At 69.9% G+C, this 113669-nt stretch carries 94 protein-coding genes, 2 pseudogenes and 2 riboswitches (1 of these 98 cut by a window edge); of the genes and pseudogenes, 42 read left to right on the forward strand and 54 right to left on the reverse strand.

Annotation, left to right across the window (positions count from 1 at the left end; all coding sequences use genetic code 11):
- Positions 1-232: 232 nt before the first annotated feature.
- Positions 233-565, reverse strand: coding sequence for a hypothetical protein (locus tag ACVTJA_RS45865; protein ID WP_465830341.1), 333 nt, complete (start codon positions 563-565; stop codon positions 233-235).
- 1069 nt (positions 566-1634) lie between these two features.
- Between ACVTJA_RS45865 and ACVTJA_RS45870 the strand changes: the two genes are divergently transcribed.
- Complete coding sequence (locus ACVTJA_RS45870; RefSeq protein WP_465825531.1) at positions 1635-3740, forward strand: recombinase family protein; 2106 nt, start codon at positions 1635-1637, stop codon at positions 3738-3740.
- A gap of 1072 nt (positions 3741-4812) precedes the next feature.
- Here ACVTJA_RS45870 and ACVTJA_RS45875 read toward each other — a convergent pair.
- Positions 4813-6144, reverse strand: coding sequence for a Kelch repeat-containing protein (locus tag ACVTJA_RS45875; protein WP_465830343.1), 1332 nt, complete (start codon positions 6142-6144; stop codon positions 4813-4815).
- Positions 6145-6242: 98 nt separating this feature from the next.
- Between ACVTJA_RS45875 and ACVTJA_RS45880 the strand changes: the two genes are divergently transcribed.
- Positions 6243-7706 carry an Ig-like domain-containing protein gene (locus tag ACVTJA_RS45880; protein ID WP_465830344.1) on the forward strand — a complete coding sequence of 488 codons (1464 nt, stop codon included), beginning with the start codon at positions 6243-6245 and terminating at the stop codon, positions 7704-7706.
- A 77-nt stretch (positions 7707-7783) separates the two neighbouring features.
- Here the strand turns inward: ACVTJA_RS45880 and ACVTJA_RS45885 are convergent.
- A pseudogene (locus tag ACVTJA_RS45885) lies at positions 7784-7993 on the reverse strand (ISL3 family transposase); the annotation flags it as partial.
- Between ACVTJA_RS45885 and ACVTJA_RS45890 the strand changes: the two are divergent.
- Positions 7984-8646: pseudogene (locus ACVTJA_RS45890) on the forward strand (IS3 family transposase); the annotation flags it as partial. The pseudogenes ACVTJA_RS45885 and ACVTJA_RS45890 overlap by 10 nt on opposite strands.
- Positions 8647-8691: 45 nt before the next feature.
- On the opposite strand, the gene ACVTJA_RS45895 reads toward ACVTJA_RS45890, so the two are convergent.
- Both ACVTJA_RS45895 and ACVTJA_RS45900 read right to left on the reverse strand, forming a co-directional pair.
- On the reverse strand, positions 8692-9423 hold the full coding sequence (locus ACVTJA_RS45895) for a DUF2238 domain-containing protein (RefSeq protein WP_465830345.1): 732 nt from the start codon (positions 9421-9423) through the stop codon (positions 8692-8694).
- Positions 9424-9443: 20 nt separating this feature from the next.
- Positions 9444-9989: an ester cyclase gene (locus ACVTJA_RS45900; protein WP_465830347.1), complete on the reverse strand. Its 546-nt coding sequence runs from the start codon at positions 9987-9989 to the stop codon at positions 9444-9446.
- A 368-nt stretch (positions 9990-10357) separates the two neighbouring features.
- Between ACVTJA_RS45900 and ACVTJA_RS45905 the strand changes: the two genes are divergently transcribed.
- Entirely contained in the window at positions 10358-10636 is a 279-nt protein-coding gene (locus ACVTJA_RS45905; protein WP_465830349.1) for a hypothetical protein, read from the forward strand.
- A 40-nt stretch (positions 10637-10676) separates the two neighbouring features.
- Here the strand turns inward: ACVTJA_RS45905 and ACVTJA_RS45910 are convergent, their stop codons facing one another.
- The gene (locus ACVTJA_RS45910; RefSeq protein WP_465830350.1) at positions 10677-11438 is read right to left on the reverse strand and encodes a lysostaphin resistance A-like protein; all 762 of its coding nucleotides are present in this window, start codon (positions 11436-11438) and stop codon (positions 10677-10679) included.
- Between the two features lie 175 nt (positions 11439-11613).
- Positions 11614-12912, reverse strand: coding sequence for a hypothetical protein (locus ACVTJA_RS45915; RefSeq protein WP_465830351.1), 1299 nt, complete (start codon positions 12910-12912; stop codon positions 11614-11616).
- A 247-nt stretch (positions 12913-13159) separates the two neighbouring features.
- Between ACVTJA_RS45915 and ACVTJA_RS45920 the strand changes: the two genes are divergently transcribed.
- Both ACVTJA_RS45920 and ACVTJA_RS45925 read left to right on the forward strand, forming a co-directional pair.
- Complete coding sequence (locus tag ACVTJA_RS45920; RefSeq protein ID WP_465830352.1) at positions 13160-14668, forward strand: S41 family peptidase; 1509 nt, start codon at positions 13160-13162, stop codon at positions 14666-14668.
- A gap of 193 nt (positions 14669-14861) precedes the next feature.
- On the forward strand, positions 14862-16052 hold the full coding sequence (locus ACVTJA_RS45925) for a zinc-dependent metalloprotease (protein WP_465830354.1): 1191 nt from the start codon (positions 14862-14864) through the stop codon (positions 16050-16052).
- Positions 16053-16144: 92 nt separating this feature from the next.
- Here ACVTJA_RS45925 and ACVTJA_RS45930 read toward each other — a convergent pair whose 3' ends face one another.
- Positions 16145-16918, reverse strand: coding sequence for a phytanoyl-CoA dioxygenase family protein (locus ACVTJA_RS45930; protein WP_465830355.1), 774 nt, complete (start codon positions 16916-16918; stop codon positions 16145-16147).
- Positions 16919-16927: 9 nt separating this feature from the next.
- Entirely contained in the window at positions 16928-19738 is a 2811-nt protein-coding gene (locus tag ACVTJA_RS45935; protein WP_465830357.1) for a serine/threonine-protein kinase, read from the reverse strand.
- A 186-nt stretch (positions 19739-19924) separates the two neighbouring features.
- Between ACVTJA_RS45935 and ACVTJA_RS45940 the strand changes: the two genes are divergently transcribed.
- Positions 19925-20929 carry a hypothetical protein gene (locus ACVTJA_RS45940; RefSeq protein WP_465830359.1) on the forward strand — a complete coding sequence of 335 codons (1005 nt, stop codon included), beginning with the start codon at positions 19925-19927 and terminating at the stop codon, positions 20927-20929.
- 42 nt (positions 20930-20971) lie between these two features.
- On the opposite strand, the gene rapZ is transcribed toward ACVTJA_RS45940, so the two are convergent.
- On the reverse strand, positions 20972-21796 hold the full coding sequence (gene rapZ, locus ACVTJA_RS45945; RefSeq protein ID WP_465840672.1) for an RNase adapter RapZ: 825 nt from the start codon (positions 21794-21796) through the stop codon (positions 20972-20974).
- Between the two features lie 35 nt (positions 21797-21831).
- On the reverse strand, positions 21832-22797 hold the full coding sequence (gene hprK / locus ACVTJA_RS45950) for an HPr(Ser) kinase/phosphatase (protein ID WP_465830360.1): 966 nt from the start codon (positions 22795-22797) through the stop codon (positions 21832-21834).
- A gap of 50 nt (positions 22798-22847) precedes the next feature.
- On the opposite strand from hprK, the gene ACVTJA_RS45955 reads away from it, so the two are divergent.
- The 3 genes from ACVTJA_RS45955 to ACVTJA_RS45965 all read left to right on the forward strand — a co-directional run bounded on the left by ACVTJA_RS45955 (position 22848) and on the right by ACVTJA_RS45965 (position 25641).
- Positions 22848-24350, forward strand: a complete 1503-nt coding sequence (locus ACVTJA_RS45955) for a glycosyltransferase family protein (protein ID WP_465830361.1) — start codon at positions 22848-22850, stop codon at positions 24348-24350.
- A 60-nt stretch (positions 24351-24410) separates the two neighbouring features.
- On the forward strand, positions 24411-24755 hold the full coding sequence (locus ACVTJA_RS45960; protein ID WP_465830363.1) for a histidine triad nucleotide-binding protein: 345 nt from the start codon (positions 24411-24413) through the stop codon (positions 24753-24755).
- A 121-nt stretch (positions 24756-24876) separates the two neighbouring features.
- On the forward strand, positions 24877-25641 hold the full coding sequence (locus ACVTJA_RS45965) for a YoaK family protein (protein WP_465830365.1): 765 nt from the start codon (positions 24877-24879) through the stop codon (positions 25639-25641).
- A 2-nt stretch (positions 25642-25643) separates the two neighbouring features.
- Here the strand turns inward: ACVTJA_RS45965 and ACVTJA_RS45970 are convergent, their stop codons facing one another.
- Positions 25644-27869 carry a fused MFS/spermidine synthase gene (locus tag ACVTJA_RS45970; RefSeq protein WP_465830366.1) on the reverse strand — a complete coding sequence of 742 codons (2226 nt, stop codon included), beginning with the start codon at positions 27867-27869 and terminating at the stop codon, positions 25644-25646.
- A 179-nt stretch (positions 27870-28048) separates the two neighbouring features.
- On the opposite strand from ACVTJA_RS45970, the gene ACVTJA_RS45975 reads away from it, so the two are divergent.
- Complete coding sequence (locus tag ACVTJA_RS45975; protein ID WP_465830368.1) at positions 28049-28567, forward strand: hypothetical protein; 519 nt, start codon at positions 28049-28051, stop codon at positions 28565-28567.
- A 6-nt stretch (positions 28568-28573) separates the two neighbouring features.
- Here ACVTJA_RS45975 and ACVTJA_RS45980 read toward each other — a convergent pair whose 3' ends face one another.
- The 15 genes from ACVTJA_RS45980 to ACVTJA_RS46050 form a co-directional block, all read right to left on the reverse strand.
- A complete protein-coding gene (locus ACVTJA_RS45980) occupies positions 28574-29365 on the reverse strand; it encodes an ABC transporter ATP-binding protein (RefSeq protein WP_465830370.1) in 792 nt (263 codons plus the stop codon).
- Between the two features lie 4 nt (positions 29366-29369).
- Positions 29370-32792 (reverse strand): serine/threonine-protein kinase, encoded by a 3423-nt coding sequence (locus ACVTJA_RS45985; protein WP_465840673.1) that lies wholly within the window; start codon positions 32790-32792, stop codon positions 29370-29372.
- Positions 32793-32975: 183 nt separating this feature from the next.
- Positions 32976-34661, reverse strand: a complete 1686-nt coding sequence (locus tag ACVTJA_RS45990) for an FHA domain-containing protein (RefSeq protein WP_465830371.1) — start codon at positions 34659-34661, stop codon at positions 32976-32978.
- A 207-nt stretch (positions 34662-34868) separates the two neighbouring features.
- Positions 34869-35591 carry a cell surface protein gene (locus ACVTJA_RS45995; RefSeq protein ID WP_465830373.1) on the reverse strand — a complete coding sequence of 241 codons (723 nt, stop codon included), beginning with the start codon at positions 35589-35591 and terminating at the stop codon, positions 34869-34871.
- A 14-nt stretch (positions 35592-35605) separates the two neighbouring features.
- A complete protein-coding gene (locus ACVTJA_RS46000; protein ID WP_465830375.1) occupies positions 35606-36904 on the reverse strand; it encodes a hypothetical protein in 1299 nt (432 codons plus the stop codon).
- A gap of 145 nt (positions 36905-37049) precedes the next feature.
- Positions 37050-37262, reverse strand: a riboswitch (cobalamin riboswitch).
- A gap of 59 nt (positions 37263-37321) precedes the next feature.
- Positions 37322-38386 carry a FecCD family ABC transporter permease gene (locus ACVTJA_RS46005; protein ID WP_465830376.1) on the reverse strand — a complete coding sequence of 355 codons (1065 nt, stop codon included), beginning with the start codon at positions 38384-38386 and terminating at the stop codon, positions 37322-37324.
- 11 nt (positions 38387-38397) lie between these two features.
- Positions 38398-38832, reverse strand: coding sequence for a hypothetical protein (locus tag ACVTJA_RS46010; RefSeq protein ID WP_465830377.1), 435 nt, complete (start codon positions 38830-38832; stop codon positions 38398-38400).
- Between the two features lie 391 nt (positions 38833-39223).
- Positions 39224-39457, reverse strand: a complete 234-nt coding sequence (locus tag ACVTJA_RS46015; protein WP_465830379.1) for a hypothetical protein — start codon at positions 39455-39457, stop codon at positions 39224-39226.
- A gap of 210 nt (positions 39458-39667) precedes the next feature.
- The gene (locus tag ACVTJA_RS46020; RefSeq protein ID WP_465840675.1) at positions 39668-40561 is read right to left on the reverse strand and encodes an ABC transporter substrate-binding protein; all 894 of its coding nucleotides are present in this window, start codon (positions 40559-40561) and stop codon (positions 39668-39670) included.
- A gap of 119 nt (positions 40562-40680) precedes the next feature.
- Positions 40681-42243, reverse strand: a complete 1563-nt coding sequence (locus tag ACVTJA_RS46025; RefSeq protein ID WP_465830381.1) for an MXAN_6577-like cysteine-rich protein — start codon at positions 42241-42243, stop codon at positions 40681-40683.
- 202 nt (positions 42244-42445) lie between these two features.
- Complete coding sequence (locus ACVTJA_RS46030) at positions 42446-44692, reverse strand: TonB-dependent receptor plug domain-containing protein (protein WP_465830383.1); 2247 nt, start codon at positions 44690-44692, stop codon at positions 42446-42448.
- Between the two features lie 59 nt (positions 44693-44751).
- Positions 44752-44990, reverse strand: a riboswitch (cobalamin riboswitch).
- A 6-nt stretch (positions 44991-44996) separates the two neighbouring features.
- Positions 44997-45569: an FHA domain-containing protein gene (locus ACVTJA_RS46035; RefSeq protein ID WP_465830385.1), complete on the reverse strand. Its 573-nt coding sequence runs from the start codon at positions 45567-45569 to the stop codon at positions 44997-44999.
- Positions 45570-45679: 110 nt separating this feature from the next.
- Positions 45680-45964, reverse strand: a complete 285-nt coding sequence (locus tag ACVTJA_RS46040; protein WP_465830387.1) for a hypothetical protein — start codon at positions 45962-45964, stop codon at positions 45680-45682.
- Positions 45965-46002: 38 nt separating this feature from the next.
- Positions 46003-46674 carry a hypothetical protein gene (locus ACVTJA_RS46045; RefSeq protein WP_465830388.1) on the reverse strand — a complete coding sequence of 224 codons (672 nt, stop codon included), beginning with the start codon at positions 46672-46674 and terminating at the stop codon, positions 46003-46005.
- A 78-nt stretch (positions 46675-46752) separates the two neighbouring features.
- On the reverse strand, positions 46753-48015 hold the full coding sequence (locus ACVTJA_RS46050) for a dipeptidase (RefSeq protein WP_465830390.1): 1263 nt from the start codon (positions 48013-48015) through the stop codon (positions 46753-46755).
- A 274-nt stretch (positions 48016-48289) separates the two neighbouring features.
- Here ACVTJA_RS46050 and ACVTJA_RS46055 point away from each other — a divergent pair, with 274 nt between their 5' ends.
- The 3 genes from ACVTJA_RS46055 (at position 48290) to ACVTJA_RS46065 (ending at position 50795) form a co-directional block, all read left to right on the forward strand.
- Positions 48290-48538: a hypothetical protein gene (locus tag ACVTJA_RS46055; RefSeq protein ID WP_465830392.1), complete on the forward strand. Its 249-nt coding sequence runs from the start codon at positions 48290-48292 to the stop codon at positions 48536-48538.
- Positions 48535-48885, forward strand: a complete 351-nt coding sequence (locus ACVTJA_RS46060; RefSeq protein ID WP_465830393.1) for a ComEA family DNA-binding protein — start codon at positions 48535-48537, stop codon at positions 48883-48885. The genes ACVTJA_RS46055 and ACVTJA_RS46060 overlap by 4 nt, the downstream gene beginning before the upstream one ends.
- A 176-nt stretch (positions 48886-49061) precedes the next feature.
- Complete coding sequence (locus tag ACVTJA_RS46065) at positions 49062-50795, forward strand: dipeptidase (RefSeq protein WP_465830395.1); 1734 nt, start codon at positions 49062-49064, stop codon at positions 50793-50795.
- Positions 50796-50853: 58 nt separating this feature from the next.
- On the opposite strand, the gene ACVTJA_RS46070 is transcribed toward ACVTJA_RS46065, so the two are convergent.
- Complete coding sequence (locus ACVTJA_RS46070) at positions 50854-51495, reverse strand: histidine phosphatase family protein (RefSeq protein ID WP_465830397.1); 642 nt, start codon at positions 51493-51495, stop codon at positions 50854-50856.
- On the reverse strand, positions 51492-52235 hold the full coding sequence (gene cobS, locus ACVTJA_RS46075) for an adenosylcobinamide-GDP ribazoletransferase (RefSeq protein WP_465830399.1): 744 nt from the start codon (positions 52233-52235) through the stop codon (positions 51492-51494). The genes ACVTJA_RS46070 and cobS overlap by 4 nt, the downstream gene beginning before the upstream one ends.
- A gap of 435 nt (positions 52236-52670) precedes the next feature.
- Between cobS and ACVTJA_RS46080 the strand changes: the two genes are divergently transcribed.
- From ACVTJA_RS46080 to ACVTJA_RS46105, 6 genes are all read left to right on the forward strand, one after another.
- Positions 52671-53213 (forward strand): MarR family winged helix-turn-helix transcriptional regulator, encoded by a 543-nt coding sequence (locus ACVTJA_RS46080; protein ID WP_465830401.1) that lies wholly within the window; start codon positions 52671-52673, stop codon positions 53211-53213.
- Positions 53214-53451: 238 nt separating this feature from the next.
- The gene (locus ACVTJA_RS46085) at positions 53452-56595 is read left to right on the forward strand and encodes a DUF4175 family protein (protein WP_465830403.1); all 3144 of its coding nucleotides are present in this window, start codon (positions 53452-53454) and stop codon (positions 56593-56595) included.
- Positions 56596-56603: 8 nt separating this feature from the next.
- A complete protein-coding gene (locus tag ACVTJA_RS46090) occupies positions 56604-58367 on the forward strand; it encodes a peptidase MA family metallohydrolase (protein WP_465830405.1) in 1764 nt (587 codons plus the stop codon).
- A 112-nt stretch (positions 58368-58479) separates the two neighbouring features.
- Entirely contained in the window at positions 58480-58893 is a 414-nt protein-coding gene (locus tag ACVTJA_RS46095) for a DUF1622 domain-containing protein (RefSeq protein WP_465830406.1), read from the forward strand.
- A 183-nt stretch (positions 58894-59076) separates the two neighbouring features.
- Positions 59077-59847, forward strand: coding sequence for a DUF4142 domain-containing protein (locus ACVTJA_RS46100; protein WP_465830408.1), 771 nt, complete (start codon positions 59077-59079; stop codon positions 59845-59847).
- Between the two features lie 100 nt (positions 59848-59947).
- Positions 59948-60226, forward strand: a complete 279-nt coding sequence (locus tag ACVTJA_RS46105; protein WP_465830410.1) for a hypothetical protein — start codon at positions 59948-59950, stop codon at positions 60224-60226.
- A gap of 74 nt (positions 60227-60300) precedes the next feature.
- On the opposite strand, the gene ACVTJA_RS46110 is transcribed toward ACVTJA_RS46105, so the two are convergent.
- Entirely contained in the window at positions 60301-62334 is a 2034-nt protein-coding gene (locus ACVTJA_RS46110; protein WP_465830412.1) for a S9 family peptidase, read from the reverse strand.
- A gap of 242 nt (positions 62335-62576) precedes the next feature.
- Between ACVTJA_RS46110 and ACVTJA_RS46115 the strand changes: the two genes are divergently transcribed.
- Both ACVTJA_RS46115 and ACVTJA_RS46120 read left to right on the forward strand, forming a co-directional pair.
- Positions 62577-63131 carry a DsbA family oxidoreductase gene (locus ACVTJA_RS46115; RefSeq protein WP_465830414.1) on the forward strand — a complete coding sequence of 185 codons (555 nt, stop codon included), beginning with the start codon at positions 62577-62579 and terminating at the stop codon, positions 63129-63131.
- 61 nt (positions 63132-63192) lie between these two features.
- A complete protein-coding gene (locus ACVTJA_RS46120) occupies positions 63193-63531 on the forward strand; it encodes a tellurite resistance TerB family protein (RefSeq protein ID WP_465830416.1) in 339 nt (112 codons plus the stop codon).
- 3 nt (positions 63532-63534) lie between these two features.
- Here ACVTJA_RS46120 and fliB read toward each other — a convergent pair whose 3' ends face one another.
- Both fliB and ACVTJA_RS46130 read right to left on the reverse strand, forming a co-directional pair.
- Positions 63535-64782 (reverse strand): flagellin lysine-N-methylase, encoded by a 1248-nt coding sequence (gene fliB / locus ACVTJA_RS46125; protein WP_465830418.1) that lies wholly within the window; start codon positions 64780-64782, stop codon positions 63535-63537.
- Between the two features lie 10 nt (positions 64783-64792).
- Complete coding sequence (locus ACVTJA_RS46130; RefSeq protein WP_465830420.1) at positions 64793-68104, reverse strand: TIGR02266 family protein; 3312 nt, start codon at positions 68102-68104, stop codon at positions 64793-64795.
- A 144-nt stretch (positions 68105-68248) separates the two neighbouring features.
- Between ACVTJA_RS46130 and ACVTJA_RS46135 the strand changes: the two genes are divergently transcribed.
- Entirely contained in the window at positions 68249-69391 is a 1143-nt protein-coding gene (locus ACVTJA_RS46135) for a hypothetical protein (RefSeq protein ID WP_465830422.1), read from the forward strand.
- Between the two features lie 5 nt (positions 69392-69396).
- On the opposite strand, the gene ACVTJA_RS46140 is transcribed toward ACVTJA_RS46135, so the two are convergent.
- The gene (locus tag ACVTJA_RS46140) at positions 69397-69783 is read right to left on the reverse strand and encodes a YybH family protein (RefSeq protein ID WP_465830424.1); all 387 of its coding nucleotides are present in this window, start codon (positions 69781-69783) and stop codon (positions 69397-69399) included.
- A 97-nt stretch (positions 69784-69880) separates the two neighbouring features.
- Between ACVTJA_RS46140 and ACVTJA_RS46145 the strand changes: the two genes are divergently transcribed.
- Positions 69881-70180, forward strand: coding sequence for a winged helix-turn-helix transcriptional regulator (locus ACVTJA_RS46145; RefSeq protein WP_465830426.1), 300 nt, complete (start codon positions 69881-69883; stop codon positions 70178-70180).
- A 6-nt stretch (positions 70181-70186) separates the two neighbouring features.
- Here ACVTJA_RS46145 and ACVTJA_RS46150 read toward each other — a convergent pair whose 3' ends face one another.
- Both ACVTJA_RS46150 and ACVTJA_RS46155 read right to left on the reverse strand, forming a co-directional pair.
- The gene (locus ACVTJA_RS46150; protein WP_465830428.1) at positions 70187-70456 is read right to left on the reverse strand and encodes a hypothetical protein; all 270 of its coding nucleotides are present in this window, start codon (positions 70454-70456) and stop codon (positions 70187-70189) included.
- 63 nt (positions 70457-70519) lie between these two features.
- Entirely contained in the window at positions 70520-70762 is a 243-nt protein-coding gene (locus ACVTJA_RS46155) for an addiction module protein (protein WP_465830430.1), read from the reverse strand.
- 168 nt (positions 70763-70930) lie between these two features.
- On the opposite strand from ACVTJA_RS46155, the gene mltG reads away from it, so the two are divergent.
- Entirely contained in the window at positions 70931-71950 is a 1020-nt protein-coding gene (gene mltG, locus ACVTJA_RS46160; protein WP_465830432.1) for an endolytic transglycosylase MltG, read from the forward strand.
- Between the two features lie 15 nt (positions 71951-71965).
- Here the strand turns inward: mltG and ACVTJA_RS46165 are convergent, their stop codons facing one another.
- From ACVTJA_RS46165 to ACVTJA_RS46175, 3 genes are all read right to left on the reverse strand, one after another.
- Positions 71966-72757, reverse strand: a complete 792-nt coding sequence (locus tag ACVTJA_RS46165) for an enoyl-CoA hydratase/isomerase family protein (protein WP_465830434.1) — start codon at positions 72755-72757, stop codon at positions 71966-71968.
- A gap of 17 nt (positions 72758-72774) precedes the next feature.
- Positions 72775-74349, reverse strand: a complete 1575-nt coding sequence (locus tag ACVTJA_RS46170) for a hypothetical protein (protein WP_465830436.1) — start codon at positions 74347-74349, stop codon at positions 72775-72777.
- Between the two features lie 65 nt (positions 74350-74414).
- The gene (locus ACVTJA_RS46175; protein ID WP_465830438.1) at positions 74415-75737 is read right to left on the reverse strand and encodes a hypothetical protein; all 1323 of its coding nucleotides are present in this window, start codon (positions 75735-75737) and stop codon (positions 74415-74417) included.
- Between the two features lie 282 nt (positions 75738-76019).
- On the opposite strand from ACVTJA_RS46175, the gene ACVTJA_RS46180 reads away from it, so the two are divergent.
- The 5 genes from ACVTJA_RS46180 (at position 76020) to ACVTJA_RS46200 (ending at position 82687) form a co-directional block, all read left to right on the forward strand.
- Positions 76020-77048, forward strand: coding sequence for an AAA family ATPase (locus ACVTJA_RS46180; RefSeq protein WP_465830440.1), 1029 nt, complete (start codon positions 76020-76022; stop codon positions 77046-77048).
- 13 nt (positions 77049-77061) lie between these two features.
- Positions 77062-77940 (forward strand): DUF58 domain-containing protein, encoded by an 879-nt coding sequence (locus tag ACVTJA_RS46185; protein WP_465830441.1) that lies wholly within the window; start codon positions 77062-77064, stop codon positions 77938-77940.
- A complete protein-coding gene (locus tag ACVTJA_RS46190) occupies positions 77937-80036 on the forward strand; it encodes a BatA domain-containing protein (RefSeq protein WP_465830443.1) in 2100 nt (699 codons plus the stop codon). Before ACVTJA_RS46185 ends, ACVTJA_RS46190 begins: the two co-directional genes overlap by 4 nt.
- Positions 80037-80341: 305 nt before the next feature.
- A complete protein-coding gene (locus ACVTJA_RS46195) occupies positions 80342-81547 on the forward strand; it encodes a sensor histidine kinase (protein WP_465830445.1) in 1206 nt (401 codons plus the stop codon).
- A gap of 123 nt (positions 81548-81670) precedes the next feature.
- Positions 81671-82687 carry a hypothetical protein gene (locus ACVTJA_RS46200; RefSeq protein WP_465830447.1) on the forward strand — a complete coding sequence of 339 codons (1017 nt, stop codon included), beginning with the start codon at positions 81671-81673 and terminating at the stop codon, positions 82685-82687.
- A gap of 64 nt (positions 82688-82751) precedes the next feature.
- Here ACVTJA_RS46200 and ACVTJA_RS46205 read toward each other — a convergent pair whose 3' ends face one another.
- The 4 genes from ACVTJA_RS46205 to ACVTJA_RS46220 all read right to left on the reverse strand — a co-directional run bounded on the left by ACVTJA_RS46205 (position 82752) and on the right by ACVTJA_RS46220 (position 88549).
- Positions 82752-83303, reverse strand: a complete 552-nt coding sequence (locus ACVTJA_RS46205) for an SgcJ/EcaC family oxidoreductase (protein WP_465830449.1) — start codon at positions 83301-83303, stop codon at positions 82752-82754.
- Positions 83304-83477: 174 nt separating this feature from the next.
- Positions 83478-85469 carry a S8 family serine peptidase gene (locus ACVTJA_RS46210; RefSeq protein ID WP_465830451.1) on the reverse strand — a complete coding sequence of 664 codons (1992 nt, stop codon included), beginning with the start codon at positions 85467-85469 and terminating at the stop codon, positions 83478-83480.
- 285 nt (positions 85470-85754) lie between these two features.
- Positions 85755-87116: a hypothetical protein gene (locus ACVTJA_RS46215; protein WP_465830453.1), complete on the reverse strand. Its 1362-nt coding sequence runs from the start codon at positions 87114-87116 to the stop codon at positions 85755-85757.
- Entirely contained in the window at positions 87089-88549 is a 1461-nt protein-coding gene (locus ACVTJA_RS46220) for a hypothetical protein (protein WP_465830455.1), read from the reverse strand. Before ACVTJA_RS46220 ends, ACVTJA_RS46215 begins: the two co-directional genes overlap by 28 nt.
- A 96-nt stretch (positions 88550-88645) precedes the next feature.
- On the opposite strand from ACVTJA_RS46220, the gene ACVTJA_RS46225 reads away from it, so the two are divergent.
- Entirely contained in the window at positions 88646-89959 is a 1314-nt protein-coding gene (locus tag ACVTJA_RS46225) for an aminotransferase class I/II-fold pyridoxal phosphate-dependent enzyme (protein WP_465830457.1), read from the forward strand.
- A 35-nt stretch (positions 89960-89994) separates the two neighbouring features.
- Here the strand turns inward: ACVTJA_RS46225 and ACVTJA_RS46230 are convergent, their stop codons facing one another.
- Positions 89995-90504: a DUF1993 domain-containing protein gene (locus ACVTJA_RS46230; protein WP_465830459.1), complete on the reverse strand. Its 510-nt coding sequence runs from the start codon at positions 90502-90504 to the stop codon at positions 89995-89997.
- Between the two features lie 266 nt (positions 90505-90770).
- On the opposite strand from ACVTJA_RS46230, the gene ACVTJA_RS46235 reads away from it, so the two are divergent.
- Together ACVTJA_RS46235 and ACVTJA_RS46240 are read left to right on the forward strand one after the other, a co-directional pair.
- Positions 90771-91034, forward strand: a complete 264-nt coding sequence (locus ACVTJA_RS46235) for a hypothetical protein (protein WP_465830460.1) — start codon at positions 90771-90773, stop codon at positions 91032-91034.
- Positions 91035-91116: 82 nt separating this feature from the next.
- The gene (locus ACVTJA_RS46240; RefSeq protein ID WP_465830462.1) at positions 91117-91956 is read left to right on the forward strand and encodes an AraC family transcriptional regulator; all 840 of its coding nucleotides are present in this window, start codon (positions 91117-91119) and stop codon (positions 91954-91956) included.
- Between the two features lie 3 nt (positions 91957-91959).
- On the opposite strand, the gene ACVTJA_RS46245 is transcribed toward ACVTJA_RS46240, so the two are convergent.
- The 3 genes from ACVTJA_RS46245 to ACVTJA_RS46255 all read right to left on the reverse strand — a co-directional run bounded on the left by ACVTJA_RS46245 (position 91960) and on the right by ACVTJA_RS46255 (position 94050).
- Positions 91960-92547, reverse strand: coding sequence for a LysE family translocator (locus ACVTJA_RS46245; RefSeq protein ID WP_465830464.1), 588 nt, complete (start codon positions 92545-92547; stop codon positions 91960-91962).
- Positions 92548-92612: 65 nt separating this feature from the next.
- Positions 92613-93134 (reverse strand): hypothetical protein, encoded by a 522-nt coding sequence (locus ACVTJA_RS46250; RefSeq protein WP_465830466.1) that lies wholly within the window; start codon positions 93132-93134, stop codon positions 92613-92615.
- 298 nt (positions 93135-93432) lie between these two features.
- The gene (locus ACVTJA_RS46255) at positions 93433-94050 is read right to left on the reverse strand and encodes a hypothetical protein (protein WP_465830468.1); all 618 of its coding nucleotides are present in this window, start codon (positions 94048-94050) and stop codon (positions 93433-93435) included.
- A gap of 183 nt (positions 94051-94233) precedes the next feature.
- Here ACVTJA_RS46255 and ACVTJA_RS46260 point away from each other — a divergent pair, with 183 nt between their 5' ends.
- Both ACVTJA_RS46260 and ACVTJA_RS46265 read left to right on the forward strand, forming a co-directional pair.
- The gene (locus ACVTJA_RS46260; protein ID WP_465830470.1) at positions 94234-96465 is read left to right on the forward strand and encodes a mucoidy inhibitor MuiA family protein; all 2232 of its coding nucleotides are present in this window, start codon (positions 94234-94236) and stop codon (positions 96463-96465) included.
- 1 nt (position 96466) lies between these two features.
- Positions 96467-98077: a mucoidy inhibitor MuiA family protein gene (locus ACVTJA_RS46265; RefSeq protein WP_465830471.1), complete on the forward strand. Its 1611-nt coding sequence runs from the start codon at positions 96467-96469 to the stop codon at positions 98075-98077.
- Between the two features lie 26 nt (positions 98078-98103).
- Here ACVTJA_RS46265 and ACVTJA_RS46270 read toward each other — a convergent pair whose 3' ends face one another.
- On the reverse strand, positions 98104-98532 hold the full coding sequence (locus tag ACVTJA_RS46270) for a DoxX family protein (protein WP_465830473.1): 429 nt from the start codon (positions 98530-98532) through the stop codon (positions 98104-98106).
- A 119-nt stretch (positions 98533-98651) separates the two neighbouring features.
- Here ACVTJA_RS46270 and ACVTJA_RS46275 point away from each other — a divergent pair, with 119 nt between their 5' ends.
- Positions 98652-99347 (forward strand): RNA polymerase sigma factor, encoded by a 696-nt coding sequence (locus tag ACVTJA_RS46275; RefSeq protein WP_465830475.1) that lies wholly within the window; start codon positions 98652-98654, stop codon positions 99345-99347.
- A 60-nt stretch (positions 99348-99407) separates the two neighbouring features.
- On the opposite strand, the gene ACVTJA_RS46280 is transcribed toward ACVTJA_RS46275, so the two are convergent.
- The 3 genes from ACVTJA_RS46280 to ACVTJA_RS46290 form a co-directional block, all read right to left on the reverse strand.
- Positions 99408-100652: a hypothetical protein gene (locus tag ACVTJA_RS46280; RefSeq protein ID WP_465830477.1), complete on the reverse strand. Its 1245-nt coding sequence runs from the start codon at positions 100650-100652 to the stop codon at positions 99408-99410.
- Positions 100653-100769: 117 nt separating this feature from the next.
- Positions 100770-101996 carry a hypothetical protein gene (locus ACVTJA_RS46285; protein WP_465830478.1) on the reverse strand — a complete coding sequence of 409 codons (1227 nt, stop codon included), beginning with the start codon at positions 101994-101996 and terminating at the stop codon, positions 100770-100772.
- Between the two features lie 172 nt (positions 101997-102168).
- Complete coding sequence (locus ACVTJA_RS46290; RefSeq protein WP_465830480.1) at positions 102169-103350, reverse strand: DUF6068 family protein; 1182 nt, start codon at positions 103348-103350, stop codon at positions 102169-102171.
- 493 nt (positions 103351-103843) lie between these two features.
- Here ACVTJA_RS46290 and ACVTJA_RS46295 point away from each other — a divergent pair, with 493 nt between their 5' ends.
- Both ACVTJA_RS46295 and ACVTJA_RS46300 read left to right on the forward strand, forming a co-directional pair.
- On the forward strand, positions 103844-104623 hold the full coding sequence (locus ACVTJA_RS46295; protein WP_465840677.1) for a zinc-dependent metalloprotease: 780 nt from the start codon (positions 103844-103846) through the stop codon (positions 104621-104623).
- 30 nt (positions 104624-104653) lie between these two features.
- Positions 104654-105418 carry a trypsin-like serine peptidase gene (locus ACVTJA_RS46300; RefSeq protein WP_465830482.1) on the forward strand — a complete coding sequence of 255 codons (765 nt, stop codon included), beginning with the start codon at positions 104654-104656 and terminating at the stop codon, positions 105416-105418.
- Positions 105419-105547: 129 nt separating this feature from the next.
- On the opposite strand, the gene ACVTJA_RS46305 is transcribed toward ACVTJA_RS46300, so the two are convergent.
- Both ACVTJA_RS46305 and ACVTJA_RS46310 read right to left on the reverse strand, forming a co-directional pair.
- Positions 105548-106927: a DUF4785 family immunoglobulin-like domain-containing protein gene (locus ACVTJA_RS46305; RefSeq protein WP_465830484.1), complete on the reverse strand. Its 1380-nt coding sequence runs from the start codon at positions 106925-106927 to the stop codon at positions 105548-105550.
- A gap of 20 nt (positions 106928-106947) precedes the next feature.
- Positions 106948-108324, reverse strand: coding sequence for a hypothetical protein (locus ACVTJA_RS46310; RefSeq protein WP_465830486.1), 1377 nt, complete (start codon positions 108322-108324; stop codon positions 106948-106950).
- Between the two features lie 200 nt (positions 108325-108524).
- On the opposite strand from ACVTJA_RS46310, the gene ACVTJA_RS46315 reads away from it, so the two are divergent.
- From ACVTJA_RS46315 to nagZ, 4 genes are all read left to right on the forward strand, one after another.
- Entirely contained in the window at positions 108525-109442 is a 918-nt protein-coding gene (locus ACVTJA_RS46315) for a DUF6209 family protein (protein WP_465830488.1), read from the forward strand.
- 138 nt (positions 109443-109580) lie between these two features.
- On the forward strand, positions 109581-111068 hold the full coding sequence (locus ACVTJA_RS46320; protein ID WP_465830490.1) for an ATPase domain-containing protein: 1488 nt from the start codon (positions 109581-109583) through the stop codon (positions 111066-111068).
- Position 111069: 1 nt separating this feature from the next.
- The gene (locus tag ACVTJA_RS46325) at positions 111070-111435 is read left to right on the forward strand and encodes a response regulator (protein WP_465830492.1); all 366 of its coding nucleotides are present in this window, start codon (positions 111070-111072) and stop codon (positions 111433-111435) included.
- 149 nt (positions 111436-111584) lie between these two features.
- Positions 111585-112649, forward strand: coding sequence for a beta-N-acetylhexosaminidase (gene nagZ / locus ACVTJA_RS46330; protein WP_465840679.1), 1065 nt, complete (start codon positions 111585-111587; stop codon positions 112647-112649).
- A gap of 15 nt (positions 112650-112664) precedes the next feature.
- On the opposite strand, the gene ACVTJA_RS46335 is transcribed toward nagZ, so the two are convergent.
- A complete protein-coding gene (locus ACVTJA_RS46335) occupies positions 112665-113222 on the reverse strand; it encodes a hypothetical protein (protein WP_465830493.1) in 558 nt (185 codons plus the stop codon).
- 107 nt (positions 113223-113329) lie between these two features.
- Positions 113330-113669: the 3' portion of a hypothetical protein gene (locus ACVTJA_RS46340; RefSeq protein WP_465830495.1), read on the reverse strand. It continues 158 nt past the right edge of the window; the window shows 340 of its 498 coding nt (coding positions 159-498); its start codon lies off the right edge, out of view; it ends in the stop codon at positions 113330-113332.

The following is a 113669-nucleotide window of genomic DNA, read 5'->3' on the forward strand; positions in this document are numbered from 1 at the left end:
TTTGGCCTCGTGCTGAGCGATGCTCCCGGCCGGTGGACAAGCCGCTCGAGCCCCTCAATCGCCCGCACCCCGGGGGCCCATCACTTACGCCAAGACCCTTCATCCGCTCCTTCCTGGCCGCAGCCTGGGGCGCCACGCTTGTCTCCTCCGCACCTGCTTGGGGACCAGAAATAGCCGCAGTTGCGCCTGGAGCAAAGCGCGTCAAGCGACTCCGGGTCGGAGGATTGGAGGCTCAAGTCTCCACGCAGCAGTTGTAACGGTAGTAACAAACGGTGCCAGGGGTGCAGATGGTGTGGGTCTCGTCACACTGAACCTGGGCCTGCCAGGGGCCGACGAACCTTCCGGCGGCAATACATGATGCCTCTGCATTTGCCCTGAGCGACGGCCAGTCATAACAGACACTGCCAGGACCGATGATATAGGTGTCACAAACAATCACTCCTGCGGCAGTCACATTCCCCTGAAGCGGAGCCTCCGGGGTGGAATCGAGCGTGCCCAGGTCCTGTTCCTCCTCCACTCCACATGCATTGAGGAGGAGGGCGCTCATGACGATGACGGTCTTCACGATGTATTTCATAGACGCAATATATTTCAGGCTGCGGAGGTCAGACGTGCGAGCACGGTGCGGGCAGCTCGTATTGGCATCCTTTCACCCGAACTCCGTGAAGTCCAATGTATGCGTATAGAGGGATGGGGGCCCTGTTGAGGGGGAGGGAGGGTGCAGAGGGGCTGAGGAGGGCCACTGATGGGGCCGCCCGAGCGATGCTCCCGGCCGGCGGACAGGCCGCTTGAGCTCCCTTGGGGTACACGCCTGCCCAGACCGCGCTCCCATCAGGTGCGTAGCAGGGGCCTGGACCTCTTGGCGCCTCCTGAGCCTCAACACCACGCGGCCTGGGGTGGCCCTCGTGCCGGGGCCAACCTCGCACATGCCGTGGGCAAGCCCAGGTGCAGCAGGCACACGCCTGCCCAGCCCAGCCTCCTTCCCAGGCGGGGCGCGGCAGGGGCCTGGCTCTCTTGGCTGGCTGTGGCGGCTTGTGCTTCAACACCACGCGGCCTGGGGAGGCCCGCGCGCCGGGGCCAGTCTCGCACCTGCCGTGGGCAGGCCCAGGTGCTCCAGAATCGCTCTCCCCCCTCCCGCCTCCTTCACGACGGCATCGACACACTGCCACAAGTCCTCCACCCTTGATTGAGCGCGTGACCGTCACGCTACCGGTTCACCCTCTCAAGGGAGAGAAGTTGCCGGTCGCCCGGTTCATTCGCAGCCGGGACGGTCGGCGCTACGTCGACGTGGAGCATCCTCCCGGACAGTACATGCGACTGCCGCTCGAGTGGACGGACCGCTCCCCACCCCTCGTTCCGCCGAGCGTTGAGGGACGCGCGGTCCGCCTCTCCGTCCCCGCTCTGCTCGAGCTTGCCGGTGCGGTGCAGGTGGTGCTCGGCCGCACCCACGGCCCGTCAGCCACGCCCCTGGCCCAGGGTGGACCTACGTTGACACATGCCAACGTGTCCTTCCCAGAAATCCGGCCCGCCGTGGGCGGCACTGCCCGTGACGGCAAGACAGCAACTGCTCGGCACGTGGGCCGCCTTGCTGCGCAAGGCGCTGCGCGCCGAAACCGTGGACGCGGAGGAAGGCGATGAACGACAAGGTTCGAGCCACGCATCTGGAGCGTCGAGCGGTGGTGTACCTGCGCCAGTCCACGCTCAGGCAGGTCCACGAGCATCGTGAGTCCACGGCCCGTCAGTACGCCCTGCGCCAGCGTGCTCTGGAACTGGGCTGGCCGCCCGAGCGCATTGACCTCATCGATGAAGACATGGGCCAGAGCGGTTCGAGCGCGGAGTGGAGGGCGGGCTTCCAGCGCATGGCCGAGGATGTCGCGCACGGACGCGTCGGCGCCATCTTCTCGCTGGAAGTCTCTCGTCTGGCGCGCTCCTCGGCGGACTGGCACCGGCTGCTGGAGTTGTGCGGCCTGGCCGACGTGCTGCTGGCCGATGAGCAGGCGGTCTACACCCCTGGCGACTACAACGACCGGTTGCTGCTGGGGCTCAAGGGCACCATGAGCGAAGCCGAGCTGTACTGGATGCGGCTGCGTTTGCAGGGCGGCAAGCTGTCCAAGGCCCGACGAGGTGCCCTCCGCCTCTCGTCACCCGTGGGCTATGAGTGGGAGGAGACGACGGGCCGGTTTCGCTTCGACCCCGACGAAGGGGTGCAGCGAGCCGTACGCCTCGTTTTCGAGCGCTTCCGCCTGGAGGGCAGTGCCTACGGTGTGCTGCGCTACTTCATGGGAAACGGGTTGAAGATGCCGGTGCGCCATCCGGGCACGCACCAGGTGCACTGGGGGCCACCGCGCTACACCCTGCTGCTCTCCATGCTCCACAACCCCACCTATACCGGTGCCTACGTCTTCGGGCGCAATGAGAGGCATATGGCGTTGGTGGACGGGCAGGTGCGGCGCCAGCGCAGCGCGCGGCTGCCGCAGGAGGCATGGAAGGTGTGTCTGAAGAACCACCACCCGGCCTACCTCAGCTGGGAGGAATACATGGCCAACCAGAAGAAGCTCGCTACCAACCACCCCAGCTACCAGCAGCCGGACCAGCGCGGTGCTGCCCGCGAGGGGAGCGCTCTGTTGCAGGGGCTGGTGCTATGTGGCCGGTGCGGTCACCGGATGCAGACCTCCTACCGGGATTCCGCGCGTCCGTACTACGAGTGCCGCCGCCTCACCGACAAGGGCAGCTGCTGGACGGTGTCGGCTGCGGGCATTGACGAGGCCGTCGCCCGACTCTTCCTGGAGACGGTGCAGCCGCCGGAGATTGAGCTGGGCCTGGCCGTCACCCGGGAGGTGGAGCGTCAGGCCCAGGAGGTGGAGCGCCAGTGGAGACTCCGGCTGGAGCGCGCGCGTTACGAGGCGCAACTGGCCGAGCGCCGTTACAAGGCGGTGGACCCGGACAACCGCGTGGTGGCCCGCACGCTGGAGCGCGAGTGGAACGAGAAGCTGGGCGAGTCGGAGGCGCTCGAGCGCGAGCACCAGCAGGTGCTGCGGCGCGAGAAGGTAGAGCTCACGAGCCAGGACAGAGCACGCCTGCTCGAGCTGGCCAAGGACTTGTCGTATGTCTGGCACGCGCGGAGCACGACGAATGCGGAGCGCAAGAACCTGCTGCGGATTCTGGTGAGGGAAGTGGTGCTCAGCCCCGTGGACGTCCCGAAGCGCGGAATCCACATCCAACTGCTATGGCAGACCGGGACGTGCAGCGACATCACCATTGCGCGTCGCCCTTCCTACGCGCGGGCCACCTCACCCGAGGTCATCCAACTCATTGGCACGCTGGCCAAAGAGAGGAGTGACAGGGAGGTAGCAGCCGAGCTGAACCGCAGGGGGCTGCTGTCTGGAGTCAAGCGCGCCTGGGACAAGGAGGCGGTGCGCTGGGTACGCAGGCGCTACGGCATACGGCGCCAGCCCGCGGGACGACGGGGGCGGCCACGGCAGCAGGAGCGCCGGGCCGACGGCCTCTACTCCACGCACGGTGTCGCCGCGCTGCTGGGCGTGACTGAACCCGTGGTGCGCTCCTGGGTGGAGAAGGGCTGGCTGCGATGCGTCGAGGGGGGTGGCCCCGGCAGCCCTCGGTGGTTCAGGCTCGACCGCTCGACACGCAAGCAGCTGAGGGCCACCAGGAGCCGGGGAAATGAACCCAGCGGGCGTAGACCTGCTCAAATAAGTGCGGAGGAGGAGGGGCATTATGCATAGGCCATCACGTACGCCAGCACTCGCCGCCTGCCTCCACACCTCATGCAGGCGAACACGTCGACGTCGAACGTCCTGCTGAGCAACTCGGCGTAAGTCCACTCGCGGTGTCCTCTCCTTCATCCGCTCCTTCCTGGCCGCTGCCTCAAGCCCCGCGCTCGCCTCCTGCGCGCCTGCTTGAGGGACCAGAAATGGCCACAGTTTGGCGCCTGGAGCGAAGACGCCGTGGAACCTCGTGAGGTTTGCTCGAGGCGGAGGTAGAGTTCGGCTGTCAGCACCTCGCGGCATTGCTGCATCGTTTTGTGCATCTCGGGCCCGCTCGCGAGGGCGGGCAGCTGCTGCGCAGCTCAGTCACGAGCCGCGCGGCGTGTTTGCGCGTGTCGGTGGAGCTGAGGTTCGCAGCGCCGAACAGGTCCCCGGGCCTACAGCGCTGCCAGTTCCTGTTGTCCCCGCTCTTGACCGGAGCTGCACTGTGCCTCGGCGCCTCCAATGAACTTCTCAATCCAGGGGCTCGCTGACGGCCATCATCACCCCGAAGTCTCCATCGAGCCGAAGTCTCCATCGGGCTCCTCGCGGCACAGCGCTGGCAGGTACATGCGCGGCACCACGCCATCCAGGTAGAGCACGTCCTGGCAGCCGAGTTGAGCGCGGAAGAAACGCGCGAGACGTATAGGCGGAATTGGCGGCCACTTTCACCTCGGCGTCCGGGAGCCCCTCTGTGCGCCCCCCTCGGACGCTGGCGGGCCGTGGCCCTCCAGGGGGGCGAGGCCCCCCGCCTCCTGCCTGCGCGCGCACTCCTGGCCTGCCGGGCGGCCTCTCTGGCCCAGCCGGTGCCGCTCAAACCCAGCTGTCGGGGGCCTGTGCCCTTCCGTACAGCCACTCCCCTTGGGGCAGGCCTCGTGCAGAGGCCTGGGGCAAGGCGACGGTGGGCATCAGCTGCCGGACGCGGTGTCGGCGACGGACTCCTCGGTGATTCCACCCAAGGCCCAGCCCGCAAGCTGACTCATGAGCGGCCCATCCACTCCACCGCCCCGAACAGCAGCGTCAGCAGGAAGCGCCCGGACCCCCACCGCGGTCACTTCTTCGGCCAGGACAGCTTCCAGAGATCGTTGAGGAACTCGCTCGCGCCGCCGTCAGACGTCGCCCCGCCGTTCAGGTAGAGCTCGTAGGCGACGGGCGTCTCTCGCACGAAAGAGATGCCTCCGACGCGAGCCGGGGGAACGGAGGAGGAGGGGGCGAGGGCCACCTCGGTCCATTGATTGTCTTCCATTGAGTAGAACCACAGCTCGTCGGAGAGGCTGTCGAAGCGCTGCCCCCCGAAGATGACCAGCCCGCCATGGGTGGTGTCGAAGAACGCCACGGCATTGTCGCGCGGCGAAGGGAGAGGGCCTGTCGGATGGAGTTGGGTCCACGTGAACGTATCGAGGCTCAGCGACCAGAGGTCGTTTTCGTAGTTCGTCGGACCGAAGAGCTCCCCGGCTGGCGTCGTGGGCCCCTGATCTGCCCCGAGGCGGTAGCCGCCAAAGACCAGCAGCGCTCGGCTGTTCGGATCGTACCCGCCGGCTGCCCAGGCGCGAGGCGCGGGCTTCTCACCGGACGTCGTGACAAGACGCCAGCCGGTGTCCTTGTCGTAGACGGCGACATCATTGCGAAGACCGGTGGACGTCGTGGCGAAGCGTGGAAGCGTGTTGCCCACACCGCCAAACGCATAGAAAGTCTTCTTGTTGGGATGGTCGGCGTCCGGGACTTCCACCACCAAGGCGGAGGAGCGGCGCACGGCGAACGGGACTCCCAGGTCTTCCGTAGGGACCTTCTCCCAGTGGTGACTCTGGACGTGGTAGGTCCACATCTCGGGGAACATCAGATCCGAGCCAGTCCGGAACCGGCCCCGCCCTCCCACGATGCTCACGCAGTTGCCGCACGGACCAGGGATCAGCATGGTGTCGGCCCGCGCGGCGGGGGTTTGCGGCGAGGCGAGGTTCGTCCACGTGGCCGTGGTGACGTCCAGGGAATAGAAGTCGTTGACGGGGAAATCGCTTGGGAAATTCCCGCGCTGGCCGCCAAAGCGATAGACGACCTCCGAGTCACCGCCCGAGCGGGCGAACGAGGCGCCAGCCTCCCAGAGCGCGGGCGGGATGTCTCCATGCTGCTGAACAGCCTCCCAGAACGGGGCCGTGCAGAGCGGCGCAGTATCCAGCATGGACGACTGAGCCCGTGCGTTCTGGGCGGCGCCCGCGAACCCCGGCTGCGAGGTCGTCTCGACGCCGCACGCGCTCAACACGAGCAGGGCCGCGAGACCGGAGCCGTGGCGAAGGATGGCAGTGCGGGGTTGATCGGAAGAGGTGAACGGTAGGAAGTCCTCACCCGGTAGTCGTTGAGGAGCTGCTTCAGCAGCGCGACCATCCATGGTCCTCGAGCCACCTCCGATAACGCACCCTGTAGGCACAAGGTCCAATATCCATGACCTGGCACGCTGAGTAGAGATGACCGCATCCGAAGACTCACATGAAAAACCCACCGATCTCACTTCTCGCCATCTGCTTGATGCTGGCCGTCACTGGCTGCCAGTGCTCTTCATCTTCATCAGACGATTTCTCGATCCGTGTCATCCTCGCGGAGACCCGCATCTCCGCGGGTACGAAGACCACCGCGAAGGCCCAGCGGGTCTATGACGATGGCCGCGTCGTCGACCTCGACGCCTCCACTTCACAGCAATGGACATCATCCGCTCCTCAAGTGGCCTCCGTCGAACCGCAACCGGACGGCACTGTCCAAGTGACAGCGCTCAAGCCCGGTAGCGCCATCCTCACCGTCAACGCGGACGAAGCCTCGGGCGAGGCAACTCTCGAGGTCACCGACGCTCGCCTCCTCTCGCTGCAGGTGTCACCCACCAGTGCCTCCGTGCCCGTGGGCAGCACGCAGCAGTTCACCGCCCAGGGCAGCTACAGCGACGGCACCACGGTCGACGTGACGAGCAGCGCGACGTGGACGACGAGCGACACCACCATTGCCACCGTGAGCGGCACGGGCCTGGGCACCGGCGTGGCCGGGGGTGGGCCCGTCACCCTCACCGCCACCCTGGGTGGCGTGAGCGGCACGGCTCAACTCAGCGTCACTGGGTGGACGTCCGCAGGGTCCATGTCCACGAGCCGCTACAACCACACCGCCACGCTGCTCGACTCGGGCCGGGTGCTCATCGCAGGGGGGCACAATGGGACGACCCACCTGAGCAGTGTGGAGGTGTACGATCCAGGTACCGACGCCTGGTATTACGCCGGTGACATGGCCAAGGGCCGCTACCATCACACCATCACGCGGCTCCCCTCGGGCAACGTGCTCGTCACCGGCGGCACCGATGGCAACAACGCTTTAGCCACTGTGGAGGTGTTCGAGCCGTTCACCAGCATCTGGTTTCCGGCCAGCCCCATGAGCACCGCCCGCGTCCACCACACCGCCACATTGCTCCCCTCGGGCAAGGTCCTCGTCTCGGGAGGGACCAATGCCTCCGGGAGCTTGAGCAGCGCCGAGGTGTACGACCCGGCCACCGATTCGTGGGCTCCAGCGGCCACCATGGTGACGAGCCATAGCCATCACGTGGCCACGCTGCTCTCCTCTGGCAAGGTGCTCATCTCAGGGGGGCAATCGCTCACCGGCCCCTCTTCCTCCGAGCTGTATGATCCAGACACCAACAGCTGGTCCGCGGCTGGAGCCATGGTCGAAGGCCGCTCCCGCCACACCGCCACGCTGCTCGCTTCGGGCCAGGTGCTCGTCGCGGGGGGCGGCGGCAGCAGTTCTGACAACACCGCGGAGTTGTACAGCTCAGCCACCTCTTCCTGGTCCGCAACCGCCTCCATGGCCGCGTCCCGCGGAGCTCACACCGCGACGCTGCTGACCTCAGGCAGGGTTCTCGTCGTGGGTGGCGAAGATGGCACCCAGCCCCTTGCCACGACGGAGGTGTACTTGCCCTGAGGAGAGACGATCTGCGGAGTGCGCCAGGCCTGGCCTGGCCTGGCCAGGTTCGAACGCATCTGGGGGCGCCCGCACCGCAACCTGGCTCCTGCCTCCGCACCGGCTGTAATGGCCACAGAGCACTGGGCCCTGGCCAGTCGCCGCGTCCGTCGGGCTCGTGAGGGCAACAAGCGAGGCAGCCGCTCCGCGAAGGTGCGGCGTGGACATTGAGCATTTCGACAGCGAAAGCGGCGCACTCGCCACTCCAGCTTCACGGCTCTGCCGGCGCAGGGCAGGTCGGCTGGGCGCCCGGGGCCGTCGCGTCTCCGAGAAGCGCGTCGCGCGCCTCATGCGGCAGGAGGGCCTGGCGGCTCGCCGAAGACGCCCCTTCGTGCGGACCACCGATAGCCGGCACGCCCATCCGGTTGCTCCCAACGTCGTGGCTCGTGACTTCCGGCCTCCGGGACCCAACCGTACCTGGGCGGGCGATATCAGCTACATCTGGACCTCCGAGGGCTGGCTCTACCTGGCCGTGGTGCTGGACCTCTTCAGCCGCCGCGTCGTGGGCTGGAGCATGGCAGGACGCATTGACCGGCACCTTGTCCTCGGCGCTCTCGATATGGCGCTCGCGGCGCGGGCGGCTCCTGCACTGCATCACTCCGACAGGGGTAGTCAGTACGCGAGCGAGGACTACCGAGAGCGGCTGGCAGAGTGCGGCATTGCCTGCTCGATGAGCCGCAAGGGCAACTGCTGGGACAACGCCGTGGTGGAGAGCTTCTTCAGCAGTATGAAGATGGAACTCGTCTACACACGCAGCTTCCGAACGCGCGAGGAGGCGAAGCTCGCGCTGTTCGAGTTCATTGAGGTGTTCTACAACCGCAGGCGCCGTCACTCCTCACTCGGCTACGTCAGCCCTGCCGAGTACGAGCGAACGGCTGAGGTGCAGAGGCAGGCAGCGTAGTCAACCTGTCCACCGAAGCGGGTGACACTCACTCGATTCCGGCGCTCAGGTGACGCGGGCGCGCGTCACCAACTTCTCCACACTGCGAAGATGGACCCGGCCGAAGACGACCATGGCCACCGTGGCACCACACAGCGCCAGGAACATGTCCCACTGCGCGTCCCAGATGTCGCCCTGCGTGCCGAGGAACTTGTCTCCACCCTCGGGGTCCAGCAGCAGCGCGGCCCACCACTCGAGCAGCTCGTAGAACGCGCTGATGGCCAGCGCCACCGAGCCGGTGAGGAAGTTCAGCCAGCCGCCCCGGCGCAGCGGAGTCCGCCGCAGCAAGACCTCGCGGATGATGAACGCGGGGAAGAAGCCCTGCACGAAGTGGCCCAGCCGGTCATACGGGTTGCGCATCAACCCGAACGCGTCGCGCGCCCAGTTGCCCAGCGGCGTCAGCGCGTAGGTGTAGTAGCCACCGTAGGTGAGCACCAGGACGTGCAGGAAGACGCAGACGTAGACCCAGCGCGACATGGGGAAGCGGCGGAAGGAGGCGGCCAGCACGACCATGCCCACCAGCCCCGGCCCCGTCTCCAGCAGCCAGTTGAGCCGCCCAGCCGGACTGAAGACGAGGGTGAGCAGCAGGATGGGCGCCAGCACTCCGGCGAGCAGGAGCGGAAAGCGCGCCTCCTCCCGGGTGCCTCGAACGGGAGGGAAGACGGACGCGAAGGCTGGCGAGGACACCGCGGCTTCGGTGGAGGACTCGGGAGTCATGCGGGCGGCGGACGGCTGCAAGGTGGGCCTCGTCAAAGCGCTCAGCTCTCGAATGTAGGCGGAGTGGTGTGGACGAGGGCCGGAGCAGGCTCATTGCCTGACATGGCCAGGAGGCCCTTGAGGCACCTGGCGGCGAGGAGCCAGCTCTTCGGGTTCTTCATGTCGAGGCCTCCGACGAGCTGCTTGAGCATGCTGAGCGTGTCGAAGTAGACGCGCTCGCACACCAGCGTCTCGTTCGCGTCGAAGATGAAGTACGCGGTCATCCGCACCCGGAACCGGCTGCCCGTCGGAGGAATGGCGCCCAATGGGCCGAGGTGGGTGCCCTTCAGCCAGAACTCGACGATGACGGCGTCGTCGCTGTGGCGCAGCGCGATGATTTCGTGGTGCTGGTCGGGGAAGGCGACGCGCGTCTCGCGGTAGTAGTCGCGGACCTTCGCGTCACCGTCGTGGACGGTCATGGTCGGGACCAGCTCGTAGTGCGGGTGCGGAAAGGTCGAGAGGACATCGTCCCAGTCCTGCCTGACCTCGTTGTGGAAGTGGTCCAGGACCAGCTTCTGTCGTGCCTTGCGGACCTGCTCTGTCGTCACACATGCCTCCTCTCGGGCCGAGGGTTGCCCGAGGCTACTCGCGTCCAGGCAGGCACGACACTGGGGTTGCACGAGGAGGCAATTGCGGCCGGGGGCGAAGGCGGGCATTGCTCAGCCTGGCGAGAGACCGTTGTTCCCGGATTGCAGAAGCAACCTCGACGCGAACTTTTGGGACGGCCGGGGGCCTCGGACCTCTTTTCGCATCCAGAACGCCTGACGGCATTGGGTGGCGTTCCCCCGAGGACCCCATGGCTCCAGACAAGCGGGACCCATCCACCTCTCATGCAGAATTCCAGCGTTCTGTGAGAGGGCGTACCGAGGCTCCGTCTGGGGATGAACAGGCGAAGCTCGGCACACGGGTCGTTCAGATGGAGCTGGAGGAGGCATTCCTCGCGCTGGACACACTCCTGCAGATGCTGGAGCAGAAGTCCGACGACGAGGGGCACGACCTCGTCGAGCCGTCCGCGGAGGCGCGGGACAGCGCGAATGCGCAGCGGGAGTGCGACTACTTCCTGCTGTCCACCCTGAAAGAGGCGCTGCGGGAGGACGGCAGCGACGCGGAGGTGGGCCTGGGTGACACCGCCCGGCAAGGGCACGACGCGGAGGGCCCAGCCCAGCTCGTCCCGGGTTGCTGGCGGAAGAAGTGATGGCCGCGGATGTGTCACTCCCAGAGCCGGGCTCCGCACCTCACGCCGGAGCGGGAACCCGCGCGCCGGCGGGGTGGGACGCCGCGCCCTCGCGGTGCATCCACCACGCGAAGAGCGCACCCACCAGCGCCGTCGTCCCCAGGCTCACGGCCATCTGAGTGCCCCACGCCGCCGTGCCGGTGACGATGAAGCCCGCGGCCAGGGTGTTGTTGGCGCCGTGGGCCATGGCCGCCGGCCACACGCTGCCCGTGCGGCGCGTGAGCCAGGCGAACGGGAAGGAGATGGCCACGGTGAAGAGCTGGAAGAACACCAGCGCGTTGAGCACCGGGTGCTCCGCGTCGTTGTAGCCCGCCAGGTTCACCACCAGGTGCCAGAAGCCCCAGAGGAGCCCCACCCCCACCGTGCCGCGCACCGCGCCGAAGCGCCGCTCCATCTCCGGCTGGAGCACCCCGCGCCAGCCCAGCTCCTCTCCGAGGCCGCCGACGACGCCGCTCACCAGCGAGCCCAGCGTGACGGACAGCAGGAGGTTGAGCGCGAAGTAGCCGAAGCCCTGCGGCCCCACCCCGAGCACCATCGCCACCTGATGGACGGCCACGAGGCCGCTGCCGTCCGGGGCCCGCTCGAACATGGCCTCGTTCCACCGCGCCGCCCCCATGAGCGCCAGTCCCAGCCGCTCCAGCAGGATGAAGGACCACCCCACGCCCAGCGCCGCCACCACGTAGCCCCACCGGCAGCGGCGCAGCACCGCCTTCGCCCGCGCACGCGCCGCACCGCTGGAGACGAGCGCCGCAACCGTGGGCACCCACATCGTCAGGAAGAGCAGCCCCCGCCCCTCCCCCTCGGCCCGTCCCGCGCGGCCAGCCACTGCAGCGGCGCCGCCAGGAGGAAGACCACAGCGAGAAAGCGCCACAACTGTCGGTTCGTCATGCCCTTGCTCTCCATGAGACCTTGCATTGCGAGGGGGCAGTGATGCGGACTTACTCCTTCGAGCTCACCTGGCCCTCACCGCGGTACGGCGCCCAGGGCTTCGCGCGTCGCTCGACGTCGGCCAGGTTCAGCCGGACGAAGTCCCGCCCGCGCCCGACCTCGATGCCCACCCACAGCACCTCGGGGTCCGGCAGGTAGATGCCGACGCCGGCCCACTCCGAGCGTCGCGCGAGGAGCAGCTCGAGGCTGTAAGCGAGCGGCGTCCGCGTCGGGTCCCGAAAGAAGAGCAGCAGGGAGTCGCCCCAGTGCAACCAGAGCCGGCCATCCTTGCGCTCACCGACGGCGTACACCTTCTGGTTCCACTCGTCCGGATGCGTCGACGCCGGCAGCGTGATGACCTGCTCCGTTCCGTCCGGCTGGTGGCGGCGAATCGTCAGGCTCTCCGCTTCGCGCACCACCATCTGGAGCACGTCACCGCTCTTCGTCGCGCGCAACTCCTCGTCGTACTGGAACTTCGGGAACGGCCGGACCTCCGGCTTCGGGTCGCCGCGACGCCAGCGGAGCAGTGCCCGTTCGTTGCGGCCGGTGTCGAGCTCCAGGACGAAAAGCTCATCTCCGCTGCCCCACACCATCTGCGCGTTGCCGATGGGTGTCCGCGCACCGTCGACGAGGACCGTCTTGCGCACACCGTCGGGGGTGAGCTCGAGGGCGAACAGCTCCGCGACAGGGGCACACGTACGGACCTCACACGCCTGCCGCCCCGGGTTGCGAGGCATCAGGTACAGCGCCACGTCCCGCGTCATCTGTAGCTGGACCGCACCATCAACGGTGTACAGCAGCTCGGGCACGCCCTTTCCGTCGAGAGGAACGCGGTACGCCGCGCCGAGATCGATTTGGTTTCGCCGACGTCCCTCCATGTGGACCAGCGCGTCGCGTCCGCCGGGAAGGAACGCGAGGAACTCCACCTGGAAGCTGGTGACTTCCGGGGAGGGAGGCCGCGGCTTCGGGAGCGTCACGTGCCTCTTCGTCGCTCGCGTGAAGTAGTGCACCCACGGGTCTTCCTCCCAGGCCGCCAGCACCTCGCCGGCCTCGTTCGCGGCCACCCGGTAGAGGTTGTCGCCGGGTTGGCGGTGCAGCACCTCGAATGTGCGCCCGCCCTTCCTCAGGACCCGAAGCATGGAGCCCCCCAGAGAGAGGAACCCACCGTCCGACATCAACTGGGGCGCGACCAGCCCGTGCAGGCGCGCCGGAGTGTCGATGAGCCTCTGGCGGGAGTCGACGCCCTCGGCGCGCGCCACCACCGCCACGAGGGTCAGCGCCACCAGCGCACTGCTCGTTCGAACGGCCACAGGGCCCCCTTCCATGTCGGATGAATGGATGAACCGACGTGCTCGCCCGGCCGTTTATTCACCACCGGTTCCGTGTTTCTTCCCACATGCCGCACACGGCCAGGAAAAGCCCAGGAGACACAGGCTCGCGTGAGCTCACACGCGTGCCTTGACTCCCTACCTGCGCGTCGTTCCGTCGTTGCTCGCCCCGGAAGGGTACTGGTAACTCTGTGGCAATATCTGGCTATTGCCTGGGAGCGCCACGAACGTGCCAATCCTGATGCGGGTTCATCGGCTCGCCGCGGTCCTGTTCCCGGTGCTGCTGCTGGCGACGGGCGCAGTGGCTGGCCCCGGTGACGTGCCGACCGCGCTTTCGCACGCGCAGGCGCGGGATGACCTGGAGCTCGCCATCGCGGCGCTCGAAGCCGCACTGCCGGATATCCACTGGCATCAATCACCGGCACAGTGGCAACAAGCCAAGACGCAGGCTCGCGCCGGGCTTGCCTCGGTGGATGACGCCCGCTCGTTCTACGCACTGCTGCGCCACCTGGTGAGCCACGTCGGCGAAGGTCACCTGACACTGGAGCGAAGCGAGGCGCTCATCCAGCAGGAGCGCGACGCGGGCCGGTTCTTCCCGCTCGACCTTCATTTCAGCGACGAGGGCATCTTCGTCATCCGTGGACATGGCGATGCGGCCGACATCCCGCTCGGCACCCGGTTGCTGTCCATCAACGACGAGGACGAGATGGCACTGCTTCGCGAGGCCATGGTGGCGGATGGCACTGACGGGCACATCCCGACCGAAGCGATGCGGAGCGCGAGTGGCCGCGGCTATGCCCTGTTCCGCTACCGGCTGCGCGGGCCGGAGAGCGCCTTTCGTCTGCGCTTGCGCACGGCGGAGGGAGCCGAGGTCCTCCGCACTGTCGAGCCGGTACCTCATGCCGCACGGCCCGCGTCCGCTCGTGACGACGCGCCGTCGCGGCCAGAGCTGCAATGGGTGGACGGCGACATCGCCTATCTCGCGGTGCCGACCTTCAGCAACAAGCGGATGCGTGCCGCCGGCATCGACTATGCCGCCACAATCCAGGCCCTCTTTGAGCAGCTCGAGCGTCAGCGTCCGAAGGCGTTGATTCTCGACCTGCGTGAGAATGGCGGCGGGTCGGAGGGCAACGAGACGCTGCTCTTCTCGCACCTCGTCACCGCGCCGCTCCGGCGCTATGCGGCGGTGGAGGCACGTGGACCTCTCATCTCCGTGAGCGGGCCGGATGGCCAGCGCTACGAGACCGAGGTCTACGACGCGGAGGAGATGCAGGCGCAGCGGCGCGGGCCGCGCGGACTCCTGTCGCGACGCAATCAGCCGCCCGAAGGGCTGATGTCTCACTGGTCGCCCGTTGCGTCTGTCTACAAAGGCCGGCTCATCGTGCTCGCTGGCGGCAACACCTTCTCCGGAGCGGCCGAGCTCGCCTCCATGTTGTTCCACACGCGTCGCGCCGTCTTCGTCGGGGAAGAGGTCGGCGGTGGGGACGCCGGCAACACCAGCGGCTACAAATGGCAGCTCACCTTACCCAATTCAGGTCTTCGTCTGGGCGTGCCGTTGCTGCGCTTCCGCTTCAACTGGCAGCCGGTTCGGCCGGGCCGTGGTGTCTTCCCGCACTGTCCCGTACCGCCGCGAGTCGAGGAGCTCAGCCAGACTCGCGATGCGGCGTGGCGGGTGGCGGTCCAACTGGCGGCCGGGGACTGGTCCACGCCCCGAGGAATCCGCTGCCCGGCGCCGTGACGTTCGGGCACTGAACCGGCTCCACGTCTCCGCGGGAGCGCCGGTCGCATCAGCCGACCTCTACGTAGAAACCCTGACGTGCCCTTGCTTGTAGCGGCTTCTCTCAGTCGACTAGCTTGTGCACCTGTCACTGGATTGCTCGCCGAGAAGCGGCAGCGCCGGAGATACAGGTCCGACACAAATGAGGGTATCCATGCTTGCAAGAAGTCTCGTACTCGTTGCGGGATGTGTTGCGCTGGTGTTCGGGTGTGCCGAGCCACCCGATGAGACGACGCAGGAGATTGTCAGCAATCTGGTCCAGGCCGGGTTCCCGGAAGACGACGTCATGGTCGTCGACGGGAAGGTCTACGTCGGACGGGACGCCGAGGTGACCCTCGCCGCGTCACGCGAGCTGCTCGCGACCGGTGAGACCACCGAGGAGCAATACCGCACCACCAACCTCATCAGCACGTCGCTGACGAAGATCTGCATCAACGGCTCGACGTTCACCGGCGCATTCAGCACGGCGCTCGACCTGGCCATCCAGAACTACGACGAGCTGCCGCTCTCCTTCGCCATGGCGCGGACGCCGAGCACCGGCTGCAGCTTCACCATCAACGGGGTCATCCAGCCGGGCGTGGTCGGAGGCTCGGCCGGGTTCCCGTCGGGCGGCCTGCCCTACAACACCATCAACATCGGTGGCGGGCTCTCCTCGTACAGCGTCGACGTCATCGAGCACGTCATCACGCACGAGATTGGCCACACCCTCGGGTTCCGCCACTCGGACTACTACAACCGCAGCATCAGCTGCGGCAGCGGCGGCAACGAAGGCGACTCCGGTGTCGGCGCGATTCACATCCCGGGCACGCCGACCACGGCGGTCGTCGGCGGCTCGCTCATGAACTCCTGCTTCCGCTCAGTCGAGTCGGGCGAGTTCTCCTCCAGCGACCTGGTCGCGCTGAGGACGTTGTACACGCCGGTGCAAGGCGAATGGCGGTGGTGCCACAAGTGCCAGGGGCTGTTCTACGGTGGCAACTCCACCTCCAGGTGTCCGGCCGGGGGAGCGCATGAGAACGCCGGGAGCTCCAACTACCATCTCGTGCACGACGTCTCCCCGACGGCCGGGTTGCAGGGTGGCTGGCGGTGGTGCAACAAGTGTCAGGGGTTGTTCTACGGCGGCAACAGTAGCTCCGCCTGCCCTTCGGGCGGCGCCCACGACGGCAGCGTCAGCTACGACTACCACCTGATCCATAGCACGGGAGGTGCTGCCGACCTGCAGACGGGCTGGAGATGGTGCAACAAGTGTCAGGGCCTCTTCTACGGCGGAAATCCCGGCTCGGCGTGTCCGGCGGGCGGCGCCCACGACGGCAGCGTCAGCTACGACTACAACTTGATCTTCCGCTGACCTGCCGCTCCTTCACGGATTCAAGTCCCGTCTGGGACACTGAAGACCGAGGCCGGAAGTTGCTGGAGACAGCGGCTTCCGGCCTTGATGTTTCAAGACGCCGTCAGTGCGAGCCGGATGGCGCGCTCCACGGGTGAGCCGTCCTCACGGTCGAGTTGGAAGGGCTGCTTGGGGAACAGTGGCGGCTGCGCCATGAACTTCGGCCTCGTCCCATGGTGCGGCTGCGCGGCGTGCACCAGGAAGGGATGACAGAGATAGACCGTGCCCGCCTCTCCCGTGGCGAACGCGACGGGACACCCCTCCGTGGCGCTCAGCTTCCCGGCCAGCTCCATGAACGACAGGCCCGCTTCACCCTCCGGCTCCAACAGCCGGGCCACATGACGGTGCGAGCCCACTCGGATGCGCGTGGGAGCGTCATCCTCTCCCACGTCGGAGAAGAGGAAGAGCATCAGCAGCGCGCGGCCCCGCGAGGCCACATTCACGCGCCAGTCGAAGAACGACGCGGGGTCCTTCCCCGGGAAGCTCGCATCGACGTGCCAGCCGTCGTCTCCAGGCGCCTCGGTGCTCGGGAAGCGGATGGGGAATGAACCGAGGCTGAAGCGGGGTGCCCAACGTCCGGCTCCTACGAGCCTGTCGAATGCCGCATGAAGCCGGGGCGTGTTCGCCGCGAGCCGGAAAGGCTCCTGGGTGTATTCACCCAGCCGGATGACGGGGCGCGTCCACGTACTGGGGTCATCCGGCGCGCAGCCCGTGTCACTCCAGAGGATGTCTCGAACCTCTTTCGCCAACTCCGACGAGAAGGCCCCGTCGATTCGGATGAAGCCGTCTTCGATGAACCGTTCGACCTGCGCTTCCGAAAGCTCCACCTTCTGCTCCTATTTGCGCCGCTTCCGCTCCACGCGCGCGGGCTTCTTCGCCGCCTTCGAGGGCTTCACCGTCCCCTCCGGCGGCAGCGACTCCAGCCACGTTTGGACGGCCTGCGCGCGCGATTCCCGACCGGACGCCTTGAAATGGTCCCCGGCCCGAGTCGCCTCCGTCCGCGCCTCGCCGGACTGGCCTTCCTTGTACAGGGCCTGCGCCAGCGCGAAGCCGGACTCCCCCAGCGAGTCCTCCTGCGCGCTCGCGAAGGTGACCGCCTGGCGCAGCGGCTCCACCGCCTCGCGCGTGCGCCCCAGTCCCAGCAGCGCCTGCCCCACTCCATCGTAGGAGTAGTGCAATTCCTCGTCCCCGGGTTCCAGGTGCTGGCGCTTCACCTTCAGCGCTTCCTCGTAGACCTTCAGCGCCTCCTCGTAGCGCTTCAGCCCAAGCAGGCCCATTCCCTCCTCGTCCAGCGCCTCCGCCACCTTCAGGTGGTCATTGCCCAACAGCTCGCGGTGGATGGCCACGGACGCCCGCGCATGCTCCAACGCTCCGGTGAAGTCTCCCTGCTCTCGCAGCGCCATGGACAGCGCCTGATGTCGCCGCGCCACGTCCAGGTGCTTCGGCCCCACCGCCGCTTCCGTCTGGTGCAGCGCATCCTCCAGCACCTTCGCCGCCTCCGCGTACGCGCCCGACTCCAGCAGCGTGCGGCCCAGCGTGAAGGCGACGCGCGCCCGCTTGGGGTGCCCCGGCTCCAGCGTCTTCGTCAGCAGCGCGTTCGCCTCCTGCAACTGCGCTCGCGCCTCCTCGGGCCTCTCCTGCATCAGCGAGAGATTGGCTCCATTCACGAGCAAGTCACTCTCCAGCACCGCGTCGCCCCCGAGCCGCTGCAGCGTCGCCTTCCCCAGCCGCGCCCACCGCGTGGCCAGGTCGAACCGCTCCCGCTCGCCCTCCACGAAGAGCAGCTTGTTGAGCACGGCGACCTCCAGCCGGTCCGCTCGCCCCGCCTCCGCGTCGAACACCGCCTGCTCCAACAACCCCGCGCCCTGCTCCTTCTGCCCCTGCAGCGACTGGAGCCACCCGAGGTGGAAGCGCAGCTCCGCCATCAGCGGCAGGTAGCCCGTGGCCACCACCAGCGGCTCCAGCACTCGCGCCTTCTCCAGCGCCTGCGGCTGACGGCTCGTGTCCAGCAGCGCCTTCACCTCCGACAGTCTTCCCTCCAGCGCCTCCAATTCCGCGCGCTTCATCGGGTCCGCCGGACGCGGCTGCTGCTCGGACAGCGCCTCCACGTCCGCGCAGTCCTGCGGCGACGGCAGCGCGTACGCCGCGTCCAGCGCCTTCTCAACGCCGGACTTCTCCACGCTCGCCAGCGCGCCCACCAGCGCTCGCAAGTCCTTGTGCCGCCGCTCCAGGCACACCACGCGCTGGGACAGCAGGGCTTCCGTCTGCTGTGCCCGCACCCGCGTGGCCTCGCAGGCCTCGGTGTGCTGCCGCGCCCAGGCGCTCGCGTACGCGTCCAGCACGCCGCTCACGCGCGTCGCCATGTCCGCCGCGACGGGACTGCCCGTGGCCTCGAAGGCCGCCGTCATGCGCTGCCGGGCCTCGGGGCCCCAGGCGTCCGCGAGCAGCCCCTCCGCCCCCGCGCACACCCGCGACTGCCACCACGCTCCGCCGCCCACCGCGGCCGCCAGTGCCACCACGGCCACCGCCCCACCACCGAGCCGGCGCCGCCGCGCGAGGTGCTTCTCCTGCGAAAGGGCCTCCAGCAGCTCGCCCATGGAGGCGAAGCGGTCCTCCGCCTCCAGCGCCAGCCCGCGCATCACCGCGCGCCTCACCCACGCGGGCACCTTCGCGTCGCGCGGTGGCTCCTGGATGAGGTCCGGCGGCAGCGCGGGGGTTGCCGCATCCCCCTTCGCGCCCGCGGAGAGCCTCCGTGCCTTCGACTTCGCGGCCCGCGAGAGCACGTCCGGGTCGAACGGCCGCGTCCCGTACAGCGCCCGGTACAGCGCCGCGCAGAAGCTGAACTGGTCGCTGCGCGCGTCCACCGCGTCGCCCCGGAACTGCTCCGGCGACATGAAGGGCGGCGTGCCCAGCACCACGCCCGCCTGCGTGAGCGGCTCGAACAACTTCCCCGAGCCCTCGGACACCGGCGATGGCAACTCCGGCGGCCCGTCCTCGCGCCCGGGGTTGCCCACCGGCCGGGCCAGGCCGAAATCGGTGACGAAGACGCGGCCGTCTCGCCCCACCAGCACGTTGGTGGGCTTGAAGTCGCGGTGCACCAGCCCCGCCGCGTGCGCTGCCTCGAGGCCCCGGCCCGCGGACAGGTACGTCTCCAACGTCTCCCGCCACGAGCGCGGCTTCGCCTGCTGCCAGTCTCGCAGCGTGCCGCCCTCCACCAGCTCCATGGTGACGAAGACCTGCTCCTCCCACTCGCCCACGTCGAAGACGGGGATGACGTTGGGATGGGAGACGCGCGCCATGGCCTGCGCCTCGCGCAACAGGCGTGTACGGCCCGCCTCCAGGTCCGTGTCCGCGCTCGTCACGCGGAGCAGCTTGAGCGCCACCTTCCGGTCCAGGTCCGGGTCATAGGCCGCGTACACCACGCCCATGCCGCCCTGCCCCAGCACCTTCAGCGGAATGAAGCGCCCCACCCGTCCGCCGAGCGACTTCGCCGACCGCGAGGGCAATGGGGCCGCGTCGCGCCCGGTGTTCGGCCTCGACACCGGAGCCACGCTGCGAGGCGGTGAGGCCCCGTCGTCCGACGTCACCTTCGTCGAATGCTCCGGTCCGGTTCCAGGCTCGGCGCCCGTGTCATCTCGGTCGACCATGTGGCCAGTCTAGCGGCGAAGTCGGGGAGTGCCTGCTTCCAGCCATACATGTGTCACCTGCCCCGCAGGCGTATGGGTTATCCGCTATCCGCCGAAAGGCTGACACTCGGTCCCGATTTATTCGGCAACCTGTGGAAATCCGGTTCGATAATGAGTCAGGCGAAGAGCGTCTGGGGAGGGTCCGCCATGAGCGACAGTCTGAGCGTTTTCACCGCACGCGTCCGGGAGGCGAGCACCGCCCGGGCCCGCGTCCAGGAGCAGGCGCCCGCCGTCATGGAGCGCGACCGCCCGGGGCGAATCGTGAGCGAGCGGCCCCTGCCCACGTCGGTGGTGGCGCGTCGGGTCCAGGACGTCTTCGAGGCGGCCCCCGCGCCGCGGAATGACCGGCCCCGGCTCACCGTGCCGGACGCGCCGGTCGTGACGGACCTCCCGACGGCGGAGGGCGGGGAGCCCGAAAACGAGGCGGAAGCGGCCCAGGCCAAGAAGGGCTGGGACACCGACGAGGAAGCTGTCGAACAGAAGACAGAGTCCGGCTGCGGCGAGGCGAGCCTGGCCTACCTCAGCAAGGCGCTCCTCCCGGGCAAGGCGCCCCAGGCCGCGGAGGCGCAGGCGTTCGCGGACGTGCGCGCCGGCACCCAGGCCAGCAACGCCCCGACGAACAACGCGGAGAAGGTCAACCTGGCCGACGGCGCCACCGCGGAGGAGATGGGCGCGGTGCTCGGGGAGATGGGCATCGACGTCACCCAGGGCTCCACCGCTTTCGACGCCGGCGCCGTCAGCGACGCCCTCAAGCGCGGCGAGTTCGCCCTGGCCCTGGTGGACTCCAATGCCATCCTCAACTCCGTCCTGCCCAAGCACAAGCAGCGCAAGGAGCCCGGTGAGTTGCACTGGGTGACCATCGACGGCTTCAACAGCGGCTGGAACAAGAAGGACGCCTCGGACGACATGTACCGCGTGAAGGACCCCGTCCACGGCGAGTACTGGGTGAAGGCGAAGGACCTGCAGAAGGCGATTGAACAGGGGCAGCAGGCGCACGGCGGCGGCGGCGTGCTCGCGGTGGAGAAGCGGGACGACGCGAAGACGCGCGAGCAGCGCGACTCGCTCTCCCAGAAGAACCGCCACCACACGCACCACTTCGGCAAGGCCCGCGGCCACGGCAGCCGCCGCCTCAGCGTGGGCGAGTCCAGCTGAGGAGACTTCGAGCAGTGGCTCCTGACGGCGCCCGGGCCGCGACTACTCCTTCTCGATGTCGCGGTCCCAGAGCTGGACGCGGGTGTTGGCGTCCTGGAGACGCCGCGTCAGCTCGGAGGCGATGGCGACGGAGCGGTGCTTGCCGCCCGTGCACCCCAGCGCCACGGTGAGGTAGGCCTTCCCCTCCTTCTGGTAGCGGGGGAAGAGGAAGCGGCAGAGGTCCACCACCTTGTCGATGAACTGCTGCGTCTCCTCGCGGTCCAGCACGTAGGCGGCCACCTTGGGCACCTTGCCCGTCAGTCCCTTCAGCTCGGGGACGAAGTACGGGTTGGGCAGGAAGCGCACGTCCAGCACGAGGTCCGCCTGCGGCGGCACGCCGTACCGGTAGCCGAAGGACATGATGGACAGGCTGGGCCCCGCGGCCGGCTCCGGGCTGAAGCGCGCCTGCACCATGCGCTTCAGGTCGTGCACGTTCAGCGCGGACGTGTCGATGACCTGGTCCGCCAGCTCGCGCAAGTCCCGCAGCTCGTTGCGCTCGGCCTTGATGCCTTCGGCGACGGTGCCGTTGGGGGCCAGCGGGTGGCGGCGGCGCGTCTCGCTGAAGCGGCGGATGAGGCTGTCATCGCTGGAGTCGAGGAAGAGCACCTCCACCTGGTGCCCGGCGCGGCGCACTTCCGCCAACATGCGCGGGGCGTCCTTGAGGAAGACACCCTCGCGGACGTCCACCACCAGGGCCATGCGCTCGATGTGACCGCCACCCGCCAGCTCCGTGAGCTTGGGCAGCAGCAACACCGGCAGGTTGTCGATGCAGAAGAAGCCCGCATCCTCCAGCGCCCGGATGGCCGTGGACTTTCCGGAGCCCGACATGCCGGTGATGACGACAATCTGCTTAGAGGGGGCGGTCACTCGACCTCTTCTCCCAGGGTGCGGCGCATCGCCCCTTCGGCGATGGCCCGGTTGAGCCGCTCGGCGAACTCCCGCGCGGAGTGGTGGCCCTGCAACTTCAGCAGTTGGTTGCGCGCGGCCACTTCGATGATGGTCGCCATGTTGCGTCCCGGACGGACCGGCACCACGGACAGGGGGATGTCCACGCCGACAATCTGGAGGTGTTTGTCGTCCACTCCCAAACGGTCGTACTCCTGATGCGGGTCCCACTCCTGCAACTCGATGACGAGTTCAATCTTCTTCTGCTCACGGACCGCGGCAACCCCGAAGAGGTCCTTGATGTTGATGATGCCGAGGCCGCGAATCTCCATGTGGTGCTTGATGACGGGGTTGCCCGCGCCATAGACGGCGCCCTTGCGGCGGGTGACGTCCACGATGTCGTCCGCCACCAGCCGGTGGGCGCGCATCACCAAATCGAGGGCAATCTCGCTCTTGCCGATGCCGCTCTTGCCGAGCAGGAGGATGCCCACGCCGAAGACGTCCATGAGCACGCCGTGGAGGCTGCTGGACTCGGTGAGGGCCTCCTCCAGGAAGGTCTGCACCCGCACGATGAACTCGCTGGACAGGAGCGGCGTCTTCATCAGCGCGAGGCCGGCCTTCTCGCACGCGTCGACGAGCGCGGCGGGAATCTCCAGCTCCTTCGTCACCACCACGCAGGCCAGGTCTTCCTCGCCGAAGAGCTTGGCGAGCGACTCGTGCTGCTTCTCCTCCGGCAGCGTGCGCAGGTAGGAAATCTCCGTGTTGCCGAAGACCTGCACGCGGCGGGGGTGGAGGTGCTCGGTGAAGCCCGCGAGGGCCAGGCCCGGCTTCTGGATGCGCGACGAGTCGACAGTGCGCGACAGGCCACCGCCGCCGGCGACCAGCGTGAGCCGCAGGTCGTAGTCGCGGTCCTCCAGGAGCTGGGAAATGCGGATGGATTTCATCGTCAGGACGTGGATATCACCGGAAGGCCCTCTTGAGGTGTCCGCCGACCGTGAGCCCCACCCCGCCACCCGCTCCCACCTCCAGCGACTCCTCCGAAGCCTCCCCCGGCGCCCCCTCGGACGCCCTCTCCGGGCGCCATCTCGGCCGGGCCCTGCTCTGGGCCGTCCTGGCCGCGGGCGCTGCCTTCCGGATTTATTGGGCCCTCAACGATGAGGGCATCTACTGGCCGGACGAGGTGTACCAGAGCCTGGAGCCGGCGCACCGGCTCGTCTACGGGTACGGGCTGGTGGCGTGGGAGTTCGTGGAGGGCGCGCGCAACTGGGTGCTCCCCGGGCTGGTGGCGGCGGTGCTGGGGCTCGCACGGCTGCTCGGTGCCAGCACTCCGGGCGCGTACCTGGACGTGGTGAAGGTCTTCTTCGGGCTCGTCGGGGTGGCCACGGCATGGGGGAGCTGGCGGCTGGCGCGGGCCCACGGCGCGTCGGAGGTGGCGGCGGCGGCGGGCGCGGCCCTCTTCGCGCTGGCAGCGGTGCCGCTGTACTTCGGCTCCCGGGCGCTGAGTGAGAACGCGTCCGCGCTGCCGGTGGTGGTGGGGCTGGCCTTCGCCTTGCCGAAGGGGAGCTCGCGGCGCGCGGTGCTGCTGGGGGCGAGCCTGCTGGGCGTGGCGGTGCTGCTTCGCCTGCAGAACGGCATCTTCTGCGTGGGACTGTTGGCGGTGCTCGCGGCGCAGCGGCGGTGGCGCTCGGCGGGCGAGGCGCTGGCGGTGCTGGCCGGGTGGGCCTTCGCGTTCGGGCTGCTCGACTGGCTGACGTGGGGACGCTGGTTCCACTCGGCGCGGGTGTACCTGGACTTCAACATCCTGCGGAACGGCGCGGCCGGCTGGGGCACGGCGCCCTTCAGCTACTACGGCCGCGTCCTCTTCCACGGCATGCCGGTGGTGACGCTCGTCACGGGCGGGCTGGCGCTGCTGGCGTGGCGCCGGGCGCCGGGGCTGCTGGCCGTGGCGGCGCTCTTCTTCGTGCTGCATGCCCTGCAGCCGCACAAGGAGCTGCGCTTCCTCATCCCGGTGCTGCCGCTGTTCGCGGCGCTGGCGGGCGTGGGGCTGGACACGGTGCTGCCGGACCTGGGCGCGCGGCTGGCGAGCATCGCGGCCCTGAGCGTGGTGGTGGCGGCGGGCATGTCCGGGCTGCGCGCGGGGCGCCTGACGTTCGGCGACGTGGGGCAGTACGAGGACTCGCGGCCGAAGGCGAGCGCGTGGGACGACGCGGGGGACGTCAACCGGCTGCTCCTGGCGGCCAGCGCCCGGCACGACCTCTGCGGGCTGAAAATCGAGGCGACGCACCTGGCGTGGACGGGCGGCTACAGCTACTTCCACCAGCCGGTGCCGCTGTACCCGCACAACGGACCGGCCCGGAGCTCGGGCCTCTACAGCCACGTGATTACGGCGGCGGGCAATGCCCCGGACGAGGTGGTGGCGCGCTCGGGGCCGCTGGTGCTGGCGCGCCTGCGCGAGGGCTGTGTGCCGGACCCGGGCTACTCGTGGCGGCTTCCTTGAGCCAACGGAAGCCCATCGAGGCCATTCCCCCGAAGCCCGCGCGTTGCTAAGCCCCGGGACATGTCCGACTGCCTCTTCTGCAAAATCCGAGACGGCCTCATCCCCGCCCGGGTGGTGTACCGCGACGAGGTGTGCCTGGCCTTCGAGGACATCAATCCCCAGGCGCCCACGCACGTGCTGTTCATCCCGCTGAAGCACATCCCCACGGTGAACGACATCACCCTGGAGGACCGCGAGCTGGTGGGCCACCTCTTCACCGCCGCCGCCAAGGTGGCCCGCGAGCGCGGCCACGCCGACAACGGCTACCGGGTGGTGATGAACACCCAGCGCGACGCGGGGCAGACGGTGTTCCACATCCACCTGCACCTGCTGGGAGGCCGGCACCTCACGTGGCCGCCGGGCTGATGGCCCCCATCCGGCTTCCTGCCTCGCAGGGCAGCCAGGCATGAATGAGGGACTTTCGCGCCCCACGCGGCGCGTTATCGCGTGTTAGCGTTTGCCGTCCCTCACGGGGTTCTTCCGCCGTATGCCTTTCAGTCCCCAATCCTCCCCGAGCAACCGGCGTGCGTACACGCTGCTGTCGGTGTTGCTCGCGGGTGTGGCCGGCGCGGTGAATGCCACGGGCTTCGTCGCGCTCGGCATGCACACGTCCCATATGTCCGGCAACGTGGCCACGCTGGGCGAGTCGCTCGCCCTGGGCAAGTGGCCCGCGGCCATGCTGGCGGTGCAGGTGCTGCTCTCCTTCCTGCTGGGAGCGGTGGCCGCGACGGCGCTGCTGGAGGCCTCGCGCCACCGCTCGCGCGGACGTCACGCGGCGGCGCTGCTGCTGGAGGTGTCCATCCTGGGCGGCATCGGCCTGTGGCTCGCCTCCGTGCCCGGCGCGCATGAGCCCACGCTCATGTGGGGCCTGGCCTTCGCCATGGGCCTGCAGAACGCGCTCGTCACCCGCGTGTCCGGCGCGGTGGTGCGCACCACGCACATGACGGGCGTCATCACCGACATCGGCATCCAGCTGGTGCAGATGGTGACGTGGGTGCGCGACGGCTCGCGGGGCCAGGGCGTCACGGGCTTCCTGCGTCAGTTGCGCGAGCTGCCCACCGCCATCCAGTTCGAGCGCACGCGGCTGCACCTGGGACTGGCCGCCGCCTTCCTCTTCGGCTGCACCGCCGGGCCCATGCTCTTCCTCCAGTACGGCCCGGCCTCGCTGGGGCTGCCGTGCGCGGTGCTGCTCTTGCTGGTGGTGCTGGACATGAGCCCCGCGGCGCAGCTGCGTCCCGCGCCGCGCGCCTAGAGTCACTCGGGCTCCGGCAGGGACACCGGCTCGGGGCCGGGCGTGCCCGCGGACGATGGCTCCACGTCCATGACCTCCGGCGCGGCTCCGGCTCCAGAGCGGCGGAGCACGTGCAGCACGCTGCTCTGCTCGTCCGTCCACGTGAAGTCCGGCTCGCCGCGCAGGCCGAGGCGGCGCACGCGCGCCTGGGCCTTCGTGAAGGTGGGGCCCCAGGAGAACTCACGGTCCGGGCTCAGCAACATCCAGTGGCTGCGCAGCGCATCGCCGCTCGTCTCGTGGAAGATGAAGGTGGCCTTGAGGCCCAGCGCTCGCGCGTGCGCCAGCGTCAGCGGCACCAAATCCAGGTGCACGTTGCTGATGTGCAGCGCGAGCACTCCGTGCGGCGCGAGGTGCTTCACGTAGAGCGCCACCGCCTCCTGGGTGAGCAGGTGCGCCGGGACGGCGTCCGAGGAGAAGGTGTCCAGCGCGAGCACGTCGAAGCGCTGGGGCTCGCCGCGCTCCAGCTCCTGCTCCAGGGAGATGCGCGCGTCGCCCTCCACGACCTCCACCTTCGCGGGGGTGTCGCTCAGGAAGGAGAAGAAGCCGCCCTCGCCCCGGGCCAGCGAGATGACCACCGGGTTGATTTCGTAGAAGCGGATGGATTCCTCCGCCTCCATGAGGGCCGCCGTCGTCCCCACGCCGAGGCCGAGCACGCCCACGCGCAGGCCCGGGGGCAGGCCCACCGCCTCGCGCAGGCGGCGCTGCTCGGTGATGGAGAGGCCCAGGCCGGACTCCCGCGTGAAATAGGTGGTGGGGCGCGAGCGGCGCTCGGGGGCGAAGTACTGCCAGCCGTGGGTGATGGCGCCGTGGCGCAGACTGTAGAAGCGCTGCTCCGGGTCGTCCCGGTGCTGCTCCATGACGCGCACCACGCCGAAGAAGTTGCGGGCGCTGAAGCTGGCGCGGCCGAGCTCGCGGGCCTGGGTGTAGACGAGGTTGCCCGCGACGATGAGCAGCATGGCCCCGCGCAACATGCGCCGCAGCCGCAGGCTCCGCGTCTCCTCCGCCGGCTGGCGCGCCATGCCCACGAGCGCCAGGAGACAGCAGGCGACGAGCGACAGCGGGTACTCCCAGTAGGCGCGGAAGAGGGCCGGGGCCAGCACGCTGACGAAGAGGCCGCCGAGCACTCCGCCCGCGGAGACCCACAGGTAGAAGGCGCTCAGGTGCCGGGGCGCGGGCCGCAGCCGGTACAGCTCGCCGTGGCACACCATGCAGCCCGCGAAGAGGGCCGTGGCATAGGAGGCGAGCTGCACGACGAGCTCGGCATGCGGCCCCGCCGTCTGCACGTGCGCGACGCCGGCCCCCGAGCCGATGAGCAGCACCGTGCAGAGCGCGCGCGAGTAGAAGGACTCGCGCGCGAAGGCGAGGATGAAGGTGACGAGGTACAGCGCCAGCGGCATCACCCAGAGGAAGGGGCCGGCGGCCACGTCCTGGGAGAGCTGGTTCGTCGTCGCGAGCAGCAACACCGACGCGCAAGCGCTGAAGCCGAGCCAGGCCAGCGTGCGGCGCGCACCGGGACGGAGCTCCTCGCCGACCCGGTTCTCCGTCGCGGTAGCGGCGGGAGGCGCTGCTTCGACAGTGTCCGCGCGGCGCAGCACGTCCACGGCGCACACCGCGCACGCCACCGCGAAGACGACGAAGCCCACGCCCCAGCCCCACGCCTGCGCGCCGCGCCCCACCCACGGCTCCACCAGGAACGGGTAGCCGAGCAGCGCCAGCAGCGAGCCCACGTTGGACAGCGCGTACAGCGGATACGGAGAGCGGCCCGGCCGCACGCGCGCGAACCACGACTGCAACAGCGGCCCGGTGGTGCTCAGCACGAAGAAGGGCAGTCCAATCGTCGCGGCCAGCATCACCACCAGCCGCGGCACCGGAAGGTCCGTGCCCGCCGGCCGCCATTCGGGCCCCGGTGCCACCGGCGAGCCCGCCCACAGCGCCCGCGCGCCCAGCACCGCCACCGCCACCGCCAGCAGCCCCAGGTGCACCCGCGCCTGCGTGCGCGGCGCCAGCCTCGATGCCAGCCCGTGCGCGTAGGCGTACCCGCCCAGCAGCGCCGCCTGGAAGAAGAGCATGCACGCCGTCCACACCGCGGGCGTGCCGCCGAACCACGGCAGCGCGTAGCGCCCCGCGAGCGGCTGCACCCCGAACAGCAGGAAGGCACTGGTGAAGATGGCCAGAGCGTAGCGGAGCATGGGCACCACCCAGGCTTTCAAGCCCGCCCATCTCTTGTCAAAACCCCGACTTCCCGGGCGCCCAGGCAAGGCGCCGCCCCCAGGGCGGGCACCGGGCCCGGACGCCCCCCGCGTCCCTACCTTTGTCGCGGAGCCACAGGCGCGGCCGCTTGCGAGGCCGCGACGAGGAGAGCGACGACATGAAGCAAGGCGCGAGGCGATGGGTGGTGGGGCTGCTCGCGGGCGGTGCGCTCGCGGCGGCCGGGTGTCGTGGAGGCGAGGGCAATGAGCGGGAGCGCGAAGGCCACGCCTTCGAGACGCCACAGCACCGGGCGACCCAACCGAAGAAGCTCGACGCGGCCGAGCCGCTCGGCGCGTCGAATGAGCACCCCGCGTCCAAGGACCAGGAGTCTCCCTCCGGCCAGCTTCCCCGGGGCGCGCAGCTGGGCGGCGGCACCGCGGGCCCCATCAATACGAAGCGAGGCGAGGCCGCCGGAGGCCTGCCCCGTGACATCCCGGCCGGGCTGGGAACGAGCCTCGCCGACGCGTACAAGGTCAGCCCTCCTGGCGGGGATACGGCGACGGGAGGCTCCGGCTCGAAGGACACGCCCACGGCTCCGGGCGGCACCACCCGCAGCTCGGGCACGTCGGGGCCGGAGACGAGCGGCGGCGCGGGCTCCTCGGGCGGGGGCCACGGCGGACAGCACGGCCGCAAGTAGCGTGCGTCAGCGCGAGGGCGCCCGGGGCGCGAAGAGGCGCGCACCCGAGGGAGCGAGCGCCGTCTCCATCGGCAGGCCGTAGAGGGACTCCAGCGCGCCCTTCTCCAGCACCGTGCCGGCGGGCCCCTGCGCGAGCACCTTCCCGTCGCGCAGCAGCAGCACGTGGGTGGCGAAGGCCTCGGCGAGGTTGACGTCGTGCAACACCGCCACCGCGCCCAGCCCCGCGTCCACGCGCGCGCGCACGCGGGACAGGGTCCCCACCTGGTGCGCCACGTCGAGGAAGGCGGTGGGCTCGTCGAGCAGCAGCAACTCGGGCTCCTGCACCAGGCCCCGGGCGAGCAGCAGCATGCGACGCTCGCCGCCGGAGAGCGCCTCGCCCGGCCGGTCCGCGAGGTACTCCACGTCCAGCTCCCGCAGCACGCTTCGCGCGAGCTCCACGTCCTTCGCGGAGGGCAGGCCCCACAGGCCCAGGTGCGGGCCCCGGCCCATCAGCACCAGCTCCAGCCCGCTGAAGCCCTCCGCCGGCTCGAAGTTCTGCGGCACCCACGCCACCCCGCGGGCCAGCGCGCGCGGCTCCCACTCCGCGCGCTCCCTGCCCAGCAGCCGCACCTCGCCGCGCACCCAGGGCGCCACGCCGAGCACCGCGCGCAGCAGCGTGCTCTTCCCCGTGCCGTTGGGCCCGAGCACCGCCCACAGCTCGCCGGGGCGCACCTCGCAGTCCACGCCGTGGAGCACGGGGCGCTGGCCATGCGGGCCATAACCCGCGTGCAGGCCCCGGGTGACGAGCAGCGGAGTCACGGGGCTATTCCAGTTCCCTTGCCCGGTTCTGCAGGCCGCGCTTCATGTCCCGCACCTTGCGCAGCGTGTCCAGGTCGTTGCCGTCGCCGGCCGCTTCCACCTCGTTGCGGATGCTCGCGTACCGCGTGCACCACAGCTGGAACTGCTCGCAGGAGTACTGGTTCTTCAGCCGGGTGAAGAGCGCGTTGGTGTCGCGCCACTCGCGCTGGAGCTGGGTGAGCTCCCTGCCGCGGATGATGACGGGGCCCTTCTTCTTCGAAGGCGCCGGCGGGGCCCGCTTCACCTGCGCGGCGGACTTCGACGCGGTGGGCGCGGGCAGCGGCGCGAGCAGGTCCGCGTCGGCGGCGGAATCATCCGTCGCGGCCACGGCTTCGGCCGGTGCGGTGCCGGCGGTGGGTGCGACGCCCTTCGCGGACTCGGTGTCCTTCGCCGCGGGTGCCTCGGCGGGAGCGGCCTCCCTCGCGGTATCGGTGGCGACAGCGGGCTCGACGCGAGCGGCCTCGGCGGGGGCGGCGGCCAGCACCACCTGGCCCGCGGCCGGGGTCTGGGGCGCTCCCGTGGCTCCGGCCTCGGGCGTCTCGGCGCGCACGGTGGCGGTGTTGCCGGGCCGGGTAGCGGCGGTCTTGCGCGACGGCGGCGCCACGGGGCTCGGCGGCGGAGGCCCCTCGTCGGGAGTCGACTCCAGCCCCATGGAGACGCGGAACGCGGGGCTGAGCGCGAGCATCACGATGGCAATGGCCAGCAGGGCCGCCACCAGCCCCACGGCCAGCAGCCGCGCGCCCTTGCGCGTGGGGCGCGCGGGCACCGCCGTGCGGCGCGTGTCGTCGCCAGGGTGGCGCGCGGTGATGGGCTCGGAGCCCGGACGGACGGGAATGGGCGTGCGGCGCGTCTCCTCGTGCGACGTGAGGGACACGCGGACGTCGTCGTCCTCGTCATCGTCCACGCGCGCGGGCGCGGGCGCGGGCGCGGGGCGGAGGGCGGGAAGCCGGCCCGTGCCGCGGCTCATGCCCTGGGCGGGAATCGACACGGAGGAGGCACGCGCGCGGCGCGGTGCGCCCCGGGGGCGGTTGGGGCCGGACTTCTCCTCGGGCCCGGGGTCGGCGCTCTCCACGTCTCGCAGCAGTGCCTCGTCCAGCACCACGCGAGGCTGCGTGTCGTCGTGGCGCTGCTGGACGCGCGGGTCCGTGTCGGGGTCGCGCGCGACGCGAGGCTGCGTGTCCTCGCTCCGCTCGGTGCGCGACGGACGGACGATGCGCGGGCGCGTGTCCTGGTCGTCGGGGCGGAGCCCATCCTCGGCGTGGCCCATCTCCTCGGGGGTGAGGACGGGCATCTTCGAGTCGTCCGAGGAGGCCGTGCCGTCGAAGCCGGACGCGGCGTCATCGCCCTCGGCGACTCCGGGCACCACATCCAGGTCGGAGGAGGGAGCGACGGAAGGCGAGCCCCGCGACGGCGTGGAGCCCACGGGCGGCGGCACCACCATGGGCATCGCCGTGAGGGACGCGGTGCGCGGAGGCGGCGGAGACGCGGGCGTCAGCGACACGGCGGGCATCACCACCGCACCCGTACGCGGAGGCACCCCGGCTGCGGCGGCCGTCGACGGACGCGCAGGCGCTCCCGCCGACGGACGAGCCAGGGCCTCGGCGGAAGACTGCGACGCGGCGCCCGTCCCCGGACGGGCCTCGGCGGATGGCGATGCGGCGCCCACCGCCGGTCGCACCGGAGCCACGGCGGGAGGCGGCACCGGCGCGACGGCCGGCAGCGCACCCGAGCGGGAATTCGTGGCCTGTCCTGGCGCGGGCGCCGCCGGCGGGCGCTGAGCCCCCACCGCCGGCAGCGAGGTGGACACGGGCGGCATGCCGACGCGCGACGGAGGCGGGGGCGGAGGCGGCACCGGAAAGCCGCCACGTTGCGTCTGCAGCTCGAGCCCGGAGGAGAGTGGCTCGGCCCTGGGGTCCGTCGACTCCGCGGTGGCGGAAGCGGACGCCTCGCCCCCATCGTCCCAGGGCATCTCCGGGGCCACGGTCCGCGGCCCCACGCTGGGCAGCGCCAGCTCCGTGGGACGCAGGTCGAGCGGCGTGGGCCGGGGCGGAGGCGCGGGAGGCAGCGCCTCGGGCGGCAGCACCGCCATGGGCATCTCGCGCGTCATCGAGGCCGGGCGCGCGGCGGCGGGCTCCGCGACACCCTGGCGGACGAAGGCCTCCGGCCGCACCTCCACCGAGGACGCCGGCTCATCCGCCTCCGCCGACTGACGGCGCTCGGCGCGGATGCGGGCCTCCTCCTCCAGCGCCTCGAGCGGGAACGCCGGCCGGGTGGACTCGTCCACCATGACGCCCGGGCGCGTCTCGCCATCCGTCACCGGGCCGCTGCCGTCGCGGCTGCGCGGCGTGGGGTGGAAGGACAGCGGCTGCACCGGCCCATCCAGGCGGATGGTCTTCGGCGGCAGCAGCGGCTGCATCTGCATCGTCGGACGCGGCCCCGCGCCGCCCTCCTCCGGGCCCGCCTCGCCGGGGGACACGCGCGGCACCTCCTTGAGGCTCCCCAGCAGCCGGCGCTCGGACTGGAAGTCCGCGGCGAACAGCTCGCGCATGAAGCGGCTGACGCTCTCCGGGCCCGCGCTCGCGTCGATTTCCATCAGGCACGCCTGCAGGCGCCCGCGGAACTCCTCCGCCGTCTGGAAGCGCTGCGACGGCTCCACCGCCAGCGCCTTCGCCACCAGCGCCGTCACCGCGCGCGGCGTCAGCGGCTCCACCTCGTCCAGCGGCGGAACCTTCGGCTGCGCCACCACCGTCATCAGCTCGCCGGGGTGCACGCCGTCGAAGGGGTTCTTCCCGCAGATGAGCTCGTAGAGGCACAGGCCCACCGCGTACAAATCACTGCGGCGGTCCACCGGCTGGTGCCGCGCCTGCTCCGGCGACATGTAGAGGAACTTGCCCAGGATGATGCTCGGGTTCGTCTTCGCCGCCGACAGCCGGCTCTTCGCCAGGCCGAAGTCGATGACCTTCACCTCCCCCTCGTAGGAGATGAGGATGTTCTGCGGCGAGATGTCCCGGTGGACGAGCTTCAGGTCCTCCCCGTCGTCGTCCTTCTTGCGGTGCGCGTAGGCGAGCGCGTCCAGCACCCGGCCCATGACGTAGAGGATGAACGTGAGCGGCAGCGGCACCTGCCTGTCACGAACGCGTGCCGCCACCTTGCGCAAATCCTTCCCGTCCACGTGCTCGAGGGCCATGTAGGCCTCGCCCTCGTGCAGCCCCATGTCCAACACCTGGGCGATGGAGCCGTGGCTGAGCCGCACCAGCGTGCGCGCCTCTCCCACGAAGCGCTCGACGAACTCCTGGTCCTCCGCGAGCTGGGGGAGGATTTTCTTGATGACACACAGCTTCTCGAAGCCCTGCGCGCCCTCCAGCCTCGCCAGGTAGATTTCCCCCATGCCGCCCGTCGCCAGATGCGACAGGAGCGTGTACCGGCCAAAGGGCTGGGGCCTGAAGGGTCTCAGCCGGGCGGGTTGGGAAGAGGCGTTCATGCGGCGTGGGGAGGCACCACTTGGGCGGGGACAGCATTGAACCCCGTCCTGGCCCGTCCCTTCAACCCGTCAACCGGCCGTGGTGGGTTTTCAGCGCAGGCCCGGGTTGGTGAGCTGGCCTACATCCTCTTCAATCACCTCGAACGCGGCCATCCTGTCCTTGGGAGGACGAAGCAGCCTCTCTCCCAGGGGTTGCACGTCGAAGCGGGCTCCCACGGAGGCCAGGACCTTGCCCGTAATCAGCACCTGCCCGGGGTTGCCCGTAGCAGCCAGCCAGCCGGCCACCCCCACACCTTCACCGACGGCGGTGTAGTCGGAACGCGCCTCGTTGCCGATCATCCCCACCAGCGCGCGGGTGGTGTGAAGGGCGATGCGCAGCTCACAACGCTCACCTTCCGGGCGCCGGAACATGGCGCGCTCCCAGTCCGAACGCAGCGCGAGGGCGGCGCGCACGGCCCGCACCGAGTCCTCGCCCTTCGCATACGGCACGCCGAAGAGCGCGCGCATGGAGTCGCCCATGAAGGCCTCCACGGTGGCCTCGAAGCTGAAGACGATGCCGCTGGAGCGCGAGTGGAAGTCGCTGAGCAGCTGCGTGGCCCGCTGCGCGCCGAGCTTCGCGGCCATCGCGCCGAAGCCCACGAGCTCCGCGTGCAGCACGGTGACGTTGCGCTCCTCCAGGCCCGGCAGCCTGCCACCCTGGCGTTGGGCCTCGGCGGCGCGGCGCTCGGCGACGTCCGGCGGGTGGAAGCGCTCCAGCGTGCGCTTCATCCGCTCCGACGCGGGCGAGCCGTCTTTCGGGCTGAACTTCTGCACGCCGGTGGCGACGAGGTGCGCGACGGCGGTGCACGCGTCCAGCATCACCTCCACGCTGGTGTCACCCTTGGCGGCGGTGTTGACGTAGAGGACGCCGGCGAAGGGCGGCTCGGAGCCGATGGGGATGCACAGCACCCGGTCCACGCCGTAGAGCATGACGCTCTCGCGGCCGGCGAAGCGGCGGTCGTCGCGCACGTCGTCCACCGCGAGCGCGCGGCCCTGGCGCAGGGCCTCCTCGACGATGGCGTCCGACACGGGCACCTCGCCCTTGGCCAGCTTGCCCCGGTGGCGCACGGCCGCGGGCACCTGCGCGCCCGAGGAGTGCTTGAGCAGCACCACGGCGGTGGTGGCGCCGGTGCGCTCCAGCAGCCGGTCCATGGTGGTGTCGAGGAAGGAGGACAGCGTCGTCGCGGTGGCCAGCGCCTCTGCGGTGCGGAACAGCAGCACCAGCGTCTCCTGGCCCACGCGCGGGCTGGCGGTGGGCACCGGCGAGGCCGCGGAGAAGGTGTCGTCGAAGGCGACGGGCCCCACGTTGTCCAGCAGGCGCAGCACCTCCGCGTCCTTCACGTTCCGCGCGAGGACGACGGACGAGCCCACGTCCTGCCCATGCCCGAAGCGCACCACCCCGCCCGCGCCCAGGTCCACCATCTCCGTGGCGGCGTTCTCCACCGTGTTGGGCTGGCGGACGGAGAGCGTGTTCTCCCCCAGCGCCACCGTGTCGCCAGGGGCGAGGTTCTTCGAGCCCTGCAGCGGTGCGCCGTTGACCCGGCTGCCGTTGCGGCTGCCCAAATCCTCGATGCGCAGGGCGTCACCCTCGACGTACAGCCGGGCGTGACGTCGCGAGACGAGGTCGCCGCCGAGAACGATGTCGTTCTCGTCCGCACGGCCAAGGCTCGTCACGCCCTCGGGCAGATCGTAGGACGTGTCGAAGTAGCCGGGCCCGTTGATGATGATCTGCCACATCGAATGCCCGACATTACACGACTCTCCCGACTCTTGAGAGAAGGAGGTGAGCACCGGCCCCATCCAGGGGTGGATACGGACTCCCGGCGAGGAAAGCGGGGTCGCGTCATGACTGGCAGTGCGGGAGTGAGCCGGGGCTCCCCGGGTGGCTTCGTACTCAGCGCGGCCGGTCCACCTCCATCGCCTGCACGGGAGGTGGACCGGAGCTCACGGCGCGGCCCCCTGGAGGGGCTCGCCATTCACCACGGAGACGGCGTCCAGGTCGAAGCCGCCGGCCGTGCCGCCATAGCCATTCGCACCGGTGTCGGTGATGCGAACGAAGCGGGCACGGTCCAGTCCAACAGTGAACAAGTCGAAGCCGTCGCCGCCCGCCACGGCGGGGTCCGTGGCGCTGACGCCGTTGGCGGGGTTGGCCTGCACGGTGTGCACGCCGGCACAGCCCGGGTAGCCCGCGTCCGCGTCGTTGAAGGCACAGGGGAAGGCCTTCCACGTGACACCGTCGTTACTCACCTCCACCCGCCCCGTCTCCGCGTACGTCGCCCCGCCGGGGACGACGAAGGCATTCTCGAAGACGAGCAGGTCCACACCGGGCCCGTCGATGATGACGATGTCCGAGAAGCGCAGGGTGATGTGGCCCCCGCGCCCCAGCGAGAGCACGTCGAGCGAGCCGTTGTCCGGGCCCACCCCGGCGGGAGGCCCGAGCACCACGTCGGGGAAGCGGTCCTGACCGAAGCCGGCACCCTCGCCGGGCACGTACCCGACGACTTCGTCGGCGTACGTGTCCGCCGGGCGGACTCCGGCGTCGGAGCCCGCGTCGGTGCCGCTGTCCTGCGTCCCCGCGTCCGTCGCGGGCGTGGAGGGGCCGTCCTCGTCACCACAGGCGGCGAGGGACAGGAGCGCGGCGAGCGCCGCGCCCCAAGGCCACATCATGGAGCGGCGCGAGCTCACGGCTTCTGCTGGATGCGCACGAGGCGGCGGCCGTTCTTGTCATGCAGCCCCACGAGCAGGTCCTCGCCGAGCGACGACAGCAGCTCCACGGACGTGCACTGGTCCGCGTAGACGAGCACCGGCACGCGGTCGCCGACGGCCACGTCGCTGATGCCGATGGTGAGCGCGTAGCGCGACACGTCCGTGGAGATGAACTTGAAGCTCGAGTCGAAGGCGCCGCGGTTGAGCGCCACGCCGTTGCCGAAGGCCGTGACACCGCTGAAGTCGCTGCCCACCTCGAGCTTCGGCTGCGTGCCGAGGTCGATGGGCGTGCCCGAGGAGAGGGCCTGTGCCACCTTCGACGGAGCCACCGCGTGGGCCTGGTTCACGAAGTTGGGGTTCGCGGCATAGCCCAGCACGGCGATGCCGTTGGTCGCCACGGCGGTGTAGCCGCTCGCACCGGCGTTCGAGGGCAGCGTGGCCACCTTCGCGGAGGTGAACGGATTCTCGGACGTCACCAGGGCGTAGATGCCCAGGCCGTCGGACGTCTTGCCCACGCCACCGCCGTTGACCAGCAGCGCGGAGACAGCGTCCGAGGCGAAGGCAGCGACGGTGTAGTTCTTCGGCGCGGTGACATACGTCGAGTCGGCGGACGAGGCGAGGTCGTAGGCGACGATGGAGCCCGCGACGTCGGCCGTGGCGAGGGTGTAGCCCGCGAAGAGCCGCTTGCCGTCATGGGCGAGGAAGCCGCCGGAGTACACCCGCGTGGTGCCCGCGCGGTCCGTCGCGGAGACCACGTCGTAGAGCTTCGCGGAGGAGGGCTGGAGGTCGGGCCACGTGCCCAGCGAGTACAGCGCATCGTCCTTGCCGAGGGCCGCGGCACCGCGCACCGCGTAGAGCGAGTACGTGGGGCCCGGCGAGGACGTGACCGCCTTCACATCGTCCGGAATCGCGGGGGCCTCGGCCACCTGGAAGCCCGTCTGGAGCTTCAGCGTGCCCAGCTTCGCGTCGTACGTCGCGGTGACGCACGGGTCCGAGCCGGCGTCGGTGCCCGCGTCCGTTCCAGCATCCGTGCCCGCGTCCGTGCCCGCGTCCGTCGTGGGCTGCTCCTCGTCCAGGGGGACGGTGGAGCACTTCTCGCTGCGGCACACCCACTGCTCGCCCTCGGGGGGCTGGCCATTGTCGGCGCGGCAGTCGAAGGCATCCACGCACTCGGGGCGGCAGCCGGTGGCGGTCAGGGCCAGGGCGAGCGTGGCCACGGCGAGCGCCGCGGGCATCGTCCAGGGTGCGGCGCGCTTCAGGTCGGCGGTCTTCATCGGCGTCCTGCTTCCTCTCCGCCCCCCACGGGCGGGTTGGGCCTCGAGGCGAGGAGCGGGACGAAGGCAGGGCCCCGGACGCGCATGACGCGTGCGGGCGGATGCCTCCGTCGCCTCCCCTCGGAGGCTTCGGTGATGTCCGTGCCACGGGCACGGGTCTTCGGCAGGTCTTCGGACTCGCAGGCGCGGGAGCCCGGGAGGGCACCCACCTACTGGCCGTCGCTTCCCGGCCCTTCGTGGACCAGTGCGTCTCGACGGCGTTCGTTCCTGCTCACCGCTGCGGGGCAGTCCCGGATTCACACCGGGTTCCCTTGAGCCACCGTGGCATCACGGAGGCACCGAGGACGGGCGGGAAGTACGGCGGGTGGCGGGCGTTGTCAATGCTCGGACAGGGCACCGCCGTCCGCTGGCGCACCGTCAGACCTGCCCCAGCCGGACCCTCCGACGCAGCAGGACGAGGAAGAGCGGACCTCCGAGGAGCGCGGTGACGACGCCCACGGGAAGGTCCTGGCTGAAGAGGGGAAAGGCCAGCCGCGCCAGCAGGTCCGAGAGCAGCAGGAAGGCCGCGCCTCCCAGCGCGGACAGCGGTATCAGCAGCCGCTGGTCCGGGCCGAAGACGAGCCGCAGCAGGTGCGGGACGATGAGGCCCACGAAGCCGATGAGCCCGGTGAGGGCCACCGCGCCGGCCACGCTGGCGCTGGAGGCCAGCAGCAGCCAGCGGCGGGTGGCGGCCACCGGCACGCCGAGCGAAGTGGCATCGTCGTCGCCGAGCGACAGGAGGTTGAGCCGGCCGGACAGCGCCCACATGACGCCGATGGCAACGGCCTGGAGCAGCGCGGAGAGGACCAGCGTGTCCACCTGCTCGATGTTCAGCGCGCCCACGAGCCGGTAGAGGATTTCGCCGAGCCGGTCCGGAGCGGACAGCGTCTTCAGCAGGGTGATGGCGGCGGAGGCGAAGGAGTTGAAGATGACGCCGGTGAGGAGCGCGGCGTAGGGCGCGCGGGTCGATGCTCCACGACTGACGGAGAGGACGAAGAGGATGGACGCGCCCGCGCCGAGGAAGGCGAAGAGCGCGGGGGCGGACAGGCGGGCCAGCGCCTCGCCCATGCCGGGGGCCGCCTCGCCCACGGTGGCGAGGCCCAGCGTGAGCGCCAGCGTGGAGCCGAGCGCGGCGCCGCCGGAGACACCGAGCACGAACGGGTCCGCCAGCGGGTTGCGCAGGAGCCCCTGGAGCGTGCAGCCCGAGGCGGCGAGCCCCGCGCCGACGATGGCGCCGAGCAGCGCGCGAGGCAGGCGGATGGAGCCGAAGATGAGCGCGTCGACGGAAGCCGGGTCCGTCAGCGCGGCGATGAGGGAGATGGGCTGCTCGCCGAAGCGCACGGCCAGGGCGAAGGAGACAAAGGCCAGCGCGAGGAAGGCCCCGAGGAGCGCGAGGACTCGCGAGGCACGGAAGCCGTAGGCGCGCTCCCGCGAGGAAGTCATGGGAGCGCCGCTCACCGCTTGGGCCGCATGAGGACGTAGCGCCGCGTGCTGCCGTCCACCACGACGGTGGCGACGACCTGCCACCCCTCCGCGCCGAGCTGCTGCAATTGCACGAGGTCCACCTCCGGGTCCTCGCGCCGCAGGAACATGTACTCCACGGCCTGCACGGACGGAGGAGCGGGAGGCGCGGCGACGGGCGCGGGAGCCTCCGCGGGCGCGGCCTTGCGATTGGACGCGTTCACGCGGGTCGAGGACGCACGCGGAGGAGCCTCCGGCGGAACGGCGACGCGCGTGGGCGGCGGAGTGGAAGCGTCAGGACGCGCAGCGGGCGCGGGCTGCGCGGGAGCCGGAGCCTGCGCGCCAGCAGCGCGAGGCCACAACGAGACACTCACGGCGCCAACCACGAGGCACGCACTGACGAGGAGTGACGGAAGACGGCGGAGCATGGGAGACCACTCCAGACGAGGACGCCCACGCATCTACTCCGGTCCCCGCCGCCCCGGAAGCCCTCCGCGCACGCGCCCGTCAGGAAGGGCACCGCGCGAGCCTGGCCACCCACGGGCACGGGCCGGAACGAAAGAAACCGCACCGGAGCGTGGGGAGCACACTCCGGTGCGGAGAGCCGAGGGCCCGACGGCGGCCCGCGGCACGAAGACTTCTCCCCCTCATGTGTGCGGCCCCTCTTTGCCGCAAGCCGTGGAGGAACACCCCTCCCGTGCCGACGCGGCCCCTGCACACTGTCCCCCCCTTTGCGAGGCACGCCCCCCTCGTGCCTCGAACCGTGGCCCCCCTCCACGGCCCCCTTGGAGCTCCACTCGCGGATGCGGCGTGGCCGGACTACTGCCCCACCACGAGCGTGACGAAGTTCAGCGTGTCGACACCGTTGTCAGTGCCGGACGAAGCGACCTTCACGTCCGTCACCAACACGGGACCTGGAGGACCCTGGCGTACCCACCAGAACGGGAACGGGGTTCCGCGGTACTCCACGTCATCGAGAGCAGGCGCAGCCTGGGCGCCCAGGGGCACGGCGAGCAGCAGCGCCGCCGCCAGCAACAAGCCTCGGAGATTCATGGGGCGTCTCCTTGCTGCGCCAGCCGGAGTGGCTGACGACGCCCTCCCCATGAGCAAGGCCTGTACCGGAGCGCCCACGCCCCCGGCCCGCAGACATCTCCAGCACTTGGCGCGAGCCCCTGTTGCCTCCCAGTCCACAGCGAGCCCCGGCCGTTGCCCGCGAGGCCACAGCGAGCCTGGACGATGCCCGCCAGTCCGCGCGCCCGGAGGCTACGGCTTCAACGCCGCGTCCGGGTGGAGCAGCCGGAAGAGCTCCTCCAGCCCCCGCCCCAGTGACGGGCCGGGCTGCAGGAGCGCCAGCGAGGGCACCTCCACCCAGCGCGCACCCGACAGGCCCGGGAGCGCGCGCAGCTTGTCCTTGCCCACGTCCACGTCCGCGGCGTCCACCACCACGTCGGGCCGGGCCGTCACCGCGCGCTCCACCGAGTACACGGGATACGCGGAGCCAGCGCCCGCCGCCACGTTGATGCCACCCGCGTCCTTCAGCAGCTCATCCGCGAAGGAGCCGGGCCCGGCCACCACGAGCGGCTCGAAGCCATAGGCGAGCAATACGCGCGGCGCGGGCAGCTTCTTCGCGGTCTCACGGACGCGGGTGCGCGAGGCCTCGATGCGGGAGACGAGGGCCTCCGCATCCTTGTCGCGGCCCAGGGCCTTTCCCACCGCGCGCATGGCGGCGAGCACGTCCGCCACGGAGTGTAGCGGCAGGAGCAACACGGGCACGCCGAGCTCCGCCATCTTCTCCACGGGCCGCTGGTTGCCCGGCCCCGGCTGCACCAGGACGAGGTCCGGCTTCAGCGCGATGACGGCCTCGACGGACGGATCCACGAAGCCGCCCACGCGCGGCAGCTTCTCCACCTCCTTCGCCACGTCGAAGCGCGACACGCCCACCAGGGTGTTGCCCGCGCCGAGCGTGAGCACCATCTCCGTCAGCGACGGCGCCAACGTCACCACGCGCCGCACCTGCGCCGGAGCGCGAGGCCCCAGCGTGTAGGGCCCCTTCGGAGCAGGAACGCTCGCAGCGCGCGCCGTGCTCGCGAGGAGACACAGCACGGTGGCCAGCAGGGTGATGCCCCGGGAGCGGGAGGTGGACGGGCGCATGTTCATCATCACGGTGGAAACACCTTCAGCGCGGCTGCGCTCGACACGAGGCTTCACGGCTTCAACCCACGGCGGCCCGGCGAGCTTCCAGGCGCGACGGACGGACGCGGCTTCCGGGCGCGCATTCACGGCAGCGCGGTGACGTCGATGGCATTGGACACGGGCCGGCGCGAGTCCACCGGGCACGCCTCCAGCGCGGGTCCCCGGGCCTGGGGCGTCGTGTTGCCACGGCGCTCCACGAGCTTCCCATCCTCCACCTCCACCACGAAGACGCGGCCCGCGTTGGTGTCTCCGAGGTACACCGCGCCATCCGCCACGGCGAAGCGTCCAGCCACGGCGACGCGGCAGCCCTCGGTGCCGGGCTCGCAGCCAGGGCTCAGCGCGTACGAGGCCACCGGCACGTCGTCCTTCACCAGCACCAGCCCGGTGGCGCGCACGGAATCCGCGCGGCTTCCATTGGCGCGGTCCAGGCGGGCCTCGCCCAGGCAGGCCACCACGAGCTGGTTCCCCACCGCCTCCACATAGCCCGCGTTGAGACAGGCCTCCGCGCCGAGGTCGATGGCGCGCACTCCACCGTCCGCGGGGTCGATGCGCGCGAGCATGCCCGGCCCGTTGGGCAGGTAGTTGTTGTACGGGTTGAGGTTGGTGAGGGCCACGTACACGCCGCCATCCGCCGCCGTCGCCGAGTACGGCAGCGGCATCACCGTGCCGCCGTCGAAGGACTTCAAGTCGAGCCCGGTGAGGGAGAGGGTGTCCACCTTGCGAGGCTGCTCGGGGTTGGAGACGTCCACGCGGGCCACGGCGTTGCCCTGCTGGAAGTTGGAGCCGGCGGTGCCGAACAACGGGACGTAGAGCGTCGAGCCCCACTTCGCGATGGCCTGCGGGCTGGTGTTGGCCCCGAGGTTGATTTGCGCCACGGTGCGCAGGCCGAGGCCGCCGCCCTGGGACGGGCCTTCGCGCTTGAGCACCTGGAGCGTGTTGTTCACCGAGTCGGCGACGTAGACGTACGGCGGGTCCACGAACATGTCATTGGGCGAGCTGGCCACCGAGCCCAGCGAGTCCTCCTCCGCCACGGTACCCAGCTCGCCGCCCGCGGCCTGGAGCAGCTTGGAGTTCGTCGCGTCCCCGGCGAGCACGAAGCCGTCCCACCCCGCGAGCGACTGCACCCCACCGCCGAACTGCCGCCGGGGTCCGAGTGCATCCGTTCCCGCCTGGATGCCCACCAACTGCCCGTTGGTATAGCAGGCGGTCACGACGTCATAGGCGCACCGGCCCGCGTGGCACGTCTGCACGTCCGGGCACGCGTTGCCGCAGGCGCCACAGTTCAGCGCATCCGACAGCACGTCGATGCACGAGCCTCCACAGCGAGCCGTGCCCGCCGAGCACGCCTCGCGGCACGTGCCCGACTCGCACACCTGGCCGGAGGGACACGCATTGCCGCAAGCGCCACAGTGGGCCACGTCCGTCGCCGTGGCCACGCAGGTGCCGTTGCACGCCTCCGTGCCCGGACGGCACGCACAGGTGCCTGACTGGCATGACTGGCCATCGCCGCACGCATTGCCACAAACACCGCAGTTCGCGGTGTCCCCGCTCAGGTCCACGCAAGCGTTGCCGCAGACGGTCAGGCCCGAAGTGCAGACCACGCCCTCTTCCGGGCAGCCGGTGAGCGACAGGGCCAGCACGGACATGAGCAGCGCGGGAATCAGCGACCCACCCAGGAAGCGAGCGCCCCCGCGCGGCCGGGACCAGTGGAATGAACGTTCATTCCGCGAGCCCTCCGTCCCAACGGGAGGCGCGGAGTGCGGGGCTCCTCGGTGGAATGAACGTTCATTCCGCGTCCCCTCCCCTTCAGGGAACGGCTCGGAGCGCAGGGAGTTCCCGCGTCCTGACTCAGTGCGGCGAGGCATGCGATTCCTCAGAGGCAGAAGGTGCGGCTGCGGAAGAAGCGTCGCGGTCGAGCGCCACCGCGAGCGTCGCGTACACGGCGCGGCCCGGCAGCGGGAAACCGGTGAAGTCATAGGCCCGCACGTCGAGGAGGTTCTTCACCTCCACGGACAGGGTGAGGTCCGGCCCATGCAGGAAGGTGCTGGACGCGCCCGCGCTCAACAGCGTGCGCGACGGCAGGCTGCGCGAGCCCGTGCGGTTGACGAACTGCGAGGACTGATGGAGCACCTCGGTGCGCGCATTGAGCCAGTCCGGCCCCGCGCGCACACGGCCCACCCACTTCTGTCGCGGCCGGTACGGCAGGTCCATGTTGAAGAAGCGTGGGTCACCGTAGCGGTTCTGCGTCCGCATCCACGTGTAGCTGGCGTTGGCGGACAGCCACGGGAGCGGATGCGCCTCGCCCTCCAGCTCCACGCCCCACACGCGCGCCGCATCGAAGTTGTACGGACGCGCGAGCAGCGGCGGGTACAGCTCATACGCAATCAGGTTCTCGTACAGAGCACCGAAGCCGCCGGCGGTGACGCTCCACACGGGCTCATCTTCAACACGAAAGGCGGAGCTCCACGACACCGCCGCATCCGCGTACAGGGCACGCTCGGGCTTGAGCCCCGGGTTGGGGAGCAGCGTGCCCTGACGGATGTAGAGCTCCAGGAAGGAAGGCGCGCGGTGGGACTGGCCGACGTTGGCGCGCACTCCGAAGCCACCGCCCAGCGACACGGACGTGCCCAGCTTCGGAGCCAGCAGCCAGTACGGCCCCACCCGTTCCACCCGCAGCGACGGCACCACATTCACCCGGCCATCGAAGAGCCGAAGCTCGTCCATGGCCATGACGCTCGCACGCCACCACGAAGCGGACTGCCCGTCCCGCGCCTCGGTGACGCCCTCACCGGACGAGGCCACCGTGACGGTCAGCGACTGCATGTCTCCGAGCGCCCGGCGCCCCTCCAGCTCCACTCCGCCCACGGAGTGCCGCTGCGCACCACCCGCGCCCGGCAGCTCTCCCGTCACCTCCAGCCCGTCGCGCCGGAAGAAGCCGCGAGCACTCCCCTGCCCCACGTCGCCGAGAAGCCCCGACCAGCGCAGGCCCAGGGACAATCGACCCAGCTCCTGCCTCCCGGAGGACTGGGGGTTCTGCACCGTGCCGGGGATGGAGCGGTCCTCCAACGACAGCTCCGCGAGCGCATCCAACCGGGAGCCACCGGGCAGCCGCCGCCGGTAGCGCAGCAGACCGCCACCGCCTCGCGCGTCATTGCGCGCACGCACCTGCGAGGTGAGCGGGTTGTCGTCGACCGCGGGAAGCTCATCCACGTCGTACGCGAAGTCCCCATCCGAGCGCCCCGCATGCACCAGCAGCAGCGCCTGCCCATCGAGCAGCGGACCGGTGGCGGCGACATGGCCCAGCATCGTGTCCCAGCTCCCGTACGTCACCTCGCCGCTGGCGCGCAGGTGCGAGCCGGGCGCGCGGGTGATGATGTTCACCGCGCCGCCCAGGCCTCCCGAGCCATACCGGGCACCCGCGCCGCCGCGCAGGACCTCGAAGCGCTCCACCAGCGCGGCGGGAATCTGCGACAGGTCCGCCATGCCGCCCGCGCCGTTGAGGGGAATGCCATCCAGGAACACGAGCACACCGTTGGCCGCCGCGCCGCGCACCACCAGGCTCTTGCTCTGCCCATAACCACCGGAGTCCTGCACCGACAGGCCCACGGAGCCGGCGAGCAACTCCGCCGTGTCACGCGCCTCGCCCGCATGCTCGCGAGCGTCGATGATGGTGATGGCGCCCGTGGGGTCTCTGCGCTCCGGAGACTCCGGAGGCGGAGGTGTCTTCCCGCGAACCACGGTGGTGCGCGAAGCGGAGGGCTCCGCGGGAGCTGACTCCTGTTCTGCCCCGCTCGCCGTGGGCGTGGCCACCGTGGGCTCACGGCCCGACGCCTCACGCGCCGATGCCTCTTCACCGGCCTGTATTGGCGCATCGCTCCGAGGACTCGGCTCCGGGTCGGAGCTCACGACTGGCGAACTGGAATCCGGCGCGAGCACGGCCGAGCGCGCCGCGGAGCCCTGCACTGGAGCGGAAGCCGCCGCATCGCCGCCCGGCGCCTCACGCACCTGTCCCTCGTCAGTGGCCTGAGCGTGCGCGAGGAGCGGGATGTTGGGCACCAGGCACGCCACGAGCCCGGCGAGGAAGGTCCACCGCATGCTCCGCCTTCCGCTCTCTCCATCGAAGAGAGAAGGCCACCCGCCCGTGCCGGTGAAGGGCACGGTCGAACCCCTGGGCAGGTCTCCTGGCTGACGGGCTCCGGAGTCCGGCGCACGCCGCGCCATTCCGGAAGGGGCCTTCCGCCTTCCCCCGGAGCGACGCTGCCGGAGTGGCGACTGACCGAAGTCCCCGGCCCTGACCTCAGGGCTGCCCGTTCACAGTGGCGGGACCGCGCCGGATTCGCACCGGCTTCCCTCTTGAAGGCCCGACATGGGCACCCAAGGGCGCACCCCTTCTAGGGACTCACACCCCTCGCGTCAAGCGAGCCGGGGTGCGCTGGGACGACGCGCGCACGTACTGCTCGAAGGCGCACGCCTGGAGGAACACCAGCTCCACTCCCCCCAGCCTCAACGCGGCCCGAGCGAAGAGCGGCGCCGGCCTTCCCGGGACAATCAACACCCCGTCCTGGAACGTCCCGTTGTGGCTCCCCAGGTCCGTGACGCTCCACATCCCCGTGTGCGGCTCCTGCCGGAAACGCGCGTGCATGCGCGACACGGTGGGCTCCGACAGGATGATGTCGCACTCGGGGCCGCGGCCCACTGTCACCTCGGAAACGCCTCCGCGAGGACGCGGCCGCACCTCGAAGACGAGCGGCTCCACGGAGCGGCTCTGGGGCCGCCGCCCCGTCTGCGTCAGTCCCTCGGAGCGCGCCACCGGGGCCGGCGGCGCGGGCACGGACTCCCACACCAGCACGGGCCAGCGCAGGGTGCGCAGCAGCGCCTCACGGTCGACAAGCACCTGGGAAGCCAGGGTGGACAGGCGATGGAGCACGGGCACGTTCCTCCAGCGCGACGAGAGCGGAGCGAACCTGTGCATGGGGGTTCCATCCGGACACCCCCTCACGTTCATTTTCGTGGGACACAACCGCCCTCGCGAGCCAGGCGAGCCGTATGACTCACTCCCACCCGCGCGGTGGCACGGTGCGTCTACTCCCGCACGCCCGCGTCGGCACACGGCGTGCCCGCGTCCACGGCCTCCGGGGAACAGTCGGGGAGCGCCCCCTCTTCAACCGAATCCCAGTCCGACTCCGCCCCCGCGTCGTCCACGGAAGACGTGCCGGAACCTGCGTCGAAGTAGGCGACGCTGGCCACGCGGTCCTCCACGGCACAGCCCGCCGCGCACAGCAGGAGCCCCGCGAGGAGCAGCTCGCGAGGACGGAAGGAAGGGCACCCACGGAAGCCGACGCGCGTCACGGAGGAAGTCCGGTTCATCGCCTTTCACTCTCGCGCAGCCGCAAGCGGAGCGCCACTCATGGAAGAATCATGAACGCGACCGCCAGGCGGGGCTGCACCACCCAGCCGCGGTGCAGCGGGATGAACCCCCCGGAGGTGCTGTCCTCGTAGCCCAGGATGGGCCGGCCGACGACGAAGTCCAGGGCGGCGGTGGCCTCCACGGCGAAGAGCCGCGACAGGCGCCACCGCACCGAGGTGTCCGGCCCGGTGAGCAGCGTGGGGATGAAGCGCGGATTCGAGGGCACGACAGTCCGAGTCAGCGCGAATGAGGACCGCGCGAAGACGAGCAGACCCGCGCCCGCGCCCACGCCCCACCGCACGGGCCCGGAGCGGAGCACCGGCGTGTCCAGCCAGAAGCCGAAGGTGTACTGCTCCAGCTTCACGTGCGTCTGCGAGTCGTAGATGTTGTCCGGCACGCCCGCGAGGAACAGGAAGCGCAGGCGCAGCGCCGAGCCCTCCCAACCCATCCCGAGCAGCAGCCCCTGGTGCCCCGTCGAGGCATACCCGTCCAGCGCGCCCTGGGCACCCACCATGAGCTCCCACTGCACGGACGGCCCCTGATGCGCGGCCTCCGAAGCCATGGGGGCGTCCGCCGGAGGAGGACGCGGAGGCTCCTCGGCCCACGCGCCGGAACCCACGAGGAGCGCCATCACCCACCCGAGCCGCAGCCACCTGATGCCCGATGCCATGGCGCGGACGCTAACGCCCGCGGGCGCCAGCGGGAAGTCCCGCGATGAAGGGCCTGGCACCATCATCCGCTCCGTTCCTCAGCGCTGGGCGCTCGGGGCGGCGCGCAGCTCGCGGCTGACGCGCTCGGCCTCGCGGAAAACGCGCAGCAGGTTGCCCCCGAGAATCTTGTGGAGCTGCTCGCGGGTGTAGCCCCGGGCCATGAGGGCCTCGGTGATGCGGGGCAGGTCGGCCACCGAGTCGATGCCCTCGGGCGTGGAGGTGATGCCGTCGAAGTCCGAGCCCAGGCCCACGTGGTCCACGCCGGCCACCTTGGCGACGTGGTCGATGTGGTTGATGAGCGCGTCGAGCGGGGGCCTCTTCACCCTGGCCGCCCACTCCCAGCTCGTCGCCTGGGACACGCGGAAGCGCGTGGCGGCGTCCGCGTTCTTGTACTGCGCCTCCAGCTTCTCGTCGGCGGCGTTCCGCTCCGCGGCCATGGCGGCGAAGCCCTTGCGGTAGTCGTCGTCGATGAAGGCCGAGAAGAAGTTGACCATGACGACGCCCCCGTTGGCGGCGACGGCCTTGAGCATCTCGTCCGTCATGTTGCGCGGGTGGTCGGTGAGCGCGCGGGCGGACGAGTGCGACGCAATCACCGGCGCCTTCGTCACCTTCATCACGTCGAAGAAGGTGGAGTCGGCCACGTGGGAGATGTCCACGAGCATGCCCAGCCGGTTCATCTCGCGTACCACCTCGCGGCCGAAGTCCGTGAGGCCGCCGTGGTGCTTCACGCTGGCGTCATTGATGTCGCCGGACGAGTCGGCCCACTCGTTGGTGTTGGACCAGGTGAGCGTCATGTACCGCGCGCCCAGGCGGTAGAAGTCGCGCAGCACGCCCAAGTCATTCTGGATGGCGTGGCCGCCCTCGACGCCCATCAGCGCGGCGAGCTTCTTCTGCTTGCCCGAGCGCGCGGCGACGATGTCCTTCGAGGAAAGGGCCAGCACCATCTCGTCCGGGTGGCGCTCCACCTGCTGGAGCACCACGTCCATGAGGCGCAGGGCGCGGTGGGTGTACTGGCCTGCGAACTCCTTGGGCTCCACCCAGATGGAGAAGAAGGCGGCGCCCAGGTTGCCGGCGCGGGCGCGCGTGAAGTCGAGATGGCCCACGCCGTTGGGCGGCTTGGAGCCCAGGTCGAATCCCTCTTCCAGCATGCGCAATGGCGTGTCCACGTGCGTGTCGATGATGAGCGCGGACTCATGCACGGCGCGGGCCTTCGCTGAAACGGGCGCGGGCGCGGCGGCGGGAGTCTCGGCGAGCGCGGGAGCCCCCAAGAGGAGCAGGGAGGCGAGGACGGAGCGGTTCACTCGGGCACCTCGGGCTTCGGGAGATGGGACGTGCGGACTCTCCCATGGGTCGCGGATGGGATGAAGCCCGCTCTCGGCCCGCGAGAAGCCACTGGAGCATCCACGCCCGTCCTCGCGGTGGGACGGTTTTCACGCGCGTGCACGGTGCCCGGCGCGTGTTTCCGAGGAGAGGCGTGCTGGCACGCCGGCTGCTCATGGTGCGAGCGACCTCAGGCGGTCGAGCCGAAGAGGCGGCCGCGTCGTGGTGACGCGGGACGGAGTGTGGAGGTGGTTGATGCTGACGGCGGGGAAGCGGTTGGCGGTGTTCTCCATTCGCGAGGGCAAGGGCGGGAGCATCTGGGTGCGGGCGGGGAGCGCCTTCGTGAACAAGGACGGCTCGCTGAACGTGTTGCTGGATGTGCTGCCGCTCGACGGGAAGCTGCACGTGCGCGAGGCGGCGGAGAAGCGCGACACGGCGGCGGTGGCGGGGCGGTACGCGGGGGAGCCGGGCCTGGACGCGATGCCGGTGGGAGGCCACTCGTGAGGGCGTTGTGGATGGTGGTGCTGGGCCTGCTCCTGTGCGGCCCCGGCGTGGCGGAGGCCGGGAAGCTGCGCACCCAGTACACCGGCATGGTGAACCTCAACGAGGCCACGGCGGAGCAGTTGGACCTGCTGCCGGGCGTCGGTGAGAAGGCGGCGCAGCGCATCATCGAGCATCGCAAGAAGCGGCCCTTCCAGCGGGTGGAGGAGCTCGTCCGCGTGAAGGGCTTCGGCAAGAAGAAGTTCCTCAAGCTCAAGGCGCACCTGGCGCTCTCGGGGCCCACCACGTTGAAGGTGGAGCAGGTGCCCGCTCCTCCCGAGGGAAAGGAGGTGGTCGCCACGAACCACTGAGAACCTGAAAGGAACCCCGGCATGGGGGCCGCCGCCATGGACTCACGGACTTCACCCCTTCCTCCGGGGTCCGGGGCGGCGGCCCTGTCGTGCAACACCGCGTCAACGCGAGCAGGCAGGGAGGCGTACGGCGGGAGCGGTAGCCAACCCGGGGCATCTTGGTACTCTGCGCCGCCATGAACCGACGCATTGCGAATCTGCTCACCGCGCTGCCCGTCACGGCCGCGCTGGTCGCTCAGCCCGTGCTCGCGTGCACCAGCATGCTGGTGTCCAAGGGCGCGGCGGCGAATGGCTCCACGCTGATGACCTACGCGGCCGACGCGCACGAGCTGTACGGCGAGCTGTACTACACGCCCGCGCGCCGCCACGCGGCCGGCGCCATGCGCGACATCTTCGAGTGGGACACCGGCAAGTTCCTCGGCCGCATCCCCCAGCCGGCCCAGACGTACTCGGTGGTCGGCAACATGAACGAGCACCAGGTCTCCATCGGCGAGTCCACCTTCACGGGCCGCGAGGAACTGGAGGGGCCGGCGGGCATCGTCGACTACGGCTCGCTCATCTACATCGCGCTGGAGCGCGCGAAGACGGCGCGCGAGGCCATCCAGGTGATGACGAGCCTCGTGGCCGAGTACGGCTACGCCTCCACGGGTGAGACGTTCTCCATCGCCGACCCGAAGGAGGCCTGGCTGCTGGAGATGATTGGCAAGGGCAAGGGCCAGAAGGGCGCCGTGTGGGTGGCCCGCAAGGTGCCCGAGGGCTACCTCACCGCGCACGCCAACCAGTCGCGAATCACGAAGTTCCCCCTCAACGAGAAGGAGACCACGCTCTACTCGCCGGACGTCATCTCCTTCGCGCGGGAGAAGGGCTGGTTCAAGGGCGAGGACAAGGACTTCAGCTTCGCGGACGCGTACCACCCGCTCGACTTCGGCGGGCAGCGCTTCTCCGAGGCGCGTGTGTGGAGCATCTTCCGGCGCGCGGCGCCGTCGCAGAAGTTCGGCGCGGAGTACGCGGATGGCTCGGCGCCGGGCAAGCGCCTGCCGCTGTGGGTGAAGCCGGACAAGGAGCTGTCCGTGCAGGACGCCATGGCCCTCATGAGAGACCACTTCGAGGGCACGCCGCTGGACCTGTCGAAGGACGTGGGCGCGGGCCCGTACGCGGCGCCCTACCGCTGGCGGCCGATGACGTGGGAGGTGGACGGGAAGAAGTACGTCCACGAGCGCGCCATCTCCACGCAGCAGACGGGCTTCTCGCTCGTGGCGCAGATGCGCTCGGGGATGCCGTCGCCCATCGGCGGGGTGCTCTGGTTCGGCGTGGATGACACGTCCATGACGGTCTACACGCCCATGTACGCGGGCATCCGCGAGGTGCCGCACAACTTCGCGCAGGGCGTGGCGAGCCGCGGGCAGTTCTCCTGGGACTCGTCCTTCTGGGTGTTCAACTGGGTGTCGAACCAGGCCTACGCGCGCTGGAGCGACATGTCCGTGGACGTGCAGCGCGAGCAGGGCGCGCTGGAGGGCCAGTTCCTCGCGGACCAGAGCTCCATCGAGCAGGCCGCGCTGGAGCTGTACAAGCGCAGCCCCGAGGAGGCGCGCAAGTACCTCACGGACTACTCGGTGAAGCAGGGCGAGAAGGTCCACAGCCGCTGGCGCAAGCTGGGTGAGACGCTGCTCGTGAAGTACATCGACGGCAACGTCCGCGACGAGCAGGGCAAGGTGAACCACCCGAAGTACCCGGACGCGTGGTACCGCCGGATTGCGCAGGAGCGCGGCAAGACGCTGGAGATGCCGCCCGAGCCGAAGAAGGAGGCGCCGGCTCCCGTCGCCGCGCCCGCGGCCCCTGCTGCTCCGGCCGCGCCCGCGGCTCCGGCCCAGAAGCCCGCGCCGAAGCCCACCGTGGCCCCGGCGCCGTAGTCCAGACGTGAGGTGAGCACGGGCCCTTTCCACCTCGCGTGGGAAGGGCCTTCGTGTGTCAGAGGTCGACGCGCAGGTAGCAGGCCACGTTCATCAGCTTCACCACGGGCTCGTCGCCGAAGAAGTCGATGACATTCACGGCGGCGTGCTCCTGCCCCAGCCGGAACAGGCGCGCGTCGTCCATGCCGAGCGCCTCGGCCAGCAGCGTGCGGTTGACGCCTCCGTGGGACACCAGCGCGAAGCACTGGCCCACGTGCCGGGCCCGCAGCGCTCGGCCTCCTTCGCGCACCCGCTCGCGCATGGCCGGGTAGCTCTCTCCTTCCGGGAAGTGCACCCGCGTCGGGTTCGCCATCCACTCGGCGTAGACTTCCGGGAAGCGGCGCTCGGCCTCTTCGTAGGTGAGCCCTTCGAACAGGCCGAAGTCGATTTCGCGGAACGCCTCTTCCACCACGGCCTGCCCGCTCCGTCCCGCCATGAGCGGCGCCGCCGTCTCCAGCGCGCGCATCCGTGGGCTCGCGTAGACGCAGGCCAATTCCACGCGGGACAGGAACGCGGCCACGCGGTCCGCCTGCGCGCGCCCTTCCGGCGACAGGCCCACGTCCAGCCGCCCGTAGCAACGCCCTCGCATCTCCTCCGAGGGCTGCCCGTGCCGCACCAGCACCATGCGCGTCACGCCACCAGGTAGCCGCCAGTCCATCATCCGAGCGCCAGCACCAGCACGAGCACCAGCGCCTCACAGACTTCCGTGTTGGCGCCCAGCGTGTCCCCGGTGATGCCGCCAATCTTCTTCACGCACCACGCCGCCTGGAGCGCGGACACGCAGGCCACCAGCACCACCGCCGCGCTCCCTCGCACCGGCCCCAGCAACCCCAGGCACAATCCAAGCGCCAGCAGCGTGGAGCCCACCACCTCCAGCCCCCCCACGTGCTCCGTCATCACCGTGCCCAGCCCGCCCGAGGCGCGCGCATACGGCAGGAAGCGCCCCATGGGCACGGACACCCACCGCCCCAGCACCATCGACACCACCAGCGCCGCGTCGGCCTGTCCGCGCTCCAGCAGCGAGGCCAGCGCGCTCGCCTTCAGCCCCACGAGCAGCAGCAGCGCCACCCCACCGTACGCGCCGATGAGGTGGTCCCTCATGATGCGCAGCACGTCCTCTTTCGTGCGCCCGCCGCCGAAGCCGTCCGCCATGTCCGCGAGCCCGTCCAGGTGCAGCGCCCCGGTGAGCAGAGCGGACACGGCCAGCAGCAGGAACGCCGCCACCATCGGAGGCAGCGCCGGGTACACCACGTACCGCACCCCCACCAGCACCGCCGCGAGCAGCGCGCCCACCAGCGGGAAGGCCAGCGTGGCCCGGCCCACATCCGCCGCGTCGAACGTCGCCGCGCCCGGAACAGGGACGCGGCTCAGGAAGGCGATGCCCGCGAAGAGCCTTCTCATGGCGAACGCCCCGCCTCCACCTGACATGTCAATTGACGTGTCAAAGCCCCGTGGGAAGCACCGCCCCACCTCCGCGCCATCCACGCGGCCCGGTCCACACCCGCGGCGTCCTGCGGCCCGGGGTCGGAGCTCCCGTCAGAACCGTTCAGTGCGGCAACCGGGCAGCCGAGCCCCTCTCCTCTCTCCAACGAGCCCCGGCGCCCCGGCGTCCAGAAGCGCGCGTCAACGGACGCATCAGTCGCGAGAACGAGGCCGGGGGCAACGCGAAAGGGGCGCACGAGGGCTTCCATGGCAGGCGGCAAGTCGGCCCGTAGCTTGCTGGTGACCAACAGACAACGGATTTTGCTCAGCAGGACACACCGGGTAGCGGTAGACCTTCTGCAACACAAACGACCCGGAGAGACAGGGAGGCGGCAGGTGAAGGATGATGTACCCATGAAGGACACGGCCAGCGAGGAGCCGGCACCGCAGGAAGTCGAGCGTCCCCACAAGGGCCCTCCGCTCGGAGAGGTGCTCGAGTTCATGCGCCTGCTCTGGGCCGTGGACCACGGGCTCCAATCCACCTCGAAGCGGATGGAGGCCACGCTCGGGCTGACCGGCCCGCAGCGGCTCGTGGTCCGCCTGGTGGGCCGCTTCCCCGGTATCACCGCCGGCACCCTCGCACAGATTCTCCACGTCCACCCCAGCACCCTCACCGGCGTCCTCAAGCGCCTGGAGAAGCGGGGCCTCCTGGAGCGCAAGTCGGACCCGCTCGACGGACGCAAGGCGCTCTTCGCCCTCACCGACGCGGGCCGCGCGCTGGACATCCCCTCCGAGGGCACGGTGGAGTCCGCCGTGCAGCGCGTCCTCTCGCGCATGTCGCGCACGCGCATCCTCTGCACCCAGGACGTGCTCACCGCGCTCGCCCAGGAACTGGGCGGCGTCCCCATGGAAGAAGAGGCTGGCGGCGACGCGGCCAAGAAGCCCGCCGCGCGCTGACCGGCCGTCCGCCCCCTCCCCCTCCCCTGGGAGGGGGGTACCCTGGAAGGGCCGGGCCTCCTCTCGCGTTGCCTCCCGGACCCTCCCCCATCCGCCTCCTTCCGACGCCCGACACCGTGGGCACCCTCCCGTGAGCCTTCCGGAGCCAGGTCCCTCGCGCCGGACGGGAGGCTGCTAGAGAATCGGGAAATAGCCCGCCCCGGCACGGGTTGGCTTGCCACCGAGCGGACAGGACAGCGTGAATCTCGACACCCCGCAGACCCCAGGCCCCGAGCTGCCGCCCCCGTCTCCGCCGCCCCCAGCGGCGCCGGCCTTCCGAGCCACCGGGCGCGGCGCGCCGGGCGTGGAGGCCCTCCTCGCCGCCGTGCGCAAGCGTCAGCGCCGGCACCTCTGGGCGCAGGGCGCCATGCTGGGCGCCAGCGCGGCGGCGCTCCTCTTCACGGCGGCGGGCTTCCTCGGCCTCGTCGCCCCGCGCCTGGGCGGCTCCGTGCTGTGGCTTGCCCTCCCCGTGGGCGTGGGCGTGGCGTGCGTCTTCGGCCTGTGGCTCGCGAAGAAGCAGGTGGGCGACGACGCCCGCACCGCGCGGCTCGTGGGCCACAAGCGCCCGGAGCTCTCGCTGGACGTGCTGGCCGCCGTGGAGTTGAAGCACGAGCGCGGCACCGGGGCCGGCTGGTCCTCCGAGCTGGCCGGCGCCTTCCTCCAGCAGATGGACACCCGCGTGCGCACGGTGGACGTGCGCTCCGTGGTGGACGGCCGCCCGCTGAAGCGCGCGGCGCTCGCGTCCGGCGGCGTGCTGCTGGCGCTCTTCGTGCTCATGATGCTCGCGGGCGGACGCTGGAGCGCGGGCATGACGCGCATCAGCGAGGTGGGGAAGGGCCCGCAGGCCCAGGCGCAGGCCGAGCCGATTACCGGCGACATCGAGCTGACGTACCGCTACCCCGCGTACACGGGCCTCGCCCAGCGCACCGTGCCCGGCACCAACGGCGAAATCAGCGCCCCCGCGGGCACCGAGATTCTCCTCAAGACGCGCTCGGACCGCCCCGTGGAGCGCGCGGACATCGCCGTCAACGGCCAGGCCACACCCCTCAAGGTGACGGAGAACCGCGACCTGCAAGGCGCCTTCGTCGCGAAGCAGTCCGGCCACTACCGCTTCGCCTTCTACGGCCCGCGCGACAAGCTCCTCGTCACCGGCCCCGAAATCGCGCTCAACGTGGAGGCGGACAAGCCGCCGCAGGTGACGCTGATGACCCCGGCGGTGGAGCTGGAGGTGGACCCCGGCCAGAAGGTGACGCTCAAGTACGAGGCCACCGACGACTACGGCCTGTCCACCCTGTCGCTCGTCTACCGCACGCCCGGCGCGCAGCAGGAGACGCGCGTGCCGCTGCCGCGCGAGGACGGCCGCCGCAACCGCTCCACCTTCACGTGGGACTTGGGCACGCTCAAAATCAAGCCCGGGGACCGCATCACCTACTACGTCGAGGCGCAGGACAACGACGCGGTGGAGGGCCCGAAGAAGGGCGTCAGCCGCACGCAGGTGCTGCGCATCTACTCCGCCGCCGAGCACCTCCGCGCCGCGCTGGACAAGGCCGAGCATCTCTGGGGCCGCATGGTGGACCACCTCGCGGACCGCCTCGAGGGCCCGGACCGCGCGAAGCAGAAGGACCCGCAGGCCGTGGCCACCGCGGCCTCCGTGGACACCAGCGGTCAGCAGCTCATGACGGACATGCGCACGCTGGCCAAGGAGCTGGCGCGCGAGCGCGACGTGCCCTCCGAGCTGGTCTCCGCGCTGAGCCACATCGCCGAGGCGCTGGGCAGCCACATCTCCGGCACCGCGGACTTCCGCCGCCTCTACCTGCGCACCCAGCGCGCCCGGGGCGAGGACTGGGGCACCGGCAACCGCCTCACCGCCGTCGTCAACGAGGAGATTGACGAGGCGGAGAAGGACATCCTCTACCTGGAGTCGCTGCTCGACAGGCAGAAGCTGGAGGCCCTGCAGGAGCTGGCCAAGCAGCTCGCCAACGAGCGGCGCGAGCTGGCCAACCTCGTCGAGCAGTTCAAGAACAACCCCGACGACCAGGCCCGCCAGGCGGTGATGGAGCAGATTCAGCAGATGAAGAATCGCATCCAGGAGCTGATGCAGCGCATGGCGGAGATGCGCAAGGGCATCCGCGACGAGCACCTCAACGCCGAGGCCCTCACGGAGATGGTGAAGGAGCAGGACCTCCAGGGCGCCATGGATGAAGTCGAGAAGCTGATGCGCGAGGGCAAGACGGACGAGGCCCTCGCCAAGCTCCAGCAGCTCGGCATGCAGATGGACGAGATGCTCCAGAACCTGGACAAGGAGAGCAGCGACTTCGGCTCCGAGCAGTACCCCGAGCTGGCGGAGAAGTTCGGCAAGTTCATGGAGGAGCTGCAGAGCACCGTCCAGGAGCAGCAGAAGGTGGCGGACCAGACGCGACAGCTCCGCGACCAGGCCCGCGCGCAGAACAAGGACCGGCTCGCGGAGAAGGGCCAGGCCGTGAAGGACGAGCTCTTGCGCAAGGTCCAGCAGGCGCAGGAGGACTACAAGAAGCTGCAGCCCGAGCAGCTCAACAGCCGCGCCGCACGCCCGCTGGAGGAGGCCCAGTCCGAGCTGCAGAACGTGGAGAACGCGCTGAAGGTGAACGACTTCGACCTCGCGGCCGAGGCCGCCGCGCGCGCCGAGGACGCGGCCCGGCAGCTCTCCATGATGGGCGAGCAGCAGCGGCAGCTCGACGAGATGTTCGGCAACCCGCCCGAGGTGCGGCAGCAGTCCGCCAACCTCGCGCAGCGCCTGGAGCGCGACGCGCGCGGCGTGGAGGAGGTCAACAAGCAGCTCCAGTCCCTCTTCCCGCCGCCGGGCTCGCAGCTGTCGCAGCAGGAGAAGCAGCAGCTCCAGCAGCTCGCGCAGCAGCAGGGCCAGTTGGAGCAGCGCGCGCAGGGCCTGCGCCAGCAGATGGAGGAGATGCAGCAGATGGCGCCCCTCTTCGGCGAGGAGGCCTCGCAGCAGATGGAGAACGTGGGCCAGCGCATGGGCGAGGCCTCGCAGCGGATGCAGGGCAAGGACCCGGGCCGCGGCTACGGCGAGCAGCAGGCCGCACTGGAAGGCCTGCGCCAGTTCCAGCGGCAGATGCAGGAGGGCCAGAAGAGCGGCAAGGGCGGCCTGCCCCTGCCCATGGGCGCGGGCGCGCGCCGGCAGGAGGGCAATGGCAGCGACCCGAAGAACAAGGTGGAGCTGCCGGATGAGGACGCCTTCCAGGCGCCGAAGGAGTTCCGCAAGGACCTGCTGGACGCGATGAAGCAGGGCGCGCCTGAGAAGTACAAGGAACAGGTGAAGCGCTACTACGAGGAGCTGGTGAAGTGAGACACGGCATGCACACGCACGCGTCCGTCCGGGCCCTGCTCGCGGTGCTGGCCGTGACGCTCTCCGGCGTCGCGCTGGCAGAGGACGCGTCGCTCAAGGACGAGGTGAAGGAGCGGCTGGGCCGCGTGGACCAGTCCCTGGATGACTGGGACGTCCCCGGCGCCAAGCGCGAGCTGGCCGAGGTGGAGCAGCTCGTCCCCGAGGAGCTGGAGCCGCTGAAGTACTACCAGGGCCGCGTGGCCTTCGAAGAGGGGCGCTACGGCGACGCGGTGACGCTGCTGCAGGGCGCCAACATCGAGGACAAGCCGGGCAGCTACCTGCGGCTGGCCAAGGACACGCGCGACATCACCAAGAACCACCAGCGCGCGGAGAGCGAGCACTTCATCTTCTTCTACCCGAAGGGCAAGGAAGAGGTGCTGGTGCCCTACGCGCTGGAGACGCTGGAGGCCATCCACCGCGCCATGGCGGAGGACCTCGGCTGGACGCCGCCCAACGGGAAGATTCGCGTCGAGGTGGTGAACAACGCGCGCGAGCTGTCGAAGGTGAGCACGCTCACCGAGAAGCAGATTCGCACCACCGGCACCATCGCCATCTGCAAGTTCAACAAGCTGATGGTGACGAGCCCCAAGGCCGTGGCCCAGGGCTACGACTGGCAGGACACGCTGGCGCACGAGTACATCCACCTCGTCATCAGCCAGTCGAGCCACAACACCGTGCCCATCTGGCTGCACGAGGGCATGGCCAAGTTCCTGGAGTCGCGTTGGCGCGGCAAGGGTGGCATGGCGATGACACCCTCCACGCAGGCCCTGCTGGGCCGGCGCGTGAAGGCGGACACGCTCATCCCCTTCGAGAAGATGCACCCGTCGATTGCCATGCTGCCCACGGCGGAGGACGCGGCCACCGCGTTCGCCGAGGTGTTCTACGCCATCGACTACGTGCACCAGACGAAGGGCTCGGCGGGCCTGCGCGCCATCATCCAGGAGCTGAAGGCCGGGCAGAAGGACCGCAAGGCGGTGGAGGCGGCCACGGGCATGCCCTTCGCCCTCTTCGAGAAGGCCTGGCTGGCGCACATCAAGAAGCAGCCCTTCCCGCAGGAGCTCCAGCCGCGCGAGGAGCGCGTGGTGCTGAAGGAGGACGCGAAGGGCAAGGTGAAGGACGAGTCCGAGAAGAAGGGCCGCGAAATCTCCTTCGGCGATTTCGACAACGTGGAGGAGGTGCCGGCGCGCCGCTTCGCGCACCTGGGTGAATTGCTGCGCGAGCGCAACCACGTGAAGGCCGCGGCGGAGGAATACGCCAAGGCGCACAAGCTGGTGGGCGACAAGTACGAGTCCGTGTCCAACAAGTACGCGCTGGCGCTCCTGGAGCTGCGGCGGCTGGACGAGGCGGAGAGCGTGCTGCGAGGCAGCCTGCGCGTGTACCCGGGCTCGCCGTCCACCAACGTGCACCTGGGCCGCATCCTCCTGTTCCGCAAGGACTACGCGAAGGCGAAGGTGGCGTACCTGGAGGCGCTGGCCTCGGACCCGTTCGACCCGGAAATCCACGTGGCCCTCACGCGCATCCACCGCGCGCTGGGCGAGACGGCGCTGGCCGCGCGCACGCGCACGGCCACCGTCATGCTCACCAACCTCAAGCCCGAGCAGGTGGACCACGTGGCCGACGCCTTCCTCAACGAGGAGGGTGAGTTGTCGGAGATGAACGTCGGCACCGAGCCCGGCGCGCAGCCGCGGCCGCCCGCGCAGCCCGCGGCGCCGAAGCCCGACGCCGGGCGCTGACGCCCGCCAGTAAGGCGCTCAGCCAGCCGGGCGCCCGTCCTTTCATGGCTGCCCTCCTCCTCGTGCGTAGCTTCACGCGCGAGGAGGCCCGATGGAGTTCGACTCGCTCATAGTGCTGTCCGCCCGCTGCATGGAAGGCGCGGGGGTGGGCACGATGGTGCTGGGCGCCCTGTGGGCCGTCACGCTGCTGCTCTGGAAGCGCGCCGGGCTCACGCCGAGCGAGGCCTACCGCCGCTTCCGGCTCAACATGGGCCGCGCCATCCTCCTCGGCCTGGAGTTCCTCGTCGCCGCGGACATCATCCGCACGGTGAGCCAGGAGCCCACGCTGATGGGCGTGTCCGTGCTGGGCCTCATCGTCCTCGTCCGCACCTTCCTCAGCTTCACCCTCACCGTCGAGCTCGAGGGCCGCTGGCCCTGGCAGCCCACCGGAACGTCTTCCGAGGCCGTGTACGGCTCCCGCGCCCCGCGCGCTCCGCCCCCGGCGCCGCGCGAGCCCACCGAAGAGGAGCGCTCCGTGCGCCATTGAACGTTCAACCCCGGACTCGCGGGCAGGACCTCCGTCGGCCGCCGCACCCATACGCCCTCCAACCGTGTGGTGGCGCACGAACGCCCTTCCCACTCCGTGCGAGCCCCGGCGTCACCGTTCCAACGTGCGCGCCCATCAGCCAGGGCTTTCAAGAATTTCGTAGCACGAAAGGAGAAGCACGACATGAAGCGCACCATTCAGGGAATCATCGTCACGGCCTCGCTCCTCACCGGCGGTTTCGCGCTCGCGCAGAGCGGCATGGCGGGCAGCCCCCCGGGCCAGCAGGGCAAGGCGACGAAGGGTGAGAAGGGCACCGTCGAGTTCCAGGGCTTCATGGCCCCCACCGACGAGAAGGCGATGCTGGAGCGGCTGCACTACACCAACCAGCAGGAAATCAAGCTCGGCCAGCTCGCCGAGAAGAACGCCATGAACGCGGACGTGAAGTCCTTTGCCAGCATGATGGTGAAGGACCACACCGCCATGGACCAGAAGCTCATGGACTATGCGAAGGGCAAGAACCTGAAGCTCGCGGACATGCCCAAGCCCATGAACGACACGGAGAAGAAGATGATGGCCCAGGACAAGGCCACCCTGGAGGAGCTCCAGGTGCTCAAGGGTGCCGCCTTCGACTCGTGTTACACGGCCTCCATGGTGGGGGACCATGACGCCACGCTCGGCAAGCTGATGGCCGCCAAGCAGGGCATGACGGGCGCCGACCCGCAGCTCACCTCCATGATGCAGGAGACCAGCCAGAAGGTGTCCGCGCACCGCGAGCAGGCGTACACCATCCTCGGCAAGCTGGATGACGCCATGGCCGTGGGCGGCTCCGGCGCCGGCATGGGCAACATGGGCGGCTCCGGCGGCGCGAGCGGCCACACGGACCACGGCTCCATGGGCCACGGCTCCACGACGGGCGGCTCCACCGCTCCGACGACTCCCTCGCCCCAGAAGTAGTCCGCGTCACGGCCACAATCGGAGCGCATTTTCGCACCCATGACGCACCGCGCCTCCTGGACGTTCCAGGGGGCGCGGCGCTGATGCATATTGCCGCGCCATGACGCTCCGAACCCTGACGCTGACCACGATGCTCGCCCTCGGCTCGCTGCTGGTGGGCTGTTCCAACAACGCGGACTCCATCTGCGAGAAGCGGCAGGACTGCTTCGACGACAACCTCGACACCGAGAAGTGCGCCGAGGACATCGACGCCTGGGTCGAGGAGAAGGACGAGGACGAGCGCAGGGACCGCGTGGAGGAGTGCGCGCGCTGCCTCGACGACCGGAGCTGCGCGCAGGTCCTCGAGAGCTGCATCGACGACTGCTTCAACATCCCCTGAAGCGCGGAGCACCGCCGCCGCCGGGGCCGCTCGCGACTTCGCGGCCCTGTCCGGCGGCGGCGTGACTCACGCGGCTACTTCCGCGTCCACTGGTCAATCCAGGCCAGCACCTCTTCGTGCCACTGCACGCTGTTGGCCGGCTTCACCACCCAGTGGTTCTCGTCGGGGAAGTAGAGCAGCTTCGAGGGAATGCCCTTGCGCTGCAGGGCGGTGAAGGTGGCGAGGCCCTGCGTCTCCACCACGCGGAAGTCCTGGCCGCCGTGCACCACCATCATCGGCGTCTTCCAGTTCTTCACGAAGTTGATGGGGCTGTGCTTGCCGTACCCCTCGGGGTTGTCCCACGGCGTGCCCTTGTGCTCCCACTCGGGGAACCACAGCTCCTCGGTGTCGAAGTAGCCCATGCGCTCGTCGAGGATGCCGTCGTGGTTGACGAGGCACTGGAAGCCGTCCGGCCAGTTGCCGGCAATCCAGTTGATCATGTACCCGCCGTAGCTCGCGCCCAGCGCGCAGCGGCGCTGCTTGTGGATGAACGGGTAGCGCTCCAGCGCGGCGGCGAGGCCCTTCTGCAGGTCCTCCAGCGGCTTGCCACCCCAGTCGTCGCGGATGGCGTCGGTGAAGGCCTGGCCGTAGCCGGTGGAGCCGTGGAAGTCGACCATGACGGCCACGTAGCCGCGGGCCGCGTACACCTGCGGGTTCCACCGGTAGTGGAAGTGATTGCCGAACGAGCCCTGCGGGCCGCCGTGGATGAGGAAGGCCAGCGGGTACTGGCGCTTCGCATCGAAGTCCACCGGCTTCACCACCCAGGCGCGCACCGTCTCGTTGTTCCAGCCGGGGAACTCGAACTGCTCGAAGGCGCCGAAGCGGATGCGGGCCAGCGCGTCCTGGTTCACCTGCGTGAGCTGGCGCGTGCCGGTGCCGTCCGCGTTCATGACGTACAGGTCCGCGGGCGAGTCCAGGTCGTCATGCACGTAGACGACGCGGCCGCCGGCCGCGGGCTGCGGCGTGTCATCCGTGCCGTCCCTGGTGAGCTGACTCACCTTCCCGCTGGCCACGTCGAGCGCGAAGACGGGCTGGATGCCGATGTGGTTGGCGACGGCGTAGAGCGTCTTGCCGTCCGCGCTCCACGCGAGCGCGGAGGCGGAGCGGTCCCAGTCGGCGGCGAGCTCGCGCTCCTGGCCGCCGGGCCACGAGCGGAGGATGACGCGGAAGCGGTCCGCCTCGTAGCCGGGGCGGGACATGGCGAGGTACGCCAGCGTCTTTCCATCCGGGCTGAAGACGGGGCTGGTGTCGGTGGCGCGGTTCTTCTCGGTGAGCTTGCGAGGCTTCGCCTTGCCGTCCACCGCGGCAAGGAAGAGGTCCTGGTCCGTGGACCAGGACTCGGTGCGGCCCGCGTCGCGCGCGGTGAAGACGACGCCCTTGCCGTCCGGGGTGAAGGTGAACTCCTCCGCGCCGCCGAAGGGCTTGGAGGGGCCGTCCGCGTCCATGCCCTTCATCACGTCCACGGGTGTACCGCCGGCCACGGGGACGACGAAGACGTGCGAGCGCGTGCCCTCCTTCCACGTGTCCCAGTGGCGGACGAAGAGCTTGTCGTAGGTACGGCCGGAGGCCTTCTTCTTGTTGGAGCGCTCCGTGGCGCGCTGGGTGGTGCACTCCAGGTTGGCGCAGTCGGGGAACACCTCCATGCCCACGGCGAGCTGGCTGCCGTCGGGGGACAGGCGGAAGGCCCCCACGTCGAGCGGGAGCTTCGTCACCTGCGTGGGCTCGCCGCCGTCGATGGGCAGCCGCCACACCTGCGAGGAGCCGCCGCGCGAGGAGAGGAAGAAGAGGCTCTTGCCGTCCGGCGCCCAGGTGGGCTCCGAGTCCGAGTCCGGGTGCGAGGTGAGCTGGCGCGGGGCCTCGTTGCCTTCGAGGTTGATGAGCCAGAGGTCATTGCGCCCGCGGTTGGCCTCCATGTCGGTGGTGCGCAGGACGTAGGCAATCTGCTTTCCGTCCGGGGAGACGCGCGGGTTGCTCAGCCGGCGCATCATGACCTGGTCCTGAATGGTGAACGGCCGGGCCGGCGCCGGAGAGGCGCCAAGGGCCAGGGCCGCGAGAAGCGACAGCGGCAAGGTGTTCCTCCTGGTGGGCCCGCGTCCCCGGGGGTGAGACGCGGGAGTGCATTCGGGGGTGGACGCTGCCCGCTCGGCCGGGCGCTGTCCACCGCCAGTCACCTGGACCGGGCGTGACGCGACGCGGCCTCCAAGTCGCGGTGACGGCGGAATGCGAGGGTGTTAGATGCCAGGGCATGAGCGAGCCCGTCATCGTCCGCGTCTGGTCCGACTTCGTCTGACCCTGGTGTTACGTCGGCCTCGTGGAGGTCGAGAAGCTGAAGAAGGAGTACGACGTCCAGGTGGACTGGCGTCCATTCTTCCTGCGCCCGGAGACACCACCGGAGGGACTGCCCCTACCGGCCTACGTGCGCGAGCGGATGAAGGACCCCAACAACCCCCTGAAACGCCGCGCGGCCGCGGCGGGGCTGACCATGGTGGAGCGGGAAATCATTCCCTCCACCCGGCGCGCCCACCAGGCCGCGGAGTACGCACGCGAGCAGGGGAAGCTGGAGGCCTTCAACGCCGCCATCCTCCGGCGCTACTGGAGCGCGGGCCAGGACCTCTGGCAGTGGGACACGCTCCGGGGCGCGGCCGAAGAGGCCGGGCTGAATCCGGACGAGGTGCAGCGCGCGGTGGAAGAGGGCCGCTACAAGGACGCGGTGGAGGAGTCGGTGCGCCAGGCACATGAATGGGGCATCAACGCGGTGCCCACGTTCATCATCGGAGACAAGTTCGGGCTCCAGGGCGCGCAGGACTACTCCGTCTTCAAGCAGGCCATGCAGCGGCTGGGAGCGAAGCCGCGCTCGTCGCCCTGAGGCGTCCCAGGCCCGGGGGCTTTTCCTGTCCCCGGGAAGTCGCTTAGGAGTGGGGGGAGAGATGACCACTCCTCCGAGCTCCGAGTCGCGGTTCCACATCGAGGTCGTCAAGCTGCTGCTCCAGGTCGCGACGAGCGACGAGCGCATCACCCACGAGGAAATCCAGCACCTCGTGGCGTCGGCGCGCGGCATGAGCGTGCCGCTGGAGGAGCTGGCCGCGCTTACGCGGTGCCTGAAGAATGGCGAGCCGCTGCCCGCGCCGAACCTGGGCGTGCTGCGCGCGAATCCGAACGCGGCCATCGAGGCGGCGCGGGCGCTCATGGCCAGTGACAGCCATGTGCACGCGGAGGAAATCGAAATGCTGCGGCAGCTGCGTGAGCTGCTCGGCGTGTCGGGCTGAGCTTCAGAGCCCCTTGAGCAGCACCAGCATGCGGCCCAGCGTCTCCGCGCCGCCCTGCCCCGCCAGGCCCTGCGCGAGCGAGTGCAGCTCCGGCGCCTGCTCCACGTGCTTGGCGATGAGCTGGAAGCACTCCACCGCGGCGGCGTCCAGGCGCGCCGCGTCCTCCGTGCCGCTCTCGCACAGGGACACCACGGTCGGGTGACCGAACAGGGCCCACCGCAGCACGGACGCGCGCAGCGTCAGGCGGAACACGTAGTCCAGCAGCGTGGGTGCGTCGGTGAAGGGATGGCGCTGCCAGTGATTCACCGCGTGGTGGCGGAAGTACTGCTCCACGCGGTCGGCCAGGACTGGATTCAATTGCTGGCGACGTTCGGCGTGGATGCGCCAGACCTCGTCCGGTGACTCCGCGCCGCCGTAGGACGCGAGCACCGCGCGAGCGAAGGCGCCGAACCGCTCGCTGCGCACGGAGCCCATGCGGGCCTTCAGTACCGTGGCGCAGATACCTGCCCACGGGCCTCCTGGCAGCGCGATGGCGGAGAAGCCATCGTGCAGCTCCGTCAGCGTCTCTGGTGCGTCGAAGGAGCGGAGCACATCGGCAAGGAGTGCCTCGGCCTCCGCGTCAAACGCCCGCGTGCCCCGGAAGTAGGCCCCATCCAGCCGCAGCGCGAGCTGCCCGAGTGCGAACAGCCGCGAGGCGAACGGAACCTCCCTTCGCTGCAGCAGCCGCACCGCCACGCCACGCACGGCCTCCGCGTGCTCCGTCCACGCATCGCCACCGATTCGCCGCGCAATCTCCGGACGCACCGCCACGTCCTCGGCAGCCGGCACCCACTCCACGCCGTCCTCCGCGAGCAGGCACAGCCGCGCCACCTCGGGACACGCGAGCGAGCCCACCACCTCCAGCCGCTCGCCCCACCGCGTACTCACTCGAGGGAACGTGGCGCACGCATCCGGCAGCACCGCCTCACCGTGCGCACGGTGCAGCGAGCACAGTTGGCGCTCGTCCAGGAACGCGCAGTGCCCGTCCTCGCGCTTGGCGATGACGCCGGCTTCCTCGCCGGGGCCGCTTCCCTCGTCCGGCCGGATGAACGCCTCCACCCGCGCTTCGTCCGGCCCACCCGCCACCGCGGCCCGCAGGCGCGTCCACCGCGCCTCGCTCACCGTGACGACGAGCCCCGCGCAGCAGGTGTCCTCGCAGGCATCCGCGAGGCACCTGAACCGCGTCATGTATCGGGGCGCGGTGGCCGTCATCGCGCGAGTGCTACTTGCGGCCCAGCGCCTTCTTCACGAAGCCCCAGAAGCCACCGGCGCGCTGCTTGAGGTCCGCGCCGCGCCGGTCCTCCGCCGCCTTCACCGACTCCTTGCTCACCTGGAGCTGCTTCTGCAGCTCCTCCGGCGAGTAGCGCGTGGCCAGCGTGGCCTTCACTTCCTTGCGCGTGGAGTACTCGCGCGCCTCCACGTGCAGCACGCACTCGGAGTCGAGCTTGATGGTGACGGCCACGCGCACCGAGCCCTTGGGGCCCCTGGGCAGGCCTTCGATTCGCACCGTGCCCAGGTACTCGTTGGCGGAGATGTGGTTGTCCTCGCCCTGGAAGATGGACAGCTCGAGGAACTCCTCGTTGTCCTTCGTCGTGTTGATGGCGAAGGAGCGCTGCGCGGGCAGCGGGCTGTTGCGCTCGATGACGCGCTTGAAGGCGCCGCCGGGCATGGCCACGCCCACCGTCATCGGCAGCACGTCGATGAGCACCACGCTGCTCACCTTGTCCACCGAGCCCGAGTAGAGCGCCGCGCCCAGGGCCACCGCCTCGTCCGCGTTGACGCTGGCCTGCGGGCCCTTGTTGAACAGGCCCTTGAGCTTGTCGCGCACCAGGGGCATGCGGCTCATGCCGCCCACGAGGATGATGTCGTCCACCTCGGAGGCCTTGAGCTTCGCGTCCAGCAGCACGTCGCGCACCACGTCGATGGTGCGGCTGAGCAGCGGGTCGCAAATCTTCTCCAGCTCCTGCCGCGTCATCACCACGCGCAAATCCCGAGGCCGCCCCGAGTCGTCCATCATCAGCATGGGGATGTGGACCTCGAAGGTGGCGCGCTCGGAGAGGGCCATCTTCGCGCGCTCGGCCGCGTCGCTCACGCGCGACAGGGCGATGCCGTCGCCGTTGAAGGCGAGGCCCTCCTTCTCCTGGAAGCGGGCCAGGAGGAAGTCGACGATGAGGTTGTCGAAGTCGATACCGCCCAGGAAGATGTCGCCGCCGGTGCCGAGCACCTCGAAGACGTTCTTCTCGATTTTGAGCACCGTCGCGTCGAAGGTACCGCCGCCCAGGTCGTAGACGAGGACCTTCTTGTTCAGCTCGCGGTTGAGGCCGTAGGCGAGCGCCGCCGAGGTGGGCTCGTTGAGAATGCGCTCCACCTTGAGCCCGGCGAGGATGCCGGCCTTGCGGACGGCTTCACGCTGCGGCTCGGAGTAGTACGCGGGCACCGTCACCACCGCGCGCTCCACCTTCTGGTTGAGGTGCGCCTCGGCCATCTCCTTGCACTCCTTGAGGATGATGGCCTGCACCTCTTCCAGCGACAGCACGTTCTCGCCCAGGCGCACGGCGGCGCGGCCCGCGGCGTCGGGGACGATTTCGTAGTGGAAGCGCTCGCGGACCTGGTTCACCACGGCGCTGTCGTAGGGACGGCCCACCAGTCGCTTCGCGCCGTAGATGGTCTGCTGCGGGCGCAGCACGAGCTGATTCTTGGCGCGGTGGCTGACGAGCAGCTTGTTCTGCGCGTTGAGCGAGATGACGGAGGGAATGGTGTTGTAGCCCTCGCGCGAGCGCAGCACGAGCGGACGCCCGTTGGTGAGCAGCGCCACGCACGAGTTGGTGGTGCCCAGGTCGATGCCGATGACGGGGCCCGTGCCGGAGATTTGCGGAGGCGGCGGCAGGAATATCGTCTTGGGCAGACCGCGCTCATCCAGCGCGGGCGCGGGGGCGGCGGCCGGCTTCGCCGCGGCGGGCGACAGCAGCGTGGGCGTGCCCACGGGCTCGGGAGCGCGCGGAGCCTCGCGGCGCACGTTGGGCAGGGCCGCGGGCGGAGGCGTCGGAGCCGCGGCGGGAGGAGGACGCACGGCCGCGGCGGCCACCGGAGGCGCGGGCGGAGGCGCCACGGGCCGGGGCGGCGCCGGGGGGGCCTTCGCGACGGGAGCGGGCGTGGGGCTGCCGAGCTCCAGCGAGTCACCTTCGTCCGACAGGTCCAGGTCGAACTCGAAGCTGCCACCGGAGCGGGCCGCCGGGGGTGGAGGCGGAGTCACCGGAGCCGGAGGCGGAACCGCCATGGCCGCGCGAGGCGGAGGCGGCGGCGCCACGGGAGCGACCTCCTCCACGGCGTCGGTCAGGTCCAGGTCGAACTCGAAGCTGCCACCGGAGCGGGCCGCCGGAGGCGGCGGAGGCGGCGCCACCGGAGCCGGGGCGGGACGCGGAGGAGGAGGCTGCGGCGCGGCCGCGCGAGGAGGCGGAGGCGGCGCGGCGGGCGTCTCTTCCACGACGTCGCCGAAGTCCAGCTCGAACTCGATGCTGCTCGTGGAGGCCGCCGGCTTGGGAGGAGGCGGCGGCGGTGCCACCGGCGCGGCGCGAGGCGGCGGCGCGGCGGCGCGAGGCGGCTCCTCCATGGCGTCACCGAGGTCGAGCTCGAACTCCAGCGCGCCGCTCGAGGAAGAAGTGCCGGAGGAGGACGGCTCGACCTCCACCGTGACGCCGACCTCGATGGGCGCCTCGTCGAGCAGCATGCCCGTGGCCACGGGCGTGCCGGTGATGGGGACCTCCATCTCGAAGTCGAACCCGGGCAGCGGCTCGTCTCCGTCGGGAGGCACGGGCGGCGGAGGCGTGCTCGCGATGAGCTCTTCCAGCGGGATGTCCACGTCGTCCTCCGCGGCGGGCGGAGGCGGCGTGAGGGCGACAGGCGCGGGGAACGGCGCGGGCGTGCGCTCGGCGGCTGGCGGCGAGAAGTCGAACAGCTCGTCCGTGAGGGACGGGGTGGCGGCCCCCGACGACTCCAGGTCATCGAAGAGCGAGTCGAGCGCCACGCCTCCCGCCGCGCGCGGAGCCGGAGCCGCGGGCCGCGCGGGGGCCGCGGGCACGGGAGCCGGCTTCGCCTGCACGGGAGCGGCGCGGGGCGCCATGGGAGCCACGGCGGGAGCCACGGAGGGAGCGACGCTGGGGGCAATGGAAGGCAGCGGCGTGAGGGACGCGGCGGCGTCCGGCTTGCGCTGCTGGAGCATCATGTCCACGAGCGCCTTGCTCGCGGTGTCGAGCTCCTGGAACTGGAGCCCCATGCCTGGAGGCCCGGCGGGGTCTCCGACTTCGCGGACCCAGCGCACGGTGGCGGAGCCACGCAGGACTCGGACACCTCCGGCGATCTGCACCTCGAACTTGACGGGTGTCCCCACGGGCTGCGGGGTGCGCGAGCGGATGAACATCCCACCCGGGCTCAGGTTGGTGGCGAACTCTTCAGCGAAGCTCCCCACCGTTTCATGCTTGAGCTTCACCAACAGACCCACTGCCTTGCGGTCCGTGGTGCGCCGACCTTGATCCATAACGCACGACAATCGCGGTATGGGACGCCGCGCTCAAGAGGGTTTTAACCCCTCGGCTGGCCGCCCGGCGATTGGACGACATCAGGTGCGCGGATACCTACCTGTACCTTCCTGTATCGTGATGGCCTTCGCAGGAGTCTTTCGATGAGCGCTGGCACCCTCGACGCCTCGGCGCCGGCCCGCACGGGCTGGCTCGTCGACCGGCGGCATGACCTGATTTCCACGGTGGGCGGGGCCGCCGCGAGCTTCGCGTTGGTCTGCTTGCATGTCTGGGGAGGGGTCAGCAGCCTGGTGCTCTGGTGGGCGTGGGTGCTGGCGCTGGACGGACCGCACCTGTTCGCGACGGTGTCGCGCACGTACCTGGACGCGCGCGAGTGGCAGACGCGGCGTCGGCTGCTGTTGGGGAGCCTGGGCTGGTTCGCGGCGGGGCCGCTGCTGTTCGGCGCGTCGGTGCTGCTGGGGACGAAGGTGCCCTTCGTGGTGTTCCTGACGCTCTCCTCGCTGTGGGCGTACTGGCACGTGGTGCGGCAGCACTACGGCATCATGGTGCTGTACCAGCGCAAGGGCGGCGAGTCGTCGCCGGTGGACCGGAAGCTGGACAGCGTGACGCTGTACACGGGGCTGCTGGCGCCCTTCGTGGCGTTCGCGGTGACGCACCCGACGGCGCGCAAGCAGCTGGGACTGACGGGCGAGCCCACGTGGGAGCCGGTGCTGGCGGGAGCGTGCTTCTCGCTGGTGCTGGCGCTGGTGGTGCTCCACGCCGTGCGGCAGGGGGTGCGGTGGCGTGCGGGGCAGCGGGTGAACGGGCCGAAGCTGTTGATGATGGGCGCGGCGCTGGGGCTGACGGCGGTGGTGTTCTGGCCGTCGGTGTCGGCGCGGATGGACTTCGTCATGTTCGCCGTGACGGTGACGGCGTTCCACAACGTGCAGTACCACGGCGTGGTCTGGTTCTATCACCGCAACCGCTACCACGCGGCGGGAGTGGACCCGAAGCCCTTCGGGCTGGCGCCGAAGGTGAGCCAGCGCTTCATCATCTACGCGGTGTGCGGCGTCCTGTTCACGCTGCTGTACCGGGGGCTGGGCTGCGGCTTCGGCGCGCACCCGGGCTGCGGTGGCTTCGACATGCAGGTGCCGCTGGGCGCGGGGCTGACGCTGCGGGACTTGATGGGTGGCTTCATCTGGGGCTTCGCCCTGCACCACTACTACCTGGACCAGAAAATCTGGCGCGTGAGCAAGGACGCGGGGCTGAACAGGGATTTGAAGCTGGGTACGCCCGCGGCGGCGTAGGAGCTTCAGCGCCCGAGCCGGGCGCCCATCGGGTGGTCGATGACGTAGAGCCATCGTCCGTCCGGCTGACGGCGCACCACTTCGGCGGTGCGTCCCTCGATGACGAGCGGAGAGCCGTCAGGAGCGCGGGCTTCGAGCCGGAACTCGGCGCTGAGCAGGGCCACGTCTCCGGCGGTGAGAGCGTAGAGGTTGGTGGCCTGCATGCTTCCGCCCAACGCGAGCAGTCCTTGCAGCTCGGCGCGGATGGATTCGTGTCCGTGCCTTCGCACGTCGCCCTGGCCCATGAGGAGGGCGTCAGGCTCGTAGAGCGCCATCAACGCTTCGATGCGTCCCGAGTTGAAGGCAGAGGCGAAGGCTTCATTCATGTCGGCGGGCTGTCGGACGTCCGGCATCGGGGGCTCCGTGGCAAGAGGTGTCCGGACACGGTGCGTGATTCCGGAGGGCGGCGAAAGGAGTTACACGGATGGAACCAGGTGACGCGGAGGCTCGATGCCGAAGGGAGAGGATGGGGTGTGCATCGTCGAGCGGAGGCTCTCGCTCCTGTCCGGGCGCTTCCGAGCGGAAATCCTCAAGGCGCTGGAGCACGGCGAGGTGCACTTCAACGCGCTCAAGCGGCTGACAGGCGCCTCGGCGCACAGTCTGACGCGGCAGATGCGGGCGCTGGAGGAGGCAGGGCTCATCACGTCCCGGCGGGAAGCGCGCTGGGGCCGGAACCACTATGGGCTGACGGAAGCTGGCCGACGGAGCCTCACGCTCCTGGACGAGGTCGCGAAGCTCCAGGGGCCTTGAACGCCTTCAGGGCTGAGGATGCCGCATCAGCCGGCGGAGCCAATACCCGGGACGCTTGCGGACATGGGCCACCGCGAGCACGACGACCCACTCCTCGCGTGCCAGATACGGCAGCACGAAGGGAATGCGCCGCATGACGGCCACACGGACGCCCAACTGCTGCCCCGCGGGGCCCTTCCATGGCGGCGCCAGGCGAGGGCTTTCGCTGAGCTGCGCCAGTTCCTGGTCGAGCTGCGCGGCGAAGTCCGCGCCGAGGGCCGGGCTGACGCTGCTCATACCAATCGAAGATGGCCTCCACCTCCCGGGCCGCCTCCGGGTCGAGTTCAAGACGGACTGGCATCAGCGCGTGCGCGATTGACGGGCAGCGAGCCGGGCCTGCACCTCGGACCAAGACACAGTCCGGGTCGTGCCATCGAGGACCCCACGCGCGCGGCGGGCAATCTCAAGGTCCCACTCCTGCTCGGCGCCCGCGTCCACCATCGGCTCGCCGTCCACGCTGAGCAGCAGCTCATGCGCAAGTCGGGTACGCTCCTCCGAAGTGAGCTGAAGCGCCTGATGGAAGAGTTCGTCGACCGTGGCCATGAGGAGAGTCTAGCCGCACTGACGCCCGGCCAGGAGTGCGCTCTCATCGATGCAGCATCAACAGAACGCCCGGCGACGCCCGCCCTCCCGCCTGTCCAGCGCCCGGGACCGGACATCCGGTGACACGAAACACTGCGAAGCGGGAGGCCGGTGTTACCCTGCGCCGCGATGAAGCGTCTCGTCCTCTTTCTTTGCGTGGTCGTCGTACTGCTGGCCATCGGCGGCACCGGTGCCTTCCTCTGGGCCGAAGGTCAGGTGCAGAGCACCATGGCGCCCCCCGGCGCCCCCTCCGTGGAGTTCACCGTCCCCAAGGGAACGACGGGGCGCGGCCTGGGCACGCTGCTCGCCAACCAGGGGCTCATCCGAGACCCGAAAATCTGGCGCTGGCACCTGTTCCGCCGCGGCGCCTTCTCGCCCAAGGCCGGACGGCATGAGGTCAGCCCCTCCATGACCGTGGCGGAGCTGTCCGCCGCGCTCGAGGGCAATCCCATCCCCGAAGACGTGCCCTTCGTCGTCGTCGAGGGCTGGCGCCTGCGCGACACGGACGCGGCGCTCGCGGCTGCGGGCTTCATCACCGCCGGTGCGTACGTCGCCGAGGCGAGCAAGCCGAGCAACTTCACCGCGCCCTTCCCCCTTCCCACTGTGGGCACGCTGGAAGGCTACCTCTACCCGGAGACGTACGGCATCGTCCCGGGCAAGGTGGACGTGCACGGCCTCATCCAGCGCCAGCTCGACATGTTCGCCGAGCGCTTCTACACGCCCAACCGCGCCGCGCTCACCAAGAGCGGCCGCACGCTGCACGAGGTGGTCATCATGGCCTCCATGCTGGAGCGCGAGGAGCCGCTCCCCGAGCAGCGCCCGCTGGTGGCGGGCATCCTCTGGAAGCGCGTGGACAAGGGCTTCCCGCTCGGCGTGGACGCGACGTCGCGCTACGAGCTCGCGCAGTGGAATGACCGCATCGCCTTCCTGAAGCGACTGCGCGACACGACGGACCCGTACAACACCCGCCACAACAAGGGCCTGCCTCCGAGCCCCATCGGCGCGCCCACCGTCGCCTCGCTCCAGGCAGCCATGACGCCGAAGCCGAGCGACTTCTGGTACTACCTCCACGACGCCGAGAAGAAGCTGCACCCCTCGCGCAACGCGGACGAGCACGAGGCGCTGCGCAAGAAGTACAACGTGTACTGATGCGCGGCCCTGGAGTCAGCGCCCCTGGAAGACGGGGGCCCTGCGCTCCGCCGCGGCCGTGAGCCCTTCACCGAGGTCCGCGCTGCCGTAGCTCTCCGCCTGGAAGCGGGCCTCTTCCTCCAGCGCGGTCCGCAGCGCGGCGCGGTCCGGAGCCAGCCGCTGCTTGAGCGCGCGAGTGGCCAGCGGCGCATTGCCGGCAATCTGCGTGGCCAGCGCCCGGGCCCGCGCGAGCACGGTGCCCGCAGGCGCCGCCTCCAGAGCGAGCCCGAGGCGCACGGCCTCCTTGCCATCGAAGCGGCGGCCCGTGAGCAGCAGCTCCGCCGCGGCCTGCGCTCCGGCGCGCCAGGGCGCGAAGTACGTCGCACCCATGCCGGGATGCAGCCCGAGCTGCACGAAGTTGAGCGCGAGCTTCGAGTCCTCGCCGACGACGCACACGTCACACGCGAGCGCCACGCACAGACCCGCGCCGATGGCGGGCCCATCCACCGCGGCCACGGTGGGCATGGGCAAATCCAACACGCTCAGGTAGCGCGCGTAGAAGTCGAGCATGAACGTGCGGGCCTCCTCGAACGAGGCCTTGCGCAGCCGCTCCAGCATCTTCAAGTCGCCTCCGGCGGAGAACGAGCCACCCGCACCGGTGAGCACGACAGCGCGCACGTCACGGCGCTCACGAAGCGATTCCACGCGGGCCCGCAGCGCATCCCCCAACTCGGGAGTCATCACGTTGCGGCGAGCGGTGTCATTCAGGGTGAGGGTGGCGACGGCACCCTCCACCTCCAGCAGGACGTCAGCGGCAGGAGCGGACATGGGCGCGCACTGTACGCTCACGCCCGGAGCACGGTCACCTTGCGTCCGGAGGGAGACCGCGCCTGCTCGAAGCGGGTCCGCGTCTCCGTACCTCCCGCCTCTGGACGACGGTCGAAGATGACGAGCACGCCCTCATCCAATCCCAGCCGCTCCAGGTACTCATCGAGCTGAGCGAGGCCCTTGGCCAGCGGGTCCTTCTCTCCTTCACGCCAGACCTGCAGCTCCAGGGCGTGGCGTTGCAGCCGGCGCTGGCCGTTCTCCTCGTAGGGCCAGCGCACCAGCAGGTCGATGCGCCCGCGCCCCACGCCGTATTCCCGGTCCACCTGGCCGCCGCCATTGACCACGCGTTGGAGGAAGGCCATGAGCACGAGCTGGGGAGCCACCTCGTGGTACGTCATCCCCGCCGCCAGCACCTCTCCGTGCTCGCGCCAGAAGTCGGCGAACTCGCGCAGCATCCGGTCGAAGTCGAATCGGCCATCCGACAGGACGAAGCTCCTCGGGGCGACGACCACCTTGGGCTCTGCATTGCCCGCCAGCACCCGGGCAATCAGCTCCTGGTAGATGGGGTTCGCCACGCGCACCGGGTCGTCCGGAGCACACAGCCCCAGGTCGCGGGTGTACTGGAGATCATCCTGGTACATGTCACCGCCTCCGGCGAAGGTACCGGCCAGCACGGGCTCAAGGATGGCGCGGACCCGGGGCTCGCGCAGCTTGTCGGTGAGGCTGTCCAGGTGTGTCTCTCGGCGGGCAATCAGCACCGACCGGGCGCGCTCGATGTCCTCACGACGGATGGGCTGGGAGCGGTCGGGGACCAGTTCCTCCACGGCCACCTTGGCCAGGGCGTTGACGAGCCATGGCTGTCCCTGTGTGGACTCGAATGCCAGAGAGAGCGCCTCGGGCTCGAAGCGCTGACCGGTGTCGGCGGTGTGCTGGATGTAGAGCTCGGCGACTTCGTCGGCGGTGAAGTTGCGCAGGGTGAGAGAGCGCACCTTGATGTTGAAGGGGCTCGCGGTGCCCAGGTGCTCGCGGTCTTCAGCGGCGACCTTGTAGTCGCGCACGTCCCGCAGGCCGATGAGCGCCATCGAAGAGGGGAAGTAGTCCGGGCGCCGGGGATAGCCGCTGCGCAACTGCCTCAGCACGCTGAGCAGCGTCAGGTCTCGCAGCGCGTCGATTTCATCGAGGAAGACGACCAGGGGCCGCGAAGCAGCCTCGGCCCAGGCCGTGAGCGCCGCGCTGATACGACTGCCTGGAGGAGCATCCGGAAACGACGGAGGCTGAAGCTCGGCCGGAAGCTGATGAATTGCATCACTCCGCCACTCCTGCAGCACCGCGAGCTCGGCCGTGCCGACGTCCTGGGGAAAGGGATTGCCCATCTCCATGGACACGTGCACCGCGACGTACCGGCCCTCCGCTGTCAGCTCCCGGGCGAGCGAGCGCAGTGCAGTCGTCTTTCCCGTCTGCCTGGGCGCACGAACGACGAAGTACCCCTGCTGTTCAATAAGGGGGCGCAGCTCGGGAAGACGCCGCAGCGCCGGCAGCATGTAGTGGTCGGCTGCGACGCAGGGACCAGCGGTGTTGAACCAGCGGGGCATGGGCGTCACCCTGGAACCGCCTGCGGGCAGGGCGCAAGGGGGACTTGCAGCGCCGGGCGACGACCCTACGGCACCACGACCCGCAGGAACGCATCCTGGTTCCACGAATCTCCCGCGCCGTCACGCTGCCACCCGGTGACGGCGAGCCCCTTCCCGGGCACCACCGCCATCCCCGTCGCCGCGAGCGAGCACTCCCCACCCTGGCACCGAGCCACCGGAAGCTGCTGCTCATCCCACCACGAGCCATCCGCACCGTACCGCGTGAGCACGCTGCCGCACGCCACCGCCACCGTGCCCTCACCATCCACCGCCACCGCCGGCCCCACCTCCGTCACCGGGCCACACGCCGGCTGTTTCAACCAGCGCTCCCGCCCATCCGGCCCCGCGGTAAAGACATACGGCCCCGAGCTCCCGAGCGACGCCTCGCCCCACACCATCAGCCCCGTGAAGTCGCCTCCCACCGTCACCGCCCCATCCGGCCCCGCCGCCACCGACGTCACCCGCCCCTTCGCGCCCGGCACCTCCCTCCCCCACGCCAGCCGCCCCTCCCCATCGAACGCGAGCACCACGATGCCGCGCACGTTCGGCGTCCCGAACGTCCGCCCATCCACCTCCACCGTGCCCGAAAGCGGCCCCGCGAGCACCGTCAGCCCCGCCGGACTCACCGCCACCGCGTGCAGCTCCGTCCCCTCCTGCACGCCCTCGAAACGCCGCGTCCACCGCACGCCGCCGTCTGCTCCGTAGAGCGCCAGCACCGGGTCATGCGCCTCGGCCGTCCACTCCTCGCCCGCCACCGCCACCCCGCCCGCCGCGTCCGCCGCCACCGCGTGTGCCTTCTGCCCCACGCGCCGCTGCCATGCTGGCCGTCCCTCGGCGGAGAACTTCACCAGGAATCCGTCCTGCGCCTCGCCCAGCCCGAAGTCCGCCGGGTACAGGAACGCATTGCCCGTGAGGAACACCGCCCCATCGCTCCCGGGAGACGCCGCCACGCGCGTGCCGGAGAGCCGGTTGCGCGGGTACTCGCGAGCCCACCGCACCGCTCCGTCCGCCGCATACCGCGCCACCGTGAGCGCCAGCCTCTCCCCCGCCACCGACTCACGGTCCTCATCCGAGCGCGGTGTGCTCGACACCCCGAGCACCACGTCCCCATCCCGCCCCACCGCCACGCCCGTACCGCTGTCATCCTGGGGAACGCCCATGGCCTGGCTCCAGAGCTCCCGGGACGGGATGGGCCGCTCCGGGGCCGGGCCCGCTCCCTCCGAGGCCTCGCCCGGGAGCGCCTGCCCACCCTCCGCCGGGGTCGCCTCGGCGCTCCCGCCACACCCCATCCACAGCAGTGCCACGGGAAGCAGCCCCAGCCACCGGTTGCCCACTCGCTCTGACCGCATGTGCACTCCAAGGAACCTGCCGCTCCCTCCCACCGGCAGCAGGGCCTCGGGAACGTAAGCAGCGTGTCCTGGAAGCGGCATTCCCCCGCCCCCGGGTCTGCCGGGACATGCCCGGAGGGCATGCAGGGAGACGCAGGTAGCAGACAGCCTGTACCCCGACGTGCAGGAATGTACGGCAGAGGAATAGGTCTACGCTCCAACGGTTGCCAGAGCACGCCTCGGCCACTTGGGTGACGGAAACCGTTGGTCCCTGCGCCGCCCGCGAATTAAGAGAACCCTTCCATGGAAAGCGCCGCCCCCGCCCCACTCCCCGTGCCCGACGCCTCGAGCGACGACCTCCGCGCCGTCGAGGAGCTTGCCCAGGCCCGCAACGCCATCGTTGCCCAAATCGAGAAGCGCGTCGTCGGCCAGCGCGAAGTGGTGGAGCACCTGCTCATCTCGCTCTTCGCTCGCGGCCACTGCCTCTTCGTCGGCGTGCCCGGCCTCGCCAAGACGCTGCTCATCTCCACCCTGGCGGACGTCCTCAACCTCTCGTTCAACCGCATCCAGTTCACCCCGGACCTGATGCCGTCGGACATCACCGGCACGGACATCCTCGAGGAGGACCGCACCACCGGCCGGCGCACCTTCCGCTTCCTCCAGGGCCCCCTCTTCGCGAACATCATCCTCGCGGACGAGGTGAACCGCACCCCGCCCAAGACGCAGGCCGCGCTCCTCCAGGCCATGCAGGAGTACCGCGTCACCGCCGGCGGTCGCACGTACCCGCTCGACCTCCCGTTCCTCGTCTTCGCCACGCAGAACCCCATCGAGCAGGAGGGCACCTACCCGCTGCCCGAGGCGCAGTTGGACCGCTTCATGTTCCTGGTGGACGTGGGCTACCCCACCGCCGAGGAGGAGGTGCAAATCGTCAAGAGCACCACCGGCGGTCCGCAGCCGAAGCTGGAGAAGATTCTCTCGCCCGAGCGCATCCTCGCCCTGCAGGACCTGGTGCGCCGCGTGCCCGTGCCGGACCACGTGGTGCGCTACGCCGTGGAGCTGGTGCGCCACACGCGGCCCAAGGAGCCGGGCGCGCCGGACTTCATCGCCAAGAATGCATCCTGGGGCGCGGGGCCTCGCGCGAGCCAGTACCTGGTGGTCGCCGCCAAGGCGCGCGCCATCCTCAACGGCCGCTTCGTGGCCACCGTCGAGGACGTGCGCGCGCTGGCGCGTCCCGTCCTCCGTCACCGCGTGCTGCCCAACTTCACCGCGGAGAGCGAGGGCATTACGTCCGTGAAGCTCATCGACCAGCTCCTCGCGGTGGTGAAGGGCTAGGCGCGCGCACGGCATGCTGCTCGACGCCCAGACGCTGGCCCGCCTCCGTGGAGTCAAACTGCGCGCTCGCGCGGTGATGGAGGGCGTGCTGTCCGGCCTCCACAAGAGCCCCCATCAGGGGCAGAGCGTGGAGTTCGCCGAGCACAAGGAGTACGCCCCCGGCGACGAGCTGCGCCACCTCGACTGGAAGGCGTACGGCAAGTTCGACAAGTACTACGTCAAGCGCTTCGAGCACGAGACGAACCTGCGCGCCGTCATGGTGGTGGATGCGTCCGCCTCCATGGGTTACCGCAGCGGCGCGCTCAGCAAGCTGGACGTGGCCAACACGCTGGCCGGCGCGCTCTGCTACTTGCTGGTGCGCCAGCAGGACGCGGCGGGGCTCGCGCTGATGACGGGCGGCAAGTGGCGCGACGTGCCGCCGCGCGCGTCCGCGGGCCACCTCAACACGCTGCTCGACACGCTGGAGTCCACACAGGCCAACGGCACCACGGACATCGGCAGTGCCGCGGACCACCTGGTGGAGGTGCTGCCGCGCCGCTCCACCGTCATCGTCCTCAGCGACTTGCTCGACGAGAAGCAGGACGCGCTCAAGCGCATCCTCGCGCTGCGGCAGCGGAAGAACGACGTGTCCGTGTTCCACCTCGTGGACCCGGCGGAGCTGACGTTCCCCTTCGATGACCCCACGCTCTTCCTCGACATGGAGGGCGAGGGCCGCATCGAGGTGAACCCGCGCGAAATCAAGGAGAGCTACCTGGAGGAGTTCAACGCCTTCCTCGCCAGTACCAAGGCCGCGTGCGCCGAGGCGGACGTGGACTACGAGCTGGTGCGCACCGACGAGAAGCTGGACGACGTGCTGCTGCGCTACCTCGCGCGGCGCGGGAGGCGCGGGTGACGTTCGGCAATCCGTGGATGCTCCTGGGCGCGCTGGGCGCCCTCATCCCCCTGCTGGTGCACCTGTTCGACCGGCGCCGCCCGCGTCCGCACCCCTTCGGCCCGCTGGCCTTCGTGCTGCGCAGCCAGAAGCGCACCGCCAGCCGCCTCAAGCTCAAGCGCCTGCTCCTGTACGCGCTGCGCACGCTCATCCTGCTCGCCATTCCGGTGGCGCTCGCTCGGCCGGAGTTGCGCCGGGACGCGGCCGCCGCGCAGGTGGTGAAGGGCCCCGCCGCCACGGCCATCATCCTGGACGCGTCGCTGTCCATGCGCTGGTCGGACGGCACGTCGCTCTTCGAGCGCGGCCGGGACGAGGCGCGTGACGCGCTGAAGGACTTGCTCCCCGAGGAGCCCGCCACGGTGCTGGTGTGCACGGAGTCTCCGGCCGCGCCGCCGCCGCCCGGCTTCGACAGGGGCCGGCTGCGCGGCATGGTGGACGAGGCGAAGCCGACGTACGGCACGGCGGACCTGTCGCGCTGCATGGACATGGCGGCGCGGTCGCTGGAGGAGAACCCCATGCCGGGCAAGCGGCTGGTGGTGGTCTCCGACATGACGGCCGGCGCGTTCCGGCTGGAGGCCCCGCCGCCCACGGTGAAGGGCCCCACGGGCACGCAGGTGAAGCCCGAGGTGGTGCTGCGCGACGCGGCCAACGGCCGGGACGTGCTGAACAACCACGCCATCGTCGACCTCAAGGTGGAGCCCGCGCTGCAGGCGGGGCCTCGCGCGTTCCAGTTCACCTTCACGGTGCGCAACTTCGGCGCTGAAGCCGTCAAGGACCTGGAGGCGGCGGTGCGCGTGGGCGAGCAGACGCTGGCCAAGGGCTTCGTGGACGTGCCCGCGGGCGGCACCACGCAGAAGACGCTGACGGTGCGCTTCCCGCAGGGCGGCACGGTGGTGGGTCAGGTGTCGCTGGCGCCGGACTCGCTGGCCGAGGACGACAAGCGCGCCTTCGTGCTGCCGGTGCCGCGCGCGCTGAAGGCGCTGGTGGTTAACGGGGCGCCGCATGCGACGCGCTACCGCGACGAGGCCTTCTTCGTGGACGCGGCCCTCACCGCGCCGGGCTCGCCGGTGGAGGTGGCCACGCGCGACGCCGAGGTGGGGCTGCGCGAGGACTTCTCCGCGTATGACCTGGTGCTGCTGCTCAACGTGGCGGCGCCGGGCGCGGAGGACGCGCGGCGGCTGGCGGAGTTCGTGGAGAACGGCGGTGGCCTGTTCATCAGCATGGGCGACCGGGTGAACACGGAGGAGTACAACGAGCGGCTGAGCGCGGTGCTGCCCCGCCCGCTGCGCCTCGTGCGCACCAGCGCCGAGCGCGAGGACCCGGACGCGGACACGAAGACGGCACGGCTGGCGAAGGTGTCCGTGGAGCACGTCCTCTTCTCGCCCTTCACGGGGCGCGCGGAGGAGGGCCTCATCGGGGCGCGCTTCTTCAAGTACATGCTGCTGGAGGCGGACAACCCCGGCTCTCCGGGCGCGAGCCAGGTGCTGGCCACGTACGAGGACGGCGCGCCGGCGGTGGCGGTGATGCGCAAGGGGAAGGGGCGCGTGGCGCTCTTCACCAGCACGGTGGACCGCGACTGGAGCGACTTCGCGATTCGCACCTCATTCCTGCCGCTGATGCAGCGCTTCGCGGCGTACCTCACGGGCTCGCTGGAGGAGCGCGAGGAAATCAAGGTGCGCGTCGGCGAAGGCGCGACGCTGCGGCCCGAGGGCACGCAGAAAGTCACCGCGGTGCGCGCGCCGGATGGCAGCGAGGTGCAGGTGAAGGAGCAGCCGGACGGCTCGCTGGTGGCGGGCCCGGTGACGGAGCCGGGCGCGTACTCGGTGCTGGGCTCGGACGGCAAGGTGGTGCCCGCGCTGTCCTTCGCCGCCACGCTGGACCCGGCGGAGAGCGATTTGGGCCGCGTGCCGCAGGACACCCTCACCGCGTACTTCGGCGAGGACACGGTGAAGGCGTCCAGTGGTGACGCGGACAAGCCGGCCGTGCCGCTGTGGACGTGGCTGATTCTCGCCGCGTGCCTCGCGTTCTTCTTCGAGGGCACGCTGCTGCGGAAGTAGCCGTCGGGGTGCGGCCGCGTCACGCGGGAGCCGTGCCCGGTGCGAGTACCAGGGGGCAGGAGAGGGGTGCGCTCGACCCCATGACAAGAGAATGACCCCAGCCGGCGCCCTCCCTCCGAGTTGGGAGCACTGGACGTCTGGGGTGGGCTCCTCCCCTCGCCCATTCCGTTCCCGGCGAGATTGCTGGTATGCCAATCAAAGAGCACGCCACCCGGGTCCATTCGTATGCATCCGTGCTCGACGTGGCAGGTGTCTGGCATTGCCGAGTCGCCTGATGCCGGCATCCCTCGAAGGCGGGAGAGTGGATGGAGTTCGCGCAAATCGCACGTGAGCTGGGCAACGCGGAGACGGACGCGGACGTCATCGCCGTCATTCGTCGCGCTGCCCGCAAGTGGGTGGGCTGCGACGGCGTCACCTTCGTCATTCGTGATGGGGACGAGTGCTTCTATGTCGACGAGGACGCGATTGGCCCGCTGTTCAAGGGGCGCCGCTTTCCCGCGGCGGAATGCGTCAGCGGCTGGTGCATGAAGCATGGCCAATGGGCCGTCATCCCCGACGTGTTCGCCGACCCGCGCGTGCCCGTGGAGGCCTACGCCCCGACCTTCGTGAAGAGCCTGGCGATGGTGCCGGTGGGACAGGGCGACGTGTCGGCGGCCATCGGCGCCTACTGGCAGCTGCGCTTCGAGCCCACGTCCGACCAGCTCGCCCGGCTCGACTCGCTCGCCGCCGTGGTTGCGTCCTGCCTCCAGAACATCGCCCTGCGCCGCTCGCTGGAGCGTCAGGTGGCGGAGCGCACCGTCGAGCTGCGAGCGGCCAATACCCAGCTCCAGGCCTTCGCCGCGACGGTGGCTCACGACCTTCGAAACCTCATCCAGGTCGTCCGGAGCACCTCGAACTGGCTGGGCAGCGAGCCGCTGCCGAGTGCGCATGGCGAGGCCGTCCAGGACATCCGGACCGCGGCTGACCGCATGACCGACATCACGGAGAGCCTCATCCGCCTCCATTTCGCCAAGGTGGGAGGACTCGCTCCGCGTCCCACGGATTTGTCGGCCGTCAGCGAGGACATCATCCGCTCCATCCGGGCCCGGCATGCCTCGTCCGCCGTGGAGACCCGGGTGGAGCCGGGGCTGCTCTTCACCGTCGACGAAGGCCTGATGCGCGTCGCGCTGACGAACCTGCTCGAGAACGCGTGGAAGTTCGTCGCGGGCCGGCCTGGTGCTCGCGTCACGGTGACCCGAGGCCCGACGCCCGCGTCGCTCGTCATCGAGGACAATGGCATCGGCTTCGACCCTCGTTCCGCGCCGAAGCTCTTCGAGCCCTTCGTCCGGCTTCCCTCCGCCTCGGGCTATGCCGGCACCGGGTTGGGACTGGCGACGGTGTTGAACGTCATCCAGCGGCACGGAGGAAACATCCGAGCCGAAGGTCAGAGTGGCGTGGGCGCTCGCTTCATCATCGAGCTCCCGGCACAGCGCGCGGCGAATTCCACCGCGGCACGGGACGCCAGGGACTGACGCCGGGGCGTACGGGCCCTGGCGCATGTAACGGCCCTGTAACCGCACGGCCTTCCGCACGACGCGCAAAACCCTTTTGCGCGCTCACGCGTTCGTGTCCTGAGAACACAAAGGGAGCAGGACATGGACGAGCTGATGCGAGCGGGGATGCGGGTGCTGGAGACCACCCACCTCGCGGAGGAAGCGGCCGCGCTCGAGCAGGAGATTGCACGCAACCCGCGCGTGTTCCGGGAGCTCTGGCAGGAGTCGGAGGAGGTGCTGGAGCGGCGCCGGGAGCTGGCGCGTCAGCTTCGCGAGCTGCGGCGTCACGTCCGGCGTTCGCCCCCCGCGGACGCCTCGCGACTGGGACGCATGTTCCGTCGAGTCGGAGGGCTGCGGCAGGCCGCTGGCGGCGCGCGCCCTCCCCTGTCCTGGCGCCTCGCGAGCCAGGCCGAGCGCGCGGTCCGGCTGGCGGAGAACAGCGCGCGCATGGTGGCCTCACGGGCCGGCCTCGTGGGCCAGTGGTTGGCTCGGGCGGGTTCGGTGGTCGGGCGGGCCGCGACGCACGTCGGAAACATCGCGCTCCGGATTCCAGGCGTCCGTCCGGTGGTGGCGGTGGGAGCACGAGTCGCCGGAGCGGCGGGCCCCGTGGTCCGGCCTGTTGCCGCCGTGGTCGGCCGGGCGCTGGGAGCGGTGGGAACCGTCCTGCGTCCCGCCGGTGCGCTGCTGGGCCGGGCGGTGGCGGCGGTGCTGCCCCGTGCCCTGCTCGCGGCGGTGGCCAGCCCGGCGGTGCTCGTCGCGGGAGTGCTCGTGCTCGCCATCGGTCTGGGGCTGCTCTTCGCGTCCGCTGGCGACAGTGAGGGCGAGGTCGCTCGCGGGCCCGACTGTGACTGCAGCCGCGTCAGCTTCGGGTTCCTCACGAAGCCCTACCAGGACCACTGCCGGGGCGTGGAGGCAAAGCTTCGGGCCCTCGACTCGGAGGACAAGCTGGGGCTGAAGACGGGGCCGAACGGCACCCTGGTGGCCGGAGCGTTCTGCGACTCCGTCGCCATGGGCCCCTACGCATGGCCCATCTCAGGAGGTCCCCAGACGCCCCCGCGACGCCCGCCGCCGCCGAAGCCCTGCACGTCCACCTCCGGCCTGGCCCAGCGGTGTGGCTGATGGGCGGCAATCGCGCGGGGACCGGTGAGCCATCCACCGGCACCGCGCCAGAGGCCCGCTGCCGTCAGGGCTTGTCGACCACGGGCTGGGTCGCGGCCGGAGCAGGCGCGGGCGCGGGCTTCACGTCGGTGTTCTGCCCCCCGACGATGAGCCACCGCCCGCGAGTCTTCTTCAACACGTACCGCATCTGGGTTCGCAGCACGCCCGGCGTGGTGGGCTGCACGCCCGGAGGAAGCCCCTTGTAGCCAGTCACGCTGTGCTCCGTGTCGACCACCGCCACGCCTCCGTCGAGGAACTGCACCCTCCGCACCGTCACCTCGCTGTGGCTGCCCTTGAAGAGGGTGTCGAAGACGAAGGCGTGTCGCTTCTCGATTTCGGCGCGGCCATTGAAGATGGTGCCGACGATGTTGATGAACACGGCGTCGTCGACGAAGTCCTTGCTCCAGGCCGCCGCATCCTGGCGGTTCCAGGCCTCGGCCTGCTCGGACACGAGCTTGCGGAGGGCGGCCTCATCCTGCGCGTGCGCTCCGGCTGGCGCCGCATCAGCCAGAGGGGCGAGGGCGAGGGTCAGGAACACGGCGGCAACGGTCACGGCGAAGAAGCGGGCTCGAATCACACGGTCTCCAGGGGAGCCAGGAGCTGCACGCACGCACGGCGGCATGTCCTCGGCTCGAAGGGCAGCATGCCCTTGCTCGGGGACTTCGTACACCGGCGGCTCGGCGCCCGCCTCATGCGAACCGCTTCGATGGCGGCACGGACGACCCGAGGGCCGTCCGCGCCGCCTGACCTGCTACCGGACGATGCTCACCGAGGTGTCATCGATGAAGAAGCTCGTCGCCAGGGACGAATCCTCCGTGCCGTTGAAGTAGACACGGATGGTCTGGCCCTTGTAGGCGGCCAGGTCGAACGTCCGCTGCACCCAGGCCGTGCCCTTGTTCAGGTTGCTGTAGGTGGCCAGCGTCGCCAGCACCGTGCCCGAGCTGTTGCGAACCTGGATGGCCAGCTTGTCGTAGGCCGTCGTGGTCGTCGTCTCCGACGTGGTGATGAGCGTCCAGAAGCTGAGCGTGGCGCTGCACGCCGTGGAGGGGATGGTGATGTCCTGGTACGCGAACTCGGTGCGCGTGGTGCCAGCGCCGTTCAGCCAGGCCTTGTACGTGCCCGTGCGCGGCGCGCTGCCCGACGTGGTGCCGTCGATGACGCCCGTCGAGGTGGTCCAGCCCGTGGCGCCGCTCTCGAAGCCCGCGTTGGCCAGGAGCTGCTCGGAGATGGAGCAGGAGCCCGTGCCGTTGTTCACCGTCACGGACACCGTGGCCGACGTGCCCACGTTGTTCGCCGCGTCATACGCCTTCGTGGTCAGCGCGTAGGTGCCGTTGGCCACCGTCGTCGTGTTCCACGAGAGGCTGTACGGCGCGCTCGTCGCCGTTCCCAACAGCGAGGTGCCCGCGTAGAACTCCACGCGCGAGACGCCCACGTTGTCGGAGGCGCTGGCGCTCAGGCTCGCGGTGCCGCTCAGCGTGGCACCGCCCGTGGGCGAGGTGATGGACGTCGTGGGCGGAGTGGTGTCACTGCCGCCACCGGTGATGAAGAGCGTGTACAGCAGCTTGTTGGGCGAGCCGGTGCCCGGGCTGGTGACCTTGTTCGGCGTGGAGTTGTTCACCAGCGCGTCGCGCACCTGCGCGGGCGTCGCGGTGGGGTTGGCGCTCAGGTAGAGCGCCGCGGCGCCGGCCACGTGCGGCGAGGACATGGACGTGCCGCTCATCGAGGTGCTCGCCGAGTTGCCGGAGTTCGAGGCCGAGGTGATGCTCGAGCCCGGAGCGAAGATGTCCACGCACGTCCCGTAATTGGAGAACGACGAGCGCGCATCGCTGCTGGTGGTGGAGCCCACGGTGATGGCATTGGGCGTGCGGGCCGGCGAGTAGTCGCAGGCGTTGTCGCTGTCGTTACCGGCGGAGACCACCGTCGTGACGCCCGCGGCAATCAGCCGCTCTGTCGCGTCATCGATGGCCGGAATGGCGACATCGCCCAGGCTCATGTTGGCGACCGCGGGCTTGACGTGGTTGGCCGCCACCCAGTCGATGCCCCCGATGACCTGCGCGTCGTTTCCATAGCCCGTGCAGTCGAGCACCCGCACCCCGTGGAGGGTGACCTTCTTCGCCACGCCCCAGGTCGTGCCGCCCACCGTGCCCGACACGTGCGTGCCATGGCCATGGCAGTCCGTGGGGTCGCTGTCGTTGTCGATGAAGTCGTAGCCGTTGCTGGTGCGACCGGTGAACTCGGTATGGGTCAGCCGGATGCCGGTGTCGATGATGTACGCATGCACGCCGGTGCCATCGACGTTGTAGGTGTAGGAGCTGTTGCGCGGCAGGTCGCGCTGGTCGATGCGGTCGATGCCCCAGGTCGCGTTGGTCTGCGTCGCCGACACGTGGAGCAGGCCGTTCTCCTGCACATAGGCCACGCGAGGGTCGGACAGGAGGCGCTGCGCCTCGGCCTCGCTCATGCTCACATGGAAGCCGTGGATGGAGTGCTCATAGGTCCGCAGCACCTTGCCCCCGTTGAGGGACACCAGCTCCTGGGCGATGTTCGCCGCCCCCTGCTGCCGGACCTCCTGCCTGGAGTCGCGCAGCACGACGATGTACTCGTTGGGGACGGCCCGGGCACGGCGAATCATCTGCGCCGAGTTGCCGAGCTGCTCGGGGTCGGACTCCTGCGCCTCCGGCATCGGGCCGCATGCCGCGGCCAGCAGGGAGATGGCACTCACCGCCTGGGTCAGTTTCAGTTTCATTCGGCCTCTCGGGGAACGTGCGGGCACCGGGAGCGGAAGCCCTCGCACAGGCCGTGGAATTAGCTTTTATTGTAAATACGGTCAATCCAGGTTTCGCGGACAGGCCCGCGGCGCGTCAACGTCTGTGCATCAGGGGACTGAGCTCCTCGTAGGGCTGCACCACGACGAAGCCGTCACCCTCGAAGTGCATCTGGAACGCCTCGCCGCTTCCGCGGCCCACCAGCGTCCGGAGGTTGATGTCTGTCTTCAGCGTGGGCTCCAGGTTGCCCGCATGCGTGCCAGATTTCAGACGGAGCGCCGGATGAAGTGCGCCACGAACTGCATGTGGCGAATCATCTTCATGTCGGGAGTGGACGGCGTCACCCACGTCTCCAGGCCGCGCAGCCTGCCGCCCATCAGGTACGGGCAGCACGACAGGCCCGTGCGGCGCTCCACGTGCCCCGCGTCCGTGTACTCCAGCAGGTTGAACTCCCTCGGGCGCACACGCTCCTGGATGACCCAGATGTTGGAGGAGCCATCCACCTCCGCGGGCTCCCGCTCCCTCGCCTCCAGCAACGACGACCACTCCTCGCCGGAGAGGTTGCAGCCGAAGAAGACATCCCGCGCCTGGTGCGAGTCCGTCTTCTTGAGGATGAAGTCTCCCCGGTTACGCCGCACCCACTCGCGCTCGCTCCCGTCCAGCAGCGTCAGCACCCGCGTCCACGGCACCAGCGTGTCCACCGCCTCGTGCTCTTCCGCCGTCATCGTCCCGGGCCGGGCCGCCGGGTCGCTCAGCCACGCCAGGAAGAGCTTGGACTCCAGCAGTGACAGCACCACGGGCACCGTGCAGCCCTTCACCACCGGCGCCAGATGCGCCAGCAGCTCCGCGAACCGCTCCCGGTCCCGGTTCACCGAATAGATGGAACAGGCCCGGTGCAGCCAGGACGGCACATCCGTCCTCAGAGGAGCCAGCGCATCTCCCGCGTAGTGGATGAGGTGCTCGACACGGTGCGGGTTGTCATTGAGCGTGGCCAGCAGCGGAGCCAGCTCCCTGCGCACCGCATCGTCATTCTTCATCACCCAATGCACCTGGCACGGGCTTCCCTCCGCCCACTCCGCGAAGTAGTCGCGCATGCCCGCCAGGGGCCGCCCCGTCGCCAGGTACTCGGACGGCGGAGAGAAGAGCTCGGCCGCCATCGTCCACATGTCGTCCGGCCGCTCCTGTCCGCCGACCGCCGTGTCGAAGTTGGTCTCCACCACCTTCGGCCCGTCCGGCCCCAGCACGATGTCCGGACGCCCGAAGAGAAACCGAGCGGCCCGCTCCGACAGCAGCATCTCCGGCTCCAGCGCCTCACCCTCTCCCAGCACCGGCCAGTCCAGTCGCTGAGCGGCCCCCACGCGCTGCAGCCTCACGTACTCGTCCCACGGCCCGCCCCTCGGGTCCCCCATCATCAGGGCATGCAGCACCTTGCAGTGCGCGCGAAACAGCGCCACCAGCCGCTTCTCGAAGCGCGCCACCGACGAGGCCGCGGACCACACGGGCGCCACCAACGTGTCCGGAGTCTCACGCGCCCAGGCCTTGCTCGAAAGCCGCGCGCGAAAGCCGTCCAGCACGGCCCGCGCGTCAATCGCGGAGTCGACTACGAGCGGATGGAGGATGGGGTCCATGACGGGTCCTCGATGAGCAAGGGGGGCTGCATGAAGCCGCGCCGGCCCACGTTGGTCGTCTCCTCCACGGAGGTGCGGACGATGAGCCCCGCGGGCTCTCCACAGAAGAGGAAGCACGCCAGGGACGTGAAGACCTGCGTGGGCACCTCGCCTTCCAATCGCCGGGTGATGTTCGGCTCGGCCAGGGCCAGCTCCTGCAACACGAAGTCATCACCGGGCGGCTCCGCGCGAGCATCGACCACCAGGCGCGCCCACGCATCGGGCGCCGTGCTCCGGCCGATGACGACGCTGCGCCCCCGCGTGTCCAGCGAGCGCTTGAGCACGTAGCCCTCACGGTGGGCGACCACCTCCGCCATCGCCGCCGCGTCCAGGTGGCGCACCAGCCGCGTGCGCGGGACGATTGCCTCGATGAGGGCGATGTCCTCGCGGCCCAGGTGCTTGTGCAGCAGCGGGCTCCACAGGAAGGCCAGCGCGCTCTTCTGCTCCGTCAGGTACATGCTCGGGAAGGAGTTGATGGCGAGCATCGCCTGGGCCTCATAGGCGTCCAGGTACGCCCGCACCTCCGCCGTCGTGCGGCTGAACGCGCATTCGTACGCATCCGGCCCGCGCGAGTCGTCGTACTTGTTGTACACGAGCGACACCGGCACCTCGCCCAGGTACAGCCGGCCTCCCTCGAAGCGCAAATCCTCCACGAAGCCCCGGACCGCGGTGCAGCCCTGCGCGCGGAACTGCTCGGCGATGTGGTCCAGCTCCGTGTTCATCGTCAGGTAGCGGCTGTTCAGCACCGCCACGTTGCCGACACCTCCGCGCAGGTAACCCGACTTCGCCGCCGAGCCCAGCATGGCGCGCGCGAACGAGCCCGGCCGCTCCAGCGGAGACTGGAGCGGATGCAGCCCCCGCTCCCGCAGCGTCGCCAGCGTCTGGCTGCGCGCCAGCATCTGTCCGAAGTGACAGGCGTACGTCGACGCCGCCGGAGAATGGGTGTTGAGCTCGTAGATGCGGGGCGTCCCGTCCGGCCCCAGCGTGAAGTCATAGCGGCAGTACTGGATGCGCGGCCGGTAGGGCGCTCCCATCCGGATGAGCCGCTCGTGCCGTGGCTCGAACCGGAAGAACTCCCGCACCGCCGGCTCCTCCAGGTACAGGTCGATGACGCGCTCCAGCACATCGAAGAGCTGGCGGAACCGGCTCCCCATCCGCTCGAAGGCGCGCTGCGTGACGACGTAGGGCAACCCGATGAACGGGATGGGCTTCTGCTCCTGCCGGATGCCCTGGGCGTCCAGGTACGCGTCCTGCTGACGCCGGTCCTCCCGCAACACCTCCGCGGGGACCAGCTCGGCGGCCTCGTCCGCGATGAGGTTGTAACCGCCCCGCTGACGCAACGCGCTCATGAGCGCCTGGAACGCCGGGGTGCCGGTGTCGCCCGCTTCGCTCACGTCGACCTCCGAGAAGGAGTTGTGATTTTCAGCCTGTTCTTGAATTACTATTATGTCAATAAAGACTGCTTAAACACGGAAGGCGGATATCCGGCCATGGGAACCATCCAGATTCTCCAGAGCGAGGGCGCAGCCTTCCGGAAGGGAGCGGAGTCCGTTGCCATGTTCGAGCCCCGGCACCGGACGCGGGGGCCTTTCGGGGGCAAGCACCTGGAGCTGCGCGGCGCGCGCGCGGTGGACCTGTCGGGGCTGGACTACCTGGCGCTGGGCTCGGACCCGAAGGTGAAGGCGCTGATGGCGGAGAGCCTCGCCCAGCATGACTGCGGCATTCCCGGCAGCGAGGCCATCATCCAGATGGAGCAGTCCCACGCGCTGGAGGAAGCCCTGGCGCGCTACCACCTGGGCGGGGGCGCGGCCATCACCTTCAGCGCGGGCTACGGCACCAACTTCTCCATCATGGAGGCGCTGGGGCTGAGGACGCACAGCCACTTCATCCGCATGCACCAGGAGGTGGCTCCCATGAGGGCCACCACGGAGGTGCCCACGCTCTTCTTCATGGACGGAGACCTGCACTTCTCCGCGCGCCATGGCATCCGCTTCGCGCGCAAGCTCCAGCCCGAAGCGTGCGCCGCGTACACGTATCGCACCGGCGACGCGGGCCACCTGGAGCAACTGTTGCGTCAGTCCCTGGAGACGCATGGAGACAGGGCGGTGCGCATCATCCTCACGGACACGGTGGAGTCGGCCACCGGCCGCGAGTTCGACATGGCCACGCTGTGCCGGCTGGCGGAGGCCTACGACTGCATGCTCTACGCGGACGAGGCGCACGCGGTGGGGGCGCTCGGCCCCCAGGGGCGCGGCATCACCGCCCAGGTCGCCGGCTTCGAGCGCTACCGGGAGCGGCTGATGCTCATGGGCACGCTCACCAAGGTGTTCTGCCAGCCGGGCGGCTACGTGGTGATGAACGACTCCGGCCTCGCCAGCCTGCTGAAGTTCTGCAGCCCGCAGCACGTCTTCTCCGCGCCCATCGCTCCGTGGATTGCCGCGGCCACGGTGAAGGTGCTGGAGCTGGTGGCCGGCGAGCATGGCGAGCGCCGCCGCGAGCAGGTCCGCCGAGTCTCGCGGCAGGTGCGCGAGCGGCTGGAGCAGGCGGACTTCGAGCTGGTGAGCCACACGGACACGCCCATCCTCGCCATTCCCCTGCGCAACGCACGCGTGGGGACGCAGGTGCTGGAGTTCATGCGGCGCGAGGGCTTCATCATCTCCGTCTTCCAGGGGCCCCTCATGCCCGTGGGGCGCGAGGTGCTACGGCTGGCCATGCGCGCGGACCTGGACGCGGAGGACGTCGAGCGCCTCATCCAGGCGCTCGTGCGCTGCCGGGAGGCGCTGCGTTTCACCGCGCCCGGGTAGGGCTGCGCCCGGGCGCGCTGAGACACGGGAGCGGCTCAGCGCCCGCCGAGGAAGTCCAACTTGCCCAGGTCCACGCCGTTGTGGCGCAGCAGCGCGTACGCCGTCGTGACGTGGAAGAAGAAGTTCGGCAGGGCGTAGTGCTTCAGGTACTGCTCTCCCGAGAACTTCAGCGGCTCGCCTCCGCGCCTCGGCACGCTGACCTGCTTCTCCTCGGTGCCGTCCAGCTTCTCGCGCGGCACCGACTCCAGATAAGCGAGCGTCTTCGCGATGCGCGCCTCGAGCTCGGGCAGGGTGGCCTCGTTGTCCTCGAAGACAGGCGCGTCCGTCCCCGCGAGGCGCGCCACGCAGAACTTCGCCGAGTCACAGGCAATCTGTACCTGGTTCTTGAGGGGCAGCATGTCGGGCGCGAGCCGCACCGTCACCAGCACGTTGGGGTCGAACTTCTTCGCCTCCGCGTGGGCCCGGGCCTTGGCGAGACACTTCGAGAGGTTTCCGAGCATCGAGACAAAGATGGGCACGCTGGCCGAGGACATGGAAATCGTCATGGGGGTCTCCGGAATGGGGGCCCTGCTTTAACTCGCGGAAGTGGGTGGCGCACCGACTTCGGCGCCAGCCGGACCGTTCAGCAGATGGCGACCTTCCCGTACCGGGCGCGCGACTCCGTGGGCGCAACGCAACGCCTGCCGGAGCAGCGGCGCGCAAACGCAGCTTTTTCGCCCCGTCCAAGGCCCTCTCCTCTGAAGCGTCATGGTCCGCGAAATGCACCACGAGGGAGCGGCGAGACCGAGAAGGCCCGCAGGAGGAAACGGCCATGAACAACGCACGGGTTCAGCAGGGCACGCAGGAGCGGATGGAGCGCCTGAAGACGCTTCGGGATGAAATCCGCCTGGACCTCCACCTGGCCGGCATGGATTTGAAGGACCGCTGGCGCGAGCTGGAGCCGAAGGTGCTCGAAGCGGAGCGCCGGGCGGAGGAAGTGGGCGGCAGGGTGCTCGACGAGCTGGTGCAGCGCCTGCTCGCCGTCCGCGAGGCGATGCGCGAGAGAAAGGAGGTGGACCGTAACCGACCTGACTGAACCGCGACGGCCTCCGCTCGACGCGACTCCAGGTCCCAGGGTGCTAACCTGGGCGGAGCAACTCCGAAGCGAGAGGACGCGCGTGGCGAACGATGTGATGGCAGCACAGACCGAGTCCGCCGCCCCGTCATTCTGGCGGGACGACGGACTCCCCTTCATCGAAGGCCGCTCGATTCGGGACGGGCGCAAGGTCTGCTACGCCAAGCACTCCCATGAGACCTTTTCCATCGGGGTCATCACCGGCGGCCGCAGCACCTATCTCAACGGGAAGATGCGCGAACGGGTGGGCGCCGGTGCCGTGGTGGTGATGAACCCCGAGGAGGTCCACGCCTGCAACCCGATTGATGACCAGCCCTGGTCGTATCGCATGCTCTACGTGGATGTGCCCTGGCTCACCACGCTCCAGCGCGACCTGGGCTTCAGCCCCAACCGGGACTTCACCCCGTTCTCGACCCTGCTGACGACCGAGCCCAGGCTCTATGCCGGCTTCAACCGGCTCTACGGCATCCTCACCGATACCCGGGCCGAGCACCTGCACAAGCACAGCGCGGCCATCACCTTCTTCTCGCGCGTTCAGCAGGTCCTGAATCCAGCACCGGGCGTGCCGCGCGACGACAACCAGAAGCTCAAGCGCGCGGCCGACTTCATCCGCGACAACTGCACGCGCGCGCTGAAGCTGGAAGACATCTGCGCGGCGGCGGACCTGTCCCCGTCCTACCTGACGCGCTCATTCAAGCAGCGCTACGGCATGACGCCCCATGCCTATCTGGTCAATCGCCGCATCCAGTACGCACGCACACGCCTCAAGCGCGGCCACATGATTGCCGACGTCGCGCTGGACGCCGGCTTCGCCGACCAGGCGCACTTCCAGCGGGCATTCAAACGCGTCCTCGCCGCGACTCCCGGCCAATACCGGGGATAGGCGTCAGAGCTCGAGCAGGTACAGGGCACTGCCGGCGAGCAACGCCGCCATCAGCCGATTGAACCACCGCACCCACTTCGCCTCGCGCAGGTAGTGGCGCAGGAACGTGCCGGCGTAGGCCCAGCAGGCAATCGAGACGTAGCAGATGGCGAAGTAGATGGCCGAGAACTGCCAGACGCGCAGCGCCTCGCCATGGGCCACGTACGCGCCCATTCCCGCCAGCGAGGCCAGCCACGCTTTCGGATTGAGCCATTGCATGGCCGCGCCATGGAGGAATGAAGGCCCCTGCCCTGCCTTGTCCTCACCCAGCCGTCCATCATCGGCGGCCAGCTTCCAGGCCATGACCAGCAGGAAGCCCACGCCACCCCATTGGATGGCGGTGCGCAACCAGGGCCAGTGATTCAAGAGCTCGTGCAGGCCCAGGCCGGTGAGCACGAGCAGCAGGGTGAAGCCGACGGTGGCGCCCGTGACGTGGCGCATGCTGGCCCGCAGGCCGTACTGGGCCCCGGAGCTCAGGGCCACGAGATTGACCGGACCGGGAGAGATGGACGCGGCGAGCGCGAAGCCCGCCATGGAGAGAAACAGGCTCATGACACGCCAAGGTAGGAACCAGTCCCCCTCGGCGTATTGAAGAAAACTGCCCTCGTCCGACTACCTCACGGCGGCGGCAGGCAGGCGATGCCGGGGAGCGTCGTGCCTCCGGCGAAGCCCTGCTCCAGCACCACATAGCTCAGGAGGTTCCCGCCGTAGTACTGGCCGTAGCACGTCTTGAATTTGAAGTAGCCATACAGCGGGCCGAAGCCGAGCCGGAGCGTCGTACTGTCCAGCACGATGGTGACGTGCGTGCTCGCGCTACCGACAAGATTGTCCACGTAGGCCACGGCGGCGTCGGACGAAAGGAAGGGCCCCTGTATCGAGTTGCAGTCCTTGCGAATCAGACCGTCCGAGCACTGGAAGTACTGCTTCCCGAGCGCCGGACCGAAGCCGAAGTGCGAATGCACCAGGTACTGATTCAGGAACACATGGATGGCGTAGGCGCTACCCGCGCCCGCCACGGCCCAATAGTCGGAGAGGTGCTGGCGGTTCACGAAGGGCCCGTCCTCGCTCTGCGCCGCGGCGCGCTGGGAAAGGAAGAAGGACAGGAACAGGACGGGGAGGTACCGGGTGAGACGTTTCATGCGCGACTCCTCGGTGGGATTCAGCTCCGGCTCGGAGCCACGCGCATACTAGCAAAACACGAATAATCATTAAATCGAACCAAACAAGAATGTCGCCCAACAAGGCTCTCGCGTCCCCGAGAAGGACATGACTCCACCCGAGGCTCGCGAAGTGGATGGTCCCAAGACCATGCCGCTCAAAGGCGAGCAGAGGTTGCGAAGCGGGTTCAGGGTGCTGATGGAGCGCGGGGCTCGGGCGCGGCGCTCGAGAGCCAGGACCGCCACCGCGAGCACCGCGAGCACCAGGGCCAGGTGGCGGCTACGGGACCTCGGGGCTTTTGTAGACGGCAAGGTCTCCGGAGGGCGGAGACACCAGCGTCAGCCACGGACGCGTCGGGAGCGGCAAGTCGACACTGCAGACGCGAATCTGTCGCGTCCGTGCAACCGACTCGAGCCCATCCAGCACCTGCTCCAGGCGCTCACCACTGAAGGGGCAGTACAGGAAGAAGACCGAACCGATGGTGATGTCTCCGGCGAGCCTCGCCGCGTCACCTTCGACCACCGAGAGCCGCGACACATTCAAGCGCTCAGCGAGCTGGCGGGATGCGCGGACGAGCTCCGGCTGAATCTCGATGCCAATCGACGCCGCCCCGCTCAACAGGTGCGTCAGCGCGGCCACCCGTCCAACGCCCGAGCCAACGTCGACGAACACATCACCGGGCCGCACCTCCGCCTGCTCCACCATCCGAAGCACGGCATCCACCGGACACGGCATGTATGGGACGCAGCCGCGCGGCAGCTCGGGACCATCGTCGGGAACCGTGTCGAGCCCCAGGACGAGGTCCAGCCATGCATCGCGCTCGGCCGCGGGCACGTTCGTCAGGGCCGTCCGGAAGATGGATGGGCTCGACTGGCCGTTGGAGAGCAACGAGCGCATCCGCCCGGCACTCTCGCGATGGACCTGTTCCATAAGGCTTCAGCCTACCCGCGCGCGGCCTCCGCGCGCCCGGGGTGTCGGATGACCTGGAACGTAGGAGCAAGCAAGGCAGCGTGCGTCAACCTTGTGGCTGCTGACGGTTCCGGAAGAAAGTGGGCGCCCTACCCCTGACCGGGAGTACCGATGCCCGTCGTGGAATCCCGCATCGACACCGTGACGCTCTACCAGCAGGGCGCGCGGGTGACTCGGCTGCTGTCGCTGGACTGCCCCGAGGGCCGCGCCCCCGGGGAGCTCGAAATCCCCCGCCTGCCGCTGTCGCTGTTCGACCCCACCGTGCGCGTTCGGGTGCTGTCCACCCACGGCGACGGCGCGGACCTCACGGCCACGAACGTGCGCGTGGGCCTCTGGCTGCCGCCCCGCGAGACGCCCCTGGAGACGGTGGACCAGGCCGCGCTGCGCACACTGCGGCAGCAAGCGCGGACGGTGGAGAGCCACATCCGCCAGCGCCAGTGGGAGCTGAACGTCTTCTCCAACATCACCGTGCCCCCGCGCCCGAAGCCCGAGGAGGGCAAGCCCCCACCGGCCTCGCCCCTCGGCGCGCGCATGGCGCTGGAGCAGTTCACCCACGACGGCGCCCAGTCCCGGCTCGCGGAGATGCGCGCCCTCAACGAGCAGCTCCGCAAGCTGCGCGAGGAGGTGGCCGTCCTCGAACAGAAGCTGGCCCAGGCCTCCACCGCGCGACAGGTGACGGCGAGGGACCTCTACAAGTCCGTGCACGTGCAGCTCCGTCACACGGGCGCCGCGCTCTCCCGCGCGAGCCTCGCCGTGGAGTACTTCGTCCCCGGCGCGCGCTGGGCGCCCAGCTACCAGTGCCGCCTGACGCGCGACTGCCGGCAGGTGGAGCTGGTCATGCGCGCCCTCATCGGCCAGCACTCCGGCGAGGACTGGAGCGGCGTGAAGCTGGTGCTCTCCACCGCCGCCCCACTGAGCTGGACGGAGCTGCCCGAGCTGTCCTCCATCCGCATCGGCCGCGCGCAGCCACCGCCTCCCGCGCGCGCGGGCTTCCGGCCGCCGCCGCAGGGCGCCGCCTCGCTCTTCTCCGACTTCGACCGGGACCGGCAGACGCTGCTGCGCGAGCTGCCCACGCCCTCGTCCTTCCCGCTTCCCTCCCTCCACGCGCCCGTGGACCTCGAGAGCCTGGAGCCTCCCGTCCCGTCGGAGCCGGACGTCCACATGAGCGCAGTCGTGGACGACGAAGGGGGCATGGAGAAGGAGCTCGCCGCCCCCGCCATGAAGGTCTACGCGGAGCGGGACGCGATGGAGGAGATGCTCGATGAGCCCGTGGCGGTGGCCGCCGGCCCCATGGCCCCGCCGCCTCCTCCCGCGCCCAGGGCCATGATGCCTGGCTCCGCTTCGGCGCCCATGCGCTCCGTGAGCCGTGGCAGGGAGCTCTCGAAGAAGATGGAGAAGGCGGACCGGGGCGGACCCGCCCAGGGGTATGGCGCCGGGCCCACGCAGGCCGGCCTGGAGGCGGTGGTCTTCACGCACCTGCGGCTCGCCCCCGCGTCGGACGGCACGCACCGCAACCGACTCCAGCCCATGGACGCGCGCCGCTTCTATCTGGAGACCCTGGCGCGCTTCCAGGTGGAGGTGACGTTCGACGTCATGGCCGCAGTGTCCGAGGCGGAGACACGCGCCCAGCGCATGGCCTCCGCGCCACTGCCGGGCGGCACCGCCGACGTGAGGAATGCGTCCAGCCGCTTCGACTTCAGCTACACGGCCGAGGCCACCGTGGACGTCCCCTCGGACGGCGTCTTCCACTCCGTGGCGATGGGCGCGCGCACCGGTGACGCCAGCGTCCTCTACGTGGCCGTGCCGCGCGAGGACTCGAACGTGTACCGGCAGGCCGAGGTGCAGAACCCGCTGCCCGCCCCCATGCTGGCCGGTCCCGCCGAGGTGTACGTGGGCGGCGAGTACGTGCTGTCCACCACCCTGCCCACCGTGGCGCCTCGCGGCAACTTCAAGCTGGGCCTCGGCGTCGAGCAGGCCATCCGCTGCGCGCGCAACACCCGCTTCCGAGAGCAGCGCAGCGGCTCCAAAATCGTGGCGACGACGGAGCTGTGGCACGACGTCGTCATCGACCTGGCCAACAACCTGGACCGGGAAATCACCTGCGAGGTCCGCGAGCGCATTCCCCAGCCCGCGCCCGACGCGGAGGTGGTGGTGGAAGAGGGCGCCGTCACGCCGGCGTGGGAGCCCTATACGCAGCAGGAGCGCGGCAGCAAGACGCTGGAGGGCGGGCGGCGCTGGCGTCTCACCGTGCCGGCCCACCACACCCAGCAGCTCTCCGCGCAGTACGTGGTGAAGCTGTACGCCAACAACGAGCTCGAGGGCGGCAACCGCCGCGAGGCCTGACATGAGCACGGAGATTCAGAAGCAGGGCGTGGAGCGCCAGGAACCCCCGCTGCCCACCGGAGCCACGGCGCTGGACGCACCGGTGCGCGGCGTGACGCTGCTGGAGGACCGCGCCCAGGTGATGCGCCAGGGCACCGTGCGCGTGCGCGCCGGACAGAATCGCATCGTGCTCCCGGGAATCGCGCCGGTGCTGCAGGACGTGTCCCTGCGCGCCGAGGTGCTCTCCGGTCCCGCGCGGGTGGCGGACGCCCGCATCCGCCGGGCCGTGCGCATCCGCACCGCGGACAAGCCGGAGGCGGCTCGCGTCCTGGAGGAGCGGCTGCGCACCCTCCAGCGCGAGTATGGACAGTTGTTCGAGGACCAGCAGCGCAACAGGCTCCGCTTCGAGCGCGTGGGCAACATGCTGGAGCTGGGCGCGGGCGAAATCCCCGAGGACGCCGGCTGGGGCATGGGCACCGCGGCCCAGTGGCAGGACACCTTCGACGCGATGTTCCGCCGGGCCCGCCAGCTCCGCGAGGAGGCGCTCCAGGCCAGCTTCAAGATGGAGCAACTGTCGGAAGAGGCGACCGCGGTGGCGCGGCAGCGGCAGGCCCTGGACCGCGTGGACCATCAGGTGGTGGCGTGGCTGGAGGCGGACCTGCTCGCCAGCGCCGACGGCGAGGTGGAGGTCCGCATCGACTACGTGGTGCCCAATGCCATGTGGCGGCCGCTGCACACGGCGCGGCTGGTGGAGGGCGGACAGGTGCGCTTCACCTCGTCCGCGGCGGTGTGGCAGGCCACTGGCGAGGACTGGAGGGACGTGGACCTCCAGTTCTCCACCGCGCGCTCGTCGCTGGGCATCGAGCCGCCGCTGTTGGGCGATGACCTGCTCACCGTGAAGAAGAAGAACGAGCAGGTGCTGGTGCAGGCGCGCCAGGTGGCGGTGCACAAGCCCGGCCTGGGCAGCGCTCCCGCGAAGGGCGGCGCTCCGTCCACCGTGGACCTGCCGGGCGTGGACGACGGCGGCGAGACGCGAAATCTGAAGGCGCCCGGGAAGAGCACCGTCCCCTCGGATGGGCGGCCCAACGTGGTGCCGCTCTTCACCTTCGAGGACGCGGCGCGCTCGGAGCTGGTGGCCTTCCCGGAGCTGGAGGCCAAGGCATTCCTACGAGCCGTCGCGCGCAACACCTCTCCCAGCCCGGTGCTGGCGGGTCCGGTGGAGTTGCTGCGCGACAACGGCTTCGTGGGCTGGACGCAGACGCTGTTCGTGGCGCCCCAGGAGAAGTTCGAGCTGAGCTTCGGCCCGGACGACGCCATCCGCATCCAGCGCGAGGACAAGAAGCACCGCGAGGAGGTGGACTCGGTGAGCAAGTGGACGGAGCAGACCCTGCACCGGCTCATCTACCTGTCCAACCTGGCCGGCGAGGCGCGCACCGTCACCGTCACCGAGCGCATCCCCGTGGCGGAAATCGAGCACGTGAAGGTGGAGCTGGACACGAAGAAGACCACCGGCGGGCCTGTGCTCGACGAGAATGGCTTCGTCACGTGGAAGGTGGAGCTGCCCGCCAACGGGCACACCACGCTCCACCTGTGGTTCCGGATGTCGATGGCGCCAGGGGTGCAGATCTCCTGAGCGCCCGGCCCGCCGACCGCCCCCCGTCAGCTCGCGTGCCCGTGCGCGGGACGTAGAGCCCCGGACGGGCGGGCCTCGGCCTGGGGTGCGGCTGCCCGCACCTCGGACAGGCGGGCGAGCGTGAAGGCGCCCACGGCCATCACCAGGTCTCGCACCGCGACGTCGAGGAAGTGCCCCGTGGTGAGCAGGCTCAGCGCAATGCCCACCAGCCAGGCGGCGACGACGTACGCGCCGAGGCGCGTCAGCTTCGAGAGGACGAGAACCCCCGCCACGATTTCGATGACACCCACCGCGTGCATGAACGTCGAGGCGGGAACGAGCCGGGCAAGCCAAGGGCTCAGGTACTGCGTCCAGTCCGTCAGCAGATTGAAGAACTTGTCGAGCCCCGCGACAATCGGCACCAGGCCGAATGCAAGCTTCAGGGCCCACCACGACTGATTCAGTCGGCTATCCATTGAGACCTCCAGGGATTGGCAGCAACGCTGCGGGTTCTGCCCATCAGAGTCGCGAGGGGCGCCCGAGGTGACAGCGCGAAAGGCTGTCACCCTTTCACCGGCCAAGGCATCCAATGGGTATGAATCCGAGGAACCTTCCAGACGAAGCGCCAGGCGCAAGTCCGCCCTCCGACGAGGAAATCGCCCTGCGCGTGCGCGAGGGAGAGACGGCACTGTTCGAGGTGCTGATGCGCCGGCACAACCAGCGCGTGTACCGCGCGGTGCGCTCCCTCCTCCAGGACGAGGCCGAGGTCGAGGACGTGATGCAGCAGGCGTACGTCCAGGCGTTCACCCACCTGTCGCAGTTCGAAGGAAGCTCGCGGTTCTCGACATGGCTCATCCGCATCGCGGTGAACGAGGCACTCCAGCGCCTGAGGCACCGCAGCCGGCTGGTCGCCCTCAACGGTGGAGCCCATGGCACTCCGGAGGAAGACATGAAGCTTCTGGAGCGCAACGAGCCCGACCCGGAGCGGCGCGCCTTCGGCCGGGAGCTGGCGCGGCTCCTGGAGCTGACGCTCGACGAGCTGCCAGACATCTACCGCACCGTCTTCATGCTCCGTGAAGTCGAGAAGCTGTCCACGGCGGAGTCCGCCGAGGCGCTATCGGTCAGCGAGGAGGTGGTGAAGACGCGGCTGCACCGCGCCAAGGCGCTCGTCCGCCAGGGGATGGAGTCACGGCTCGACGGCCACTTCGAGGAGGCGTTCACCTTCCAGGCCCCGCGCTGTGACCGGGTGGTTGCCGCCGTGCTCTCCCGCATCGGGGCGAGCCGGCACTGAGAGGATGCGCTCCACGTCGAACACGGCTGCCCAGCAGACTCCAGGTGGCTCACGTGAGGTTCATTTCACGGGAACGGGCGTCGGCTGTTCCGGGACGATGACCGAGACCTTGCCGTCCTCCTGTTGGAGGGTGTGCGTGCTGCCGATGGCGAAGCGCTGGAACTCCTCCACCGTTGCCGGTGAGTACGCGACAGGCGGATGGCCGTCGCCCTGGAAGACCACGCTGTATGTCGCGCCGCGTGCGTTCCGCTCCTTCTCGCCCTTTCGCAGCGCCTTGGCGGGACGCAGCTCGGCGTCCGTCGGCCAGCGTATCTCGAGGGTGTTGCCGGTCGCCTTCACACTCCGGTCATGGGCCCAGCTCCACTCCTTCCAGGAGTACCAGGGCGCATCGCGCGGCACGCTCCGATAGCGGGGCTCCTTCCGGGAGCGTCGCTCGTCGACGTAGCGCGGCTCCTTCCGCGTCTTGGTCACGGAGCAATAGCGGGTGGTGCAGCGCTGCTCTCCCCCGGTACACGTGGTCTTGCACGTGGCGAAGCCGTTCTTGTTGCTCGTGCAGCTCTCTTTGCAGTCTCGGCGCGTGGTGGTGCAGTCCTCGCCGCAGGCTTCTTTGTCTCGGTAGGTCTCGGTGGTGTACCCGGCCTGCTTCCGCTCCGTGTAGTAGACAGTCTCGTAGCCATCGAGCACCTGGTCGTCGTGGTGGTGGCGCGAGCCCAGGGCTTTCACCTGGATGGCGTCTTCGGGGCGATCCTCAGCGAAGCCCTCGTCCTCGACCAACTGGTAGCGCTCCACGGTGACCGTGTGCTCCCAGGTGACTTCCTTGACCTGGAGGGTCCTCGTCCACTCCGGCCCGGCCCGCACCTGCGCGGGTGTCGTCTGTGCAGGCTCCGGCTTCGACTTCTGCGAATTCATCGCCAGGGGACAGCAACACCCGAAGAACGCCACGATCAGGAGCACGTAAGTGCACCCGCGCCGGGACGACGGGCTCGCATTCTGCTGCGCGTTCGACGCTGGGGGCGTGGGCGTGTCTGTTCCCTGCGGCGCCGAGGCACCGCAGTTCTTGCAGCCGCCGTCCAATGCGCGTTGGTCGCTGTCACAATATGCGCACCGCCAGTTGGGGCCGGCGGTGGCCATTCTCAGGAGCGCCTCATCCGTCACCGTCACCGCGGAGGCCGTGTCCTCCGGCATCTCGTACTGCTCACTGCCATCCTTGGCGTTCTTGCAGTGCTGGCACACCATGTAGCGGCCGAGGTTGCGGTGATTGCAACTCGAGCAACGCCAGAACATCTCAATCTGCCGCTCCGACATTCGTGGTTCGACTCCCTGGGCGCACGTCCTGCTGGGCGAGGCCCCTATACCATGCAGCCCACCGGACTTGTTCCGAGGCTCAGTCGTCCAAAGTGGCGGACCCGTTGTCCAGGCGAGTCAGCGCGGGGCGAGCAGATAGGCCCAGGCATCCTTCGTATGGATGCCTCCGACCTCGACGATGCTCGCCGAGTCGACGTCGTACAGCACGAGCCCGCGGGGATACGTGGAAAGGAGGAGCGTCCGCCCATCCGCGCTGATGTCATGCACCTTGCGTAGCGACTCGATGTCAATCTCGCGAGACGCATCGCGCTCGAGGTCGTACTCGAACAGGCGCTCGCCGCCGTCGACGGGGTCGGGGCGCGCCCCGTAGAAGTACACGGTCCGCCTGCGCACGTTCCCAAGGAGGAAGTCACTCGAGACGCACCAGTCCTCGAAGGTGTGGAAGGTGCGCTCCTGGCCGGTGCTCAGGTCGAAGCGCCGGTACGAGCCGGGCTTCATTTCACAACCGTTGTTCTCGGGACGGTCCTCGCCTTCGCGGAAGAAGACCAGCGTGTCCCCCAGCAGCGTGGCGGCCGTCATCTTGCGGCGCTGCTGGCGCAGGGGCGGGCCCATCTTCCACGGCTTCGTGCCGGTCGGGTCGAGGGTGGCGACGCGGACGTCACGCGAGGTCCTCAGAACGTTGCGGAGCTCGCCCGCCGCCGGCGCATAGCAACTGTCCGTCACGCCGGGCGGGAGCACGCGAACACCGACGGGACGAGGGGCAAAGCTCCAGCTCCACCACTGGCACTCGGAACTCCTGGCATGACCGACGAGCACACGTGAGCCGTCCGGAGTGAAGGCCTCGGGGCCCTGGGAGTAGAAGGTCCCGTCGCTGAACCACGCCTCGGGGCGGCCAGGGGAGACCGACAGGACTCCATTGCGGTCGCCCATGATGATGAAGTCGCCCTTCGTCAGGCGTCCGGCCTTGTCGGTGGGCGGGGCGTACTCGCGGCCATCCACGGCCAGGCGGACATGGCCAGACATGATTGACGCCGACACCGCCCAGCGTCCGGTCGGCGGGTGCACGGTCAGGAAGCTGAGGTAGCACTTCTTCCATTCGTGCTCGACCTGGCCCCGCTTCGGGCCCGCGACGAAGCGGGTCTCATCGAGGACACGGCAGTCCGCGAGGGTGCGTGTGCCATCCGGGTCGACGAGGGAGACCTTCCCCTCATCGGCGACAATCACCGGGATGGGCGAGGTGGCGGGCTCGGACTCGGCCCACGCCGAGGTCGCGAACGTGGCGGCCAGTGCGGGTATCAGGAGTGTGGTGCGCAGGATGTCGGTCATGGGGGTGATGACGGACATGTCGCGTCTGTATTTAGAAATACATACTTCCTTCACTTGATGCTCATGATGCTGTTGCCACACGGCTGCACGGGACCCTACGTGCGCCAGGGTTGCATCCAGAAAGACGAAGACCCGGGAAGAGGAACTCCTCTCCCGGGTCCTTCATGTCCGACGCTTCAGGAAGCCCGCGTCACTTCTGGCCCGCGAGCCACGAGCCCCAGCGCACAATCTTCGTGCCGCCCTCGGACTCGCGCTTGCCGCCAGCGACGACGCGCTCGGTGCCGCTGGCGAACGGCTCGAAGCGCGCCTCGTAGGCCAGGCCCGCGAGCCCCGGGGCCCACGGGTCGGCCGCGTAGGTCTGCGTGAAGACGCGCTCGGTGCCCTCGACGTTCTCCGTGCTCTGCTCGGTGAGCGTGGGAACGGTGCGGCCCTCCGCGGTGAAGGTGCCCCGGGTGCCGGACGCGGCGGCGGCCGGAGGCCAGTCCCCCGAGGACAGCACCTCCCAGGGCAGGTTCATCAACCGCTCCTCCAGGGGCTCCGGCTCGGTCTGGGAGAAGTCGGAGCAGGGAGCGGCCTTCGCGTCCTCGACGGGCCCCTCGGTGCGCAGGAGGTAGCCGGCCTCGGCGGCGAAGCACACGCGCTGCACGCCGGGCCCGGGGCCCACGTTCACGTACCGGTCATAGTACGTACCCGGGCCCAGGGGCCGCTCCAGCGCGGGCACGGGAGCGCTGGCCTCCGCCGAGCCCTCGCGGAACTCGCGCAGCTTCAGCGAGAAGCCGCCCGGAATGCGGAAGCCGGCCGTCTCGGTGGTCGACTCGAGCAGGCCGTGGGTGAGGTAGAGCGGGCCCGGCGCGTTGGCGTACACGCTCTCGCGCAGGGGGCCGTCCACGGGACGCTGGTCGCTGACGTAGCGCAGGGCCTCCCACGTCCGGCCGGCGATGGAGGGCGTCTCGGCGGTGGCCTTGCCGGGGTGGGGCACGTCGAGCGGGCGCGTCGTGTCCGCGCGCACGGGCAGCAGCAGGTCCTGCGCCAGCCGCGGCTGGGCCAGGGGCCTGCCGGACGCGTCGGTGTAGGACACGCGCACCCAGACCCAGGGCTGCTGCACGGCGACCACCTCCAGCGTCAATTCGCCGCCGAGCGTCAGCGCGTGGCCGCCACCGCGTGGCTCGGGTCCTCGAGTTGCGGAAAAGGAATAGGTGACACGGTCGCCCACGCGGGCGCGCTTCCAGGCGTCAGCGGCCTGCATGGGGGCGGACTCCTGGGTGTCGGAGGGGGAGCGGCTGCTCGACTTCGTGCTCTCGCAGCCGGGGAGGAAGGACAGGGCCGCGCCCAGCAGCGCGGCGACAGGGAGGTTGGCGTAGCGCATTTGCATATGCGACTGGATACACCGCCGGTTCATTCACGCCTATCCGGGCATCGCTGTTTTCCAGGCAACTTCTGGCGCGATGCACCGAGAATGAATTCATCCGACTGCGGTGCGTCGTGGGCCGTTGACGCACTCCGCCCGGAGGCGTTGCCAGCGTGTCGCGGGGAACCTGGGTCGGGTGTCCGAGACCCCAGGGCGGGTGACCGATTACCAGACGTCACTGTGCTGTTCCGCAACGCCCCGGAGTCCTAAGGGGAATCCGTAGCGCTGACGCCGGCTTCCACCCGCGGATGTCATTTCCATTTACAATCGCGGGTCTGGAACCTGGAGCGCGGGCACTCCAGCTAATGAGCCTAATCTCGTTTTTCTAGTCTATGGGACTGATTGGCCCGTCAATTGCTGATGGGTCCGGGCGCGTCGTGCCGCGGCTGGTGGGAACCAGGCGGACGGCGCATCCCCCGCAGTCAGGTGTCCGAGGAGTCCCCCCATGCTCAAGAACGTGTTCAAGGGTGCTGCTGTCCTGGTGGTGGGTTGTGGCGCGCTGCTGTCCGGCTGCGGTAACGACGCCCAGGACCTCCAGAGCGAGAACGATGAGATTGTGTCCAACCTCGTCGAGGCCGGCTTCCCGAAGGACGACATCATGATCGTCGACGGCGCCGTGTACACGGGCCGCGACGCCCACGTGACGCTCGAGGCGTCCCGCGAGATTCTGGGGAACGACAAGCAGACCCAGGAGCAGTACCGCACGACGAACCTCGTCGGCACCACCGTGACGAAGATCTGCGTCAACCCGACCTCCACGTTCACCAGCTACAGCCGCCTCAGCGCGGGCCTGGACGCGGCCATCCAGAACTACAACCAGCGTGGCCTGCGCATCACCTTCGCGCGTGGCCCCACCACGGGCTGCACCGCGAACATCACCGCGCAGACCTCCTCGGGCGCGGGTGGCTCCGCGGGCTTCCCGTCGGGCGGCAAGCCCTACGGCACCATCAACATCGGCACCGGCCTGCAGAGCTACAGCGCTGACGTGAACGAGCACGTCATCACCCACGAGCTCGGCCACGCCATCGGCTTCCGTCACTCGGACTACTACAACCGCGCCATCAGCTGCGGCGGCTCCGCCTCCAACGAGGGCACCGCCGGCGTGGGCGCCGTCCTCATCCCCGGCACGCCGAGCACGGCGACGGTGGGCGGCTCCATCATGAACTCCTGCTTCCGCTCGACGGAGACGGGCGAGTGGACCAGCTCCGACATCACCGCGCTGGACTACCTGTACTGAGAAATGATGCGTAAGCCCCATGGTTCATTCATGACTCCGTGGGGCCCGCTTCTCGCGGGCACCGCACTGCTCCTGGGCGTCATGGCCTGTGGAGAAGAAGAGGATGCGGTGCCCGTGGAGCCTCCTCGGCTCTGCGAGGAACCTCCGCAGCAGCCGGACGTGAGCAGCCAGGCGCAGTGCGGCGTGCTGCTCGAATTCACTCCCATCAACAGCTACCAGGGCGAGCTCGCCGACATCGTCCAGGACCGGGAGGGCTCCGTCGTCCTGATTGACGGGCGGTGCACCGGTACGCTGATTCAAGCGAGCGCGGGGCCGGTGGTGCTGACCGCGGGCCACTGTGTCGGGCTCGGAGACCGGTCGCTGCTGGTCTTCAACTTCGAGGACTCCGCCGACGGCGACCCGCTCATCACCGAGGGAACCGTCATCGAGCAATCGGACGCGCCGGACTACGCGCTCATCCAGCTCGACAAGCTCCCGGAGGCAGTCGCTCCGGTGCTGCTGACGTCCCAGACCACCGAGCGCCTGGCCATCATCCAGCATCCCCGGGGCAAGCCCAAGGTCATCGCCGAGGGCAATTACGCCGCTTCGTGCAACCAGCTCATCTACTACACGAGCCTGGACACCCTCGTCGGCAGCTCCGGCGCGGGCGTGCTGAACCACCAGGGCTACGTGGTGGGCGTCCACACCGACGGCGACTGCACCTATCAAGGCCTCGGCACCAACCACGGCGCGACGGCGCAGGCGATTGTCGACGCGTCCCCGTACCTGCGGGCCGAGGACATCGCCGAGCGCTGAGGACGCGCTGACGTCCCGCCTGGCACGGGTGTTCCGCTTCAGGGCCGGGCGCTCCTTCGTGGCCCCGCTGATGAGAAGCACGGAGACACGGGGGCCCCCTTCTCCGGGCCCCCGCTTCCGGCGACTCGACTACGGCACGAGGTTGAACTCACCCTCGCGCAGCAGATGCTCGATGGCGGGCGTCACCTTCGCCTCCGCGAGCTCCGCCACGCGCACCGCGGGGAAGCGTACGCCGACCCCCTGGTTCAGCCGGTGGTACAGCGTGTTCGTCCCCAATGAGTAGAGCTGCAGGCCGCGCAGCGCATACACGCCGTCCAGCTTCGACAGGCCCGCGTGCCCCGCCTCGAAGCGCAGCGTCAGGGTGTGCGTCCCCGCGCCGAGCTGGTCCGTCACCTGCGCCTCGGCCACCGGACGCTCCACGCCCTTCGCGTCCGTGGCCACCAGCGTGCCGGTGACTTCGTACCTGTCGAGCGCCGCGCTCTCCAGCACCACGTCCACCTCCAGCGTGGCCACCTTCCCGGCCGCGTCACGCACCAGCCGCGCGCGTCCTGCCGAGTCGATGCGCGCCGTCGGCACCGCGAAGCCGAAGGACGTCTGCGCCAGCCGGTCGAAGGCCTGCCCACCCGCCGAGCCCACCGCGCGCACCTCCAGCACCCATGCGCCCGGCTCGTCCTTCTCGCTCATCGCCCGCGACACCATCGCCCGGTGCTCGCCGCCCACCTTCACCACCGGCACCACGCGGTCCTTCTCGAAGCGCGGCGTGTAGAGCACGGCCTCGTAGCGCACGTGGTCCACCTTGTCGGCGGACTGGAGCGCCACCGTCACGTAGCCGTCGTCGCCGGGGAAGAGCTGCATCGCGGACGAGGTGAGCGACAGCTCGATGCTCGACGACGGCTGACGCACCTCCACCGCCAGACCCAGCTCCGCTGCCTTGCGGCCCACCTGCACCTGGTACTGGCCACGCCCCATCTCCTTGTCGAGGCGCAGCATGGAGATGGGCTTCGCAATCCCCGCGGACTCGAGGCGCTTGGGGTCCACGCCGAGCTGCGCGTTGCCCTGCCGCGCCGCGCGCACGTCCGCGCGGACGCCCTTCGCGTCCAGCATCGTCACCTCGCGCAGGGCCTCCTCGCCGGCCTTCGGGTTGTTGCCCTTGGGAATCAGCATCACCCACGCGTCGTCCGGCGTGTCGATGGGCAGCGCGAGCTGCGTGGCCGCCGAGCCCGGCGCCACGTGCAGCACCGTGGACTTCGAGCGGCGCGTCTCCGGTGCGAGCGGCGCCGCCAGCGGCTGCTTCGGCGACGACGGGTTGGACACCGACACGAGCCCGGGGCCGATGCCCTCGCTCGCGTCACGCGCGAACAGCCTGCCGGGAGCCACGTCTCCGGCGGAGAGAGAGGCACCCGCGGTGCGTTGCATGTCGGCGGCCATGGCGGGCCCCTGCGTGAAACCGAGAATGGCGGCGGCCAGCGCGACGCCAGCGGACCGGATGAAGAAGTGAGGGAAGTTCATGTGCAGTCTCCGGTTCCGCATCAGTGAAGCGCCTGGACGACGACATAGTTGTCCAGACCCCAGTAGTAGTCGTACGCCAGCGCGCCACACCAGTTGGAGCCGCCCGGCGGCGCCTGCACACAGTCATTCGAGCCCGACGAGCCCGTCGTCGCGTCGAAGCCGTACTTCGCCACGAGGCACGCGTCGCAGATGCCGTCACCCGCCCACGAGTCGGGGCACACCTGGCTCCACGTCGGGTAGTAGTAGGGGTCGAGGTACGGGTTCCAGCTCGCGGTGCTGGGAATGCGGTAGCTGCTCGCGTAGCCGTAGGCGATGAGGCAGTCCGGCTCCGGGTAGCCGTTGTTGAGCTGGCTCGACGAGCACCCGTACTTCCACACGGTGTGGTTCGTCATGAAGTCCGTCGCGTAGCCCGAGTAGTAGTTGTTGCAGGCCTGCCCCGCGGCGGCCACGTTCGTCTCCGGCGTGTACGTCTGGTTGGCCGGCGCGGGAATGGGCGCGGACGCCACCTTCTGGCCAACGAGATAGCCGCTGTTGTGGCAACTGCGGCGCGACTGGTGATGGTTCAGCCGGCTGTCGTCGATGATGATGTTGCCGAAGTAGCCCGAGCTGTCATTGCCGATGAAGCCGTCGGTGCCCGCGTTGAAGCTGCCCCAGCCGAGCAGCGCCGCGGCCTTGAGGCCAATCGTATACAGGTAGCCGCCGCAGTGCGCGTCGCTGGAGAACAGGTTCGCGTACACCTTGTTGCCGCGCACCACGGAGATGGGCTTGCCGCCCACCGTCGTCGCGCCCTGCGTGCCGGCGAACGTCCCGTTCGAGTTGTACACGCGCATGTTGTCCGTGCGCTGCTGCACCACCGCCGGGTTGTTGTAGCTGCCGCCTCCGAAGAACTCGACGATGCTGTTGGCGATGTTGAGGAACGAGCCGCTCGTCGTCACCTGGTCCGCCAGCGGCGTGCCCGTCAAATCCGGCGCGGAGAAGATGACCTGCGAAATCTTGCTCGTCACCTGGCTGACGGCGTAGCCCTTCGCGCTCACCGCGCCGGTGTGGCCCAGCATGTACCGCAGGGGGCTGGAGCCGTTGGAGTGGGTGATGACGGTGAAGCTGGTGATGCCATTGGCATTCACCCACGGGACAATCTGGTCGACGATGGAGCCCCAGCTACACTGGCTGTAGCCCGCGCAGCTCGCGCCGGGATAGCCCACGACGAGATAGGGCCGGCCGTTGCGCATGGTGTCGATGGACGACTGCGTCCAGTACCCCACCGCCGAGCTCGTGGATTGGTCACCGGTGCCGTGAACGAAGACGACGCCCGCGTTGGCGAGCGCGTCACCGCTCGCGCCCAGCAGCACCGCGGCGAATGCCGCGAGCGCCAGGCTTCTTCTGGATGAGAGATGCATGAGACCTCCGTGAGGGGGAGTGGCAGCACCTCACGAAAGCGGACCTGGATAAAAGGCGCACCGCGCAACTCAAGAGTCACGGCGACGTGCGGCTTCCAGCTTCGGACAGCTCACGAAACGGGGCGGAAGCGACCCGGGTATTCGGCGCACGTCGGGCACTCCTGGTAAATGCGGCCCTCCCTACTTCGGAGGAACCCCGCATGAAGTCCACCTGGAAGACCCTCGCGCTCGTGCTGCCGCTGCTCGCGGCGTGTGGCGGTGCACCGCAACCGGAGCCCACGCCGGCTCCCGAGACGCAAGCCGCCTCGCTCACCACGCCCACCGCCACGGTGCGCTTCTTCACCGGCTGGACGCACGAGCAGCGCGGCGCCATCGTCCGCGGCGGGCAGCTCGTCGTGGACTACGACCTGTACCGGATGACGGACTGCCACAGCAGCACCTACGCCGGCCAGCAGGCGTGGGACACGCTGGCCTACGTGCGCTTCCTGCCGGGCGGGCAGCTCTTCTCCGGCAGCGTGAAGGAGGCCACGGGCAGCACCACCTTCGTGAGCAAGCCCTTCGTCGTCACGGTGCCCTCGGACGCCACCAGCGTGGAGACGTGGTTCTTCACCTCCGGCCGCATGTGCACCAGCCGCTATGACAGCAACTACGGCGCGAACTACGCCTTCCCCGTGGAGGCGCAGTCTCCCGCGGCGGTGGTGTGGGCCGGTGACTGGGGTGGCAGCTTCGCGCGCGACTGCGTGCACCGCGACGGGCTCGCGGACCCCATCGTCATCGACAGCTACGTCATGCAGCGCGCGTGCAAGTGGGTGGACGCGGACGTGTACGTTCCCGGCGTGACGGATGCAGCCACCGCGCGGCCGGAGCTCGTCCAGGCGCAGGTGGAGTTCAGCGTGGATGGCGGCCCGCTCCAGTACAAGTGGCTGAGCTACCAGGGCCGCGTGGGCAACAACTACCGGTGGCAGTGGAATCTGGCCGCGGAGCCGCTCGCGTACACGACGTGGGCGCAGTACACGTTCGCCTTCCGCTACTCCACGGATGGCGTGAACTGGTACCGCATCGCCCTCGGCGCCGGCCCCTCGGGTGGCGCCACGCGCACGGTGCAGCGCGCCTTCTGAGCGCTCGCGCGGAAATGGCCGCCGGTGGACGCTGACCTCCGGCGGCCCGCGGGATTCCATGTCCCCCCGCACGTGCGGGCGCTAGTCTCGCCGCCTTTGCAGGAGCCGGGCGGGCTGGCCCGACGAAGGGAACGCGAGATGACCGACAGCAGTCCACGCGGCGAGGAGCGGCTCCGGACGGGAATCCCCGGCCTCGACACCGTCCTTCGCGGCGGCTTCCGGCCCGGCCGCACCTATATGGTGATGGGGCTGCCGGGCGCGGGGAAGACCATCCTCGCCAACCAGGTCTGCTTCCATCACGCGGCGAACGGCGGGCGCGTGCTCTACGTCACGCTGCTGGCCGAGTCCCACACGGAGCTGGTCGCCAACCTCCGCTCACTCACCTTCTTCGACGCCTCGCGCCTGCCCGACGCGGTGACGTACCTGAGCGCCTTCACCGTCCTGGAGCAGGGCGGGCTGGAGGCGCTGGCGGAGCTCCTCCGCAGGGAAATCCGGGCGCAGAAGGCCACGTTGCTCGTGCTCGACGGGCTCGTGGCCGCGGAGGAGGCGGCGCCGTCACCCCAGGCACTCAAGAAGTTCATCCATGGCCTCCAGGTGGTGACGAGCCTGGTGTCCTGCACCACGCTGGTGCTCACCACCGGTGGCGGCAAGGGCCTGCGCGCCGAGCACACCATGGTGGACGGCCTGCTCCTCCTGAATCAGCGGCTCTTCGGCGCCCGGACCATCCGCGAGCTCGTCGTGCGCAAGTTCCGCGGCAGCGACTACCTGCTCGGGAAGCACAGCTTCGAAATCACGCGCAACGGCATCATCCTCTACCCCCGGCTGGAGACGCTGGTGGACGAGGATGCGCCTCCGCCCCAGCTCGGAAATGCGCGCAGCGCCTTCGGCATCAAGGGGCTGGACAAGATGCTGTCCGGCGGGCTCCCCGCCGGCTCGTCGACGCTGCTACTCGGCCCTTCCGGCAGCGGGAAGACGCTGCTGGGGCTGCGCTTCCTCGCGGAAGGAGCGCGCCTGGGCGAGCGGAGCCACTACTTCGCCTTCTACGACTCGCCCGAGCGGATGCGGGTGCAGGCCGCCGGCGTCGGCATGAAGCTGGAGCCCCTCATCGAGCGCGGGGACCTGGAGGTGAGCTACCGGGCGCCCACGGAGAACATCCTCGACAAGCTGGGGGTGCAGCTGCTCTCGGCCATCCGTGAGCGCGGGGTGAAGCGGCTCTTCCTCGACGGGTACGACGCGCTCCAGAGGGCCGCCGTGCGGCCCTCGCGCACGGCCCGCTTCCTGGCGGCGCTGGTCAACGAGTGCCGCCTGCGCGGGGTGACGCTCGTCTACTCGGTGGAGACGACGATTGCCTTCGGCCCGCAGGTGGAGCTGCCGATGCGGGGCATCTCCATGGTGGCGGAGAACCTCCTCTACCTGCGCCAGGTGGAGGTGCGCTCCGAGCTGCGCCGCTTCATCTGCGCACTGAAGGTGCGCAACAGCGGGTACGACGCCGCCCTCCGGGAGCTGACCATCGGCGCGAAGGGGCTGGAGGTGGGCGGGACGTTCGAGGGTGCCCAGCAGCTCCTGACGGGCCTGGCCCGGACCGGCGGGAAGGCACCACGCCTCCGTGCCCGCCGGGGGAAGTAGCATGGGGCCCATCCTCATCGTCGACGATGAGTTCGGCATCGTCGAGGCCATCCGGGACCTGCTCTCCGACGAGGGCTACCGGACGGCCGTCGCGCTCAACGGCCGCGAGGCCATGGAGCGCATGGCGGAGGAGCGACCCGCCCTCGTGCTGCTCGACTACATGATGCCGGTGATGAATGGCCCCGCGGTGCTGGAGGCCATGGAGCGCAACGACGCCCTGCGGGACGTGCCCACGGTGATGATGAGCGCGAGCAGTCCGAGCCGCTGGCGGCACCTGCGCTGCACCGCCTTCCTGCCCAAGCCCTTCACCCTCACCCAGCTGCTGGAGACGGTGCGCCGGCTCGCCGGGCCCCCCGACGCTCGCTAGCCCGGCCCGTGCTCCACCGCTCCGCGCCCTGACAGGCAGCCGACATCCGGCGCGGTGGCGCCACGCCGTTGCCCAGCCCGCGCCCGCGTTCTGCCAGACTGCGCGCCGTGACTGCCTCCGCCCTCTACCGCGACTGTGCCCGCCTCTTCATGGTGGGCTTCCCCGGCACCCGCATCGACAGCGACCTCGCCGAGCTGATGGACGACGGCATCTACGGGGCCATCCTCTTCAAGCGCAACGTCGGCACCGCGCAGGAGACGGCCGCGCTGTGCCGCGAGCTGAAGACGCGCGCCGGCCGGCCCTTCATCCTGTCGGTGGACCAGGAGGGCGGACGCGTGGCCCGGCTGCGCGGCGCGCCCTTCACCACGCTGCCACCCATGCGCGAGCTGGGACAGCACGGCGACGCGGCCCGGGTGGAGCGCGTGGGCCGGCTGCTCGCGCACGAGCTGCGCGCGGTGGGCTTCGACTGGGACTTCGCGCCGGTGCTGGACGTGGACACCAACCCGGCCAACCCCGTCATCGGCGACCGCAGCTTCAGCCGGGACGCGGAGGAGGTGGCGCGGCTGGGCATAGCGCTCGCGCGCGGGCTGGAGGCCGGTGGCGTGGCGTCCTGCGGGAAGCACTTCCCCGGCCATGGCGACACCACCACGGACAGCCACCTGACGCTGCCCCGGCTGCCTCATGGGTTGGAGCGGCTGCGGCAGGTGGAGTTGGTGCCCTTCCGCGCCTTCGCCAGGGCGGGGCTGGCTTCGCTGATGACGGCGCATGTCCTCTTCGACGCGCTGGACCCGGGCGTGCCCGCCACCATGAGCACGCGCGTGCTCCAGGGCGTGCTGCGCGAGGAGCTGGGCTTCGACGGGGTGCTCGTCAGCGACGATTTGGAGATGAAGGCCATCGCGGACCACTACTCCGTGGAGGAGGCCACGGTGCAGGGCACGCTCGCGGGCGTGGACCTGTTCCTGGTGTGCCACCGCGCGGACGTGCAGCGCCGCGCGATTGAGGCGCTGGTGAAGGCAGTGGAGTCCGGCCGCGTCCCGCGCTCGCGGATTACCGAGGCGCATCGGCGGCTCGACGCGCTGGCGGCGCGCTTCGCGCACCCGGCGGAGGAGCGGCTCGCCACGCTGGGCGGCACGGAGCACCGCGCCCTCGCCGAGGGACTCGACAGCGCCTTCGCCGGCAAGGACCCCACCGAGGTGATGCTGGCGTCCCGCTGAGGGCGCGGGCCTCCGCTATTTCTTCGGAGCCTGTACCTCCGTGTCGGCCTTCGGCGGGAAGTTCGGGCCCGGCCCGGCGCCGGGCTCTTGCGAGAGATGGCTGTGGCGGAGGCTGCGCTGCGCCTCGAGCTCCCACGTACCGCCCTTGTCGGAGGAGGGAGGAACCTGTGGCGAGGTGAAGCCAGGCGCGCCGATGCCTCCGGGGCTGCCCTCCGCGCCGGAGCGGTCCTGCGGCCCGGGTTGGTCCTGCTCTCCCTGCACGGGAACCTGCTGCGGACGGCGGAACTCGTCGGGCGTGGAGTTGGCGCCCTGCTGCTCGTTGCCGATGCCCGAGCCACCCGTGGCGGGCGGCTGCTTGGAGCCCGGGTCCGCCCAGCCGTCCCTCTGCCGTGACTGGGGCTGCGGATTGCCGGGGAGGAAGCTGTCGGTGGGCTGCTGCTGGTTCGCGACGCCCTCGTACGCGCTCCCCGGCTGCGGTATCGGCTTGTCGCGCTCGCAGGCGGTGCCCAGCAGCGCGGCCGCGGCCAGCGCGCCCGGCAACAACAACCCGCGGCGGAAACCTCCCTGGTGCATGTCCCTCTCCTTGGGTGGAGCCATGTGCTCTCCCAGAGGGATGGACACCCGCCCGCTTCGCCGGGAGTTGGCGGGAGGGCGGACAGGCGCCCCCCGGCCCACTCGACTCAGCGACGGTTCAGGTCGTTGCGGTCCTGCCAGCCCAGCGGAGCGAAGCCCGAGCCGGTCTGGTGGTACGTCATGTTGCCCTGCTCGGCGCCGTCCTCGCCGCCCAGGCCCTGCGCGGCGGGCGAGTAGTCGGCGCCGCCCAGCATGCCGTACCGGTCCGCCATCATCTTCCCGGCGTCATCCCGGAGGGAGTTGTTCTGCTTCCCGTCCGTCTTCGGCGTGCGCGGGTCGATGCTCGAGCCAAGCTGGTGGATGGTCGAGTTGTAGCCACGGTCCGCCGGCTTCGTCCACGGCGCGAGGCGCGCGTCCGACGTCTGCTCACCCTCGATGTTCCGCTGG

Source organism: Pyxidicoccus sp. M6 (assembly GCF_055568925.1).

Coding starts and splice junctions, on each gene's coding strand:
- ACVTJA_RS45870 (WP_465825531.1), top strand. CDS start 1,635: ATGAACGACAAGGTTCGAGCCACGCATCTGGAGCGTCGAGCGGTGGTG.
- ACVTJA_RS45875 (WP_465830343.1), bottom strand. CDS start 6,144: ATGGATGGTCGCGCTGCTGAAGCAGCTCCTCAACGACTACCGGGTGAG.
- ACVTJA_RS45880 (WP_465830344.1), top strand. CDS start 6,243: ATGAAAAACCCACCGATCTCACTTCTCGCCATCTGCTTGATGCTGGCC.
- ACVTJA_RS45905 (WP_465830349.1), top strand. CDS start 10,358: ATGGAGCTGGAGGAGGCATTCCTCGCGCTGGACACACTCCTGCAGATG.
- ACVTJA_RS45925 (WP_465830354.1), top strand. CDS start 14,862: ATGCTTGCAAGAAGTCTCGTACTCGTTGCGGGATGTGTTGCGCTGGTG.
- ACVTJA_RS45935 (WP_465830357.1), bottom strand. CDS start 19,738: ATGGTCGACCGAGATGACACGGGCGCCGAGCCTGGAACCGGACCGGAG.
- ACVTJA_RS45940 (WP_465830359.1), top strand. CDS start 19,925: ATGAGCGACAGTCTGAGCGTTTTCACCGCACGCGTCCGGGAGGCGAGC.
- rapZ (WP_465840672.1), bottom strand. CDS start 21,796: ATGTCGGGCTCCGGAAAGTCCACGGCCATCCGGGCGCTGGAGGATGCG.
- hprK (WP_465830360.1), bottom strand. CDS start 22,797: ATGAAATCCATCCGCATTTCCCAGCTCCTGGAGGACCGCGACTACGAC.
- ACVTJA_RS45960 (WP_465830363.1), top strand. CDS start 24,411: ATGTCCGACTGCCTCTTCTGCAAAATCCGAGACGGCCTCATCCCCGCC.
- ACVTJA_RS45965 (WP_465830365.1), top strand. CDS start 24,877: ATGCCTTTCAGTCCCCAATCCTCCCCGAGCAACCGGCGTGCGTACACG.
- ACVTJA_RS45970 (WP_465830366.1), bottom strand. CDS start 27,869: ATGCTCCGCTACGCTCTGGCCATCTTCACCAGTGCCTTCCTGCTGTTC.
- ACVTJA_RS45975 (WP_465830368.1), top strand. CDS start 28,049: ATGAAGCAAGGCGCGAGGCGATGGGTGGTGGGGCTGCTCGCGGGCGGT.
- ACVTJA_RS45985 (WP_465840673.1), bottom strand. CDS start 32,792: ATGGGGGAAATCTACCTGGCGAGGCTGGAGGGCGCGCAGGGCTTCGAG.
- ACVTJA_RS45990 (WP_465830371.1), bottom strand. CDS start 34,661: ATGTGGCAGATCATCATCAACGGGCCCGGCTACTTCGACACGTCCTAC.
- ACVTJA_RS45995 (WP_465830373.1), bottom strand. CDS start 35,591: ATGATGTGGCCTTGGGGCGCGGCGCTCGCCGCGCTCCTGTCCCTCGCC.
- ACVTJA_RS46000 (WP_465830375.1), bottom strand. CDS start 36,904: ATGAAGACCGCCGACCTGAAGCGCGCCGCACCCTGGACGATGCCCGCG.
- ACVTJA_RS46005 (WP_465830376.1), bottom strand. CDS start 38,386: ATGACTTCCTCGCGGGAGCGCGCCTACGGCTTCCGTGCCTCGCGAGTC.
- ACVTJA_RS46010 (WP_465830377.1), bottom strand. CDS start 38,832: ATGCTCCGCCGTCTTCCGTCACTCCTCGTCAGTGCGTGCCTCGTGGTT.
- ACVTJA_RS46015 (WP_465830379.1), bottom strand. CDS start 39,457: ATGAATCTCCGAGGCTTGTTGCTGGCGGCGGCGCTGCTGCTCGCCGTG.
- ACVTJA_RS46020 (WP_465840675.1), bottom strand. CDS start 40,561: ATGAACATGCGCCCGTCCACCTCCCGCTCCCGGGGCATCACCCTGCTG.
- ACVTJA_RS46025 (WP_465830381.1), bottom strand. CDS start 42,243: ATGTCCGTGCTGGCCCTGTCGCTCACCGGCTGCCCGGAAGAGGGCGTG.
- ACVTJA_RS46030 (WP_465830383.1), bottom strand. CDS start 44,692: ATGCGGTGGACCTTCCTCGCCGGGCTCGTGGCGTGCCTGGTGCCCAAC.
- ACVTJA_RS46035 (WP_465830385.1), bottom strand. CDS start 45,569: ATGCACAGGTTCGCTCCGCTCTCGTCGCGCTGGAGGAACGTGCCCGTG.
- ACVTJA_RS46040 (WP_465830387.1), bottom strand. CDS start 45,964: ATGAACCGGACTTCCTCCGTGACGCGCGTCGGCTTCCGTGGGTGCCCT.
- ACVTJA_RS46045 (WP_465830388.1), bottom strand. CDS start 46,674: ATGGCATCGGGCATCAGGTGGCTGCGGCTCGGGTGGGTGATGGCGCTC.
- ACVTJA_RS46055 (WP_465830392.1), top strand. CDS start 48,290: ATGCTGACGGCGGGGAAGCGGTTGGCGGTGTTCTCCATTCGCGAGGGC.
- ACVTJA_RS46065 (WP_465830395.1), top strand. CDS start 49,062: ATGAACCGACGCATTGCGAATCTGCTCACCGCGCTGCCCGTCACGGCC.
- ACVTJA_RS46070 (WP_465830397.1), bottom strand. CDS start 51,495: ATGATGGACTGGCGGCTACCTGGTGGCGTGACGCGCATGGTGCTGGTG.
- cobS (WP_465830399.1), bottom strand. CDS start 52,235: ATGAGAAGGCTCTTCGCGGGCATCGCCTTCCTGAGCCGCGTCCCTGTT.
- ACVTJA_RS46080 (WP_465830401.1), top strand. CDS start 52,671: ATGAAGGACACGGCCAGCGAGGAGCCGGCACCGCAGGAAGTCGAGCGT.
- ACVTJA_RS46090 (WP_465830405.1), top strand. CDS start 56,604: ATGCACACGCACGCGTCCGTCCGGGCCCTGCTCGCGGTGCTGGCCGTG.
- ACVTJA_RS46100 (WP_465830408.1), top strand. CDS start 59,077: ATGAAGCGCACCATTCAGGGAATCATCGTCACGGCCTCGCTCCTCACC.
- ACVTJA_RS46105 (WP_465830410.1), top strand. CDS start 59,948: ATGACGCTCCGAACCCTGACGCTGACCACGATGCTCGCCCTCGGCTCG.
- ACVTJA_RS46120 (WP_465830416.1), top strand. CDS start 63,193: ATGACCACTCCTCCGAGCTCCGAGTCGCGGTTCCACATCGAGGTCGTC.
- fliB (WP_465830418.1), bottom strand. CDS start 64,782: ATGACGGCCACCGCGCCCCGATACATGACGCGGTTCAGGTGCCTCGCG.
- ACVTJA_RS46130 (WP_465830420.1), bottom strand. CDS start 68,104: ATGGATCAAGGTCGGCGCACCACGGACCGCAAGGCAGTGGGTCTGTTG.
- ACVTJA_RS46135 (WP_465830422.1), top strand. CDS start 68,249: ATGAGCGCTGGCACCCTCGACGCCTCGGCGCCGGCCCGCACGGGCTGG.
- ACVTJA_RS46140 (WP_465830424.1), bottom strand. CDS start 69,783: ATGCCGGACGTCCGACAGCCCGCCGACATGAATGAAGCCTTCGCCTCT.
- ACVTJA_RS46145 (WP_465830426.1), top strand. CDS start 69,881: ATGCCGAAGGGAGAGGATGGGGTGTGCATCGTCGAGCGGAGGCTCTCG.
- ACVTJA_RS46150 (WP_465830428.1), bottom strand. CDS start 70,456: ATGAGCAGCGTCAGCCCGGCCCTCGGCGCGGACTTCGCCGCGCAGCTC.
- ACVTJA_RS46155 (WP_465830430.1), bottom strand. CDS start 70,762: ATGGCCACGGTCGACGAACTCTTCCATCAGGCGCTTCAGCTCACTTCG.
- mltG (WP_465830432.1), top strand. CDS start 70,931: ATGAAGCGTCTCGTCCTCTTTCTTTGCGTGGTCGTCGTACTGCTGGCC.
- ACVTJA_RS46165 (WP_465830434.1), bottom strand. CDS start 72,757: ATGTCCGCTCCTGCCGCTGACGTCCTGCTGGAGGTGGAGGGTGCCGTC.
- ACVTJA_RS46170 (WP_465830436.1), bottom strand. CDS start 74,349: ATGCCCCGCTGGTTCAACACCGCTGGTCCCTGCGTCGCAGCCGACCAC.
- ACVTJA_RS46175 (WP_465830438.1), bottom strand. CDS start 75,737: ATGCGGTCAGAGCGAGTGGGCAACCGGTGGCTGGGGCTGCTTCCCGTG.
- ACVTJA_RS46180 (WP_465830440.1), top strand. CDS start 76,020: ATGGAAAGCGCCGCCCCCGCCCCACTCCCCGTGCCCGACGCCTCGAGC.
- ACVTJA_RS46185 (WP_465830441.1), top strand. CDS start 77,062: ATGCTGCTCGACGCCCAGACGCTGGCCCGCCTCCGTGGAGTCAAACTG.
- ACVTJA_RS46195 (WP_465830445.1), top strand. CDS start 80,342: ATGGAGTTCGCGCAAATCGCACGTGAGCTGGGCAACGCGGAGACGGAC.
- ACVTJA_RS46200 (WP_465830447.1), top strand. CDS start 81,671: ATGGACGAGCTGATGCGAGCGGGGATGCGGGTGCTGGAGACCACCCAC.
- ACVTJA_RS46210 (WP_465830451.1), bottom strand. CDS start 85,469: ATGAAACTGAAACTGACCCAGGCGGTGAGTGCCATCTCCCTGCTGGCC.
- ACVTJA_RS46215 (WP_465830453.1), bottom strand. CDS start 87,116: ATGGACCCCATCCTCCATCCGCTCGTAGTCGACTCCGCGATTGACGCG.
- ACVTJA_RS46225 (WP_465830457.1), top strand. CDS start 88,646: ATGGGAACCATCCAGATTCTCCAGAGCGAGGGCGCAGCCTTCCGGAAG.
- ACVTJA_RS46230 (WP_465830459.1), bottom strand. CDS start 90,504: ATGACGATTTCCATGTCCTCGGCCAGCGTGCCCATCTTTGTCTCGATG.
- ACVTJA_RS46235 (WP_465830460.1), top strand. CDS start 90,771: ATGAACAACGCACGGGTTCAGCAGGGCACGCAGGAGCGGATGGAGCGC.
- ACVTJA_RS46245 (WP_465830464.1), bottom strand. CDS start 92,547: ATGAGCCTGTTTCTCTCCATGGCGGGCTTCGCGCTCGCCGCGTCCATC.
- ACVTJA_RS46250 (WP_465830466.1), bottom strand. CDS start 93,134: ATGAAACGTCTCACCCGGTACCTCCCCGTCCTGTTCCTGTCCTTCTTC.
- ACVTJA_RS46255 (WP_465830468.1), bottom strand. CDS start 94,050: ATGCGCTCGTTGCTCTCCAACGGCCAGTCGAGCCCATCCATCTTCCGG.
- ACVTJA_RS46260 (WP_465830470.1), top strand. CDS start 94,234: ATGCCCGTCGTGGAATCCCGCATCGACACCGTGACGCTCTACCAGCAG.
- ACVTJA_RS46265 (WP_465830471.1), top strand. CDS start 96,467: ATGAGCACGGAGATTCAGAAGCAGGGCGTGGAGCGCCAGGAACCCCCG.
- ACVTJA_RS46270 (WP_465830473.1), bottom strand. CDS start 98,532: ATGGATAGCCGACTGAATCAGTCGTGGTGGGCCCTGAAGCTTGCATTC.
- ACVTJA_RS46275 (WP_465830475.1), top strand. CDS start 98,652: ATGAATCCGAGGAACCTTCCAGACGAAGCGCCAGGCGCAAGTCCGCCC.
- ACVTJA_RS46280 (WP_465830477.1), bottom strand. CDS start 100,652: ATGTCGGAGCGGCAGATTGAGATGTTCTGGCGTTGCTCGAGTTGCAAT.
- ACVTJA_RS46285 (WP_465830478.1), bottom strand. CDS start 101,996: ATGTCCGTCATCACCCCCATGACCGACATCCTGCGCACCACACTCCTG.
- ACVTJA_RS46290 (WP_465830480.1), bottom strand. CDS start 103,350: ATGCAAATGCGCTACGCCAACCTCCCTGTCGCCGCGCTGCTGGGCGCG.
- ACVTJA_RS46300 (WP_465830482.1), top strand. CDS start 104,654: ATGACTCCGTGGGGCCCGCTTCTCGCGGGCACCGCACTGCTCCTGGGC.
- ACVTJA_RS46305 (WP_465830484.1), bottom strand. CDS start 106,927: ATGAACTTCCCTCACTTCTTCATCCGGTCCGCTGGCGTCGCGCTGGCC.
- ACVTJA_RS46310 (WP_465830486.1), bottom strand. CDS start 108,324: ATGCATCTCTCATCCAGAAGAAGCCTGGCGCTCGCGGCATTCGCCGCG.
- ACVTJA_RS46315 (WP_465830488.1), top strand. CDS start 108,525: ATGAAGTCCACCTGGAAGACCCTCGCGCTCGTGCTGCCGCTGCTCGCG.
- ACVTJA_RS46320 (WP_465830490.1), top strand. CDS start 109,581: ATGACCGACAGCAGTCCACGCGGCGAGGAGCGGCTCCGGACGGGAATC.
- ACVTJA_RS46325 (WP_465830492.1), top strand. CDS start 111,070: ATGGGGCCCATCCTCATCGTCGACGATGAGTTCGGCATCGTCGAGGCC.
- nagZ (WP_465840679.1), top strand. CDS start 111,585: ATGGTGGGCTTCCCCGGCACCCGCATCGACAGCGACCTCGCCGAGCTG.
- ACVTJA_RS46335 (WP_465830493.1), bottom strand. CDS start 113,222: ATGCACCAGGGAGGTTTCCGCCGCGGGTTGTTGTTGCCGGGCGCGCTG.